This window comes from Vibrio tapetis subsp. quintayensis (assembly GCF_030409945.1).
Taxonomy (GTDB): Bacteria; Pseudomonadota; Gammaproteobacteria; order Enterobacterales; family Vibrionaceae; genus Vibrio; species Vibrio quintayensis.
In genome coordinates, this window is sequence record NZ_JAUFQV010000006.1 from 57,672 (window position 1) to 170,109 (window position 112,438).

General features: G+C 44.7%; 121 protein-coding genes and 15 tRNA genes (2 of these 136 only partly in view). 94 read left to right on the plus strand and 42 right to left on the minus strand.

From position 1 onward, the window contains the following. Together fieF and pfkA are read left to right on the plus strand one after the other, a co-directional pair. A protein-coding gene (gene fieF, locus QWZ04_RS01185; protein WP_290324235.1) for a CDF family cation-efflux transporter FieF crosses the window boundary here: on the plus strand, positions 1-370 show its end. It extends 539 nt beyond the left edge of the window; only the last 370 of its 909 coding nucleotides appear in the window; the start codon falls outside the window, past its left edge; it ends in the stop codon at positions 368-370. Between the two features lie 268 nt (positions 371-638). Beyond that, on the plus strand, positions 639-1,601 hold the full coding sequence (pfkA, locus tag QWZ04_RS01190; protein ID WP_102523258.1) for a 6-phosphofructokinase: 963 nt from the start codon (positions 639-641) through the stop codon (positions 1,599-1,601). Positions 1,602-1,778: 177 nt separating this feature from the next. On the opposite strand, the gene tpiA is transcribed toward pfkA, so the two are convergent. Then, positions 1,779-2,549 (minus strand): triose-phosphate isomerase, encoded by a 771-nt coding sequence (tpiA, locus tag QWZ04_RS01195; protein ID WP_102523257.1) that lies wholly within the window; start codon positions 2,547-2,549, stop codon positions 1,779-1,781. A gap of 310 nt (positions 2,550-2,859) precedes the next feature. Here tpiA and QWZ04_RS01200 point away from each other — a divergent pair, with 310 nt between their 5' ends. After that, positions 2,860-3,207, plus strand: a complete 348-nt coding sequence (locus tag QWZ04_RS01200; protein ID WP_290324239.1) for a 5-carboxymethyl-2-hydroxymuconate Delta-isomerase — start codon at positions 2,860-2,862, stop codon at positions 3,205-3,207. Between the two features lie 20 nt (positions 3,208-3,227). Continuing rightward, on the plus strand, positions 3,228-3,653 hold the full coding sequence (locus tag QWZ04_RS01205; RefSeq protein WP_290324242.1) for a DUF805 domain-containing protein: 426 nt from the start codon (positions 3,228-3,230) through the stop codon (positions 3,651-3,653). Positions 3,654-3,687: 34 nt separating this feature from the next. On the opposite strand, the gene QWZ04_RS01210 is transcribed toward QWZ04_RS01205, so the two are convergent. The 3 genes from QWZ04_RS01210 to glpX form a co-directional block, all read right to left on the minus strand. Then, positions 3,688-4,014 carry a DUF3135 domain-containing protein gene (locus QWZ04_RS01210; RefSeq protein ID WP_102523254.1) on the minus strand — a complete coding sequence of 109 codons (327 nt, stop codon included), beginning with the start codon at positions 4,012-4,014 and terminating at the stop codon, positions 3,688-3,690. A gap of 300 nt (positions 4,015-4,314) precedes the next feature. Next, the gene (locus tag QWZ04_RS01215; RefSeq protein ID WP_290324245.1) at positions 4,315-4,932 is read right to left on the minus strand and encodes a helix-turn-helix transcriptional regulator; all 618 of its coding nucleotides are present in this window, start codon (positions 4,930-4,932) and stop codon (positions 4,315-4,317) included. 179 nt (positions 4,933-5,111) lie between these two features. Continuing rightward, positions 5,112-6,119, minus strand: a complete 1,008-nt coding sequence (gene glpX / locus QWZ04_RS01220) for a class II fructose-bisphosphatase (protein ID WP_290324248.1) — start codon at positions 6,117-6,119, stop codon at positions 5,112-5,114. A 290-nt stretch (positions 6,120-6,409) separates the two neighbouring features. Between glpX and zapB the strand changes: the two genes are divergently transcribed. Then, positions 6,410-6,652, plus strand: coding sequence for a cell division protein ZapB (gene zapB / locus QWZ04_RS01225; protein ID WP_290324250.1), 243 nt, complete (start codon positions 6,410-6,412; stop codon positions 6,650-6,652). Between the two features lie 298 nt (positions 6,653-6,950). On the opposite strand, the gene rraA is transcribed toward zapB, so the two are convergent. The 7 genes from rraA to priA form a co-directional block, all read right to left on the minus strand. After that, positions 6,951-7,478 carry a ribonuclease E activity regulator RraA gene (gene rraA / locus QWZ04_RS01230; RefSeq protein WP_290324251.1) on the minus strand — a complete coding sequence of 176 codons (528 nt, stop codon included), beginning with the start codon at positions 7,476-7,478 and terminating at the stop codon, positions 6,951-6,953. 75 nt (positions 7,479-7,553) lie between these two features. Beyond that, positions 7,554-8,471, minus strand: coding sequence for a 1,4-dihydroxy-2-naphthoate polyprenyltransferase (locus tag QWZ04_RS01235; protein WP_290324253.1), 918 nt, complete (start codon positions 8,469-8,471; stop codon positions 7,554-7,556). A gap of 96 nt (positions 8,472-8,567) precedes the next feature. Further along, on the minus strand, positions 8,568-9,899 hold the full coding sequence (gene hslU, locus QWZ04_RS01240) for an ATP-dependent protease ATPase subunit HslU (RefSeq protein WP_290324256.1): 1,332 nt from the start codon (positions 9,897-9,899) through the stop codon (positions 8,568-8,570). 14 nt (positions 9,900-9,913) lie between these two features. Then, positions 9,914-10,447 (minus strand): ATP-dependent protease subunit HslV, encoded by a 534-nt coding sequence (gene hslV / locus QWZ04_RS01245; RefSeq protein ID WP_102523248.1) that lies wholly within the window; start codon positions 10,445-10,447, stop codon positions 9,914-9,916. Between the two features lie 169 nt (positions 10,448-10,616). Continuing rightward, positions 10,617-11,156: an SPOR domain-containing protein gene (locus QWZ04_RS01250; protein WP_290324261.1), complete on the minus strand. Its 540-nt coding sequence runs from the start codon at positions 11,154-11,156 to the stop codon at positions 10,617-10,619. Between the two features lie 107 nt (positions 11,157-11,263). Continuing rightward, positions 11,264-12,268 (minus strand): DNA-binding transcriptional regulator CytR, encoded by a 1,005-nt coding sequence (cytR, locus tag QWZ04_RS01255; protein WP_290324263.1) that lies wholly within the window; start codon positions 12,266-12,268, stop codon positions 11,264-11,266. Between the two features lie 377 nt (positions 12,269-12,645). Further along, entirely contained in the window at positions 12,646-14,847 is a 2,202-nt protein-coding gene (gene priA, locus QWZ04_RS01260) for a primosomal protein N' (protein WP_290324408.1), read from the minus strand. Positions 14,848-15,123: 276 nt separating this feature from the next. Between priA and rpmE the strand changes: the two genes are divergently transcribed. Both rpmE and QWZ04_RS01270 read left to right on the plus strand, forming a co-directional pair. After that, the gene (gene rpmE, locus QWZ04_RS01265; RefSeq protein ID WP_290324266.1) at positions 15,124-15,339 is read left to right on the plus strand and encodes a 50S ribosomal protein L31; all 216 of its coding nucleotides are present in this window, start codon (positions 15,124-15,126) and stop codon (positions 15,337-15,339) included. Positions 15,340-15,590: 251 nt separating this feature from the next. Then, on the plus strand, positions 15,591-16,850 hold the full coding sequence (locus QWZ04_RS01270) for a malic enzyme-like NAD(P)-binding protein (RefSeq protein ID WP_290324268.1): 1,260 nt from the start codon (positions 15,591-15,593) through the stop codon (positions 16,848-16,850). Positions 16,851-16,918: 68 nt separating this feature from the next. Here the strand turns inward: QWZ04_RS01270 and metJ are convergent, their stop codons facing one another. Next, positions 16,919-17,236, minus strand: coding sequence for a met regulon transcriptional regulator MetJ (gene metJ / locus QWZ04_RS01275; RefSeq protein ID WP_176286713.1), 318 nt, complete (start codon positions 17,234-17,236; stop codon positions 16,919-16,921). Positions 17,237-17,508: 272 nt separating this feature from the next. Here metJ and QWZ04_RS01280 point away from each other — a divergent pair, with 272 nt between their 5' ends. From QWZ04_RS01280 to metF, 3 genes are all read left to right on the plus strand, one after another. Then, entirely contained in the window at positions 17,509-18,675 is a 1,167-nt protein-coding gene (locus QWZ04_RS01280) for an O-succinylhomoserine (thiol)-lyase (RefSeq protein WP_290324272.1), read from the plus strand. Beyond that, the gene (locus QWZ04_RS01285) at positions 18,675-21,086 is read left to right on the plus strand and encodes a bifunctional aspartate kinase/homoserine dehydrogenase II (RefSeq protein WP_290324274.1); all 2,412 of its coding nucleotides are present in this window, start codon (positions 18,675-18,677) and stop codon (positions 21,084-21,086) included. Before QWZ04_RS01280 ends, QWZ04_RS01285 begins: the two co-directional genes overlap by 1 nt. Before the next feature lie 244 nt (positions 21,087-21,330). Beyond that, the gene (gene metF, locus QWZ04_RS01290; protein ID WP_102523240.1) at positions 21,331-22,215 is read left to right on the plus strand and encodes a methylenetetrahydrofolate reductase; all 885 of its coding nucleotides are present in this window, start codon (positions 21,331-21,333) and stop codon (positions 22,213-22,215) included. Between the two features lie 122 nt (positions 22,216-22,337). Here metF and QWZ04_RS01295 read toward each other — a convergent pair whose 3' ends face one another. The 3 genes from QWZ04_RS01295 to argE all read right to left on the minus strand — a co-directional run bounded on the left by QWZ04_RS01295 (position 22,338) and on the right by argE (position 27,276). After that, positions 22,338-22,880: a PadR family transcriptional regulator gene (locus QWZ04_RS01295; protein ID WP_290324277.1), complete on the minus strand. Its 543-nt coding sequence runs from the start codon at positions 22,878-22,880 to the stop codon at positions 22,338-22,340. Between the two features lie 392 nt (positions 22,881-23,272). Continuing rightward, entirely contained in the window at positions 23,273-25,903 is a 2,631-nt protein-coding gene (gene ppc, locus QWZ04_RS01300; RefSeq protein WP_290324409.1) for a phosphoenolpyruvate carboxylase, read from the minus strand. A 236-nt stretch (positions 25,904-26,139) separates the two neighbouring features. Continuing rightward, positions 26,140-27,276, minus strand: coding sequence for an acetylornithine deacetylase (gene argE, locus QWZ04_RS01305; protein ID WP_290324279.1), 1,137 nt, complete (start codon positions 27,274-27,276; stop codon positions 26,140-26,142). A 152-nt stretch (positions 27,277-27,428) separates the two neighbouring features. Between argE and argC the strand changes: the two genes are divergently transcribed. From argC to argH, 4 genes are all read left to right on the plus strand, one after another. Next, on the plus strand, positions 27,429-28,433 hold the full coding sequence (gene argC, locus QWZ04_RS01310; RefSeq protein WP_290324281.1) for an N-acetyl-gamma-glutamyl-phosphate reductase: 1,005 nt from the start codon (positions 27,429-27,431) through the stop codon (positions 28,431-28,433). Positions 28,434-28,443: 10 nt separating this feature from the next. Then, positions 28,444-29,229, plus strand: a complete 786-nt coding sequence (gene argB / locus QWZ04_RS01315) for an acetylglutamate kinase (protein WP_290324283.1) — start codon at positions 28,444-28,446, stop codon at positions 29,227-29,229. A 72-nt stretch (positions 29,230-29,301) separates the two neighbouring features. Then, positions 29,302-30,522 carry an argininosuccinate synthase gene (locus QWZ04_RS01320; protein WP_290324286.1) on the plus strand — a complete coding sequence of 407 codons (1,221 nt, stop codon included), beginning with the start codon at positions 29,302-29,304 and terminating at the stop codon, positions 30,520-30,522. Positions 30,523-30,908: 386 nt separating this feature from the next. Continuing rightward, entirely contained in the window at positions 30,909-32,783 is a 1,875-nt protein-coding gene (argH, locus tag QWZ04_RS01325; RefSeq protein ID WP_290324288.1) for an argininosuccinate lyase, read from the plus strand. A 202-nt stretch (positions 32,784-32,985) separates the two neighbouring features. On the opposite strand, the gene QWZ04_RS01330 is transcribed toward argH, so the two are convergent. Then, positions 32,986-33,240 (minus strand): DUF3624 domain-containing protein, encoded by a 255-nt coding sequence (locus tag QWZ04_RS01330; protein ID WP_290324290.1) that lies wholly within the window; start codon positions 33,238-33,240, stop codon positions 32,986-32,988. A 256-nt stretch (positions 33,241-33,496) separates the two neighbouring features. Here QWZ04_RS01330 and QWZ04_RS01335 point away from each other — a divergent pair, with 256 nt between their 5' ends. The 3 genes from QWZ04_RS01335 (at position 33,497) to QWZ04_RS01345 (ending at position 37,249) form a co-directional block, all read left to right on the plus strand. Beyond that, positions 33,497-33,787, plus strand: coding sequence for a co-chaperone GroES (locus QWZ04_RS01335; protein WP_290324292.1), 291 nt, complete (start codon positions 33,497-33,499; stop codon positions 33,785-33,787). Positions 33,788-33,860: 73 nt separating this feature from the next. Further along, positions 33,861-35,513 carry a chaperonin GroEL gene (gene groL, locus QWZ04_RS01340; protein ID WP_102523230.1) on the plus strand — a complete coding sequence of 551 codons (1,653 nt, stop codon included), beginning with the start codon at positions 33,861-33,863 and terminating at the stop codon, positions 35,511-35,513. 281 nt (positions 35,514-35,794) lie between these two features. Next, complete coding sequence (locus QWZ04_RS01345; protein ID WP_290324297.1) at positions 35,795-37,249, plus strand: PDC sensor domain-containing protein; 1,455 nt, start codon at positions 35,795-35,797, stop codon at positions 37,247-37,249. A 17-nt stretch (positions 37,250-37,266) separates the two neighbouring features. Here QWZ04_RS01345 and QWZ04_RS01350 read toward each other — a convergent pair whose 3' ends face one another. Continuing rightward, the gene (locus QWZ04_RS01350; RefSeq protein ID WP_290324299.1) at positions 37,267-37,752 is read right to left on the minus strand and encodes an MgtC/SapB family protein; all 486 of its coding nucleotides are present in this window, start codon (positions 37,750-37,752) and stop codon (positions 37,267-37,269) included. A gap of 218 nt (positions 37,753-37,970) precedes the next feature. Between QWZ04_RS01350 and QWZ04_RS01355 the strand changes: the two genes are divergently transcribed. After that, complete coding sequence (locus QWZ04_RS01355) at positions 37,971-38,534, plus strand: VC2662 family protein (protein ID WP_290324301.1); 564 nt, start codon at positions 37,971-37,973, stop codon at positions 38,532-38,534. A 72-nt stretch (positions 38,535-38,606) separates the two neighbouring features. Here QWZ04_RS01355 and QWZ04_RS01360 read toward each other — a convergent pair whose 3' ends face one another. Then, on the minus strand, positions 38,607-39,104 hold the full coding sequence (locus tag QWZ04_RS01360) for a type II secretion system protein (protein WP_290324303.1): 498 nt from the start codon (positions 39,102-39,104) through the stop codon (positions 38,607-38,609). Between the two features lie 182 nt (positions 39,105-39,286). Between QWZ04_RS01360 and QWZ04_RS01365 the strand changes: the two genes are divergently transcribed. After that, a complete protein-coding gene (locus QWZ04_RS01365; protein WP_290324305.1) occupies positions 39,287-40,540 on the plus strand; it encodes an ATP-binding protein in 1,254 nt (417 codons plus the stop codon). On the opposite strand, the gene epmB is transcribed toward QWZ04_RS01365, so the two are convergent. After that, positions 40,532-41,554 carry an EF-P beta-lysylation protein EpmB gene (gene epmB / locus QWZ04_RS01370; protein ID WP_290324307.1) on the minus strand — a complete coding sequence of 341 codons (1,023 nt, stop codon included), beginning with the start codon at positions 41,552-41,554 and terminating at the stop codon, positions 40,532-40,534. The two genes, QWZ04_RS01365 and epmB, sit on opposite strands and share 9 nt — an antisense overlap. Before the next feature lie 33 nt (positions 41,555-41,587). On the opposite strand from epmB, the gene efp reads away from it, so the two are divergent. After that, a complete protein-coding gene (efp, locus tag QWZ04_RS01375; protein WP_102523225.1) occupies positions 41,588-42,154 on the plus strand; it encodes an elongation factor P in 567 nt (188 codons plus the stop codon). A gap of 168 nt (positions 42,155-42,322) precedes the next feature. After that, the gene (locus QWZ04_RS01380) at positions 42,323-42,898 is read left to right on the plus strand and encodes a hypothetical protein (RefSeq protein WP_290324310.1); all 576 of its coding nucleotides are present in this window, start codon (positions 42,323-42,325) and stop codon (positions 42,896-42,898) included. A gap of 74 nt (positions 42,899-42,972) precedes the next feature. Here the strand turns inward: QWZ04_RS01380 and frdD are convergent, their stop codons facing one another. From frdD to frdA, 4 genes are read right to left on the minus strand one after another with little or no spacing between them, the layout of a single operon-like run. Continuing rightward, positions 42,973-43,347: a fumarate reductase subunit FrdD gene (gene frdD / locus QWZ04_RS01385; RefSeq protein ID WP_290324312.1), complete on the minus strand. Its 375-nt coding sequence runs from the start codon at positions 43,345-43,347 to the stop codon at positions 42,973-42,975. A 13-nt stretch (positions 43,348-43,360) separates the two neighbouring features. After that, positions 43,361-43,744 (minus strand): fumarate reductase subunit FrdC, encoded by a 384-nt coding sequence (frdC, locus tag QWZ04_RS01390; protein WP_290324314.1) that lies wholly within the window; start codon positions 43,742-43,744, stop codon positions 43,361-43,363. A gap of 4 nt (positions 43,745-43,748) precedes the next feature. After that, on the minus strand, positions 43,749-44,510 hold the full coding sequence (locus tag QWZ04_RS01395) for a succinate dehydrogenase/fumarate reductase iron-sulfur subunit (RefSeq protein ID WP_102523221.1): 762 nt from the start codon (positions 44,508-44,510) through the stop codon (positions 43,749-43,751). Beyond that, a complete protein-coding gene (frdA, locus tag QWZ04_RS01400) occupies positions 44,510-46,339 on the minus strand; it encodes a fumarate reductase (quinol) flavoprotein subunit (RefSeq protein ID WP_290324317.1) in 1,830 nt (609 codons plus the stop codon). The genes QWZ04_RS01395 and frdA overlap by 1 nt, the downstream gene beginning before the upstream one ends. Before the next feature lie 290 nt (positions 46,340-46,629). Between frdA and epmA the strand changes: the two genes are divergently transcribed. Then, a complete protein-coding gene (gene epmA / locus QWZ04_RS01405) occupies positions 46,630-47,604 on the plus strand; it encodes an elongation factor P--(R)-beta-lysine ligase (RefSeq protein WP_290324319.1) in 975 nt (324 codons plus the stop codon). A gap of 13 nt (positions 47,605-47,617) precedes the next feature. On the opposite strand, the gene QWZ04_RS01410 is transcribed toward epmA, so the two are convergent. The 4 genes from QWZ04_RS01410 to rsgA all read right to left on the minus strand — a co-directional run bounded on the left by QWZ04_RS01410 (position 47,618) and on the right by rsgA (position 52,308). Beyond that, positions 47,618-48,505 (minus strand): DMT family transporter, encoded by an 888-nt coding sequence (locus tag QWZ04_RS01410; protein WP_290324322.1) that lies wholly within the window; start codon positions 48,503-48,505, stop codon positions 47,618-47,620. Positions 48,506-48,675: 170 nt separating this feature from the next. Continuing rightward, the gene (locus QWZ04_RS01415) at positions 48,676-50,091 is read right to left on the minus strand and encodes an SLC13 family permease (RefSeq protein WP_290324324.1); all 1,416 of its coding nucleotides are present in this window, start codon (positions 50,089-50,091) and stop codon (positions 48,676-48,678) included. Between the two features lie 185 nt (positions 50,092-50,276). Continuing rightward, positions 50,277-51,146: an archaetidylserine decarboxylase gene (gene asd, locus QWZ04_RS01420; RefSeq protein ID WP_290324325.1), complete on the minus strand. Its 870-nt coding sequence runs from the start codon at positions 51,144-51,146 to the stop codon at positions 50,277-50,279. A gap of 112 nt (positions 51,147-51,258) precedes the next feature. Next, positions 51,259-52,308 carry a small ribosomal subunit biogenesis GTPase RsgA gene (gene rsgA, locus QWZ04_RS01425; RefSeq protein WP_290324327.1) on the minus strand — a complete coding sequence of 350 codons (1,050 nt, stop codon included), beginning with the start codon at positions 52,306-52,308 and terminating at the stop codon, positions 51,259-51,261. 79 nt (positions 52,309-52,387) lie between these two features. Here rsgA and orn point away from each other — a divergent pair, with 79 nt between their 5' ends. From orn to QWZ04_RS01505, 16 genes are all read left to right on the plus strand, one after another. Continuing rightward, complete coding sequence (gene orn / locus QWZ04_RS01430) at positions 52,388-52,933, plus strand: oligoribonuclease (protein ID WP_290324328.1); 546 nt, start codon at positions 52,388-52,390, stop codon at positions 52,931-52,933. Between the two features lie 171 nt (positions 52,934-53,104). Further along, positions 53,105-53,180 (plus strand) — tRNA-Gly (locus QWZ04_RS01435). A 68-nt stretch (positions 53,181-53,248) separates the two neighbouring features. Next, a tRNA-Met gene (locus QWZ04_RS01440) sits at positions 53,249-53,325 on the plus strand. Positions 53,326-53,383: 58 nt separating this feature from the next. Then, positions 53,384-53,459: transfer RNA gene (locus QWZ04_RS01445), tRNA-Gly, on the plus strand. Between the two features lie 68 nt (positions 53,460-53,527). Next, positions 53,528-53,604: transfer RNA gene (locus QWZ04_RS01450), tRNA-Met, on the plus strand. 58 nt (positions 53,605-53,662) lie between these two features. After that, positions 53,663-53,738, plus strand: a tRNA-Gly gene (locus QWZ04_RS01455). A gap of 68 nt (positions 53,739-53,806) precedes the next feature. Beyond that, positions 53,807-53,883 (plus strand) — tRNA-Met (locus QWZ04_RS01460). Positions 53,884-53,941: 58 nt separating this feature from the next. Continuing rightward, positions 53,942-54,017 (plus strand) — tRNA-Gly (locus QWZ04_RS01465). A gap of 85 nt (positions 54,018-54,102) precedes the next feature. Next, positions 54,103-54,179: transfer RNA gene (locus QWZ04_RS01470), tRNA-Met, on the plus strand. Between the two features lie 58 nt (positions 54,180-54,237). Then, a tRNA-Gly gene (locus QWZ04_RS01475) sits at positions 54,238-54,313 on the plus strand. A gap of 86 nt (positions 54,314-54,399) precedes the next feature. Continuing rightward, positions 54,400-54,476 (plus strand) — tRNA-Met (locus QWZ04_RS01480). 58 nt (positions 54,477-54,534) lie between these two features. Then, positions 54,535-54,610 (plus strand) — tRNA-Gly (locus QWZ04_RS01485). 85 nt (positions 54,611-54,695) lie between these two features. Then, positions 54,696-54,772: transfer RNA gene (locus QWZ04_RS01490), tRNA-Met, on the plus strand. A gap of 58 nt (positions 54,773-54,830) precedes the next feature. After that, a tRNA-Gly gene (locus QWZ04_RS01495) sits at positions 54,831-54,906 on the plus strand. Positions 54,907-54,992: 86 nt separating this feature from the next. Further along, a tRNA-Met gene (locus tag QWZ04_RS01500) sits at positions 54,993-55,069 on the plus strand. A 58-nt stretch (positions 55,070-55,127) separates the two neighbouring features. Continuing rightward, positions 55,128-55,203 (plus strand) — tRNA-Gly (locus QWZ04_RS01505). Between the two features lie 669 nt (positions 55,204-55,872). On the opposite strand, the gene queG is transcribed toward QWZ04_RS01505, so the two are convergent. Next, positions 55,873-56,985 carry a tRNA epoxyqueuosine(34) reductase QueG gene (gene queG / locus QWZ04_RS01510; RefSeq protein WP_290324330.1) on the minus strand — a complete coding sequence of 371 codons (1,113 nt, stop codon included), beginning with the start codon at positions 56,983-56,985 and terminating at the stop codon, positions 55,873-55,875. A gap of 247 nt (positions 56,986-57,232) precedes the next feature. On the opposite strand from queG, the gene tsaE reads away from it, so the two are divergent. From tsaE to rplQ, 37 genes are all read left to right on the plus strand, one after another. Beyond that, positions 57,233-57,697, plus strand: a complete 465-nt coding sequence (gene tsaE, locus QWZ04_RS01515) for a tRNA (adenosine(37)-N6)-threonylcarbamoyltransferase complex ATPase subunit type 1 TsaE (protein ID WP_290324332.1) — start codon at positions 57,233-57,235, stop codon at positions 57,695-57,697. After that, on the plus strand, positions 57,691-59,400 hold the full coding sequence (locus QWZ04_RS01520; protein ID WP_290324334.1) for an N-acetylmuramoyl-L-alanine amidase: 1,710 nt from the start codon (positions 57,691-57,693) through the stop codon (positions 59,398-59,400). Before tsaE ends, QWZ04_RS01520 begins: the two co-directional genes overlap by 7 nt. Continuing rightward, positions 59,400-61,481: a DNA mismatch repair endonuclease MutL gene (gene mutL / locus QWZ04_RS01525; RefSeq protein ID WP_290324336.1), complete on the plus strand. Its 2,082-nt coding sequence runs from the start codon at positions 59,400-59,402 to the stop codon at positions 61,479-61,481. The genes QWZ04_RS01520 and mutL overlap by 1 nt, the downstream gene beginning before the upstream one ends. Beyond that, the gene (miaA, locus tag QWZ04_RS01530) at positions 61,481-62,413 is read left to right on the plus strand and encodes a tRNA (adenosine(37)-N6)-dimethylallyltransferase MiaA (protein ID WP_290324338.1); all 933 of its coding nucleotides are present in this window, start codon (positions 61,481-61,483) and stop codon (positions 62,411-62,413) included. The genes mutL and miaA overlap by 1 nt, the downstream gene beginning before the upstream one ends. A gap of 115 nt (positions 62,414-62,528) precedes the next feature. Further along, the gene (gene hfq / locus QWZ04_RS01535; protein ID WP_102523210.1) at positions 62,529-62,795 is read left to right on the plus strand and encodes an RNA chaperone Hfq; all 267 of its coding nucleotides are present in this window, start codon (positions 62,529-62,531) and stop codon (positions 62,793-62,795) included. Between the two features lie 29 nt (positions 62,796-62,824). After that, entirely contained in the window at positions 62,825-64,114 is a 1,290-nt protein-coding gene (gene hflX, locus QWZ04_RS01540) for a ribosome rescue GTPase HflX (protein ID WP_102523209.1), read from the plus strand. A 44-nt stretch (positions 64,115-64,158) separates the two neighbouring features. Beyond that, positions 64,159-65,349, plus strand: coding sequence for an FtsH protease activity modulator HflK (gene hflK / locus QWZ04_RS01545; protein ID WP_290324343.1), 1,191 nt, complete (start codon positions 64,159-64,161; stop codon positions 65,347-65,349). A 2-nt stretch (positions 65,350-65,351) separates the two neighbouring features. Further along, positions 65,352-66,332 (plus strand): protease modulator HflC, encoded by a 981-nt coding sequence (hflC, locus tag QWZ04_RS01550; protein ID WP_290324345.1) that lies wholly within the window; start codon positions 65,352-65,354, stop codon positions 66,330-66,332. Between the two features lie 63 nt (positions 66,333-66,395). Next, complete coding sequence (locus tag QWZ04_RS01555) at positions 66,396-66,581, plus strand: DUF2065 domain-containing protein (RefSeq protein WP_290324346.1); 186 nt, start codon at positions 66,396-66,398, stop codon at positions 66,579-66,581. Between the two features lie 350 nt (positions 66,582-66,931). Further along, the gene (rpsJ, locus tag QWZ04_RS01560; protein WP_004736761.1) at positions 66,932-67,243 is read left to right on the plus strand and encodes a 30S ribosomal protein S10; all 312 of its coding nucleotides are present in this window, start codon (positions 66,932-66,934) and stop codon (positions 67,241-67,243) included. 14 nt (positions 67,244-67,257) lie between these two features. After that, positions 67,258-67,887, plus strand: coding sequence for a 50S ribosomal protein L3 (gene rplC, locus QWZ04_RS01565; RefSeq protein ID WP_290324349.1), 630 nt, complete (start codon positions 67,258-67,260; stop codon positions 67,885-67,887). A 16-nt stretch (positions 67,888-67,903) separates the two neighbouring features. Further along, positions 67,904-68,506, plus strand: coding sequence for a 50S ribosomal protein L4 (rplD, locus tag QWZ04_RS01570; protein ID WP_102523204.1), 603 nt, complete (start codon positions 67,904-67,906; stop codon positions 68,504-68,506). After that, positions 68,503-68,805 carry a 50S ribosomal protein L23 gene (gene rplW, locus QWZ04_RS01575; RefSeq protein WP_102523203.1) on the plus strand — a complete coding sequence of 101 codons (303 nt, stop codon included), beginning with the start codon at positions 68,503-68,505 and terminating at the stop codon, positions 68,803-68,805. The genes rplD and rplW overlap by 4 nt, the downstream gene beginning before the upstream one ends. 15 nt (positions 68,806-68,820) lie before the next feature. Then, on the plus strand, positions 68,821-69,645 hold the full coding sequence (rplB, locus tag QWZ04_RS01580) for a 50S ribosomal protein L2 (protein ID WP_102523202.1): 825 nt from the start codon (positions 68,821-68,823) through the stop codon (positions 69,643-69,645). 19 nt (positions 69,646-69,664) lie between these two features. Further along, positions 69,665-69,943: a 30S ribosomal protein S19 gene (gene rpsS, locus QWZ04_RS01585; protein WP_005435078.1), complete on the plus strand. Its 279-nt coding sequence runs from the start codon at positions 69,665-69,667 to the stop codon at positions 69,941-69,943. Between the two features lie 10 nt (positions 69,944-69,953). After that, positions 69,954-70,286: a 50S ribosomal protein L22 gene (gene rplV, locus QWZ04_RS01590; protein WP_290324412.1), complete on the plus strand. Its 333-nt coding sequence runs from the start codon at positions 69,954-69,956 to the stop codon at positions 70,284-70,286. A gap of 19 nt (positions 70,287-70,305) precedes the next feature. Further along, the gene (rpsC, locus tag QWZ04_RS01595; RefSeq protein ID WP_102523201.1) at positions 70,306-71,004 is read left to right on the plus strand and encodes a 30S ribosomal protein S3; all 699 of its coding nucleotides are present in this window, start codon (positions 70,306-70,308) and stop codon (positions 71,002-71,004) included. A gap of 11 nt (positions 71,005-71,015) precedes the next feature. Next, a complete protein-coding gene (gene rplP / locus QWZ04_RS01600; protein ID WP_290324354.1) occupies positions 71,016-71,426 on the plus strand; it encodes a 50S ribosomal protein L16 in 411 nt (136 codons plus the stop codon). Then, on the plus strand, positions 71,426-71,617 hold the full coding sequence (rpmC, locus tag QWZ04_RS01605) for a 50S ribosomal protein L29 (protein ID WP_102523200.1): 192 nt from the start codon (positions 71,426-71,428) through the stop codon (positions 71,615-71,617). The genes rplP and rpmC overlap by 1 nt, the downstream gene beginning before the upstream one ends. Beyond that, positions 71,617-71,871, plus strand: a complete 255-nt coding sequence (gene rpsQ / locus QWZ04_RS01610; protein ID WP_290324355.1) for a 30S ribosomal protein S17 — start codon at positions 71,617-71,619, stop codon at positions 71,869-71,871. Before rpmC ends, rpsQ begins: the two co-directional genes overlap by 1 nt. 160 nt (positions 71,872-72,031) lie before the next feature. Further along, positions 72,032-72,403 carry a 50S ribosomal protein L14 gene (rplN, locus tag QWZ04_RS01615; RefSeq protein WP_017036074.1) on the plus strand — a complete coding sequence of 124 codons (372 nt, stop codon included), beginning with the start codon at positions 72,032-72,034 and terminating at the stop codon, positions 72,401-72,403. Between the two features lie 14 nt (positions 72,404-72,417). Continuing rightward, positions 72,418-72,735 (plus strand): 50S ribosomal protein L24, encoded by a 318-nt coding sequence (rplX, locus tag QWZ04_RS01620; RefSeq protein WP_290324356.1) that lies wholly within the window; start codon positions 72,418-72,420, stop codon positions 72,733-72,735. Between the two features lie 23 nt (positions 72,736-72,758). Then, positions 72,759-73,298 (plus strand): 50S ribosomal protein L5, encoded by a 540-nt coding sequence (rplE, locus tag QWZ04_RS01625; protein ID WP_102523197.1) that lies wholly within the window; start codon positions 72,759-72,761, stop codon positions 73,296-73,298. Between the two features lie 17 nt (positions 73,299-73,315). Further along, entirely contained in the window at positions 73,316-73,621 is a 306-nt protein-coding gene (rpsN, locus tag QWZ04_RS01630) for a 30S ribosomal protein S14 (protein WP_102523196.1), read from the plus strand. A 29-nt stretch (positions 73,622-73,650) separates the two neighbouring features. Continuing rightward, positions 73,651-74,043, plus strand: coding sequence for a 30S ribosomal protein S8 (rpsH, locus tag QWZ04_RS01635; RefSeq protein ID WP_102523195.1), 393 nt, complete (start codon positions 73,651-73,653; stop codon positions 74,041-74,043). Positions 74,044-74,055: 12 nt separating this feature from the next. Continuing rightward, entirely contained in the window at positions 74,056-74,589 is a 534-nt protein-coding gene (gene rplF / locus QWZ04_RS01640; RefSeq protein ID WP_102523194.1) for a 50S ribosomal protein L6, read from the plus strand. Between the two features lie 9 nt (positions 74,590-74,598). Next, positions 74,599-74,952 carry a 50S ribosomal protein L18 gene (gene rplR, locus QWZ04_RS01645; protein WP_102523193.1) on the plus strand — a complete coding sequence of 118 codons (354 nt, stop codon included), beginning with the start codon at positions 74,599-74,601 and terminating at the stop codon, positions 74,950-74,952. 14 nt (positions 74,953-74,966) lie between these two features. Further along, on the plus strand, positions 74,967-75,467 hold the full coding sequence (rpsE, locus tag QWZ04_RS01650) for a 30S ribosomal protein S5 (protein WP_102523192.1): 501 nt from the start codon (positions 74,967-74,969) through the stop codon (positions 75,465-75,467). Positions 75,468-75,472: 5 nt separating this feature from the next. Continuing rightward, entirely contained in the window at positions 75,473-75,649 is a 177-nt protein-coding gene (gene rpmD / locus QWZ04_RS01655; RefSeq protein ID WP_290324357.1) for a 50S ribosomal protein L30, read from the plus strand. A 5-nt stretch (positions 75,650-75,654) separates the two neighbouring features. Beyond that, positions 75,655-76,089: a 50S ribosomal protein L15 gene (gene rplO / locus QWZ04_RS01660; protein WP_290324358.1), complete on the plus strand. Its 435-nt coding sequence runs from the start codon at positions 75,655-75,657 to the stop codon at positions 76,087-76,089. A gap of 21 nt (positions 76,090-76,110) precedes the next feature. Next, entirely contained in the window at positions 76,111-77,448 is a 1,338-nt protein-coding gene (gene secY, locus QWZ04_RS01665; protein ID WP_102523189.1) for a preprotein translocase subunit SecY, read from the plus strand. Between the two features lie 27 nt (positions 77,449-77,475). Next, positions 77,476-77,589 carry a 50S ribosomal protein L36 gene (gene rpmJ / locus QWZ04_RS01670; protein ID WP_000868186.1) on the plus strand — a complete coding sequence of 38 codons (114 nt, stop codon included), beginning with the start codon at positions 77,476-77,478 and terminating at the stop codon, positions 77,587-77,589. Positions 77,590-77,736: 147 nt separating this feature from the next. Beyond that, a complete protein-coding gene (gene rpsM, locus QWZ04_RS01675; RefSeq protein ID WP_102523188.1) occupies positions 77,737-78,093 on the plus strand; it encodes a 30S ribosomal protein S13 in 357 nt (118 codons plus the stop codon). A 19-nt stretch (positions 78,094-78,112) separates the two neighbouring features. Continuing rightward, positions 78,113-78,502, plus strand: coding sequence for a 30S ribosomal protein S11 (gene rpsK, locus QWZ04_RS01680; RefSeq protein WP_102523187.1), 390 nt, complete (start codon positions 78,113-78,115; stop codon positions 78,500-78,502). Positions 78,503-78,533: 31 nt separating this feature from the next. Continuing rightward, positions 78,534-79,154, plus strand: a complete 621-nt coding sequence (gene rpsD / locus QWZ04_RS01685) for a 30S ribosomal protein S4 (protein WP_290324359.1) — start codon at positions 78,534-78,536, stop codon at positions 79,152-79,154. Positions 79,155-79,178: 24 nt separating this feature from the next. After that, complete coding sequence (locus QWZ04_RS01690) at positions 79,179-80,171, plus strand: DNA-directed RNA polymerase subunit alpha (RefSeq protein ID WP_102523185.1); 993 nt, start codon at positions 79,179-79,181, stop codon at positions 80,169-80,171. A 26-nt stretch (positions 80,172-80,197) separates the two neighbouring features. Next, positions 80,198-80,578 (plus strand): 50S ribosomal protein L17, encoded by a 381-nt coding sequence (rplQ, locus tag QWZ04_RS01695; protein ID WP_102523184.1) that lies wholly within the window; start codon positions 80,198-80,200, stop codon positions 80,576-80,578. A gap of 148 nt (positions 80,579-80,726) precedes the next feature. On the opposite strand, the gene QWZ04_RS01700 is transcribed toward rplQ, so the two are convergent. The 3 genes from QWZ04_RS01700 to bamJ all read right to left on the minus strand — a co-directional run bounded on the left by QWZ04_RS01700 (position 80,727) and on the right by bamJ (position 83,273). Then, entirely contained in the window at positions 80,727-81,995 is a 1,269-nt protein-coding gene (locus tag QWZ04_RS01700) for an O-acetylhomoserine aminocarboxypropyltransferase/cysteine synthase family protein (protein WP_290324360.1), read from the minus strand. 45 nt (positions 81,996-82,040) lie between these two features. Next, on the minus strand, positions 82,041-82,541 hold the full coding sequence (locus QWZ04_RS01705) for a DUF2780 domain-containing protein (RefSeq protein ID WP_290324361.1): 501 nt from the start codon (positions 82,539-82,541) through the stop codon (positions 82,041-82,043). A 111-nt stretch (positions 82,542-82,652) separates the two neighbouring features. Continuing rightward, a complete protein-coding gene (gene bamJ / locus QWZ04_RS01710) occupies positions 82,653-83,273 on the minus strand; it encodes a BamJ family beta-barrel-assembly machinery protein (RefSeq protein WP_102523181.1) in 621 nt (206 codons plus the stop codon). Positions 83,274-83,414: 141 nt separating this feature from the next. On the opposite strand from bamJ, the gene QWZ04_RS01715 reads away from it, so the two are divergent. After that, complete coding sequence (locus tag QWZ04_RS01715) at positions 83,415-83,990, plus strand: LysM-like peptidoglycan-binding domain-containing protein (RefSeq protein WP_290324362.1); 576 nt, start codon at positions 83,415-83,417, stop codon at positions 83,988-83,990. A 70-nt stretch (positions 83,991-84,060) separates the two neighbouring features. Here QWZ04_RS01715 and QWZ04_RS01720 read toward each other — a convergent pair whose 3' ends face one another. The 4 genes from QWZ04_RS01720 to cpdB all read right to left on the minus strand — a co-directional run bounded on the left by QWZ04_RS01720 (position 84,061) and on the right by cpdB (position 88,027). Further along, a complete protein-coding gene (locus QWZ04_RS01720; protein WP_290324363.1) occupies positions 84,061-84,921 on the minus strand; it encodes a DMT family transporter in 861 nt (286 codons plus the stop codon). Next, positions 84,921-85,373: a GNAT family N-acetyltransferase gene (locus QWZ04_RS01725; RefSeq protein ID WP_290324364.1), complete on the minus strand. Its 453-nt coding sequence runs from the start codon at positions 85,371-85,373 to the stop codon at positions 84,921-84,923. Before QWZ04_RS01725 ends, QWZ04_RS01720 begins: the two co-directional genes overlap by 1 nt. A gap of 62 nt (positions 85,374-85,435) precedes the next feature. Then, positions 85,436-85,957, minus strand: a complete 522-nt coding sequence (locus QWZ04_RS01730; protein WP_435433577.1) for a Crp/Fnr family transcriptional regulator — start codon at positions 85,955-85,957, stop codon at positions 85,436-85,438. A gap of 108 nt (positions 85,958-86,065) precedes the next feature. After that, complete coding sequence (gene cpdB / locus QWZ04_RS01735; RefSeq protein WP_290324365.1) at positions 86,066-88,027, minus strand: 2',3'-cyclic-nucleotide 2'-phosphodiesterase; 1,962 nt, start codon at positions 88,025-88,027, stop codon at positions 86,066-86,068. A gap of 376 nt (positions 88,028-88,403) precedes the next feature. Here cpdB and cobA point away from each other — a divergent pair, with 376 nt between their 5' ends. The 7 genes from cobA (at position 88,404) to motX (ending at position 96,514) form a co-directional block, all read left to right on the plus strand. After that, positions 88,404-89,270, plus strand: a complete 867-nt coding sequence (gene cobA, locus QWZ04_RS01740; protein WP_290324366.1) for a uroporphyrinogen-III C-methyltransferase — start codon at positions 88,404-88,406, stop codon at positions 89,268-89,270. Positions 89,271-89,348: 78 nt separating this feature from the next. Then, on the plus strand, positions 89,349-90,257 hold the full coding sequence (gene cysD / locus QWZ04_RS01745; protein ID WP_290324367.1) for a sulfate adenylyltransferase subunit CysD: 909 nt from the start codon (positions 89,349-89,351) through the stop codon (positions 90,255-90,257). Positions 90,258-90,284: 27 nt separating this feature from the next. Beyond that, positions 90,285-91,715: a sulfate adenylyltransferase subunit CysN gene (gene cysN, locus QWZ04_RS01750; RefSeq protein ID WP_290324368.1), complete on the plus strand. Its 1,431-nt coding sequence runs from the start codon at positions 90,285-90,287 to the stop codon at positions 91,713-91,715. A 77-nt stretch (positions 91,716-91,792) separates the two neighbouring features. After that, positions 91,793-93,517: an SLC13 family permease gene (locus tag QWZ04_RS01755; RefSeq protein ID WP_290324416.1), complete on the plus strand. Its 1,725-nt coding sequence runs from the start codon at positions 91,793-91,795 to the stop codon at positions 93,515-93,517. Positions 93,518-93,549: 32 nt separating this feature from the next. Then, a complete protein-coding gene (gene cysC, locus QWZ04_RS01760; protein ID WP_290324369.1) occupies positions 93,550-94,167 on the plus strand; it encodes an adenylyl-sulfate kinase in 618 nt (205 codons plus the stop codon). Between the two features lie 213 nt (positions 94,168-94,380). After that, positions 94,381-95,697, plus strand: a complete 1,317-nt coding sequence (locus QWZ04_RS01765) for an adenylosuccinate synthase (RefSeq protein WP_290324370.1) — start codon at positions 94,381-94,383, stop codon at positions 95,695-95,697. Positions 95,698-95,875: 178 nt separating this feature from the next. Beyond that, positions 95,876-96,514 carry a flagellar protein MotX gene (gene motX / locus QWZ04_RS01770; protein WP_102523170.1) on the plus strand — a complete coding sequence of 213 codons (639 nt, stop codon included), beginning with the start codon at positions 95,876-95,878 and terminating at the stop codon, positions 96,512-96,514. 135 nt (positions 96,515-96,649) lie between these two features. Here motX and hmpA read toward each other — a convergent pair whose 3' ends face one another. After that, positions 96,650-97,819 carry an NO-inducible flavohemoprotein gene (gene hmpA / locus QWZ04_RS01775; protein WP_290324371.1) on the minus strand — a complete coding sequence of 390 codons (1,170 nt, stop codon included), beginning with the start codon at positions 97,817-97,819 and terminating at the stop codon, positions 96,650-96,652. A 111-nt stretch (positions 97,820-97,930) separates the two neighbouring features. Between hmpA and nsrR the strand changes: the two genes are divergently transcribed. The 3 genes from nsrR (at position 97,931) to rlmB (ending at position 101,676) form a co-directional block, all read left to right on the plus strand. Next, positions 97,931-98,359 (plus strand): nitric oxide-sensing transcriptional repressor NsrR, encoded by a 429-nt coding sequence (gene nsrR, locus QWZ04_RS01780; protein WP_290324372.1) that lies wholly within the window; start codon positions 97,931-97,933, stop codon positions 98,357-98,359. 82 nt (positions 98,360-98,441) lie between these two features. Next, on the plus strand, positions 98,442-100,937 hold the full coding sequence (gene rnr / locus QWZ04_RS01785; RefSeq protein ID WP_290324373.1) for a ribonuclease R: 2,496 nt from the start codon (positions 98,442-98,444) through the stop codon (positions 100,935-100,937). Continuing rightward, positions 100,930-101,676, plus strand: coding sequence for a 23S rRNA (guanosine(2251)-2'-O)-methyltransferase RlmB (gene rlmB / locus QWZ04_RS01790; RefSeq protein ID WP_290324374.1), 747 nt, complete (start codon positions 100,930-100,932; stop codon positions 101,674-101,676). The genes rnr and rlmB overlap by 8 nt, the downstream gene beginning before the upstream one ends. Positions 101,677-101,714: 38 nt before the next feature. Here rlmB and QWZ04_RS01795 read toward each other — a convergent pair whose 3' ends face one another. Beyond that, entirely contained in the window at positions 101,715-101,849 is a 135-nt protein-coding gene (locus tag QWZ04_RS01795) for a hypothetical protein (protein WP_290324375.1), read from the minus strand. Between the two features lie 144 nt (positions 101,850-101,993). On the opposite strand from QWZ04_RS01795, the gene rpsF reads away from it, so the two are divergent. From rpsF to rplI, 3 genes are all read left to right on the plus strand, one after another. Then, the gene (gene rpsF, locus QWZ04_RS01800) at positions 101,994-102,392 is read left to right on the plus strand and encodes a 30S ribosomal protein S6 (RefSeq protein WP_102523164.1); all 399 of its coding nucleotides are present in this window, start codon (positions 101,994-101,996) and stop codon (positions 102,390-102,392) included. Between the two features lie 114 nt (positions 102,393-102,506). Continuing rightward, entirely contained in the window at positions 102,507-102,734 is a 228-nt protein-coding gene (rpsR, locus tag QWZ04_RS01805; RefSeq protein ID WP_102523163.1) for a 30S ribosomal protein S18, read from the plus strand. A gap of 38 nt (positions 102,735-102,772) precedes the next feature. Continuing rightward, a complete protein-coding gene (gene rplI, locus QWZ04_RS01810) occupies positions 102,773-103,225 on the plus strand; it encodes a 50S ribosomal protein L9 (protein WP_290324379.1) in 453 nt (150 codons plus the stop codon). Between the two features lie 110 nt (positions 103,226-103,335). Here the strand turns inward: rplI and QWZ04_RS01815 are convergent, their stop codons facing one another. Further along, positions 103,336-104,097, minus strand: a complete 762-nt coding sequence (locus tag QWZ04_RS01815; protein ID WP_290324381.1) for a DUF481 domain-containing protein — start codon at positions 104,095-104,097, stop codon at positions 103,336-103,338. Positions 104,098-104,258: 161 nt separating this feature from the next. Here QWZ04_RS01815 and QWZ04_RS01820 point away from each other — a divergent pair, with 161 nt between their 5' ends. From QWZ04_RS01820 to QWZ04_RS01830, 3 genes are read left to right on the plus strand one after another with little or no spacing between them, the layout of a single operon-like run. Next, positions 104,259-105,653: a replicative DNA helicase gene (locus QWZ04_RS01820; RefSeq protein WP_102523160.1), complete on the plus strand. Its 1,395-nt coding sequence runs from the start codon at positions 104,259-104,261 to the stop codon at positions 105,651-105,653. Between the two features lie 10 nt (positions 105,654-105,663). Continuing rightward, complete coding sequence (gene alr, locus QWZ04_RS01825; RefSeq protein WP_290324384.1) at positions 105,664-106,764, plus strand: alanine racemase; 1,101 nt, start codon at positions 105,664-105,666, stop codon at positions 106,762-106,764. Continuing rightward, positions 106,755-107,978, plus strand: a complete 1,224-nt coding sequence (locus QWZ04_RS01830) for a BamA/TamA family outer membrane protein (protein ID WP_290324385.1) — start codon at positions 106,755-106,757, stop codon at positions 107,976-107,978. The genes alr and QWZ04_RS01830 overlap by 10 nt, the downstream gene beginning before the upstream one ends. A gap of 62 nt (positions 107,979-108,040) precedes the next feature. Here the strand turns inward: QWZ04_RS01830 and QWZ04_RS01835 are convergent, their stop codons facing one another. After that, positions 108,041-108,460 (minus strand): secondary thiamine-phosphate synthase enzyme YjbQ, encoded by a 420-nt coding sequence (locus QWZ04_RS01835; RefSeq protein ID WP_290324386.1) that lies wholly within the window; start codon positions 108,458-108,460, stop codon positions 108,041-108,043. A 297-nt stretch (positions 108,461-108,757) separates the two neighbouring features. Here QWZ04_RS01835 and pgi point away from each other — a divergent pair, with 297 nt between their 5' ends. Beyond that, entirely contained in the window at positions 108,758-110,419 is a 1,662-nt protein-coding gene (gene pgi, locus QWZ04_RS01840; protein WP_290324388.1) for a glucose-6-phosphate isomerase, read from the plus strand. Positions 110,420-110,533: 114 nt separating this feature from the next. Here pgi and QWZ04_RS01845 read toward each other — a convergent pair whose 3' ends face one another. The 3 genes from QWZ04_RS01845 to QWZ04_RS01855 all read right to left on the minus strand — a co-directional run bounded on the left by QWZ04_RS01845 (position 110,534) and on the right by QWZ04_RS01855 (position 111,953). Continuing rightward, a complete protein-coding gene (locus tag QWZ04_RS01845) occupies positions 110,534-110,995 on the minus strand; it encodes a chemotaxis protein CheX (RefSeq protein WP_102523156.1) in 462 nt (153 codons plus the stop codon). 10 nt (positions 110,996-111,005) lie between these two features. Further along, a complete protein-coding gene (gene zur, locus QWZ04_RS01850; RefSeq protein ID WP_102523155.1) occupies positions 111,006-111,464 on the minus strand; it encodes a zinc uptake transcriptional repressor Zur in 459 nt (152 codons plus the stop codon). Between the two features lie 333 nt (positions 111,465-111,797). After that, positions 111,798-111,953 (minus strand): hypothetical protein, encoded by a 156-nt coding sequence (locus tag QWZ04_RS01855; protein WP_290324393.1) that lies wholly within the window; start codon positions 111,951-111,953, stop codon positions 111,798-111,800. Positions 111,954-112,226: 273 nt separating this feature from the next. Between QWZ04_RS01855 and dusA the strand changes: the two genes are divergently transcribed. After that, positions 112,227-112,438, plus strand: the beginning of a protein-coding gene (dusA, locus tag QWZ04_RS01860) for a tRNA dihydrouridine(20/20a) synthase DusA (protein WP_290324394.1). Its footprint extends 793 nt past the window's final position; only the first 212 of its 1,005 coding nucleotides appear in the window; the start codon lies at positions 112,227-112,229; its stop codon lies beyond the right edge, outside the window.

Consider the following 112,438-nt stretch of genomic DNA (forward strand, 5'->3'; position numbering starts at 1 on the left):
GGTCTTTGCTATAGGTATTGGGATATTTATTCTTTATAGCGCGTACAAAATGGTAACTGAAGCAATTCAGTCACTGTTGGATAGACAACTGCCGGAAGAAGAACTGGGTAAAATAAAAGCGTTGTCTTTATCGGTTGATGGCGTACTGGGTGTACACCAATTAAGAACAAGGATGTCAGGGCCTGTGCGCTTTATCCAACTGCATTTAGAGCTTGAAGACACGATTCCTTTAATTGAAGCTCATCGTATTTCTGATCAGGTTGAAGCCGTCTTAATGGATCACTTTGAACAGGCCGATGTGTTGATTCATCAAGATCCGTTATCAGTGGTACTGAGTGCTGAAAAAGAACAAAAGCAAAATGATTGGTAGTTTCGTAATTAAAGCACCATTAATTGAGATAAATGGTAAAGAGTTAACCATCTTTTGTTAAAATGACATAAACTCCATTTGTTAGTGATATGAATCAACAAAGTTTGGTAGCATAGTTGTAATACTCTTTCATAAGTAAAAAAATTTCATAAATACGTCGTGCTTACTGTTGATTATGTAATTGTAACACGGCGTTAATAAGTAAAGATTTCGCCAGTGATGGCAGCTAGAATTAATAATTAAGATTCCCAGAGATCAGAGGGTGAGCATGATTAAGAAGATCGGTGTTTTAACAAGTGGCGGCGATGCCCCAGGTATGAATGCAGCAGTACGTGGTGTCGTTCGCACAGCACTTACTCAAGGCCTTGAAGTATTTGGTGTATATGATGGTTACTTAGGTCTGTATGAAGGTCGTATTGAAAAGCTGGATCGTTCTAGTGTTTCTGATGTGATTAACAAAGGCGGTACTTTCCTAGGTTCAGCACGTTTCCCTGAGTTTAAAGAAGTGGAAGTGCGCGAGAAAGCGATTGAAAACTTGCAGAAACACGGTATCGATGCCCTTGTGGTTATCGGTGGTGATGGTTCATACATGGGTGCGAAGAAGTTGACTGAGATGGGTTATCCATGTATCGGTCTTCCTGGCACAATTGATAATGACATTGCAGGTACAGATTACACGATCGGTTACTTAACAGCATTGAACACCGTTATTGATGCGATTGACCGTCTGCGTGATACATCATCTTCACATCAACGTATTTCTATTGTAGAGATCATGGGTCGTCACTGTGGTGATTTGACGCTAATGTCTGCGATTGCAGGTGGTTGTGAGTACATCATCACGCCTGAAAATGGCTTGAACAAAGATGAGTTGATAGCAAGCATCGAAGAAGGCATCACCAAAGGTAAGAAACACGCGATTATTGCGCTTACTGAGCTAATGATGGATGCAAACGAGCTAGCAAAAGATATCGAAGAAGCAACCGGTCGTGAGACTCGTGCTACGGTTCTTGGTCACATTCAACGTGGTGGCCGCCCAACAGCGTTTGACCGCGTTCTTGCTTCTCGCATGGGTAACTACGCTGTACACCTTCTACAAGAAGGTCATGGTGGTCGCTGTGTTGGTATCCAGAAAGAGCAACTGGTTCACCATGACATCATTGATGCTATTGAGAACATGAAACGTCCAGTACGTAATGATCTATACAAAGTTGCTGAAGAGCTTTTCTAAGCCAAATCAACGATTGTAAGTTAGAAATAGAAGCCGCTGATGTTCAGCGGTTTTTTTATGCCAGTAGAAATGTATTGAATGAGTTAACCCTATACGAAATCTTTTTCCGCCTTTTTCTTTTATTCAAAAAAAAGACCAGCCCTGCGGCTGGTCTTTATAAATCAGGTAAGCGTGAAATTACGCTTTAGCTTCTGCTGCTGCTTTAGCGATAGCTGCAAAGCTTTTCGCGTCTAAAGCTGCACCGCCAACTAGAGCACCATCGATGTCTGGTTGTGCGAAGTAAGCTGCTGCATTTTCTGGTTTAACAGAACCGCCGTATTGGATTACAACGTTCTTAGCAACTTCTGCATCTTGATCTGCAATGTGAGCACGGATAGCGGCGTGGATGCGTTGTGCATCATCAGCTGTTGCTGCTTTACCAGTACCGATAGCCCAGATTGGTTCGTAAGCGATGATTGCGCCGTTAAGAGCTTCAGCACCTTGAGTTTTGATTACAGCGTCAAGTTGACGTGCACATACTGCTACTGTTTCGCCAGCTTCGTTTTGTGCTTCAGACTCACCGATACATAGAACAGGAGTTAGGCCGTTTTCTTTTAGGAAAGCGAATTTCTTAGCAACGAACTCGTCAGACTCAGCGTGGTATTCACGACGCTCAGAGTGACCGATGATGATGTGTGTAGCACCGAAGTCTTTCAGCATTTCTGGAGACATGTCGCCAGTGAAAGCACCTTTGTTGTTTACATCAGTGTTTTGAGCACCAAGGATGATTGCGCTACCCGCGTCAGTCAAAGTGCGCTCAGCTAGGTCGATGTAAAGTGCTGGTGGAGCAACTGCTACGTCCACACCTTTCACGCCTTCAAGCTCAGCGTTAAGTCCATTTAACAGCTCAGTAACCATTTCTTTGCTGCCGTTCAGTTTCCAGTTACCCATAACTACAGGATGACGCATAAGGGATCTCTCCAATTTAAGTCGATTAATGTAAAAAACTTCCGTTATGGCGAAAGAATATAACAGATTAATAAGGCAAATACATGACTCGCGTCATTACTTTCATCGTTCTTCTGAAATGATCAGATGAGTTACAACAAAATCTGTCTCATTGCATTCAAATGAAGATTTGTTGTGTGAAGCATGACGGGTGATCCAGATCGCCAAAACGTGAGTGTATGGTTTCGAATGCTATAAATTGCGGTATGTTAATGAGCTCTGTAGCGCTGCTGTTCCGATGGCGCGTGATTTAGCATTCAAGGAAAGTAGCATGCCCAATTTGGTGATGGAATATTCGAACTCAGTTGAACAACGCGTTAATGTGCAAGGGTTACTGGAAGATTTACATCAGGCTGCCATTGAGAGCAGTTTGTTTGATACCGACTCGATAAAATCACGAGCATTGCGCAGTCATCATTGGATTGTGGGTGATCAGGGTGACAGCGTCGATTTTATCCATATTAGCTTTGAGTTACTTTCTGGTCGAAGTGAAGAGCAAAAAAGATCGCTGTCGCGTCAGTTGATTACGGTGTTGCAACAACAGGCCATGTCGGTGCATAGTCTAACGGTGAATATCAGAGACATGGATAAATCGTGTTTTCAAAAAGTTCTTAATTGAGTAAAGGTAGTTTCAGTAAGATGTCGATCAAGCAGTTATTATTTTCATTTCAAGGCCGAGTTGGCCGTAAAGTATTCTGGATTTGGAATGCGTGTTATTACATTGCCATTATGGGTTTTACCATGGGAATCAACGTGTTGTTTCCAGCGCAAGCAGGAATCATCAGTGTGGCATTTTTGGCATTCTTGATGTTGCCTGACTTAGCGATTACCGCAAAGCGTTGGCACGATAGAAACAAATCTAATTGGTTTCTTCTGTTAAACATCCCGCTCATATTAGGCCGTATGTTTGTACCTGTCGGTGGCGCTGATATGGTGGCTCAGCCGACCATAATTCAAACGGTGGCCTCTTTGGCGGCATTGGCGTGTGGAGCTTGGTTGTTTATTGAGTGTGGCCTATTGAAAGGGGATGATGCGGAAAACCGTTATGGAAAACCGCAATCTTAAACTAATAACCGAAATCTAAAGTTCAGTGATTAAATTATTGGCGCGCAGTAAAAGGCAGTATTTGTGCCGTGGGTTGTGCGTCATTATCGCCATCAAGAGCGTCTCTAAATTTACCCATTTGGACCGATAATTCATTCATTAACGTTACATTGGTATGTACCGGGTTTTTGCACTTGGTGATCACTCGCTCAATGTGGCTTTGTTGCGCCCACAACCGTGGTTGCATCTCTTGCGAGGCACAAGTAATCATTTCTTCGCACATCTGACGTCGGTATTCTTCAAACGCGGCTGGGTCATTTTCAGCCAGCGCCACAAGCTCATCAAATGGCGGTAATGTTTGGTCAATTTGAGCACGGTCCATACCACTCTCCTATTGTTTACATTTTGTTTACACATTCAGCATACGCCAATTTTCAGCCAAGAAATGAACAATATTTAAGCAGTCTCAATGTTGAGATATGCACCAATGAGATGAATGGATGAGCTGGAAATAATAAGGGTTGAGCTTTTAAATAGACAAACATAGCAAGAACAGACAATTAGGCACAATCAATGCGATGCCTGGTTGCTGTGCTTTGGTCGATGGAAATAAAGGTAGAAATGCCTACTTTCCAGTGAAAAATTCATGATGAAATAGGCGAGGAGGTATTATCGCTTGATATTAGCAATCTTGAATGACGTAGCTACAGCGTCGTTGGCCGTCAATAATATGCTCCGATCGTTCAACCGAGACTTTTTCGCCTAACAATTTGCGGAAAATATTTAACTCTGATTGGCATAGGCTGGGGCATCGTGTGGCGGCTTTACAAATAGGGCAGTGGTTTTCAACCAGAATATAACCTTGCTCAGATTGGGTAAGCTCTGCCATATAGCCTTCCCCCTCACGTAGTGCCGTGAGTACCCGCAATTTATCTTTGGTTGATTCACAATCGCTCATCGCGCTTTGGTAGTGAGAAAACGTCTTCTTTTCTCGCTCATTGGCGACTTGTAACAGACCTTGTTCACCGAAGAGTTCTTCAACGGCATCCAAAACATGAACCGTGAGATCACCATGACGATCACTAAAAAACGCATGTCCTTTACCTGTTAGGTTCCAGTGACGAGTAGGACGGCCGACTTTTACGCGGACATCATGAAAATCCAAATAACCATCGTCTTCTAGGCTTTGCAGGTGCTGCCTTGCTCCCATCGTTGTCATCGAAAAGTCTTCCGCGAGGTGTTTAGCGGTGACAGCTCCTTCGCGTTTGATTTTATGTAATATTCGGTCAGTTGTTTTCATCGGCACCTTATCCTTATCGCTCTACTATTATGGAGTATGGATTTAATAAAGCAAATAATTGATAAAGCGTGAAATATTGATAACAGAAACTTGTGAACAGGCTGATTAGCTATGAAAGTAGAGAGACGAAAAACAAAAAACGCAGCCGAGGCTGCGTTTTTAAAGAGGCCTAGGCAATATTACAAAATGAAGTCGCGGATCTCGTCGTCTTTACGCTCTAGGTAGTGGATCGACTTAATACGACGGATCGTACGGCAACGCCCACGAATTAGCAGTGTCTCTGATGTAGCAATATCGCCGTTGCGAGTAATGCCCTCAAGCAAGTCACCTTTAGTGATGCCTGTTGCTGAGAAGACAACGTTGTCGCTGCGAGCCATATCGCCCATTGCTAAGACAACGCCAGCTTCCACACCCATTTCTTTACAACGAGCGAGTTCAAGCTCACCGTGGGCACGGTTTTCTTCTGTGTCTTCTTTTACTTCATGACGAGGAAGCAAGCGGCCATGCATGTCGCCATCGAGTGCACGAATAACAGCAGCAGAAACCACACCTTCAGGTGCGCCACCGATGCAGTACATCATGTCTACTTCGCTGTCTGGCATACAAGTAAGAATAGACGCAGCAACGTCGCCATCTGGCACTGCAAAGACACGAACGCCCATGGCTTGCATCTCTGCAATTACCTTATCGTGACGTGGCTTAGCAAGCGTAGTAACGACTAGGGTATCGAGTGTTTTTCCTAGCGCTTTAGCGACATTTTCTAAATTCTCTTTTAGTGGTTTTTCAAGGTCGATTGCCCCTTTAGCTCCTGGGCCAACCACTAATTTTTCCATGTACATATCTGGTGCTTTCAGGAAACTGCCTTTTTCACCAGCGGCTAGAACTGCTAGCGCGTTTGACTGGCCCATAGCCGTCATGCGAGTTCCTTCAATTGGGTCAACTGCGATATCTACAGCATCACCACCAACACCAACTTGCTCGCCGATGTAGAGCATCGGAGCGTCATCAATCTCGCCTTCGCCAATTACGATTTCACCACTAATATCGGTTTTGTTAAGTAGGCAGCGCATTACTTCAACGGCAGCGCCATCGGCTGCGTTTTTATCGCCACGTCCTAACCACTTGTAACCTGCTAATGCGGCACCCTCGGTGACACGAGAAAATGCCATCGCTAAATCGCGTTTCATGCTGACTCCAGAACTAATGAATGGGTAAGAATAAATTCGGCGCGATTCTATCATAGTTCAGAGTAAACGTTTGCTTTTTTGCCTCAACCACGAATAACGCCAATGTTCAAAAGGCGGTAGAGCGGTTTTACGGCACCGATATGTCAAAACTTGCCATAAATCGCACTTTTTTTAACCAAATGAACAAATAAGGTAAATATTGAGCGTGAGTCAAACCAACATGACCAGTAGAATGAGTTATATTTTGTGAAATCCTTCACGCACACTGAATCAAATTAAGGTGGCCAAAGATGTCATTAGAAGTTTTAGAACAACTAGAAGCAAAAGTACAAACAGCCGTTGACACGATCGCGCTACTTCAAATGGAAGTGGAAGAGCTGAAAGAGCGTAACGATGCGCTAACAACAGAAGCAAGTGGCCTCAAAGGTAACAGCGAAGAATTAGAGCAGCAAAACCAGCAAATGCGTGAAGAGCACACTGCATGGCAGGAGCGTATCCGCAATCTACTCGGCAAAATGGACGACGTAGAGTAATTTTCTTTTCTACGTTGAGCGAAGCAAAATTTCGGTGTCGGTAGTGCTCATTTACGTTCGTAAACTCTGCGCTACCTCCTAGAAATCTGTCATCGCTCTTAGTAGGAAAGTAAATGACATAAGAATTTAAGCTGGTGATGATCCGCTTCCCTAGGGATACGCAATCGTACCTGCGCTTAATCTTCTTATTGCCTGTTTTAGAAAGGAGCTTTGGCTCCTTTTTTTATGCGGGTAACAAAAGTTTTGGAAACAAAAAAGACAGCCGAGGCTGTCTTTTTTAAATTGGTCAGAGCGTTAATTACTCTTCGTCAATGAACTCTTCTTCGTCTGCATCTTCTTCCATCTCTGCTTCAAGAGGTTCTTGAGACAGGATGATGCCAGTATTGTCTGCGTAGATGTAATCTTCAGGTAGGAAGGTTACGCCACCAAAATTAACCGCGACATCGATTTCACCGATATCTTGTGCAGCCGCACCAACAGGAATAGAAGCAAGTGCTTGAATACCGATGTTCATGTCTTCTAAATCGTCGACTTCGCGTACGCAACCGTAAACAACAATGCCTTCCCACTCATTTTCTTCTGCAAGTGTTGCTAACTCAGAATCGATCAATGCGCGACGAAGTGAACCGCCACCATCAATAAGCAGAATGCGCCCAGATCCCTCTTGTTCAAGAACAGAGCGAATCAAACCATTATCTTCAAAGCACTTAACGGTTGTGATTTGGCCTGCAAATGAGGCACTGCCACCAAAGTTACTAAACATTGGCTCGACGACATCAACTTGGTCTAAGTAAATATCACATAAGGCTGAGGTGTTGTATTCCATACGCATCATCTTCTAATTCAGAGGTCTGTCTTCGAGTATATAACGACTGTAAGTCATTGCAATGACAAGACTCAATTAACTGGCGAGAGTTTGACCAGTAACCACGATTGCAAACAGTAAGTTGGTGATGAGTGCACACTTTACGATGACAGGCATCATAGGGGCTAACTCGATAGGTTGGCGTGCGAGTAGAACATCCTTGCCATGCTTAAACAGCAGTAGCCCGGCTATTAACATGGCCGCTTCAAAGATAAGCGGTGTTTCAACCAGAGCTAGGTAGGCAATAAAGGGTAAGATGCCACCGACCAATAAAATGATGTGATAAAGCTTCGCTTTGTTGGATCCAAGGCGTACAGCGACGGTTTTTTTTCCGCAGGCTTTGTCATTGTCAATGTCGCGCATATTATTGATATTTAGAACTGCCACTGCTAATAACCCGCAACCAATGGCCGGCAAGAATACATCGCTACTGATGGTGCCTGTGTGAAGAAAGTAGGTACCAGCAACGCCAAGGAGGCCAAAGAAAATAAAGACAGATAAGTCGCCAAGACCGACGTAACCATAAGGTTTATTGCCGACGGTGTAAGCGATAGCGCTGAATATGGCTAACAATCCTAACCCCAGAAAAGCGGCAATGCTGGTTGGAGATTGAAGTGCATATAGAACGAGTGCGAGCCCAGAAATGAGTGTTAGCGCGATATTAATGATGATGGCTTGCTTCATTGCTGAAGTGGATACAGCACCAGATTGAATGGCTCTTGCGGGCCCTATACGCTCTTCATTGTCGGTGCCTTTTAGGGCATCGCCATAGTCGTTAGCAAGATTAGAGAGAATTTGCAGTAATACCGCCGTCAATAATGCAAGCAGCATGACAGGTAAAGAAAAGTGCCCGGTAAAAAAGGCCATACTACTGCCTGTGGCAATAGAAGCTAAAGCGAGGGGAAGGGTTTTTGGTCTCGCGGCATCAAGCCAAATGGCTAGGGATTCTCTCATGTTCAATCATTTCGTTAACAGCGTTGAGAGTCAGTATATCAATCACGATAGATATTGGTATAAAAAAGCCCACCGAAGTGGGCTTGAGGTATTGTGCTACAAGATAAAGCGACTTAGGTCTTCATCTTCAATAAACTCACCTAGCTTATCATTGACGAAAGTGGCATCAATTTCGATGCTCGATCCTGGCTTTTCACTGGCATCAAATGAGACTTCTTCCATCAAACGTTCCATTACGGTATGCAGTCGACGAGCACCAATATTTTCGGTGGTCTCATTAACACGCCATGCCGCATCAGCAATTTGAGAAATCCCATCTTCGGTGAATGATACACTCACTTCTTCCGTTGCCATTAGTGCTTGGTATTGCTCGGTAAGCGATGCTTTTGGTTCGGTAAGAATGCGCTTAAAATCACCGCTGGTTAGGGCTTCTAATTCAACGCGAATTGGTAAGCGACCTTGTAGCTCAGGTATGAGATCTGAAGGTCTCGCCACTTGGAAAGCGCCAGAAGCAATAAACAAGATATGGTCAGTCTTAACCATGCCATGCTTGGTTGATACCGTGCTGCCTTCGATGAGAGGGAGCAAATCGCGCTGCACACCTTCGCGAGAAACATCAGGGCCAGAGCTTTCACCACGCTTACAGATCTTGTCGATCTCATCTAAGAATACAATGCCGTTGTTTTCTACGTTGTAGATGGCTTGTTCTTTTAGCTCTTCTTGATTCACCAACTTAGCGGCCTCTTCTTCCGCTAGGGCTTTGAAGGCGTCTTTGATTTTCATCTTGCGACTTTTTTTGGTGTCGCCTGCAAGGTTTTGGAACATGCCTTGCAGTTGATTGGTCATCTCTTCCATGCCTGGAGGCGCCATGATCTCTACACCCATTTGAGGGGCGGCGACGTCAATCTCGATGTCTTTGTCGTCGAGCTTACCTTCACGCAGTTTTTTGCGGAAAATCTGGCGAGTATTGGATTTTTCTTCACCGGTATCGTTTTGGCTCCAGCCTTCACGAGGTGGTGGCAGTAAGGCGTCGAGGATACGCTCTTCTGCTTGCTCTTCTGCGCGAAACTTTACTTTTTCCATCGCTTGTTGGTGCGTCATTTTAATCGCAACATCCGTTAGATCACGGATAATGGTTTCGACTTCTTTGCCAACGTAACCCACTTCAGTAAATTTAGTTGCTTCCACTTTCATGAACGGGGCGTTAGCCAATTTAGCTAAGCGACGAGCAATTTCAGTTTTACCAACACCTGTTGGGCCAATCATTAGGATGTTTTTCGGTGATACTTCCACACGCAAGCTTTCTTCTAGTTGCATTCGGCGCCAGCGATTACGCAGAGCGATAGCAACAGCGCGTTTGGCTTTATCTTGACCAATGATGTGGCGGTTCAGTTCGTGAACAATTTCACGAGGAGTCATTTCAGACATGATAATTCCTTTCGTTACTTAGCTGTGATATCAAGCTCTTCCACCGTATGGTGGTGATTGGTAAATACGCAAATATCACCAGCAATTTTCAGCGATTTTTCGGCGATTTCACGAGCATCTAATTCTGTATTTTCTAGCATAGCTGTGGCTGCAGCTTGTGCAAAGTTGCCGCCTGATCCAATCGCGATGAGGTCATGCTCTGGCTGAACAACATCGCCGTTACCGGTAATAATGAGTGAAGCGGTTTCATCAGCAACAGCAAGTAGCGCTTCGAGTTTACGTAGGGCGCGATCGCTGCGCCAATCTTTTGCTAACTCAACAGCGGCTTTCGTTAAATGACCTTGGTGCATTTGCAGTTTGCTTTCGAATCGCTCAAATAGCGTAAATGCGTCGGCAGTGCTGCCAGCGAAACCTGCTAAAACTTGATTGTTGTAGAGACGACGCACTTTTTTAGCGTTGCCTTTCATTACGGTGTTGCCTAGGGAAACTTGACCGTCACCGGCGATGACAACTTTATTATTTCGGCGTACAGATACAATCGTAGTCACGTTATAAACCTTATTATTATTCGCTCGCGAGATATTACATATATAAGGGTATCTGTGTGCATTTCAAGGGGGAGGGATGAACCTCTTAATGTTGATTTCAAGCAAAAAATAGTCGAGGGCGCATAGTGCACCCTCGACTATTGACACTGGTTTGGCAGAATTCTGATGCTTATTGTGCTTCTTTCCAAATGGCACAGGGCTCGATTTTGGCGCGCTGCAGTTTGTGTTTATCACGCTCGGCGTCACGCTTGTATGGGTACGGGCCCAATACAACACGATACCAACTGCTGCCCTCTTTTTTGCGCACGTTACTGCTAATGCCTTGGAAGGCTATGTCTAACTTACGATTTTCAGCTTGCTGCTGAGTTTTGTAAGCGCCACATTGCATGATGTACGGGATGTCTGATTTCACTTGCTCTTTAGCAATGACTTCCACTTCTTTGTTCGGCAAGCTTTCCACAAACTCCCATTTTTCTTCAGGAGGCGGTGGCAGTGGCTTCGTGGCCTTTTTCTTGACCGGCTTTATTTCCGCAACCGGTTTGGGTTGTGGCGGCTCAGGGTCTTGGCTCAATAAATACAGGCCATATCCAAACCCACCCAGAAGCAGCAGCGCAATAACGCCTGCTTTCCATGGTTTTTTTCTGGTTGTTGTTTTTCGGGTCGGCTTTTTCTGCCCTCGACCTCTTCTTACATAATCTTTGTTGGCCACGTTATGACAGCTTACGTTAAAGGAAAATCGCCTGACATGGTAATCCAGAATGACTCCGGAAAACCAGCCTTGCGATTCAATTAGGGAAGCAAGTCAGCAAATTTAGGCTAACTTCTCGGAGGAGCTGCGCTTTTACGAATGATCAGTTCAGTCTCTAACAAGCGTGATCCTGCTTGGACATCATTCCCTTTTAATAGCTCGAGCAACATCAACATGGCTTGGCGGCCAATTTCATAACGTGGCTGTGAGATGGTGGTTAAGGGGGGATCGCAGTATTCAGAGAACTGAACGTTATCGAATCCGACAAAAGAGATGTCTTCAGGCACTTTAAAGCCCAATTTTTTGGCTTTTTGAATCGCACCAATCGCCATAACATCGTTATGACAGAAAATAGCCGTAGGTGGCTCAGGCAAAGAGAGCAGCTTGGCAATGGCTCGTTCACCAGATTCAAATGAAAAGTCACCTTCTTCTTTATAGGTTGGATTCATTGGAATGCCGGAACGGCGTAATGCTTGTTGATACCCTTGAGAACGGAACTGACATAACACGGCTTCTGATGGGCCAGTGATTTGAGCGATATTTCTGTGTCCCATTTGGGTAAGATAATTAACCGCTTCAAATGAAGACGTCAGGTTATCAATATGAACCGTTGGCAGTTCTAACTCAGGCGCAAATTCACACGCCATCACAAGAGGGGGTAGGTTCTTTTGTTCAGGCTTACTCACATCAAACGGAAGATGTGTGCCTAGCAGTAACATGCCGTCGGCTTGTTTGGTGAAGACGAGATTGACCAACGAGCTTTCTCGCTTTTGCTGCTGACCACTGTTGCCCAATAAAACGAGGTAGCCATTTTCTACCGCGGCGTCTTCGATACCACGGATGATCTCTGTAAAGTAGGAGTCACAGATGTCAGGTACGATCGTTATAATGGTCTTGGATTCATTTCGACGTAGATTTCGTGCAAGGGAATTGGGTGAATACCCCGACTCCATGACAGCGTCTTCAATTCGTTTTCGAGTTGTTGATGAAACTTTTTCAGGGTTCATTAACGCGCGCGAAACGGTGGCTGTTGATACTCCAGCAAGCTGGGCAACATCCTTCATTGTCGCCATAGGTAGTCCTCTTGGTTGTCCATTGCGCCATTGGTTCTTTGTCATTGCTCTGATCTGGCCGATCGAGAAGCGATATAAGAAGCAAACCGACATGAATAAAATATCTTATGCAGCGGCTAAACCTAATTAAAAAGTGGGTTAGCCAATGTAGCCGCATTCTGTATGTAGTTGATAAATGCGTTACTACCACAATCGCGTTGAATTTTTTTTGTTCGTTATTTATTCAAGCTAGCTGGTAGTTTATGTTCTTAGCCAAGAACAATTTACGGCCAGATTAACAAAAATTACATTACAAATGTGATGTTTATCACATCGATGTCATAACTTTGTCGAGTTTAGGGCGAGTTAGAGCGGTTGGCTATTTATAAAACAATTCATTAGCTTAGATCTTGGGGCTCGATATCTATCGACCAACGCACCTTTTTTGCATTTGGCAACAACTCAATGACCGGTTTGGCACTATATAGCAGTTTTTGCATTTGGCTGCGGCTTGAGACCTGAAGCAACAATTGCCAACGTGACTTTCCGGCTCGCTTAGCTAGGGGGGCGGGCATAGGGCCAAGCACCAAACAACTTTGACCAAAAAGAGGGTGTGCTTCGAGTGTTTGCCTTACTTGTTGTAGAAAAGATTCTACATGTTCTGGTTGATTGGCCTCTGCTCTAAACAGGGTTAAAAAGCTGAATGGTGGCAGTTGTGCCATTTTTCGTTCTTCTAACGCAGCATGGGCAAAGTGGTTATAATCTTTATGCAGAAGGGCTTGCAACAACTCATGCTCTGGGTGGTGAGTTTGTAGGATCACTTCGCCGGGTTTACTTGCACGACCTGCGCGGCCTGCAACCTGAATAAATAACTGGGCCAATCTTTCTGATGCTCTAAAGTCACTGCTATAGAGGGATCCATCCACATCGATGAGTGCGACCAAAGTAACATCAGGGAAGTGATGCCCTTTTGCCAGCATCTGGGTACCAATAAGAATTTGGTATTCTCCATTGCGAATCGAGGCCAGTGCGGCTTCCAAACTGCCTTTACGTCGCGTGCTGTCTCGGTCAATACGTAAGGTTTTATATTCTGGGAAAACTTCAGATAAATGGCTTTCAAGTTGCTCTGTGCCAACCCCAACAGACACCAATTGACTAGACCCACACCCTTGGCAATTATGTAAAACTGCGTGTTGAGATCCGCAGTGGTGGCAGCGCATTTCACGACTTTGTTGATGGAAAGTGTAATAAGCATCGCAACGTTTGCATTCCGCTATCCAACCACATTCATGACACATCAAGGCGGGCGAAAAACCACGGCGATTAAGAAATAGCATCACCTGATTGCCATCATTTAAGTGTCGGCGCATTTCCGCAATGAGTGGAGCTGATAGTCCGCTCTCTAAATAGAGTCCTTTAACATCAAGAACTTTGTTCGTCGCGGGTTTTGCTTTTCCAGCTCGCTCAGTTAGTGTTAAATGGTGATACTTGCCAGAGAGAGCGTTGTGTAAGGTTTCCAAAGCTGGGGTGGCTGACCCCAAAACAATCGGGATACTTTCTTTATTGGCACGCATAACCGCGACATCTCGTGCGTGGTATCTAAGGCTGTCCTGTTGTTTATAAGACGCGTCGTGCTCCTCATCTACGATGATAATGCCAAGTTTTGCGAAAGGCGTCATTAAGGCAGAACGAGTGCCGATTACGATGCCCGCTTGCTTATCTCTGGCGCTGAGCCATGCGTTAAGGCGCTCGGTATCATTTAACCCTGAGTGCACCACCGTGACCGGTACTTGGAAGCGCTTTTTAAATCGATTGATGGTTTGTGGTGTTAGGCCTATTTCGGGAACCAGCACTAACGCTTGCTCACCACGATCTAAAACGGGTTTTATCATGTTGAGATACACTTCCGTTTTTCCCGAACCCGTTACGCCCTCTAATAAAAAGCAGCCAAATTGGCGGTGGCTGTTTACCGCCGCAATCGCAATGGCCTGCTCTTCATTCAAATTGGGTTTATCACAATTGGCTTCGACGTGTTGCTGCCAGTCTTGAGTCGTGGGTTTGCGCTCTAAGCGTTCAATCCAACCTTTTTCCTGCAGTGTTTTCAGTGTAGAACTACTGACGTCTTGCTCTAGCATGGCTTGATGAGACATCGCCCCATGTTGCAGCAGGTGCATGATTTGAGCTTGCTTGACTGCGCGTCCAAAGCCAACCATTAGCTGATCACGGCCTTGCTCCGTTAACTGCCACTCAACTAAGGTGGCGAATTCCGCGGGTTTGCCTTTACGTAATAGAGCCGGCATCGCATTGGCAAGGGTGTCCCCTAGTGGGTACTGATAAAACTGGCTGCACCAATTGAGTAATTGATAGAGGGAATCTGGCCATACTGGCTCCGAATCAATTACTTGTTTAATTTTTTTTAGCTGATGAACCGCGAAGTCAGATTTGTGAACCAAAGCTGTGACGACCCCCACTAAGGTCTGGCGACCAAAAGGGACCGACACACGTCCGCCAATCACGGGAAATTGCTCATTAGGTATGAGGTAATCAAACCGTTTGTCTAAAGGGACAGGTAGAGCAACTTGGGCAATCGTCGGGCGCATAATAGAGTGATGGGTCATTTAGCTGTTAATCAACTATAGTAATTAAATCGACCATAAAATACGAGGAATATGCCAAGCCAAAGGTAAAGCGACACTGGTGATGAATAACATCGAACAAAATGGCGAAAAAACTATCAAATGAGTTGATCCGTCAAGCAACTTTCATTACTATACCGCGCCTAGAGCGATGTGTACTTGCGCGTCGACTATTTTGAAACTACGTGTGGTGTCCGGCTTAGACTCGGATAGCGACACGGCCTATATTAAGGTTATCCTATGAAAAACGGTATTCACCCAACTTACAAAGCAGTTTCTGCTACTTGTTCTTGTGGCAACACTTTTGAGTTCAACTCAACTCTTGCTAAAGAATCAATCCACCTAGACGTATGTGACAAATGTCACCCATTCTACACTGGTAAGCAACGTGTAGTTGATACTGGCGGCCGTGTTGATCGCTTCAACAAACGTTTTGGTGCTCTTAGCAGCAAGTAATTACGAAATTCGTAATACGACCAAATTCGAAAAGGACGCTCAGGCGTCCTTTTTTAGATCTTGGACTTAGCCATACTTGTTTTTCGCTTCTTTTGAACCATTTCGCATTTACCGCCCTAGAATTCCTTTGCGTATCACAATCACTTATCTATGTTATTGACATTCCGTCTAGGATCTCAGTCTGACTTACATTACTATAACCCCTCAGTTAACGTTTATGTAACCTCACACAGCATTGGGATTCTGCCACCATGTCCGAAGACAACAGCCAAAAAGATTTTCGTCAACAAGCTCTCGATTACCATGAATTTCCGACTGCAGGAAAAATCGGTGTCGCACTCACTACTCCGGCCGATACCGTTGAAGATTTGGCGCTGGCTTATAGCCCTGGTGTAGCAGAACCGGTAAGAGAAATTGCTCAAAATCCAGAGAACGTCTATAAGTACACGGCGAAAGGCAACATGGTTGCGGTTATTTCAAATGGTACGGCAATTTTAGGCCTAGGTAATTTAGGCCCGCTGGCATCTAAACCAGTAATGGAAGGTAAATCCTTATTGTTCAAGCGTTTCGCTAATTTGGATTCTATCGACATTGAAGTGAAGCATCGTACTATCCAAGAATTTGTCGATACTGTCGCGAATATCGCTGATACGTTCGGCGGCATCAATTTAGAAGACATCAAAGCGCCAGATTGCTTTGAGATAGAGCGCCAGCTTATCGAGCGTTGTGATGTGCCAGTGTTCCATGATGATCAACACGGTACAGCGATCGTTACGGCTGCGGGCATGCTCAATGCCATTGAACTGCAAGGTAAAGTGTTAGAAGAGTCGACCATCGTTTGTCTTGGTGCTGGTGCAGCAGCGGTTGCTTGTATGGAACTATTGATCAAATGTGGGGCTCAACGTGAAAAAATCTACATGTTGGATCGTAAGGGCGTTATTCATACACGTCGTGACGACTTAAACGAATATAAGCAGCTGTTTGCCAATAATACCGATAAACGTACCTTAGAAGATGTGATTGAAGGTGCAGACCTATTCCTAGGTGTATCAGGCCCGGATTTGTTGCCAGCTGAGGCACTTAAATTGATGGCTGATAAGCCTGTTGTGTTTGCATGCTCTAACCCTGACCCTGAAATCAAGCCAGAACTTGCGCATCAAGTTCGTGATGATTTGATCATGGGTACCGGACGCAGTGACTACCCTAATCAAGTAAACAATGTGATTTGTTTCCCATTCATTTTCCGTGGCGCACTCGATGTTCGTGCAAGTGAAATCAATATCGAGATGAAACTAGCGGCAGTTGAAGCGATTCGCCAGCTAGCGAAAGAAGCGGTACCTGAGGAAGTGAAAAAAGCGGCAGGTGTTGGTGAGCTAGAGTTTGGTTCGGGCTACATTATTCCTAAGCCAATGGATCCTCGTTTGTTGCCTCGCGTTGCTAAAGCAGTAGCGCAAGCTGCGGTAGATTCTGGTGTAGCTCGTATTGAGATGCCAGAAAACTATATGGGCTAAAGGCTAAAGGCTAAAGGCTAAAGGCAAAAAAAGGCAGAAGGGAATACCTTCTGCCTTTTTTACATCTATTATTCGTCGAATGCTTCGAATTCAATGCCCATCTCTGTCATCAGTTTTTTCACTTCAGCAGGAATATCATCTGGGCGGTCTTTTCTTAAGTCTTCATCCGTTGGGAGAGGTTGACCTGTGTATGCATGTAAGAATGCTTCACAGAGCAGTTCACTATTTGTGGCATGACGCAGATTGTTGATCTGGCGACGGGTTCTTTCATCAGTAAGGACTTTTAATACCTTTAGTGGAATAGAAACCGTAATTTTTTTTACTTGCTCACTTTTTTTTCCATGCTCAGCATATGGGCTAATGTACTCGCCATTCCAATCTGCCATTGCGCACCTTCATTTTCTTATTAATATCGAGTTAGATACCAAGAAATCAGCGTCAATCGCAGCTTAGTATCAATATAGGAGATGATTTTAGCGACTTTTACCGCCATAAGCAAAGACATATAGACGTCCAGATGTGTTGACGTCTTTTTTTTGAGAGGTTAAAGTAGGCATAAAGTGGCAATACTGCTAGCAAAAGCAAGACACCGTATGTTATCCGGCCGCAGTTATTGGTATAAAAGAGAACATGGATTTTGGAAAGGAAGACCAACCTTATGAGCGATCGCAAACCAGCAACCATTGCTGTACGCACTGGTATCGAGGCTGATAGTCAATATCATGCCGTCGTCCCACCTATTTATCTTTCCACCAACTACGGCTTTCCTGCGTTTGGTGAAGTACCTAAATACGATTACACCCGCTCAGGTAACCCGAACCGCGGCCAATTAGAGCAAGCTCTATCTGAACTAGAGTCAGGTGAGGGTGCAGTAATCACCAATACCGGAACCGCAGCGCTTAACTTATGGGTCAGTACTTTTCTTGGCCCAGACGATCTGATCGTTGCGCCTCATGATTGCTATGGCGGGACGTATCGCCTATTTAATACTCGCTCACTAAAAGGTGACTTCAAGGTTGAGTTTGTTGATCAATCTGATCAAGATGCGCTGGATGCGGCTCTTGCGAAGAAGCCAAAGTTGGTTCTACTTGAAACCCCATCGAACCCATTGGTGAGAGTCGTCGATATCCAAGCTACGTGCGAAAAAGCAAAAAAAGTAGGCGCACTGGTGGCGGTAGACAATACCTTTTTAACCCCCGTGTACCAGAAGCCTTTATTGCTAGGAGCGGATTTTGTTATCCACTCAACAACTAAGTTTATTAATGGTCACTCTGATGTTATTGGCGGTGTTGTCGTAACGAAAAGTGCTCAGCACGCAGAAGAACTAGCATGGTGGGGCAACTGCCTTGGCGCAACAGGCACACCTTTTGATAGCTACATGACCTTACGTGGCTTAAGAACACTGGCTGCTCGTATGCGTGTGCATGAAGAAAGCTCAGTGCAAATTTTGAAATACCTAGAGACTCAATCATTCGTTGCCAAGCTGTATCACCCAAGCTTATCAAGCCACCCGGGCCACGAGATTGCTAAAAAGCAACAGTCAGGCTTTGGTTCTATGCTGAGCTTTGAGTATGCAGGTAGCTTTGAGTCACTAAAAGCGTTTGTAGGTCACCTGAAGCTCTTCTCATTGGCGGAGTCTCTTGGTGGTGTAGAGAGTCTTATCTGTCACCCAAGCTCGATGACGCACAGAGCCATGAGTGATGAAGCACAATTAGAAGCCGGCATTACGACACAACTGCTGCGCTTATCTGTTGGGCTTGAAGACGCAGACGATCTGATTGCAGATTTAGATCAAGCCTTTAAGTTGGTTCAGGAGGAAGTGTAATGACTATTCAACGCCAGTTACACAAATTTGGCGGAAGCAGTCTTGCTGATCCTGAATGTTACCTGAGAGTCGTGAACATACTGCGTGAATACTCTCAACCAGAAGATTTAGTTGTCGTTTCAGCGGCAGGCTCAACGACTAATGTACTGTTAGCTTGGTTAAAAGCACTTGATAAAGATGGGCGCATAGCTCATGAGCTGCTGCAAGAATTGCGTCAGTTTCAAACGCATTTAATTACCAACTTATTGCATGAAGAGCGAGCACAGACGTTGCTCAATCTATTGAATAAAGAGTTTTCTGCTCTTGGTGAATTGAATGCACCATTGAGCCCTGCAGAACAAGCAGCCGCTCTTGGTCACGGTGAAGTTTGGTCTTCTCGTTTGCTTGCGGCACTGTTAAGCCAGAGTGATTTAGAAGCTGCTGCTTTAGATTCTCGTCAGTTCTTACGAGCAGAGCACGGTGCACAACCTGAAGTGGATCGTGCACGCTCTTGGCCTTTGGTTAAAGCAACGTTAGCTCAGCATTCTCATTGCCGTTTGGTGGTGACTGGCTTTATGGCAAGTAATGATGGCGGTGAAACCGTATTGCTTGGTCGAAATGGTTCTGATTACTCTGCGACTGTAATCGGTGAGTTATCGGAGGTTACGCGTGTAACCATCTGGAGCGATGTGGCCGGAGTGTATAGCTCTGATCCACGTAAAGTCTCCGATGCGTGTCTATTGCCGCTACTACGCTTAGATGAAGCCAGTGAGTTAGCTCGTTTAGCAGCTCCTGTACTACATAGCCGCACATTGCAGCCAGTGGCTCAAAGTGCCATGGACTTGCACTTGCGTTGCAGCCATTCACCTGAATCAGGTTCGACGCGTGTTGAACGAGTACTGGCATCAGGGCGCGGCGCTAAGATCATCACATCATTAGATGAAGTCTTAATGGTTAACATTGTGTTTGCTCAAGGGCATGATTTTGAGCGCCAGCATCGTGAGGTGCTGCAAGCGTTGACACGTGTGCAACTTCAACCCCTGGCATTTGAAGCACAAGCGGATCAAGGCTGTTTATTGCTTGCGTATACCGCAGAAGTGGCCGGCGAAGCCTTAAGTTACTTGCAAGATATTTCGGTTGAAGGTGAGTTAAAACTTAAAGAGGGGTACTCTCTGGTTGCCGCAGTCGGGGCTGGGGTGACGAATAACCCTAATCATTGTTATGGATTTTATCAGCAACTTAAAAATAGCCCGGTCGAGTTTATTTGTGAATCCGAATCAGGCTTAAGCTTAGTGGCGATTACTCGCACCACAGAAACCCAACCGCTTCTCACTGGCATCCATAGTCAGCTATTCCAAGCGCAGAAACGCGTGGCGATAGCCTTGTGTGGTAAAGGGAATATCGGCTCAAGTTGGCTAGCTTTGTTTGCAGAACAAAAAGATGATTTGGAAAAGCGTCATGGCAAGAGCTTTGATTTGGTTGCAGTGATCGACAGTCAAACCTATTGGTTAGATTTTGACGGCATTGATGCGGCTCAAGTGAGTAAGCGCTTCGACGACGAGTCTGTGAGCAATAATGGACTTGAATGGCTCGATAAGCTGGCGCATCAACAAAAATACGACGAAGTGATTGTATTGGATGTGACTGCCAGTGCAGAACTCTCCGATCAGTATGTCGCCATTGCGGAGCATGGACTGCACCTCATTTCTGCTAACAAAGTGGCGGGCTCTGCGCCTGGTGATGTGTATCACCGAGTTCAAGATGCGTTTTCTAAAACTGGCCGTCATTGGTTATACAACGCCACGGTAGGCGCTGGCTTGCCAATTAACCACACAGTGCGCGACTTACGTGAAAGCGGCGATGAAATTCAGGGCTTATCTGGGATTTTTTCGGGCACATTGTCTTGGTTATTCCAGCAGTTTGATGGCTCGGTGCCATTCAGCGATTTAGTTGACTTAGCATGGCAGCAAGGCCTGACTGAGCCGGACCCTCGTAGCGACCTTGATGGTTCTGACGTGATGCGTAAATTGGTGATACTGGCTCGTGAATCAGGTTTTGATGTTGAGCCTGAGCAAGTACGAGTCGAATCGTTAGTCCCTGACGAGCTACAAACGCTTTCACTGGACGACTTCTTAGATAAGTCGGCATTGTTGAGCCAACTGCTCGCAGAGCGACTAGAGAAAGCACAGCGCGAAGATAAAGTGTTGCGTTATGTTGCAAGGTTAGAGAAAGATGGCGCGGCAACGGTCGGTATTGAAGCCTTGAGCCAGCAACATGCATTGGCTAACCTCCTGCCATGTGACAACATTTTTGCGATTGAAAGTAAATGGTACAAAGATAACCCTCTGGTTATTCGAGGGCCAGGCGCAGGGCGAGAAGTTACCGCAGGTGCATTGCAATCTGACTTAAATCGTTTGTCTTCATTGTTGTAAAAGTCCCGATAATTATAAGGGCTCCTATGGAGCCCTTATTGTTTTTCGTAACACAAGAGTTGAAGTTCTAATCTGTATATCATACGGTGTTGAATTAACTTCAACATCGTCATGAGTAAAATTCATGTTTAACGTGTTGACATTAATTCGTATAAAGGACATTCTTTGGACATATAGACGGCTAAACGTCGCCAAGGATTAAAGATTTCTGTGTGTACAAGCACGCAGCTCAGGGAGAGAGAAAATGGGTTATACACACGCTAGCCACATAGACGCATTAAACCAGAACATTGCAGAGCTTTCTGATGACATCAATGTCTCGTTTGAATTTTTTCCTCCTAGTAGCGAAAAAATGGAAGAAACGTTGTGGAACTCTGTCCATCGCTTAAAAACACTCAAACCGAAATTTGTATCAGTGACTTATGGCGCGAATTCTGGAGAGCGCGATCGTACTCACTCGATCATCAAAGAAATCAAAGATCAAACCGGTCTTGTTGCCGCGCCTCACTTAACGTGTATTGACGCGAACCGAGAAGAGCTGATTAATATCGCCGATGACTACTGGGCAAATGGCATTCAAAGCATTGTTGCCTTGCGTGGTGATATTCCACCTGGTGGCGGCGTGCCAGATATGTACGCATCAGATTTAGTTGAGCTGCTTAAATCTCGCCATGATTTCGATATTTCAGTGGCGGCATTCCCTGAAGTTCACCCAGAAGCGCGCAGCGCCCAAGCTGACCTATTAAATTTAAAGCGTAAAGTGGATGCAGGTGCTAATCGCGCGATTACTCAGTTTTTCTTTGACGTAGAAAGTTACTTACGTTTTCGTGATCGTTGTGTCGCGGCTGGCATTGATGCTGAAATCATTCCGGGTATTTTACCGGTTTCAAACTTTAAACAAGCGTCACGCTTTGCTGGCATGAATAACGTGAAAATCCCAGGTTGGATGAAGCAGCAGTTTGAAGGGTTGGACGATGATCCATTAACTCGCCAAATCGTAGGTTCAAGCCAAGCTATCGATATGGTTCGTACGTTAAGCCGTGAAGGTGTGAAAGATTTCCATTTTTACACGCTAAACCGTGCCGAAATGACCTATGCGCTTTGTCATACTTTAGGGGTTCGCCCTTAGGCTAAAAGCCACAGCAGGAATAAAAAAAGGGAGAGGCATCAGTGCCTCTCCCTTTTTATTTGGTATTTTTGCTTTAGCTTCTACACGTCGAGCGGTTACCAATTTCGTATTCGTTGTTACGCTTATTGCGCCATTGCTTCTAAATCAGCCAATGATTCTTCAGCCCAAACAACCCATGCTTGGCGAAGAAGAAGATTACGACGCAAAGTAAGACGCTCAAGACGCGCTTGTTTGTCTAGTGTTTCTGGTTTTGCGTAATAAACGGATTCAATTTCTTGATAGTGATTAACCAGCTTTTGAGATTCTTCAATCAAACCACCAAGCTGTTCAATGAAAGAAGCAGAAGGTTGAACAGCACATGCCATCAGCTTTGCAGAGAATTCATCTCTTACTGTTGGGTGAGCAGTTGGTTGATCGAACCATTCGCCTAGAGCTTTACGGCCAGCGTCTGTAATGGAATAAACCTTTCTGTCAGGTTTGCCTTCTTGAGGCTCCAATACGCAAGTAACCAGCTCGTTTAGCGCCATTTTATTTAGCTCGCGGTACACCTGTTGGTGGCTCGCTTTCCAAAAATAGCCGATGCTGTATGAAAACTCTTTAGTGATGTCGTATCCAGTAGCGTCGCGCGTGCTTAATACTGTAAGGATTACGTGTGGTAATGACATGTCTTCAATCCAATAGTCAATGAAACTATAAAACTTGTTGCCAACACCTAATGTGCTTCTATGTCACGTTATAGTCAGTGTGTTTGGCAAACTACTAATCTAAAGAAACTTTAGATCTTCCTGTCACCTTTTAAGCCATGTGTCACCTAGCGGGAAGTAAATGTGTCATTTTTGTAAGCCAGACATTATTTTCATTTACTTTGCTTATGCTGCAGATAGTTATTATTAAGCGAATTACAGCGGGCAGTAAGCATATCAATAATAATAAGCATAAAGTAGAATAAAGGGACAAAATATCCTAAAAAACTGATAAAAAGCTCAGTAAGGAATTTGAGGCAAATAAAAAGCCGCTAAGTGCGGCTTTTTGTCTCACTTTTAGAACATATAACTGTCTACCCGGTGTTGCGCATGCCTGCTGCGATGCCTGCAATGGTTACCATCAGCGCTTCTTCTAGTTCAAGCGATGGTTCATCACTCTGTCTAGAGCGGTAAAGTAGCTCTGCTTGCAGCATATTTAGCGGCTCAACGTAGATGTTGCGTAAACGTATGGACTCAAGCCCCCACGGGTCACTTTGCATCAAGTTCTCGTTATTTTCTACATTCAACACTGCTTTAATGTCTTTTTGTAGCTGTTCACGCAGAAGATCGCCAAGAGGCCACAAAGACTTATCAGTCAGCTTTTGATCGTAGTATTGCGATATCTCTATGTTACATTTTGAGTACACCATTTCTAACATGCCAAGACGCGTAGAGAAGAATGGCCATTCACGACACATGTCTTCAAGTAACGGTTGGTGGCCTTGATCAACAGAATACTGAATCGCTTCACCGGCGCCTAACCATGCTGGTAGCACCAAACGGTTTTGGCTCCAAGAGAAAATCCATGGAATAGCCCGTAAGCTTTCTACGCCACCATTTGGATTACGCTTAGAAGGACGAGAGCCTAATGGCAATTTACCTAGCTCTAGTTCTGGCGTTGCTGCACGGAAGTAAGGAACGAAATCTGGTTGGCCGCGCACGACGTTACGGTAAGCTTCGCATGAAACTTCAGACAGCACTTCCATAAGGTCGCGCCATTCTTGTTTTGGTTCCGGTGGTGGCAGCAAGTTCGCTTCTAAAATCGCACTTGCGTACATGTTGAAGCTATTGACAGCAACTTCTGGTAAGCCAAGCTTAAAGCGGATCATTTCGCCTTGCTCAGTTACACGAAGACCGCCTTTTAGGCTTTTGGGTGGCTGAGACAGCAGGGCTGCGTGTGCCGGAGCACCACCACGGCCAACAGTTCCACCGCGGCCATGGAATAAGGTTAGCTCGATACCAGCGGCTTCCGATACTTTAACCAAAGCATCCATTGCGCTGTATTGAGCCCAACCTGCCGCCATCACACCTGCATCTTTAGCTGAATCAGAATAGCCAATCATCACCATTTGATGGTTTTGAATAAAGCCTCGGTATAGGTCGATATTAAGCAGTTGGTCGATCACTGCTTCAGCATTGTTCAAATCATCCAGTGTTTCGAACAACGGACAAACGTCCATGCGGTATGGGCAACCTGCTTCTTGCAGTAGTAGGTGTACTGCTAGTACATCAGAAGCGGTACGGGCCATTGAGATGACGTAAGCACCAAACGCTTCTTGCGGCTGTTTTGCCACAATTTTACATGTGTCGATGACTTCTTTAACTTCTGGTGATGGTTCCCAATCACGCGGAAGAAGAGGGCGTTTAGAGCTTAATTCATTGGTTAAGAACGCGACTTTATCTTGCTCACTCCATTGATCGTAATCACCAATGCCTAGGTAGCGAGTTAATTCTGATAGGACGTCTGAGTGACGAGTACTCTCTTGGCGAATATCCAAACGAACAAGATGTACGCCAAACGCTTTAACACGACGAAGCGTGTCTAGTAGTGAACCATCGGCAATAACGCCCATGCCACATTCACGTAGAGATTGGTAACAGGCGTACAGCGGTTCCCATAGCTGACTTGCGTCTTGTAGAGTCGCTTTGTTTGGCACGATCTGGCCGTTAATTTTTGCATCTAACACTTCACACGTATCGCTAAGCAAGGTGCGAAGGGGTTTTAGAATGGCACGGTAAGGTTCGTGTTCATCACCCGCTAATTCACGTACTTGGTCATTGCACTTCGTCATTGAAAGCTCAGAGACCAACTCTTGAATGTCGTTGAAGTAAAGATCAGCGGCTTTCCAGCGAGAAAGGTGCAGTACTTCTTCAGTAATATCGTGAGTCACAAATGGGTTGCCATCGCGATCACCACCCATCCATGATGAGAAGTGCACCGGGCGAGCATCAATAGGTAAACCTTCACCTAAGTGATTTTCAATGCGTTCATCCAATTCACGTAAGAATTCTGGCACTGCTTCCCATAGTGAATTTTCTACAACTGCGTAACCCCATTTTGCTTCATCAAGAGGCGTTGGGCGTTGTTGACGAATTACATCAGAATGCCAAGCTTGAGCGATCAGCTGTTCTAGGCGACGTTCTGTTTTATTGCGCTCTTTGAATGACAGGTCATCCAATTCTAATTTTGATAGGCACTCGTTAATCTTGACCAGTTTATTGATCATGGTGCGACGGGTGATTTCCGTAGGGTGCGCGGTTAACACCAGCTCGATGTTTAAATCACGGATTGCTTGAGCCGTATCGAGTTTGCTGATGTTATTTTGGCTTAACTTAGAAAACAAAGAGTTAATGGCATCAGGTTCGCACACATGAGATTCGCAGTGACGAGAAATCGTATGGTACTGCTCAGCCATGTTGGTTAAGTTTAAGAACTGATTAAAAGCGCGAGCAACTGGAGTCAGTTGATGGTCAGGGAGGTTTTCTATCTCCTTGATAAGATGAGCTCGGTCATCCTGATTGCCACTACGTGCTGATTTAGACAGCTGACGTATGGTCTCTACCTTTTCCAGAATGGCATCACCGTGTGCCTCTTGAATGGTATTGCCGAGTAATTGGCCTAACATACGCACATTGCTTTTTAGCGCGGCATATTTTTCATTCATTTTCTTCCCGCCTTGTAAAAAAATTACATCCATTTTTCTTTCTAAGGAAACAATCTAGCGAAAATAAACGGTCTGAGTCAAATAAACTGAACAAATATGATTTAAATATATGTTTGCATTGACGCTGGTCATTTATTGAACGATAGAATTGGTGCTGTGGTGAAATTTTCTTTCAGTTTGTTGTAAATACAAACAAAAAGGAGCCTTTGACGACTCCTTGAATACGTTCAATAGGCTCAGAAACAATATTTATGTATAGATTTTGTTACAATATCAATGGTGGGTTGGATGAATTCAAAGCCTAAATATTCATCTGGCTGATGTGCCTGTTCAATAGAACCTGGGCCTAATACCAGTGTTGGGCAGAGTTCTTGCAAAAATGGCGCTTCGGTACAGTAGTTGACCGTCTGCGATGGTGTCGCACAAATTTCTTCAACTTCAGTGATGAACGGGTGATCGTGTTGGCACTCATAACCCGGTATCGGATCGTGAAGTGCCGTGATAGCAATGCATCCTGGCCACTTGGCCTCAACTTCGTGAAGCGCGTGTCTTAGCATATTGTCTAGCCCATCTAGGCTAATCCCAGGTAGTGGGCGAACATCGTAATGTAACTCACAACAACCACAAATTCGGTTAGCACTGTCGCCTCCATGTATGTGACCTAGATTCAATGTTGGATTTGGAATGTCAAAACCTGGGTGATGGTACTCTTTGATTAATTTGTCTCGTAGCTTCATTAGAGCAAATAGCACTTCATGCATGATTTCTATCGCATTGACTCCCAGCGCAGGGTTGGAAGAGTGCCCAGACTTGCCAGTGACCCGTACTGCATTGGCGACGTGTCCTTTATGGCCTCTTACTGGAACCAGGCTTGTAGGCTCACCGATAATGCACTGATCGGGTTTAAATGGAGCATCTTGGGTGAAATGCTTGGCACCGAGCATGGTGGTCTCTTCATCACAGGTCGCCAGCACATAGAGAGGTTTGGTTTGGTTGCTCCAGTCGATACTCTTGGTTGCTTCTAATATAAAAGCAAAAAAGCCTTTCATATCCGCCGTGCCCAACCCATAAAAGCGATTGTTGGCTTCTGTTAGCGTGTGAGGGTCGAAACTCCAGCGGCCTTGATCAAAAGGCACTGTATCCGTATGGCCGGCCAATAGTAACCCACCTTCTCCTTGCCCTTTCTTTGCAATTAGGTTGTGTTTGCCGGTTGCTACTTCGACGATCTCTACTTCAAAACCCAAGTCTTTAAACCATGTGGCCATCTTCGCGATGACTTCACTGTTACCCTCATCCCAAGTGGGATCGCTAGAGCTTATCGACGAGGTAGAAATTAATCCCTGATAGACCTCTTTAAAACTAGGTATTTGCATATTTCTTTACTTCCACTGTTGACAGAGAACCAATAAGACGATAAAACACATATTAAATCATTATTAATGAATAAAAAATCAAATAATGACATTTATTGAGTATGGATAGTCATTTTCTACCACGTAGATACCAACAAATTGGATGTATTGAGATGTTGAAGACCACAATCATTGGAGCAAGCGGATACACCGGAGCTGAGCTCGCATTAATGGTGAACAAACACCCAAACCTCACGCTAGCAGGTTTGTATGTTTCAGCCAATAGTGTGGATGCGAATAAGCCTATTAGCCAATTGCACGGTAAATTAGCCGGAGTGGTTGATGCACCAGTGTTACCTTTGGTCGATCCTGCAGAAGTCGCTAAGCAGTGTGACGTGGTGTTCTTGGCGACTGCCCATGAAGTTAGCCATGACCTAGCGCCTATATTTTTGCAACAAGGCTGCCAAGTATTCGACTTGTCTGGTGCATTTCGAGTGCAACAAGATGGCTTCTATTCTCAATATTACGGATTTGAGCATCAATATGCTGACTGGTTAGATAAAGCGGCATACGGTCTCGCTGAGTGGAATGAAACTGAAATTGCAGAAGCAAACTTAGTGGCGGTTGCCGGTTGTTACCCAACAGCATCGCAACTGGCTATCAAGCCTTTGCTCGCACAAGGTCTCGTGGATACAAATCAATGGCCAGTTATTAATGCAACCAGTGGTGTGACAGGTGCTGGGCGCAAAGCCTCAATGACAAACAGCTTTTGTGAAGTCAGTTTGCAACCCTACGGTGTGTTTAATCATCGTCATCAACCTGAAATTGCTGCCCATCTTGAGTGTGATGTGATCTTCACGCCGCATCTGGGCAATTTTAAACGTGGAATTTTAGCGACCATCACAATGAAATTGGCGCAGGGCGTCACGACAGAGCAAGTTAATCAAGCCTTTGAAGTGGCTTATCACGATAAACCCGCGGTTCGTTTATTAAAAGACAACATGCCTTGTATTCAAAATGTAGAAAACACGCCATTTAATGATTTAGGGTGGAAAGTCCAAGGGCAGCACGTGATTGTCGTGTCCGCTATCGACAACTTGTTGAAAGGGGCTTCTAGCCAAGCAATGCAATGTTTGAACTTACGTTTCGGCTACCCGTCGCTAACGGCACTCATTTAAGGGGATCACGATGAGCACGAATAAACCATTAGTCATTAAATTGGGCGGCGCTGCACTAGAGTGTAGTGAAACATTAGCAAAGTTATTTGGCGCAATTAAAGGTTATCAAGACAGTGCAAACCGTTCGATTGTAATAGTGCATGGCGGTGGGTATTTGGTTGATGATCTTATGGCAAAGCTAAATATAGCGACGGTGAAAAAGCAAGGCTTACGCGTAACCCCTTACGATCAGATTCCTGTCATTACTGGCGCACTTGCAGGAACAGCGAATAAGATGCTACAAGGTGAAGCAGTACGTGCTGGGTTGCATACTGTTGGGTTGAGCCTAGCAGACGGTGGATTGTGCAACGTTGAAGAACTTGACCCTGAGCTGGGTGCTGTAGGCAAAGCAACATCAGGCGACGCGACCGTATTAGAAGCCATTATGGCAACGGGGGCGAGCGCAATCATCAGCTCTATTGGTTTAACTAACCAAGGGCAATTGATGAACGTTAATGCCGACCAAGCTGCCGTAGCCGTAGCGGGTGCTCTGGATGCTGAGTTGGTGTTGTTATCAGATGTAAGTGGTGTGTTAGATGGCAAAGGACACTTACTTACGTCGCTCAATAAAGCGGAAGCCGATCACCTGATTGAAGGTCAGGTCATCACTGATGGCATGATTGTCAAAGTGAATGCCGCGTTGCAAGCCGCAGAAGAATTAGGTCGCCCGATTGAAGTGGCGACATGGCGTTACCCTGAAAAATTAACCAAATTATTTGCTGGCGAAAGTATCGGAACTCAATTTTTACCAGCATAACCCAACAAATTTTAGCAATATACCCAAAGGCCAGACCGCCAAAGTGCAGAGCCAGGGATTAGGAGAAGTAACATGAGCAAGGTTCAAGTAAAAAAAGTAGTAGTAGCATATTCTGGCGGCCTAGACACCTCAGTGATCATTCCGTGGCTTAAAGAAAACTACGATTGTGAAGTTGTGGCGTTTGTGGCTGATGTGGGTCAGGGTTCAGAAGAGCTGGAAGGCATTGAAGCGAAAGCGATCGCTTCTGGTGCATCTGAGTGTTACATCGCCGACTTGAAAGAAGAGATGGTAGCAGATTACATCTACCCAACGCTTAAAACGGGTGCGTACTATGAAGGTAAATACCTACTAGGTACGTCGATGGCGCGTCCTATCATTGCTAAAGCACAAGTTGAAGTGGCACGTAAAGTTGGCGCAGATGCACTTTGTCACGGCTGTACGGGTAAAGGTAACGACCAAGTACGTTTTGAAGGCGCATTTGCTGCACTAGCCCCTGACCTACACGTAATTGCTCCTTGGCGTGAGTGGGATTTAGTAAGCCGTGAAGAGTGTTTAGACTACCTTGCTGAGCGTAATATCCCTTGTACTGCATCGTTAACCAAAATTTACTCTCGTGACGCTAACGCATGGCACATCTCGACGGAAGGTGGCGTACTCGAAGATACGTGGAATGCACCGAATGAAGATTGCTGGGCGTGGACGGTGGATCCAGAGCAAGCACCAAATCAATCAGAAACCGTTACTGTTCAAGTCGTGAAAGGTGAAGTTGTCGCGGTTGATGGTGAGAAAATGACGCCATATAACGCCTTGGTTTACTTGAATGAGAAAGGCGCTAAACACGGCGTTGGCCGTATCGATATCGTTGAAAACCGCCTGGTGGGTATGAAATCTCGAGGCTGTTACGAAACTCCGGGTGGCACCATTATGATGGAAGCATTGCGTGCTGTGGAGCAACTGGTACTTGATAAAGCGGCATTTGAATTCCGTGAAGAGTTAGGCGTTAAAGCTTCTCACCTTGTGTACGATGGTCGTTGGTTCACACCACTTTGTAAGTCAATTCTTGCTGCTACTGAAGAGCTAGCACAAGATGTGAATGGTGAAGTGGTGATCAAACTTTACAAAGGCCACGCGACGGTGACTCAGAAACGTTCTGAAAATAGCTTGTACTCAGAAGAGTTTGCAACATTTGGTGCCGACGAAGTTTATGACCAAAGCCACGCTGAAGGCTTTATCCGTCTTTACTCGTTATCAAGCCGTATCAAAGCACTTAATGAAGCGAAGAAAGCAAAGTAATTAAGTATATGATCTTTAAAGTGTGATGCGAGCGCCGCATTGCACAAAGGTTTGAAAAGCCCATTTGTTTTGCAAATGGGCTTTGTTGTATCTTGAGTACCGAATTAAGGCGGACGGTTTTCTTGGCTGTGCGATTCAAATAGCAAAGTACACTTAATACATAATTAGCGCTTTATAAGTGCGTTGCTCAGTGGTCTATTCTTGTTAACTAGGGAAAGAGGCAAGGCGATAAATGAACTTTTTGCATAATTATGTTTAAAAAGTGAATTATTACTTTATTTTTAGTTTGAATTGCCGTAAGTTTGAACCATCGAAAAAGAAAATAAAAATCAGACAGAGTTAACCGTTGCACTAGCAGTGATTACAGAGCATTTAGGAGACACACAATGGCATTATGGGGCGGCAGATTTACCCAAGCAGCAGACACAAGGTTCAAAGATTTTAACGATTCACTTCGCTTTGATTACCGATTGGCTGAGCAAGACATTGTTGGATCTATCGCTTGGTCTAAAGCGCTGCAATCGGTCAACGTGTTGAGTGAAGAAGAGCAGCAAAGGTTAGAGCTGGCTTTAAACGAACTGAAACTCGAAGTCATGGAAGATCCAGAACAAATCTTACGTTCTGATGCTGAAGACATCCACAGCTGGGTTGAACAGCAATTGATCAGCAAAGTCGGTGACTTAGGTAAAAAACTTCATACTGGCCGTTCTCGTAACGACCAAGTAGCAACGGATCTAAAACTTTGGTGTCGCCAACAAGGCCACCAATTGTTGATGGCGCTTGATCGCCTGCAAGGTCAGCTTGTTGATGTTGCTAAAGCGCATCAAGGCACAGTACTTCCTGGCTATACCCACCTTCAACGTGCGCAGCCAGTGACATTTGCTCACTGGTGCTTGGCTTACGTAGAAATGTTCGAGCGTGATTATTCTCGTTTGGCTGATGCGATTCGTCGTTTGGATACTTGTCCATTAGGTTCAGGGGCATTGGCTGGCACTGCGTATCCAATGGATCGTGAAGAGCTAGCCCACAATTTAGGTTTTCGTCGTGCGACCAGAAACAGCTTAGACTCGGTATCAGACAGAGACCATGTAATGGAAATGATGTCTATTGCGTCCATCTCCATGTTGCATCTATCGCGTTTGGCTGAAGATATGATCTTCTATAACTCTGGTGAGTCTAACTTCATCGAGTTGGCCGATACCGTAACCTCTGGTTCGTCTTTGATGCCGCAAAAGAAAAACCCAGATGCCCTAGAGCTTATCCGTGGTAAATGTGGCCGTGTTTACGGTTCAATGGCTGGCATGATGATGACAGTGAAAGCCTTGCCATTGGCATACAATAAAGACATGCAAGAAGACAAAGAAGGCTTGTTCGACGCCCTTGATACTTGGGATGAGTGCATGGAAATGGCCGCACTTTGTTTTGTTGGCATTAAAGTGAACGGCGAAAGAACGTTAGAAGCAGCGAAACAAGGTTATGCGAACTCGACTGAACTGGCTGATTACCTAGTAGCAAAAGATATCCCATTCCGTGAAGCTCACCATATTGTTGGGGTTACGGTAGTAGCGGCGATTGCCAAAGGTTGTGCGTTGGAAGAGTTGACGCTCGATGAATTAAAAGAGTTCTCACCTGTTATTGAAAACGACGTCTACGATATTCTTACCATTGAATCTTGTCTTGATAAACGTTCTGCGCTAGGCGGGGTATCACCGACTCAGGTGGCTTACGCTGTAGAACAAGCGGAGCAACGTATTGAACAGCGCGATACTTCTGGAGTGAAAGTACGCCCAGCTCGCTTAACGGATATCGATGCATTGGAAGGCATGGTGACATACTGGGCTGGTTTAGGTGAAAACCTACCTCGTTCTCGTAATGAACTTGTTCGTGACATTGGTTCTTTTGCGGTGGCAGAGCATCATGGCGAAGTGACCGGATGTGCCTCTCTCTACGTATATGATTCTGGCTTGGCAGAAATACGCTCTCTGGGTGTAGAAGCCGGCTGGCAACATCAAGGGCAGGGCAGCGCAATCGTGCAACACTTGGTTGATAAAGCGAAAGAGATGGCGATTAAGAAAGTGTTTGTCTTAACTCGTGTGCCTGAGTTCTTTATGAGACAAACTTTTATCCCAACGTCAAAAACATTGTTGCCAGAAAAAGTACTCAAAGACTGTGAGCAATGTCCTCGTCAACACGCTTGTGATGAAGTGGCCTTGGAGATCAACCTAGCAGAACAAGTTATCGCTCGCGCAAACGTTGCATAATTAACTGATAAATAAGAAAACCCTAAATTAATAAGATCTTTTTAATAAAAAAAGGATCTTTTAGGGAACTAAATGGGAAAAGTGGCGGTCTACTTTAATACCACTGCTTTTTCTTAGTTGAATCTAGGAAGGCCCCTAATCAGGAATTGATTTAGGGGCTTTTTTCTTTTTACGCCAACCATCCTCGATTACCTGCTATTCATTAACGTGTTTTTTTCTTGCGAGTGCGAAGGGGAAAAACAACAAACTTCATCCATAAGTGCAATGCGAGAAGGCCGTTAAATGCGAGGCACGCAAATATCAATCCAACGGATTCAATGCTGGCCGGAGTATCACTGTATAACCACCACCAGATTAGCCAACTCAATACCGAAAGTACGCATAGCTGATTCATACAGCGTTGGCAGCGGCCAATTTTTTTCCAAAACCAGTTCTCACTGCAACGGTTACAAGCCATATCCAAGATCTTTAATGAGGTGAGGGGACAATTATAGATCAACTAATCTCAACGCCTAGTGGTTTAATTTGAGCGAAATTTGCTTTTGAAGCTGCATTCGATAAGAAAGAGTGACGATGGCTAATTTTTATTAACTAAATCACAAAAAATTCGCAGCTACCCCTTGGTATATCAGTATTGACACCTCATATCTGTTTCACATGCCGATTTACGGCAATTCCTATTCACATGGACTATTAATCAGGAGAGACGACCAATGAACATTCGTCCTTTACACGACCGAGTTATCGTTGAACGCCAAGAAGTTGAATCTAAATCTGCTGGAGGCATCGTACTTACCGGTTCTGCTGCAGCAAAATCAACCCGCGGAATCATTCTAGCAGTAGGCAAAGGTCGCATTCTAGAAAATGGTACAGTGCAAGCTTTGGACGTAAAAGTTGGTGATACAGTGATCTTTGCTGAAGGTTACGGCACTAAATCTGAAAAGATCGACGGTAAAGAAGTGTTGATTATGTCTGAAAACGACATCATGGCGATCGTTGAATAAGTCAGTATTGAATAGTTTTTTGCTCTGATTCAACAATGAGTGAATACAACCGAATTAAGAAAGGAAATTAAAGATGGCTGCTAAAGACGTTAAATTTGGTAATGACGCACGTATTAAGATGCTAGAAGGTGTAAACGTTCTGGCTGACGCGGTAAAAGTAACTTTAGGCCCTAAAGGTCGTAACGTTGTTCTAGATAAATCATTTGGTGCACCAACAATCACCAAAGATGGTGTTTCTGTTGCTCGTGAAATTGAATTGGAAGACAAATTCCAAAACATGGGCGCACAAATGGTTAAAGAAGTGGCCTCTCAAGCGAATGATGCCGCGGGCGACGGAACAACAACAGCGACAGTACTGGCTCAATCTATCATTACTGAAGGTCTAAAAGCAGTTGCTGCTGGCATGAACCCTATGGATCTTAAGCGCGGTATCGACAAAGCGGTTATTGCTGCAGTTGAAGAACTAAAAGTACTTTCTGTTCCATGTGCAGACACGAAAGCGATTGCTCAAGTGGGTACTATCTCTGCTAACTCTGATCTAACGGTTGGTAACATCATTGCTGAAGCAATGGAGAAAGTAGGCCGTGATGGCGTAATTACCGTTGAAGAAGGTCAGGCTCTGCAAGACGAGCTAGACGTAGTAGAAGGTATGCAGTTCGATCGCGGTTACCTATCTCCTTACTTCATCAATAACCAAGAAGCTGGCAGTGTTGATCTAGAAAGCCCGTTTATTCTTCTTATTGATAAGAAAGTATCAAACATCCGTGAATTGCTTCCTACTCTAGAAGCGGTAGCAAAAGCGTCTCGTCCACTGCTTATCATTGCAGAAGACGTAGAAGGCGAAGCGCTGGCGACACTTGTTGTGAACAACATGCGTGGCATCGTTAAAGTAGCAGCAGTTAAAGCACCAGGCTTTGGCGACCGTCGTAAATCAATGCTTCAAGATATCGCTATCCTAACGGGTGGTACGGTTATTTCTGAAGAAATCGGTCTAGACCTTGAAAAAGTAACACTAGAAGATCTTGGTCAAGCAAAACGCGTGACGATCACCAAGGAAAACTCAACCATCATCGATGGTGCGGGTGAAGAAGCGATGATCCAAGGCCGTGTAAGCCAGATTCGTCAGCAAGTTGAAGACGCAACTTCAGACTACGATAAAGAAAAACTTCAAGAGCGTGTTGCTAAACTCGCTGGTGGCGTTGCGGTAATTAAAGTTGGCGCAGCAACCGAAGTTGAAATGAAAGAGAAAAAAGACCGTGTTGAAGATGCACTTCACGCTACTCGCGCAGCAGTAGAAGAAGGTGTAGTGGCAGGCGGTGGTGTTGCACTTATCCGTGCGGCATCAAAAGTTGCTGAGATGGGCCTTAAAGGCGACAACGAAGAGCAAAATGTTGGTATTCGTGTTGCTTTACGTGCTATGGAAGCGCCACTTCGTCAAATCACAAGCAATGCAGGTGATGAAGAGTCAGTGGTTGCAAACAACGTGAAAGCGGGTGAAGGCAGCTACGGTTACAATGCAGCGACTGGTGAATACGGCGATATGATTGCAATGGGTATCCTTGACCCAACAAAAGTAACGCGCAGTGCACTTCAGTTCGCAGCATCAGTAGCGGGTTTGATGATCACAACAGAAGCAATGGTTACAGACCTACCAGCTAAAGATGCACCTGGCATGCCTGATATGGGCGGCATGGGTGGTATGGGCGGCATGCCTGGTATGATGTAATACAACTTAGGTTAACCCCTTTTGTATTATTAATGGAGCCCTCGCTAAAGCGAGGGTTTTTGTTTTCTTGGCTTACATAATCGCGACACTCTTATAATTCGATTTTTTTCTATAAAGAGCTCTTAGCCTTTTGTTGCTATAGTATTGAAGAGAAAGGTGTTTCAATTTTGTAGCGAATCAATACACATCTAAGTTCTTATAAAATCATCTGAAATTGCTTTCAGTAGGCTTCAATTCTGGTATGGTAGCGGCATAAAAAATATACTATGTTAGGTATAATTGTGGCTTATCAAAGCTCTTTTCCCATAAAGCGAGCAATACTCGGCGTGACTGCCGTTTTTGGCTTGTTTCTATTTCTTGTTTTTATTGATGCATTAGACGAGGCAGAAGAAGGGTACCAACAAGAAAGTCAGCAAATATTATCGACCATGAGAGATCTCACCCACACATTACGTTCTGTTGAGTTCGAAATGACGACCCACAGCTACCTACGAGGTGAGCAGTCCCCATTTCCCGTGATAAAAAAAATCGAAAACCAGAGCTGCTATTTTATTAGCGACCTTGAATCGGGACCAGTCTTTGATTTCGTTTATTCTGGCCCTGAGTCTATGTGTGATGAACACAGTCGCCTAAACCTTGAAGCGATGAGTCACCTTTCGTCGGCTAATGTTATGGCATATTTGGTCACATTAGTGGATAAAGTCTCGGCTTTTTATTTCATATCGAAAGACAAGTACATTATTTCTTCTCCCTCTGATCTTGCAAATAATATGAAAGGTTATCAGTTTGATGATGTCGTTGAAGGGCGCCCTTTTTGGACTAATACCGTTAAGCATGGATTAGCGGAAAATCGCGGAGGCATTACTTTTACTGGAGAGTACGAAGATTTATTAACTCATCAGTCGGTAATCACTCTGACGGTTGGCGTATACAACAAAGAGCAATTTCTTGGTGTCCTTGGCGTTGATGCGTTTGCGAATAAAATTAAAAGTAAATACGGCAGAGAGTATGTGATTTCGGATTGGCAAGGAAGCAATGACGTGTCTTTGTTTAGCTATGCGATTTCTCGTCCGTTAAGCAACGCGTCTTTTGATTCACGCCTTTACCTCACGGTTAGCCAAAATTGGCAGCAACACATGAGCCATTTGTGGGTTAGTAAATACTACCTGTTAGTGACTCTTTGTATGGCGTACCTGTTCATTGTTATTATGCTGCTGAAAAAAAACTGGTCAGTCATCGATGCCTATGAGCATTATCTTGGTTTTACGCAATCAAACTCTGGTTTATTGAACTTGTTGGGTTTAGAAGACAGCTTGAAAAGGCTGGAGGAAGAGCCTTATCTGTCGATGGCCCTTTATCGTCATCAGCAGTTTGATCACTACACTTCTGCGTATGGAAAAGAGGTATACCAACAATTATACCAACATGTGATCGATACTTTTTCACAGCGACTACGAGATAAAGACTTATTTGTTCAACTCGATAGCGGTGATTTATTGCTGGTGGCTCCCACTGAATCGGAGCACCTCGCTACACATATATTTACCAGCCTTGAACGAGAATTATCACTACGGTCATATCGTTTGGAGCAGGGCGGTAGGATACAAATATCGATGGAAGCTGAGCACTATTGCTTCCCTGTTCATCATTACGATAACTTCCATCACTTGTGGGTAAGCGAACAGGCTCAAATTCTGCTTTCTGCTCAAAGACACGAGCAATGCAGAACTGCATGATTAGGCAAGCCGAGCTGTTATTTTGCTCGGCTTTTTCTATTTACCATCGTTCGATGGACGCCTCGCTTTAGGCTCATGAAACTGTTTTCCAGTTTGTCCACCCCAAGTAAAAGAGCCAATACCAATATTGTGATTAGGATTGCTTGCTGCCCAAACCCTAGGGCGATCATCATACCTAATGCTGCTAATACCCAGATGATTTCGGCAGAGGTCACCCCATGTATTTTCCCATCCAACGTCATCATAACGCCGGCTCCTAGAAAGCCTACACCAGTAATTATCTGGCCAAGAACTCGAGCTTGATCGAGTGTGTTTTGGGATAAGTGAACCGCTAGGGACATGAAAAAATAGGTGCCAGATACAATCAAGGTAGACGTTCTAATCCCTACAGGTTTACCGCGAACCTGCCTTTCTACTCCAATCAGTATTCCACAGATAGCACAGCAAAAAAGGTGTGCCCAAGTAAAAGGGCCAAGATCGAGGTAAGGGTACAAGGCTGTCATGGGATGAAGTTAAAGAAGAGAAACGAATATAGTGCAAGAAATAGATGAAGAAGAGAAATCAAAAATTTTTATGGTTACGAAGCGAAAAAATATCGAAGCCATCAAACTTATGTTTAGTTTGTTGCAATTGAATAAGTGCAACTTATCGGTTGATGATGTGACCATAATCGCATATATTTCATCGAATCCTGTTCTATAAAACAAAATAAGGCATCAACATGAAAAAAACCATCTCAGCATTAGCGTTAGCAATGGCCGCGGTATCTCCTTTAGCAATGGCTGATAGCTCTGGCGCGATGTTCTCTACGCTTGACGGTTACAATGCACCTAGCAACGATTCAGTTGGTGGTGTTCGCCTGTCTGTTCTTCACGGCAAAGTGAGTGAAGTGAAAGGTGTGGATGTGTCTGTGCTAGGTATGTCTGAAACAGACAAAATGACCGGTGTTAATTTTGGCATGTTCTTTGGTGCATCTAAAGTAAACCAAGAAATGAAAGGCGTTTCTCTAGGTCTTTTCAACTGGAACACTGGCCATGCGAAAGGTTTAAACCTAGGTGCTGTTAACGTAACTAACGATGTTCAAGGTGTTAACTGGAGTGCGGTAAACTACTCTGAAGGTTACACTATGGCAGATGTAGGTCTTGTTAGCCTGTCTAATAAATCAAACTTCCAATTCGGTTTCTTTAATAAAACTAAAGAAATCGATGGTGTACAGATTGGTCTGATCAATTGTGCTGACAACGGTTTCTTACCGTGTTTCCCAATCGTTAACTTCGCCAAGTAATAGCGAAGTCATCGAAGCACAAAAGCCCTTGCTTGATGAAGGCAAGGGCTTTTTTATTTGAATCAGCCCGAATCAGCAGCCAACAGTGGTGAGTTCAAAGATAGGTTCTGCAGAGGAATTCGCTTGTGTATATTGCAAGTAGCAACTTTCTAAAGAGCTTCTTTTTGATGCTGGCTTGTATTTGATCGTCCCCTTTCCAGGATTGCTTGAAAAATACCATTCAGACTCTCCCACATCAAAATCAGCATCAATTGCTTTTATGTCAGCTGCTTTTCCCCAGGCATTTCTATGATCGGCTTCTAAATATCCGTAAGCAAACTCGACATTAGTGTTGGCGATATCCACGGAACCACTGACGAGTTTTTCTTTATCGAGAACAATCAACTTACCGTGGACAATTCCATTAGTGCTTTGCATCGCCCCTTTTAACCCTTGCAAAGCTGAAATGCGCGCATCTCTTTGAACACCTAGGAATTTAGGTGCGGCCGTAATCGCCAATATACCAAGGATTACGATAACAACGACCAGCTCTATCAGAGTGAAACCTTTGGATTTTATAGTGTATTTCAATGTAAAAAGCTTAATTCATCTGTAATGCTGGTATTTTAACTGGAATCAGAGGGTTAAAAACACTAGAAGATCACTCTTGTTGGATTTTTTTATAGATGTTTACGTTTTTGATGGTCGTGATTTTGTAGAGTTACCATTTATCAACTAGGCTTATTAGGATATTTTCCCCTAAGAAATGCCTTATGACTCAACGAAGCGAAGACTTAACCAGCATACCTGTCCTTGAAGGGATATTTCATAGTATTCCTATTATGCTAGCGGTACTGGATAACAACCTAAAATATATATTTGTCAGCCAGCAGTATCTTGATTTTATTAAGGTCGATAGTGAGCAAGTGCATAATCGCACGGTAGCTCAGGCGCTTCCTGAACCGGTATATTTAAGTATCGCCCCCTTACTAGAACGGGCGCTTTCTGGTGAGTCGATAAGCTTTGAAGTAGCACTGCCAACGACACCGGAGAGCTTCCTCAATATTCAGTATCAGCCAAGATTCAACGCAGACGGTGATCAAATCGGGATATTGATGTCGGGTGTGGATATAAGCGAGCTGAAAAGTGCTGAGTTGGATCTAAAGGAGCTGAATAATCACCTTGAAGACGTTGTTCATGAAAGGACTCAGAGCTTAGAGCAAGCTAATGCTGGGTTAATTGATACCTTAGACACCTTAAAGCACGCGCAAAGTTCTTTGGTTGAGTCTGAAAAAATGGCATCACTTGGCAGCCTTGTTGCGGGCATTGCGCATGAAGTGAATACCCCGCTAGGTATCAGTATCACCGCAACAAGCTATTTAGAGGAAAACATCAAGTCACTCCAAGCGGGGTTCGAATCAGGATCTTTAACTAAAACTCAGTTTCTTAAAACCATCAATGGACTTAAAGAGTCAGCCAATATATTGAATTCGAATTTGAATAGAGCAGAAAGCTTGATATCCAGCTTTAAGCAAGTTGCTGTCGAACAAAGCGATCAGCAACTGCAGGCGTTCAACTTAAAAGAGATAGTCGATAATTTGTTGGTTTCACTTTCGCATGAAATTCGCATATCTGGGGTATCAGTCGATGTTGATTGTTCAGACTCTATTGAATTAGAAAGCTATTCAAGCGGCTATATCCAAGTTCTTACAAATCTCATTACCAATAGTCTCCGTCACGGCTTTGATGACTGGAATGGTGAAAAGAAAATATCGTTTAAAATCAAAGCAGATGAACGACAAATAAAAATAGAGTACTCCGACAGCGGGAAAGGTATAGCGTCATCGGTTATCGATAGGATATTCGAGCCATTCGTTACGACGAAAAGAGGCCAAGGAGGGTCCGGTCTTGGCACCAATATTATCTACAACACGGTTGTGCAATTGCTTAAGGGCCGTATTGAGTGTCACTCAGAGCCCAACTTTGGTGCTCGATTTACTCTCATTTTGCCAAGAACACTATTCTAAATCGAGGTTGAGAGGAGTTTTACTCGCTCTTCCGCCTATTTCTCTGGTGAGTCTCGGGACCAAATATCCAGAAACTTGCGTGATCACCTCCGCCATGATCTCCTTTGCTCTCGCATCAGACACAAAGTAATGAGCAGCCCCTTGTACCTTATCCAACACATATAGGTAATAAGGTAGAACACCGACAGAAAAAAGCGTTTCACTGAGCCGTACTTGATCTTCAACAGAATCATTGACCCCTTTTAGCAGCACACCTTGATTAAGCAGGGTGCAGCCCGAAGTCTTTAGCTTCTGTAAGGCGGCAGCGAGTTCGTTATCGATCTCATTGGCATGGTTAACATGGGTAATAAAAACGACGTTGAGCCTTGTTTTTTCAATCAGCTGGCATAGTTCACGGGTGATTCTGGCCGGAATAACAACCGGCAGCCTTGTGTGAATTCGCAACGTTTTAATGTGTTCGATATCAGAGATACTGTTAATTAACCACTCAAGTTCACTGTCTTTGGCCATGAGTGGATCACCTCCGGATAAGATGACTTCATTGAGTTCAGGGTGCTGCTTTATGTAGTCGATGCTGTCTTGCCAAACAGACTTGGAGCCTTTGTTGTCGGCATAGGGGAAATGACGCCTGAAACAATAGCGGCAATTAATGGCACAACCACCTTTCACAATCATCAATACTCGGTTGTGGTATTTATGCAGTAAACCCGGTTGTTGATTGTTTTGCTCATCAAGAGGATCGGCAGAGTAGCCCGGAGTTTGGTCGTATTCTTCAAACAGTGGCAATACTTGCTTTAATAGGGGATCGTTTGGATTGCCTTTTTCCATTCTATCGACGAAGCTCATCGGTACGCGCATAGGAAAAAGCTCACGCGCAGCGAAGCCTTTTTGCCACGGGATCGGATCGATTTCCAGTAAAGAGAGGAGCTCAGACGGATCTGAGATCGCATTCGCCAGTTGTTTGAGCCAGTTTTGCTCAACAGATGGCTCGATTCGGGTTATTATATGCGGCATAGAATTTAACTCTAACATGGTAAAGAGGAAATAATGGCTACAGTTAGCACCAATGAATTCAAAGGCGGTTTAAAATTTATGCTCGACAGTGAGCCGTGTGTCATTCTCGAAAACGAGTTTGTGAAACCGGGTAAAGGTCAAGCGTTCAACCGTGTACGAATTCGTAAACTATTGTCTGGTAAAGTGTTAGAGAAAACATTTAAGTCTGGCGAAACTGTAGAAGTCGCTGACGTAATGGATATCGATCTTGATTACTTGTACTCAGACGGCGAATTCTACCACTTTATGAACAGCGAAACATTCGAACAAATAGCAGCGGATGTGAAAGCCGTGGGCGATAATGCAAAATGGTTAGTTGAAAACAACACGTGCATGATCACGTTGTGGAACAACAACCCAATTACCGTAACCCCACCAAACTTTGTTGAATTGGAAGTAACAGAGACAGATCCTGGCCTTAAAGGTGATACTCAAGGTACGGGTGGCAAGCCAGCAACACTTTCAACAGGTGCTGTTGTTCGTGTTCCTCTGTTTATTGCTATTGGTGAAGTAATCAAAGTTGATACTCGCAGCGCTGAATACGTAGGTCGAGTGAAGTAATTTTAGTTATACCTAATAAAAAAAGTCGCATGATTGCGACTTTTTTTATGTCTGGTATTTATATTTTATAAAATAAAGCTTCACTCATAGATTTATTGGTAATAAGAAGTATTATCCTTTGCGCTTGTGGAATTAACATCACACATTCATTTTCGCAAGGATACCAAAATGAAACGAACACTTTTTGCCGTATTACTCACGACTACACTCGGTTATTCGACTACGTCACTGGCTTCTGACGCTGATAATAGCTTTGCTTTATCTAAAGGAAAACCGGATGCTGGGATGTGTCAGTTTGATGTCGATAAAGGTAAGTCATTTTTTGATGCAGTCTCTGGAAAGCTATGGGCGTGTGGTGAGGCTGGTTGGGTGTATTTTGAGTCGCGTAGTAGCTTAGTGTGCGAGGCTTCTCCAGAGGTGGACATTAATCAATACCAAGTTTGGAAGAAAGGAAGCTACAGAGGTGGATCCGAGGTGTCTCATAATGGGCGTCCATATAAAGCACGCCATTGGGTGAACCAAGAGCCGGGTAAAGCAGAGGCTTGGGAGTTGATCGACCTTTATGCTGGAGCTCCTTCTCAATGGAGTAAGCTAGAACAGTATCACTCAGGTAAAGACAGTGTTGTGTACATGGGGCATATCTACAAAGCCACAGCTTGGTCTAAAAACGCAAACCCATCGAAAGAAGTGCTGAAATCTGGCTGGAAAAGGTGGGAATGGGTAGGTGAGTTTGAGTGTCCGTAATAAATACGATTAAGTAGGATACAAAAAGGCTGATGGGAATACCATCAGCCTTTAATATAACTCGCTATACCATTTTAAATCATAAAGACAAAAACGATAGCTAATGCTGAGATGATCGAAGCAAAACCGTAGCAGAAGATCTTACCAACGACACCTGCGTGGATTTTCAGATCGTGCATACCATGATGTAAGCGGTGCATTGCATGCCACATTGGCAAAGCAAGTGTGCCGATAACAAATAATGCACCGATGAAGCTGGTTGCAAAATCAGCAACTCGTTCGTAGCTCATGGCTTCCGGAGAAATCACGCCCATTGGTACCAAAATACCAAGCACAAAAATTGTGATCGGGCTAATCATTGCAAACCAAGTACCGCCAGCGCCAAATAGCGTCCACCATACGGGTTCATCTGAACGTTTAGGGGTTTTATTGACTGTTGAGTGAGTCATGATATTGGCCTCCTTAAACCACGATAAGTACGATAAGTGAAATCGCAGCAACCGCTGCCCACTGACTTAACACGATGATTTTTTTATCAATCAATTTACCTTTCAAGCGAATTGGCATCACTTGAGGCATCATGCTAAAGAACGTCTGGGCGTGTAGTAGGCTACCAGCAAGTGCGACGATATTGATCGCCACAACAACTGGGTTCGCCATAAAGCCAAGCCATGCTTGCCACGCTTCAGGGCCTTTCACTAAGCTGCCTAAACCAACGGTTAAGAACAGAGTGAATAGGATCAACGGTAGAATGGTCGCTTCACGCATCATATAGAAACGATAAAACGGGCTGTCTTTCCACCATGTGCGCTTCATTTCACGAACATAAGGTTTACGATTGCTCATCCTTCTAGGCCTCCGCTTTCTTTGGTGAACCATCCGGTTTCAACATGGCAATGACGAAGTCCATTGAAGATTCAACCTTGCCTTGGTTTACTGCAGCTGCAGGATCGACGTTTTTAGGGCAGACCTCAGAACAGTAACCCACAAAAGTACAACCCCACGCGCCATTGTCCCCATTGATAAGCTTCATACGCTCATCTTTGCCGTTATCACGACTGTCTAGGTTGTAACGGTGAGCAAGCGTTAATGCTGCAGGGCCGATAAACTCAGGGTTTAAGCCAAATTGCGGACACGCTGCGTAACATAAGCCACAGTTGATACAACCAGCGAACTGCTTGTATTTTGCCATTTGCTCAGGCGTTTGTAGGTTAGCACCATCTTCAGGCTTGCGATCGTTACCAATGATATAAGGCTTGATGGCTTCTAGACGCTCAATAAATGGCGTCATATCAACAATTAAGTCTTTTTCAATTGGGAAGTTAGCCAGTGGCTCAATTCTCAATCCATCAGGGTAGTCACGCAGAAAGCATTTACATGCCAGTTTAGGAACGTTGTTAACCATGATGCCGCAAGAGCCACAAATTGCCATGCGACAAGACCAACGGTAAGAGAGGTCTTTATCCAGGTTGTCTTTGATGTAACCAATGGCATCAAGTACCGACATGGTGTCATCGAAAGGCACATCGAACGATTGCAGATGTGGTTCACTGTCTTTTGCCGGATCGTAGCGTAGGATTTCGACTTTTTGAATACGAGTTGTCGTCGTCATTATGCCTTCTCCTCTGCTGCGTTTTCTTCATCAAGCTGTTTTTGAGCTGCTGCTTCAGCGGCTGCTGCTTTTTCTGCCGCTTCACCGTATAGGCGAGCTTTAGGTTGAGACTTAGTGATTTTCACATTGCTGTAATCAATAGACGGCGCTGCGTCTTCTTTGAAGAAAGCCAGGGAGTGTTTTAAGAAATTCTCATCGTCACGTTCAGTACAACCACCGTCTAGACGTTGGTGAGCACCACGAGATTCTGTTCTCAAAATAGCCGAGTGAGCCATGGCTTCAGCGACTTCTAGCCCGTAGCCGACTTCAATGGCATACAGAAGGTCTGTGTTAAACACTTTGCCTTTGTCTTTAATTCCAATGTTTTTGTAGCGCGCTTTAAGCTCAGTGAGCTTATCAATGGTGGCTTGCATCAGATCTTCTTGACGGTAGATGCCACAACCCGCTTCCATTGTGTGACCCATTTCAGTGCGGATATCCGCCCAGTTTTCGTCACCTTCTTGATCCAGTAATGCTTGAATTCTCGCTTCAACCGCTGTTATTTGTTTAGCGATTGACTCGTCATTCCAGCCCTTGAATTCAGCTGCGCGCTTAACCGCGTTTTCACCAGCCACGCGCCCAAATACGACGAACTCAGCCAGAGAATTTGAGCCTAAGCGGTTTGCACCATGTAGGCCAACAGAAGCACACTCACCTACAGCGAATAGGCCTTTGATTCGAGTTTCACATTGACCGTCTGTTTCAATGCCACCCATGGTGTAGTGAACCGTTGGGCGAATTGGGATTGGCTCTTTGGCTGGGTCTACATTTACGTAAGCTTTTGAAAGTTCACAGATGAATGGTAAACGCTCTTGCAGGTACTCTTCACCAAGGTGACGAAGATCAAGGTGCACCACATCACCCAGAGGATGTTTAATGGTGTTGCCTTTTTGCTGCTCATGCCAGAATGCCTGAGAAACTTTGTCACGAGGACCCAGTTCCATGTATTTGTTTTTTGGTTCGCCAACAGGAGTTTCTGGCCCCATGCCGTAATCTTGCAGATAACGGTAGCCATTTTTGTTAACGATGATACCGCCCTCACCACGACAACCTTCAGTCATCAAAATGCCCGTGCCTGGAAGACCCGTAGGGTGGTATTGAACGAATTCCATGTCACGAAGAGGAACGCCGTGGCGATAAGCCATTGCCATTCCGTCGCCGGTTACGATACCGCCATTGGTATTGCAGTGATAAACGCGACCAGCACCACCCGTTGCAAGTACAACTGATTTAGCTTTGATGGTAACGAGTTCACCTTCAGACATATGAATGGCAATCAAACCTTGAACTTCACCGTCTTCAACGAGAAGATCGACCACAAAATACTCATCGAATCGATTGATTTGATCGTATTTCATCGAAGTTTGGAACAGGGTGTGAAGCATGTGGAAGCCGGTTTTGTCAGCAGCGAACCAAGTGCGCTCTACTTTCATGCCACCAAAACGGCGTACGTTGACTTCACCATTTTCTTTACGACTCCATGGGCAGCCCCATTGTTCCATTTGAACCATTTCGCGAGTCGCGCTTTTTACAAAATATTCTACAACGTCCTGTTCACATAGCCAGTCCCCACCGCCAACAGTATCGTTGAAGTGGTTATCTAGGCTGTCTTCTTCCTTGATTACAGCTGCTGAGCCTCCTTCCGCTGCGACAGTGTGGGATCGCATTGGATACACTTTAGAAATAAGTGCAATTTCGAGTTCAGGGTTGGCCTCAGCCGCGGCAATGGCAGTACGAAGACCGGCGCCGCCTGCGCCGATGACTGCGATATCTGTGGTTATTGTTTTCACAGTTATCCTCCAGTGTGTATTGGCAATAAAAAAGCGGCGACACGTAAGATCTTACGATAATGCGGACGCTGCTAGTGTCATGCCAGGGATTGTAATAATTGATTTTGAGTTCCTCGTGTATATTAGAAGACGGGCGATGGGAATAAATTGATGTACTTAGGTTTTTGCTTCGGTAATGCAAGTTTGAGCATAGTATTTTGGCTTTGTGTGAGGAAAGTCACTAACCGCTTTGGAATAGTGCGATTAACAAGGTAAAATTGACTGGTTTTTGAATTAATTGGAGTCATTTTATGACCTTAGCGACTTGGCAGCCGTCGGCTACTATTCCTATGTTGAAAAAAAGAGCCGATGTTTTGACACAAATTAGGCATTTCTTTGCGTTACGTAGCGTATTAGAAGTGGATACTCCTGCCATGAGTCACGCAACGGTTACGGATGTGCACCTGCATACCTTTCAAACAAGCTTTGTTGGGCCTGGTTACTCTGATGGCCAAACCTTATATTTGATGACCAGCCCTGAATTTCACATGAAACGATTACTTGCCGCTGGCAGTGGCTGTATTTATCAAATTAATAAAGCATTTCGAAACGAAGAAAATGGCCGCTACCACAATCCAGAATTCACCATGCTGGAGTGGTATCGAGTTGGTTTTGACCACCACAAGCTAATGGATGAAATGGATGATTTACTGCAGTTGATCTTGGCTTGTAAATCTGCAGAAAGAATGACGTATCGGCAAGCTTTTTTGTCAGTGCTAGGTGTGTGTCCGTTAGAAGCTAACATGAACGAGCTTAGAGCTTCGGCATCTCAGTTAGACTTGAGCGACATTGCGGAGAATGAGCAAGACAAAGATACGTTATTGCAGTTGCTTTTCAGTGTGGGTGTTGAAGGGCATATAGGGCAAAGCGCACCGGTGTTTGTATATGATTTCCCTGCATCACAAGCTGCATTAGCCAAAGTGAATAACTCTGACCCTAGAGTGGCGGATAGATTCGAGGTTTATTATAAAGGCATTGAGCTGGCAAACGGTTTCCACGAATTAGATAACCCTGCGGAGCAGTTGGCACGGTTTGAACAAGATAATAGCAAACGAGAAAGCATGGGGTTATTACCTCAGCCGATTGATCACCATTTAATTGCCGCATTAGAGTACGGTTTACCTGCGTGTGCAGGTGTTGCCCTTGGGGTCGATCGCTTAATTATGCTTGCGCTTGAATGCGAGCATATCGATGACGTAACAGCTTTTCCATTTCCTATTGCTTAATCATCACTGGTCGTTAGCTAACTAGGATCCCGGTACCAACAACAGCGACAGCCGCTCCCAACCAAGCATAGCGATTTGGTCTTTGTTTTGTGTATAGCCATAAAAGAGGCAGTAACATGATTGGTGTGGTGGACGATAATAATGCCACCATGCCGACATTACCCTCGCGTAAGGCGTAAAGGATTAAGGTCATGCCAACGGCCATCGCCAAAAATCCGTTAATCGCGCATATTCCAAATATTTTTAGGTTAATCGGCTGTATCGGTCGTGCTAGCTTAGCTCCTGTCATACGGAACAAACTATGTGCTAGGAAAGCGGTGATCATCCTTAATGCCGATGCGGCGATAGGGTCAACATCCGTTAGCATGACTGGTTTTGCAATGATTCCGCCCATCGCTTGGCAAAAGGCGGCCAATAATCCAAGAGAAATGCCAATCCATGCTCGCCCTTTTACTGCTTCCCAGTCATGTTGTTTTTGGTTCTTCCGTCCAAAGAAGATAGCTGAAATGACGCCAGAAAAAACCAAGACCGAGCCAACGTATTCACTGCTGGTGAGTGTTTCGCTGAAAAGGAAGTAGCCCAGTAGAGCCGAAAATACGGCATGGCAAGAAAACAAAAGACCGGCTTGTCTAGGGCCCATACGATTCATGCAGGCAAATAGGGCAGTATCACCAATAAATATTCCAATCAGCCCCGATAATGCCATCGGAAAGACATGAGAGGATTCTACGCTGCTCCAGCCTCCGGTAATCATAGCCATAACAAACAGCATGCTTGCCGTGCACCCCATTCTCCAGCGGCTATATGCGAACGAACCTAGGTGTCTTGCTGGGATTACTGAAATTAAGCTGGAAATTGCCCACAAAAATGCAGCAGCAAGGGCGAGCCATTCGTAAGTCATAATGCATAAATAAAACGGTGGTTGATAGTCAGACTATGCACTAATAACCTAGCCGCAACCACCTTTGATGTCGTGTCCGACATAATTTTTTCAAGGTGACGAGGGCAAAAATAATCAAGCCCTCATGGTATGGAGGGCTTGATTGGTGTCTCTAAATATTTGTCGGGAAATTAAGTAAGGATAAGCATTGCGGCGTACACCATTAGCAAACCAATAACACCCATAATGAGCCCGATTTTAGCCATGTCTCGGCTTTCAATTAAGCCTGTTGAATAAGCCAATGAGTTTGGCGGAGTCGAAACAGGTAAAATCATACCGAGAGAAGCAGAAAACGCGACGACAACAAGTAACCCTTGCAGCCCGCCAATGGTGACTAAGCTTGGCATGGATGTGCCAATAGCTGCAGCGATTGGCATTAACAAGTTAGCGGTCGCCGTATTCGACATAAAGTTAGCCATTAACCAACATACGATCGATAGCGTAATAACTACGGCGTAAGGTGTGAGTGATTCATAATCAATGGAGTGGGCTAATGCCTCTGCTAGCCCCGTTTTATCAAGACCAATCCCTATCGCGATACCACCGGCTACTAACCACAGTACATCCCAATTAATTTGCTTTAGTTCTTCTTTACCCATGATACCTGTCAGGGTGAAGACGGCGAGTGGAATAATAGAAACCACATAAGTGTTCATGCCATGGATACTCGTAGTCATCCACAGCAATATGGTGGCTGCGAAAGTGACGTAAACGGTAATGGCTCGCCAGCTTTTTCTAAATTGACCATTTAGCTTCAGAACCATCTCTTTTTCAGAAGAAGGGAACAGCTTTTGAAGCAGAAACCAAGCGATGGTCAGTTGAATCATCACAAAGGGTAAACCCATCATCATCCAACTGAGAAAATCAATGCTGTTTTCTCCGGTTAAATACTGCAAAGCAATGGCATTAGGAGGTGTACCAATCGGAGTTGCGATACCACCGGTATTGGCTGCAATCGGAATACACAAGACTAACGCTTTTATACCTACATCCCCTTTCGGTGCGGAAGCGACAATGGGCCCAAGCAATGCGAGCATCATAACCGTGGTTGCGGTATTAGACATAAACATAGAGAAAACAGCGGTGATCAGCATTAAACCCAGCATGATGAATTTTGGCTGAGTACCAAATGGCTTGAGTAAAACACGGGCCAAGTTGTTGTCCAGTTCGTATTTCGATGCCGCGATGGCTAGGGCAAAACCACCCATAAATAGAATGATTATTGGGGAAGAGAATGCACTGAATATGTCGGTGTAGTTAATCAACTCGCCGAGATCATGTCCCTCTGGTGGCGCGCGAAATAAATGCAGCCCTTTATTGGATATCATGACCAGTTCTAAGGCAATGATTAATATCGAAGTGGCGAAAACGGGTACGGGTTCAAGTACCCAAAGTAGAGCCGCGAGTAAGAATATAGCGAGAAGGCGATGTTGAATGAGTGTTAGATCATCAATAGGGATCATATCTATAGGCATAAACAACACCGCAATTGGAATTGCAAAGCAGATGAACAGTTTGATCAAAATTGCGGGATTTTTTACTACCATAGACGTAAAAACCTTCCTAGTTTAAGTCGATAGCAACGAGAATAAATGACCCTTAAGATGGTTACCTAGATCTGGACTAGACTTTGATAAAAAAGAGAAAACTATTGGAAGGATGTTTGCTTTTTGTCAAAAAATAGAAGAGGGAGTAAAGGTTGTAGAACACTACAACCTTTAATTAATAATGTTTAGCCTTTAGCCTTCACATGTGCGTAAGCAGTGCCTAGCAATGTTGGTACGTTGTTTTGCATGGTTTGGTCAAACTCAACGGCACCCTCAGAGAAGAGATTGATTACCGTTGAACCTAGCTTAAAGCGGCCCATCTCTTCACCTTTTTTAAAGTGAACAGACTTATTGCCTTCTGCTGGGTAATCCCAAGTGTAAACCGTATTACCACGAGGCGGTGTTACCGTTCCAGCCCATGTTAGTTCGATGCTACCAACGATAGTTGCGCCAACCAATACTTGTGCCATTGGGCCAAAGTCGGTATCAAAGATGCAAACCACGCGCTCATTACGAGCAAACAAATTAGGTACGTTTTCTGCCGTCAGAGGGTTTACTGAGAACAGGTCGCCAGGAACATAAATCATCTGACGAAGCACGCCGTCACAAGGCATGTGAACACGATGGTAATCGCTTGGCGATAAGTATAGTGTCGCGAATTCACCATCAGCAAACTCTTGTGCTAACGCTGCGTCGCCGCCTAGCAACTCTTGTGCTGAATAAGTGTGTCCTTTTGCTTGAATCAATTGACCGTCAGTGATCGGTCCGAATTGGCTTACACAAGCATCCGCTGGGTGTGCGATGACAGATTCGCCGTCAACCACTGGGCGCATACCTGGCTTTAATTCGCGTACGAAGAATTCATTAAACGTTTTAAAGTGCGCAGGATCAGAGTGCAAAGCTTCATCCATGTTCACTTTGTATTGTTTTACAAACAAACGAATAACGGCGGTTGTGAGGCTGCCCGATTTTGAGCTGGCAAATTTACCAACCAGTCGAGTTAATCCATGCTGTGGTAGCCAGTATTGTAGGCCCACTTTAATTTTATCTAACACGTTTGATTCCAACTTGTTCAATAATTTGGCGCGAGATATTACTCAATCTAAAACGCCTTGTCAGCATCTTTGCGTCAAAGGCGTAGATTGAGCCGCGTTTTAGGTGAATGTCTTACAGATCGCCTTTTTTAGAAAAATGACGATTCGCTTTGTTTTCGGACATACTTTCAATAATGCGGTGATAGTTATCGAATCGCACTTTTGCAATGTCACCTTTTTCGACTGCGGCACGTAATAGGCAGCCAGGATCATCATTATGAGTGCAGTCTCGGAATTTGCAGCCACCAAGGAAAGGACGGAACTCAATGAATGCTTCCGTTACTTCATCGGGTTCTAGGTGCCATAAGCCAAACTCACGAACTCCTGGAGAGTCGATGAGATCGCCACCATTCGGGAAGTGATAAAGCCTCGCTGCCGTCGTGGTGTGTTGACCTAAACCGGAGTTTTCAGAAACAGCGCCTTCTTCGATGTCAACATCAGGCAGTAGAGCATTGACTAGGCTGGATTTACCAACGCCAGACTGACCAACAAATATGTTGATTCGGCCTCTAAGTTCAAGCTCAAGTTCTTCGATACCTTCGCCAGTTTCTTTACTAACAAACAAAACTTTGTAGCCTATTTTTTCGTAGGCCGCTAACCATGTTTTGTACTGAGCAATCTCTTCTGGTTTAAGAAGGTCCATTTTGTTCAGAACAATAAATGGTGAGACATTTAAAGTTTCTGCAGCTACTAAATAGCGGTCGATAATGTTGAGAGACAGCTCAGGTAAGACTGAGGAAACTATCGCCATCTGATCAATATTCGCAGCAACAAGTTTTACACCGTCGTAGTAATCTGGTCGAGTAATCATTGAGGTTCGTGGTTCAACCGCTTCAACAACACCAGAAATACCGGCCATTGATTCGAGACCACAACGCCAAAGCACTTTGTCGCCAGAAACTAAGTTTTCTATGCTTCGGCGCAGGTTGCAGCGGTGGACTTCACCACTCTCAAGATCTTCGATATCCGCATGCTGGCCGAATCGAGTAATGACCAAGCCTTTTTTTGCGCCACCCAGCATGGATTCATCCCACTGAACGGTATCTTCTTTCTTGAGACGCTTATTTTGATTACTGCGTACGCGTCGTACTTGACCTTTGGTCAGCTTTTTCTTCTTTGCCACGTATATTCAACTTCTAAGGTTGGAATTCGTAATTTGCGGAGTATGATACCTCTTTTAGCAACAAAATAGGCACTCATCTATGTCATTCAGCGATCAAAACTTAATTTGGATCGATTTGGAGATGACAGGGCTTAACCCTGAAACCCACAAGATCATTGAAATCGCTACGATTGTTACTGATAGCGAATTAAACATTCTCGCTGAAGGTCCTGTGCTAGCTGTTCACCAACCTGAACAAGAATTGGATAAAATGGATGAGTGGTGCACCACTACCCATACAGGCAGCGGTTTGGTTGCACGTGTAAGAGAAAGCAAAATTACAGAGCAACAGGCCATTGAGGAAACCATCGCTTTCCTTGAAAAGTGGGTGCCGAAAGAGAAATCTCCAATTTGTGGCAATAGCGTCGGCCAAGATCGTCGTTTTTTAGTAAAGCACATGCCTGAGCTTGATCAGTATTTTCATTACCGTTGTATTGATGTCAGCACGATTAAAGAGCTGGTACGCCGCTGGAAACCAGAAGAGTTAACTAAGTTCTCAAAAGCTGGAACTCACCTAGCGTTAGATGACATCCGAGAGTCAATTGCAGAGCTTCAGTTCTACCGCAAGAATGTTTTTAGTATCTAGTCCTGACGTCGTACTGCTAAGCCTTTGACCAAACTGGCGAAAAATACAGCAAAAACTAAATAAAACGCATTTTTTTGAGATAAGGACTTGCATCACAAAAAAATGCTCTTATAATTCGCAGCCCTGAACGGCAGAAAGCCTTTCGGTTCTTAACGAAAATTAAGATGAAATGCGATACTAGCTCAGTTGGTAGAGCGCAACCTTGCCAAGGTTGAGGTCATCGGTTCGAACCCGATGTATCGCTCCAATTTCTCTCACGCTTTGCGCTGAAGAAGATGTTGGTCAAGTCTCATTGTCTTAAACAATGCATCCGGACGCGGGATGGAGCAGTTTGGTAGCTCGTCGGGCTCATAACCCGAAGGTCGTCGGTTCAAATCCGGCTCCCGCAACCACATTACAGTTAAACGCCAGTTCATTGCCAAGGCAATAGAATAGCCGCGGTTAGCTCATGCGATACTAGCTCAGTTGGTAGAGCGCAACCTTGCCAAGGTTGAGGTCATCGGTTCGAACCCGATGTATCGCTCCAATTTCTCTCACGCTTTGCGTTGAAGAAGATATTGGCAAAGTCTCATTGTCTTAAACAATGCATCCGGACGCGGGATGGAGCAGTTTGGTAGCTCGTCGGGCTCATAACCCGAAGGTCGTCGGTTCAAATCCGGCTCCCGCAACCACATTACAGTTAAACGCCAGTTCATTGCCAAGGCAATAGAATAGTCGCGGTTAGCTTATGCGATACTAGCTCAGTTGGTAGAGCGCAACCTTGCCAAGGTTGAGGTCATCGGTTCGAACCCGATGTATCGCTCCAATTTCTCTCACGCTTTGCGCTGAAGAAGAGATTGGTCAAGTCTCATTGTCTTAAACAATGCATCCGGACGCGGGATGGAGCAGTTTGGTAGCTCGTCGGGCTCATAACCCGAAGGTCGTCGGTTCAAATCCGGCTCCCGCAACCACATTACAGTTAAACGCCCAGTTCCTTACCATAAGGTATTAGAGCCGCGGTTAGCTCATGCGATACTAGCTCAGTTGGTAGAGCGCAACCTTGCCAAGGTTGAGGTCATCGGTTCGAACCCGATGTATCGCTCCAATTTCTCTCATGCTTTGCACTGAAGAAGAGATTGGTCAGTCTCATTGTCTTAAACGGTAATGATGCGAAAAGAGAAACATCCGGACGCGGGATGGAGCAGTTTGGTAGCTCGTCGGGCTCATAACCCGAAGGTCGTCGGTTCAAATCCGGCTCCCGCAACCACATTACAGCTAAACGCCAATTCATTGCCAAGGCAATAGAATAGCAGCGGTTAGCTTATGCGATACTAGCTCAGTTGGTAGAGCGCAACCTTGCCAAGGTTGAGGTCATCGGTTCGAACCCGATGTATCGCTCCAATTTCTCTCACGCTTTGCGTTGAAGAAGATATTGGCAAAGTCTCATTGCCTTAAACGGTAATGATGCGAAAAGAGAAACATCCGGACGCGGGATGGAGCAGTTTGGTAGCTCGTCGGGCTCATAACCCGAAGGTCGTCGGTTCAAATCCGGCTCCCGCAACCACATTACAGTTAAACGCCAGTTCATTGCCAAGTCAATGGAATAGCCGCGGTTAGCTCATGCGATACTAGCTCAGTTGGTAGAGCGCAACCTTGCCAAGGTTGAGGTCATCGGTTCGAACCCGATGTATCGCTCCAATTTCTCTCACGTTTTGTGCTGAAGAAGAAATTGGTCAGTCTCATTGTCTTAAACGGTAATGGTACGAAAAGAGAAACATCCGGACGCGGGATGGAGCAGTTTGGTAGCTCGTCGGGCTCATAACCCGAAGGTCGTCGGTTCAAATCCGGCTCCCGCAACCACATTACAGTTAAACGCCCAGTTCCTTACCATAAGGTATTAGAGCCGCGGTTAGCTTATGCGATACTAGCTCAGTTGGTAGAGCGCAACCTTGCCAAGGTTGAGGTCATCGGTTCGAACCCGATGTATCGCTCCAATTTCTCTCACGTTTTGCGCTGAAGAAGAAATTGGCAAAGTCTCATTATCTTAAACGGTAATGATGCGAAAAGAGAAACATCCGGACGCGGGATGGAGCAGTTTGGTAGCTCGTCGGGCTCATAACCCGAAGGTCGTCGGTTCAAATCCGGCTCCCGCAACCACATTACAGTTAAACGCCCAGTTCCTTGCCATTAGGTATTAGAGCCGCGGTTAGCTCATGCGATACTAGCTCAGTTGGTAGAGCGCAACCTTGCCAAGGTTGAGGTCATCGGTTCGAACCCGATGTATCGCTCCAATTTCTCTTACGCTTTGCGCTGAAGAAATTGGCATAGCCTCATTGTCTTAAACAATGCATCCGGATACGGAATAGAGCTAATGTGCTCACCAAGGCCGCACCCGATTAAACGCACACGCGAGTGATCAAGTTACCGCTCTTTTAATGCTGTGAAGCATTACCCCAAAATAAATCAATGACACACCCTATGGGTGATTTTTTGTTTTTGCAAAACAAATTCCATTGCCACTGAGTCATCACTTAGTTTTCCACGCCTTCATCCCTGATGATATAAGGCTCGTTAGCGCGTACTTACAAATAAACTCACAGACTTATCCACAAAATTGTTGCTGTGGGTAACTTGGTTGATAAGTTGTTTTTATTCAGGGGAATAACGCTGTTAGCGAAGATCTTTTGGGTTAGAGTAGCTCTATCTTGGCCACTTAATGTTATTTAAGTTATTGTTATTTTAGTGATTTTCGTTGTTTCTATAATTAACTTAGAATGAAAATAAAGATCTTTAAGTGGGTTTTTATTGATCCTCATCATTTATTCAAACTGTGTTTAACTTTTCAAATCCTAGTAATGTATGCTGCGAAAACAGATTTTTTCCACATACAGCACTTTTTGCGAAACAGCTCATAATTTTGATGGTAAATGGCCTGTGGGTAACCTTATTCACTGGTTATGCTAGGCGTCTCTCGGTAAGCCTTTCTCTACGATGCGTATTAAGCGTTCCTTTTTCCTATCTCGAACAGGAACTTGAGCTAATTGCTGTTCAATAGCCCAATGAATGTGAATATCCAGATTGTCAGAAATAGATAACCTGGTGTGGAGAGCGTCGATGTTACTTTGAGAGTAAGGAGCGTTTCCAAGAGCGATGGCGATGTTTCGTAGCCATTGAACATGGCCGATACGACGGATAGCCGAACCTTCCATTCTCTTCATGAACTCTTCTTCTGTCCAAGAGAAAAGTACGGTCAGTTCTGTAGAATTCAGTGTCGGCCTACGGTGAAAGTCACTCTTTTCGGTAATTTGACCGTGTTTGTTCCACGGACAAACTAATTGGCAATCGTCGCAGCCGTAGATTCTATTGCCAATTAAAGACCGCAGCTCTTCGGGGATGACGCCATCTAACTCTATCGTGAGGTAGGAAATACATTTTCTAGCATCGACAACACCGTCAGAGATAATAGCTCCTGTTGGACAAGAAGTGATGCAGGCAGTACATTTACCGCATTGATCTTGTAATGGGGTATCAACAGGTAGGGGGATATCAACCAGCAGTTCGCCGAGAAAAAACCAAGACCCGGCATGAGGGTTGATAATGAGAGAATGCTTGCCACTCCAACCTAGCCCGGCTTTTTGCGCCAATGGGCGTTCTAGGATCGGTGCTGAGTCGACAAATGGGCGATAGCCTAATTCCCTCACTTCTTGTTCTATTTTTTGTCCCAATTTCTTCAGTTGATTGCGCACGAGCTTGTGGTAATCACGCCCTAGCGCATAGCGGCTAATATATCCTTGGTTTAGATTTTTCAAGTTAGACGCAAATTGTGCTTCAGGTGGAAGGTAATCCATTCGCACACTAATGACCCGTAAAGTCCCTGGTAAGAGTTCATCAGGCCGTGCGCGCATCATGCCATGGCGAGCCATCCAATCCATTTGACCGTGGTAACCAGCATCTAACCAGCTCTGTAAGCTCGCTTCATGCTGTGATAGGTCAATATCGCAGATACCAACACCTTGGAAGCCGAGTTCGATTCCCCATTGTTTTATTTTGTCTGCGAGTTCGGAATAATTCATAATATGACTGAGCGAAAATTGGGCGAGGATCTTAACTGATCCTTAAGTTTGGATCTATCAAATTAGATGTAATTCATCAGATGTTCAGGCCAGAATGGGCTTTAGTTTTCTATTTTTTGATTTTTCTTAACAGATAAGCGCTTGTCTCTCAAAAGCAACACGGTTTACTATTCGCTATCAATTGATTTTTATATAGTCGATAGCTTATTAAGTCGGCTTAAATTAGTAACTTTGGAACATGCATTAAATGAACATAAAACAATTCACGTTAAAAGATGAACAAGCCACCGTTCTGCTAGGGACAAATTTAGCGCAAGCATGTTGCCAACAAACCACGATTTACTTACATGGTGATTTAGGGGCAGGCAAGACAACATTTAGTCGTGGATTCGTCAGGGCGCTTGGTCACAATGGCAATGTAAAAAGTCCGACGTACACACTTGTTGAGCCCTACGAACTTGAGCAATGGCAAGTTTATCATTTCGATCTTTACCGTCTTGCTGATCCCGAAGAACTCGAATTTATGGGTATCCGCGATTATTTTACCGACGATGCAATCTGTTTGGTTGAATGGCCTGAAAAGGGCGAAGGCTTATTACCTAATCCAGATATTGATTTAGAAATGAAATATATGGGTGAACAACGCACAGTGACGCTAACGGCTAATACTGAATATGGACAGAGTTTGCTTAGTAACTTGGAGTTATGTTGATTTATAGGCAATTTAGAGCCCTTATTGGGCTGTGTTTTTTGGTGGCATTTTTGGGTTCGTTTTCAGCGTATGCGAATGAACTAGAGGGTGTTCGTGTTTGGCCATCGCCAGATGAAACTCGTGTGGTGATCGATTTAAAAGCGGAAGCCGATTATAGCTATTTTACGCTTTCTAGCCCGGGAAGGTTGGTTGTCGATTTAAAGCAGACGACATTAAATACCAAGTTACCGATTAATGTGTCTGACTCGGCTGTACTCAAAAAAGTTCGCAAGAGTAGCCCGCCGAATAAAGAGACGTATCGACTGGTTTTTGAATTAAAGAGTAATGTCACAGCCAAACTCTTTAAGTTAAGCCCGACACCTGGTGGTCAATATGGTCACCGATTGGTGATCGATTTACCTCACAGTAATGTGAGTAGAGTAAAACCTAAACCCGTTTCTCAACCTGCGGCCAGCACCACCGCGAGTAAGCATGCCTCATCGTTGCGAGGCAGTGCCGACATTATTGTTGCCATTGATCCAGGGCATGGAGGCGAAGACCCAGGTTCGATTGGCCCTAGCAGAAAGTATGAAAAACATACGACCATGACGGTATCGAATAAATTGGCGGCGGAGCTAAACAAGGTTCCAGGGATTAAAGCCGTATTGACTCGAAAAGGCGACTATTTCGTTAATTTGAATAAGCGCTCTGAAATTGCGCGAAAAAATAAAGCGCACTTGTTGGTCTCGGTTCATGCCGACAGCTTTCGCTCCCCACAGCCTAGAGGGGGGTCTGTCTTTGTGTTAAACATGCGCCGAGCCAACAGTGAAATTGCACGGTGGGTAGAAAAACACGAAGAGCAATCTGAGCTTCTAGGCGGTGCCGGTGAGGTATTGTCGCGAGTAGGTGATGATAAAAATGTAAGTCAAACCTTACTGGATCTTAAATTTAGCCATTCACAAAAAGAGGGCTATAAGGTGGCAACGAACATCTTGAAAGAGATGGGGAAGGTGACGCGTTTACATAAAAAAGAACCGGTGCACGCTAGTTTGGCGGTATTGAAATCTCCAGACATTCCATCAGTACTGGTTGAGACTGGCTTTATATCGAATCCAACAGAAGAGAAGTTACTGTTCCAACGTTCTCATCAGCAGAAATTGGCCAACGCACTGGCAAAAGCCATTGTCGATTACTTTGAAGAAAACCCACCGGAGGGCACGCTACTCGCTAACCGTGGTGCGGAGATAAAACACAAAGTGAAGCGTGGTGAGTATTTGGGTAAAATTGCCGCTCAATACGGAGTGACGACGAGCTCAATTAAAACAGCGAATAAATTGAAGTCAGACAGTCTAGCCGTCGGTCAGGTGCTGACGATTCCTAACGGTAGTGTCACGGGGAGTGAGACAGTTTCGACTCAAGTCATTACCCATACGGTTAAGTCCGGTGAGTATTTAGGAAAGATTGCGGACAAGTACAAGGTGTCTGTGTCGAGTATTCAAAAACAGAATAACCTAAAAACATCGACGTTGAAGGTCGGGCAGAAACTTAAAATTTCTGTGAAAGTAAAAGACAAACCGATCGTTAAACACAAAGTGGCTCGTGGTGAATACTTAGGTAAAATCTCGAGTCGTTATGGTGTGACCAATGCCGCTATTAGAAAGGTCAATAATCTTAAGTCAGATCAGTTAGCGATAGGCCAAATTTTAATAATACCGAGTAAATAATGACGATTAAAATTTTACCAGCACGATTAGCCAACCAAATTGCCGCAGGAGAAGTGGTAGAGCGTCCTGCGTCGGTCGTTAAGGAGCTGGTAGAAAATAGTTTGGATTCTGGCGCGACTCGAATCGATATTGACATTGAGAAGGGCGGAAGCAAACTCATTCGCGTTAGAGATAACGGCAAAGGTATTGTTAAGGATGAACTAGGATTAGCACTGAGTCGACATGCGACGTCTAAGATCCATTCTTTAGATGACTTAGAAGCGATTGTTAGTCTCGGATTTCGTGGTGAAGCGCTAGCCAGTATCAGTTCGGTTTCTCGGTTAACCATGACGTCTCGCCCAGCGACTCAAGATCAAGCTTGGTCGGCTTACAGCGAAGGCCGAGACATGGCGGTAAAGTTACAACCAACGGCACATCCAATTGGTACGTCCGTTGAAGTATTAGATTTATTCTTCAACACGCCAGCGAGACGTAAATTTTTGCGGACTGAGAAAACTGAGTTCGCTCATATTGATGAGTTGTTGAAGCGTATCGCGTTGAGTCGATTTGATGTGACGATTAATATTCGACATAACGGAAAAATGGTCCGCCAATATCGAGCGGCCAAAACAGATAAACAAGCGGAAGCTAGGATCTCAGCCGTATGTGGCAGTGCTTTTGTGCGTCATATGCTCAAGATAGAGCTAGAGCATCAAGAGTTGAAATTACATGGGTGGGTGACGACGCCTGAAGGTGCACGTCAACAGAGTGACTTGCAGTACTGCTATGTGAATGGCCGTATGATGCGTGACAAGTTGATCAATCATGCGATCAGACAAAGCTATGAAAACAGCTTAAGGCCAGAACAATTTGCAACGTTTGTGTTGTTTATTGAGCTAGACCCACATCAAGTTGATGTTAACGTTCATCCAGCCAAACACGAGGTACGTTTCCATCAAGCTAGGTTAGTGCATGACTTTATTTATCAGGCATTAAGTGACGCATTAGCACAAAGCGAGCATATTGAGCCAGCACAAGTTCGTCACAGTGCTTACGCTCAACCTACTGACACTCAATGTGCTGACACCTTAGAAAATAGCGCTCAGCACATTGAAACTACCGAACATCCGATGGACGATCGCTCTTTTCAGTCTCAATCGCAGCCGTCGTCGGAGCGTGCGCTCAACACCATAGCGAATAACCCTAGCTATCCGAACAAAGCAGACCATATATCTGAGCCTCGTAGCCCATTTAGTTATCAATCGGGCGAACAGTCGGAACATTCCAGCCCAAGTGATTCCTCAATCAAATCGCCAGAATGGCAAAAGCAAGCACAGGCTAATAAGCGAGCAATAGGCAAGGGCTCAGTTTATAAGATGCCAGATGCCCCAACGAAGCAACAGGTGCGGGCGTATACCGAGCTTTTGAATGTTGTACCGACACAAAGTTCACCCCATCGTGATGCGCCTATCTCTGACGTGGTTAATACTGATGAAGTAGTTAATACTAAGGCTGTAGGCTCAGGTGAAACAGCATCAGTGAGTGTAAAAACACTGGGAAAAGCTATTTGTGTTGTGAGTGAACATTTCCTTTTGCTGCAATCTGAGCAAGGACCTGTGCTTTTGGATTTGTATCGAGCTGAATGGTATCGAACGCTTGGGCAGCTGTCGGTGAGAGAGCAGCCTTTGAAAGCACAGCCTCTATTAGTCCCTCTGGCAATGAAACTAGAAAAAGAGCTTTTGGTAAGAGCTAAGCTCAGTATGGAATTTTTAGCTGACTTTGGTATCCAACTGAGAGAGAAAGGTAATGATAGCATCATGGTAATGAGTGTTCCTCAACCATTAAGACAGCAAAACCTGCAACAGTTGCTTCCAGATCTGTTATCTTATTTAAATAGCAACAGTGAAATTTTTAACGAGCAGATAATTTCCAGTTGGCTGACGACCAGAATCACAACGATTAAAGATGCTTACACGCAATCTGAGGCATTACAGATACTTTCAGATGTAGAGCACCTTTGGCATGGCAAATTGCCATTACATGATACGGCGTTGGTGCAATTGGTTGATTTTACTGCCACGATGATAGCATTTGATCAGTGATGAATGACAAACTACCTTTAGCCCTGTTTTTGATGGGGCCGACAGCGTCAGGTAAAACGGACCTAGCCATACGCATAAGACAAAAATATCCAGTTGAGATCATTAGCGTAGATTCTGCTTTGATCTATAAAGATATGGATATAGGCACCGCTAAACCGGATGAACATGAGTTGGCATTAGCGCCTCATCGCTTGATTAATATCTTAGATCCTAAAGACGCGTATTCCGCGGCAGATTTCCGCAAAGATGCCATTGCTGAAATGGGCCGAATTGTCGCTGATGGCAAAATACCAATGCTGGTCGGTGGCACAATGCTTTATTACAAAGCATTACTTGAAGGTTTGTCGCCATTACCTGCGGCAGATCCCGAAATTCGCGAGCAAATTGAACAACAAGCATTGACGCATGGTTGGTCGGTGATGCACGATGAATTGAAATCTATAGATCCAGTTTCAGCAGAAAGAATTCACCCTAATGATCCACAAAGGTTATCTAGGGCATTGGAAGTTTATAGAATTTCAGGTAAAACTTTAACTGAGTTAACTCAACAGAAAGGTGAACCATTGCCTTATAGAGTTAAACAGTTTGCAATAGCTCCCAAGGAAAGGGCTGAACTCCACCGCCGAATTGAATTGCGCTTTGACAAAATGATCGAAGCGGGATTTGAAGAAGAAGTGAAGGCGTTATACGCTAGAAACGATCTTCACCCAGAATTACCATCTATTCGATGTGTAGGGTATAGGCAGATGTGGGAATATTTGGATGGAAATTGCAGTTTGGATGAAGCGGTATTTCGCGGAGTCTGTGCAACCCGTCAATTAGCCAAGCGACAAATTACCTGGTTGCGCAGCTGGGATAATTTAACTTGGTTGGATAGCGAGAACATTGAACACGCCGTTGAAACTCTATCTGATGCGATAGCAACCGATTAGTTTGCACGTGTATAATGCGATCGTTTTTGCGCATGTTTCATTTAGCTTGGATGCAAGAAACAGCTCACTAAATAGCTAAATAATACTAAAACAACAATCAAATAAGGAAAATAAAATGGCTAAGGGGCAGTCTTTACAAGACCCGTTTTTGAACGCGCTTCGTCGTGAACGTGTACCAGTTTCAATCTACCTAGTGAATGGTATCAAACTTCAAGGTCAGATTGAGTCTTTCGATCAATTCGTGATCCTGCTGAAAAACACTGTGAATCAAATGGTGTACAAGCATGCGATTTCTACTGTAGTTCCTGCTCGCGCAGTGACGCACCACAGTGCAACAGAACGCGCTCCATCTGAGCGTCCACAAGAGAAATCTGAAGATTAATAATAGTACTTTGGTAAGGAGTTGAATGCTTGTTTGACCGTTATGAAGCCGGTGAACAGGCTGTACTTGTTCATATCAACTTCACGCAAGAAGGCGAGTGGGAAGATCTAGCTGAATGTGAGATGTTAGTTTCTTCTGCTGGGGTGCAGACACTGCAAGTGGTTACTGGCAGCCGTCAAGCCCCACACTCGAAATACTATGTTGGAGAGGGTAAAGCTCAAGAGATCGCACAAGTGGTGAAAACGACGGGTGCAGAAATCGTGATCTTCAATCATGCCCTCTCTCCTGCCCAAGAGCGTAACTTAGAGCAACTTTTTGAATGTCGAGTATTAGACCGTACAGGTCTGATTTTGGACATATTCGCTCAACGTGCTCGAACCCATGAAGGTAAAATGCAGGTAGAGTTGGCGCAATTACGCCATATCTCGACGCGATTAATTCGTGGTTGGACGCACCTTGAAAGACAAAAAGGGGGCATTGGTTTACGTGGGCCAGGTGAGACTCAATTAGAGACTGACCGACGTCTATTGCGTGATCGTATTAAAGCTATTCTTCGTCGCTTGGCAAAAGTGTCGAAACAGCGAGAACAAGGCCGCCGAGCTCGTAACCGAGCGGAAATTCCAACTATCTCACTCGTTGGTTACACCAACGCAGGAAAATCGACCTTATTTAACCGTATCACTGACGCTGGTGTTTATGCAGCGGACCAACTGTTTGCAACCTTAGACCCAACCCTGCGTAAACTAGAGTTGGCTGATGTAGGGCTAGCAATATTGGCAGATACCGTTGGATTTATACGTCATCTTCCTCATGATTTGGTTGCGGCATTTAAAGCCACCTTACAAGAAACGCAAGAAGCTGACATTTTGTTACATGTTGTTGATGCCAGTGATGAGCGTTTTCGTGAGAACATTCAAGCCGTCGATATCGTTTTAGAAGAAATTGAAGCGAATGACGTTCCATATTTAGTTGTGATGAACAAAATCGACAATATGGAAGGCCAAGAACCGAGAATCGAATATGACGAGGAAGGTGTTCCTCAACGTGTTTGGGTTTCGGCAATGGAAGGCATTGGGCTTGATTTACTTTTTGAAGCATTGACGAAACGTCTTGCTAGTCAGATGGTTCAGTATCGTTTGCGAATTCCGCCACAGTTTCAAGGCCGTTTTCGTAGTACTTTCTTTGAAATGAAGAGTATTCAACGAGAAGAATATGATATAGATGGTAACTTGTTGGTCGATATTCGAATGCAGCAAGTCGATTGGTCTAGACTAGAGAAAAGAGAAGGGGCAGTTTTGAGTGACTTTATAGTTACTTAAATGACTGCTACAGTATAACGTCATATAAATGATGGAGCTTTCTAATGGCGTGGAATGAGCCTGGAAATAACAACGGCAACGATGGCCGCGATAAAGACCCTTGGGGTAATAAGAACAATCGTGGTGGTCGAGATCAAGGTCCGCCAGATTTGGACGAAGTATTTAGTAAATTGAGCCAAAAGCTGGGCGGAAAGTTTGGTAAGCGCGGTGGCAGTGGCAATGGCCCGTCTATCGGCGGCGGTGGCGCTGTTGGTGTAGGTCTTATTGCAGTAGTTGCGATCGTGGTTTGGGTTTTCGCTGGTTTCTATACCGTTGGCGAAGCTGAACGAGGTGTTGTACTGCGTTTAGGTAAATTCGATCGTATCGAGTCACCGGGCCTTAACTGGCACCCATACTTCATCGATGACTACAAAACAGTCAACGTTCAAGCGATTCGTTCATTACGTGCATCAGGTACAATGCTGACCAAAGATGAAAACGTAGTGACCGTTGAAATGGGCGTTCAATACCGTGTGTCTGACCCATACAAATATCTGTATCGTGTGACTAATGCCGATGACAGTTTGCGCCAAGCAACAGATTCAGCACTTAGAGCGGTAATCGGTGATTCTTTGATGGATAGCATCTTGACCAGTGGTCGTCAGCAAATTCGTCAAAGCACACAAGAAACATTGAACCGAATCATCGATAACTACGACATGGGCATCATGATTGTAGACGTCAACTTCCAGTCGGCTCGTCCGCCTGAGCAAGTAAAAGATGCATTTGATGATGCGATTGCGGCACGAGAAGATGAAGAGCGTTTTGAGCGTGAAGCAGAAGCTTACCGTAACGACATCTTGCCAAAAGCAACCGGTCGTGCAGAACGTCTGAAGAAAGAAGCTTTAGGTTACTCTGAGCGTACAGTTAATGGTGCATTAGGTGAAGTGGCTCAATTTGAGAAACTACTACCTGAATACCAAGCTGCACCTGAAGTAACGCGTAATCGTCTATACATCGATACGATGCAAGAAGTTTACTCGAATACTTCGAAAGTACTGATTGACTCTGAATCTAGCGGTAACTTGCTATACCTACCAATTGATAAAATTGCAGGGCAAGCGACGAACTCAACATCAACCAATCGTAAAGCAACCTCTGCTTACGACCAAATTGAACTAGAATCGAGCGCAGATACTAACTCGTCGTCAAACTCTGACTCACGTTCTTCTACCTCACGTCAAGGGAGATACTAATCATGCGTAAGTTAATGATCCCTGTATTGGTGGTTGCGTTAGCTCTAATGCTGATGTCATTGTTCGTTATACCTGAAGGTGAGCGCGGCATCGTAATTCGTTTTGGCCGAGTGCTTAAAGATAGCAACGAAATCGCACGTATACACGAACCAGGTGTGCACTTTAAACTGCCAATGTTTGATCGCGTTCATCGCCTAGATGCTCGTATTCAAACGATGGACGGACGTTCAGACCGCTTCGTAACTTCTGAGAAAAAAGACGTTATTATCGATACCTACGTGAAATGGCGTATTGAAGATTTCGGTCAGTTCTACTTGGCAACTGGTGGCGGTGACATACTGACTGCTGAAGCCTTGTTGGAGCGTAAAGTAACAGATGTATTGCGTGCTGAAATCGGTTCGCGTGAAATTAAGCAGATTGTTTCTGGACCTAGAAACAAAGATGTATTGCCGACTTCACCTGACGATGCAGAAGTAACAACTGAAGCTGCGAAAGAAGCGTTAGAGATCGATGGCGAACGCGACATCATTATGTCAAACGTACTGAGTGATACTCAAACGAGTGCGATGGGCGATTTGGGTGTTCGAGTGGTTGACTTCAGAATGAAGAAAATCAACCTGCCGGACAACATCAGTGATTCAATCTACAAGCGTATGCGTGCGGAGCGTGAATCAGTGGCTCGTAAGCACCGTTCTCAAGGTCGTGAAAAAGCCGAAGTCATTCGAGCTCAAGCGGAACTTGAAGTTGCTACAGTGATTGCAGAAGCGGATAAAACAGCACGTGTTACGCGTGGTGATGCAGATGCAAAAGCGGCAGCTATTTACGCTGAATCATTCAGTAAAGACCCAGAGTTCTTTGGTTTCATGCGTTCGTTAAACGCGTATGAGAAATCATTCAGCAGCAAGAATGATATGCTCGTTCTTGATCCTAAGAGTGACTTCTTTAAGTACATGAATAGCGTTAATGGCGTTGCTGAAAAGTAATCGTAATTAATTGAATGAAAGGCTCCTATAAATGGAGCCTTTTTTTTACCTGAAGGAAACGACATGTCTCAATCGATTTGGCTAGCCATAGGGATCGTACTCATTGTGGAAGGATTAGGGCCATTAGTTGCGCCAAATGGCTGGCGACAAATGGTCGCTCAATTAAGCCAGCAACCGGATAACCAACTTAGAAGAGCCGGGGGCAGCCTAGTTGTCACTGGCGTTGTGATAGCGTTTATGGTTTCTTGATGCCTCAAAGTAATTGATTTGTTTTGAGTTGTGTTTTTTTTCGTTTAATTTTTACTCGCCACTTGCATCAAAAACTGTGATCTGTATAATGCACCGCACTGGCTTAAGTCGGTTGTGAACCAATGAGCACTGAGGAGTAGGTGAAAACCTAGTAATGTATACTCAGCTTATGTTCGCGGTTAATATTTATGAGTTATCTCTTTCACAAGAGTGGCGAATACAAGTTAACTGACAATGCATCCTGATTTTGGATGCTACGGTTTCACATAAATCAATCGGCATTCTCTCGTTTTTACGAGCTAGAGTGGCGATATTGTTTGTGTATTTATTTATTATTGGAGCTCTGTCTCATGCAGAACCAACGTATTCGTATCCGCCTAAAAGCTTTTGATTACAAGTTAATCGATGCTTCTACTGCGGAAATCGTTGAAACAGCTAAACGTACCGGCGCACAGGTTCGTGGTCCTATTCCACTTCCTACTCGTAAAGAGCGTTTCACTGTTCTTACTTCTCCACACGTTAACAAAGATGCACGTGACCAGTACGAAATCCGTACTCACAAGCGCCTAATCGACATCGTTGAGCCTACAGATAAAACTGTTGATGCTCTGATGCGTTTAGACCTTGCAGCGGGCGTTGACGTACAAATTAGCCTAGGTTAAGGGAGATTAGAATAATGATTGGTCTAGTCGGACGTAAAGTGGGTATGACCCGCGTATTTACCGAAGAAGGCGTTTCTATCCCAGTAACTGTTGTTGAGGTTGAAGCGAACCGTATTTCTCAAGTGAAAACTCTTGAGACTGATGGCTACGCAGCAATCCAGGTAACTACTGGTACTAAGAAAGCTAACCGTGTAACTAAACCAGAAGCTGGTCACTTTGCGAAAGCAGGTGTAGAAGCTGGTCGCGGTCTTTGGGAATTCCGTTTGGAAAACGGTGAAGAGTTTGAAATTGGCGCTGAGCTAAATGTAGAACTTTTCAACGAAATTAAAAAAGTAGACGTTACTGGTACATCTAAAGGTAAAGGCTTCCAAGGCGCTATCAAGCGTTGGAACTTCTCTACTCAAGATATGACTCACGGTAACTCATTGTCTCACCGTGCACCGGGTTCAATTGGCCAATGTCAAACTCCAGGTCGCGTGTTTAAAGGCAAGAAAATGGCAGGTCACATGGGTGCTGAGCGTGTAACGACTCAAAACCTAGAGATCGTACGTGTTGACGCTGAGCGCAATCTGCTTCTTATTAAAGGTGCAGTACCAGGCTCAACAGGCGGCAACGTGATCGTAAAACCTGCTGTTAAAGCATAACGTCTAGGAGTAAGTAATGGAATTGATGGTTAAAGGTGCTGATGCACTAACTGTTTCCGAGACTACTTTCGGACGTGACTTTAACGAAGCTCTTGTACACCAAGTAGTTGTTGCATATGCAGCAGGTGCTCGTCAAGGTACTCGTGCTCAAAAGACTCGTTCTGAAGTATCTGGCGGTGGCGCTAAGCCATGGCGTCAAAAAGGTACTGGCCGTGCACGTGCTGGTACAATCCGTAGCCCAATCTGGCGTACAGGTGGTGTTACTTTTGCTGCGAAACCTCAGGATCACAGCCAAAAAGTAAACAAAAAAATGTACCGCGGTGCTATGAAAAGCATTCTTTCTGAGCTTGTTCGTCAAGAGCGTTTAATCGTTGTTGATAACTTCTCAGTTGAAGCGCCTAAAACGAAAGAACTTGCAGCTAAGCTTAAAGAGCTTGAGCTAAGCGATGTTCTTATCGTAACTGGCGAAGTTGATGAGAATCTATTCTTAGCTGCTCGTAACCTTTATAAAGTTGACGCACGTGACGTTGCTGGTATTGACCCAGTAAGTCTGATTGCATTCGACAAGGTTCTAATGACTGCTGAAGCAGTTAAGCAAGTTGAGGAGATGTTTGCATGATCACTGAAGAGCGTATTTTAAAAGTTCTACGTGCTCCACACATCTCTGAAAAAGCAACTATGGCAGCTGAAAAAGCGAACACTATCGTTTTTAAAGTAGCTAAAGATGCAACTAAGAAAGAGATCAAAGCAGCTGTAGAAAAGCTATTTGAAGTTGAAGTTAAGTCTGTAAATACTCTTGTACAAAAGGGTAAGACCAAACGTCAAGGTCTACGCGAAGGTCGCCGCAGCGACGTTAAGAAAGCGTACGTTACCTTGAAAGAAGGTCAAGATCTTGACTTTGTTGGCGGCGCGGAATAACAGGAGTAGTTAAAGATGGCTATTGTTAAATGTAAGCCGACTTCCCCTGGTCGTCGTCACGTTGTTAAAGTTGTTAACGCTGACCTACACAAGGGTAAGCCATACGCACCTCTTTTAGAGAAAAACTCTAAAAATGGTGGTCGTAACAACAACGGTCGTATCACAGTACGTCACATCGGTGGTGGTCATAAACACCATTACCGTTTGATTGATTTCAAACGTACTAAAGATGGCATCCCAGCGAAAGTTGAGCGCCTAGAATACGATCCAAACCGTAGCGCTAACATCGCTCTAGTTCTGTACGCAGACGGTGAGCGTCGTTACATTATTGCACCAAAAGGTGTTAACGCAGGTGACCAGATTCAATCTGGTGTTGATGCGCCAATCAAAGCAGGTAACACTCTGCCGATGCGCAACATTCCAGTAGGTTCTACTGTACACTGTGTTGAACTTAAGCCTGGTAAAGGTGCACAGCTAGCTCGTTCGGCTGGTGCTTATGCTCAAATCGTCGCTCGCGACGGTGCATACGTAACTATCCGTCTACGTTCTGGCGAAATGCGCAAAGTACTTTCTGAAGGTCGTGCAACGATCGGTGAAGTTGGTAACTCTGAGCATATGCTACGTGAACTTGGTAAAGCTGGTGCTTCACGCTGGCGCGGCGTACGTCCAACCGTACGTGGTGTAGTAATGAACCCAGTAGATCACCCACATGGTGGTGGTGAAGGTCGCACATCTGGCGGTCGTCACCCAGTATCACCTTGGGGTCAGCCTACTAAAGGCTTCAAGACTCGTACTAATAAACGCACTGACAAGTACATTGTACGTCGTCGTAATAAATAATCTATAAAGAGGAATCGCCATGCCACGTTCTCTCAAGAAAGGTCCTTTTATTGACCTACACTTGCTGAAGAAGGTAGAGAAAGCGGTGGAAAGCGGAGACAAAAAGCCTATTAAGACTTGGTCCCGTCGCTCAATGATCATACCTACTATGATCGGTTTGACCATCGCTGTCCATAATGGTCGTCAGCACGTACCAGTTTTCGTTACCGAAGAAATGATCGGTCACAAACTAGGTGAATTTGCACCAACTCGTACTTATCGCGGCCATGCTGCAGATAAGAAAGCTAAGAAGCGTTAAGGAGTAGATGATGGAAGCACTAGCTAAACATAACTTTGCTCGCATTTCGCCTCAGAAAGCTCGCTTAGTTGCAGACCAAATCCGCGGCAAATCTGTGGATCAAGCACTTGAAATTTTAACTTTCAGCAACAAAAAAGCTGCTGAGTTAATTAAGAAAGTTCTTGAGTCTGCTATCGCTAACGCGGAACACAACGAAGGTGCAGATATTGACGATCTTAATGTCGCTAAAATCTTCGTAGATGAAGGCCCTATCATGAAGCGTATTATGCCTCGTGCTAAAGGTCGTGCGGATCGTATCTTGAAGCGTTCAAGCCACATCAGCATTGTTGTAGCTGATCGCTAGAGACTAGGAGAGTAAGCAAATGGGTCAGAAAGTACATCCAAATGGTATTCGTCTTGGCATCGTTAAGCCTTGGAATGCTACATGGTTTGCTAATACCAAAGAGTTCGCTGACAACCTAGACGGCGACTTCAAGGTACGTCAGTTCCTAACTAAAGAACTGAAAAAAGCATCTCTATCACGCATCGTTATCGAGCGTCCTGCTAAGAGCATCCGTGTGACTATTCACACTGCTCGTCCAGGCGTTGTAATCGGTAAGAAAGGTGAAGACGTAGAGAAACTACGCGCAGCTGTAGCAAAAATCGCAGGTGTACCAGCGCAAATTAACATCGCTGAAGTACGTAAGCCTGAGTTAGACGCTCAACTTGTGGGTGACAGCATCGCATCTCAACTAGAACGTCGTGTTATGTTCCGTCGCGCTATGAAGCGTGCAGTTCAGAATGCAATGCGTCTAGGAGCGAAGGGTATTAAAGTAGAAGTAAGCGGCCGTCTTGGCGGTGCTGAAATCGCGCGTACTGAATGGTACCGTGAAGGCCGTGTGCCACTTCATACCCTACGTGCTGACATTGATTACGCAACTTCTTCGGCTCACACCCAATACGGTGTAATCGGCATTAAAACTTGGATCTTCAAAGGTGAGATTCTAGGTGGTATGCCAGCTGCTAACGCAGTAGAGCCAAAGGCTGATAAGCCTAAGAAGCAGCGTAAAAGCCGTAAGTAAGGAGTCGACTGATGCTACAACCTAAACGTACTAAGTTCCGTAAGGTTCAGACTGGTCGCAACCGTGGTCTGGCTAAAGGCACTGAAGTAAGCTTCGGCGAATTCGGCCTTAAAGCTGTTGGCCGTGGTCGAATCACTGCTCGTCAGATCGAAGCGGCTCGTCGTGCTATGACACGTCATGTTAAACGTCAAGGCCAAATCTGGATTCGTATTTTTCCAGACAAACCTATCACAGAAAAACCGCTAGAAGTTCGTCAGGGTAAGGGTAAAGGTAACGTTGAGTACTGGGTAGCCCAAATCCAACCTGGAAAGGTTATGTACGAAATGAACGGCGTACCTGAAGAGTTGGCACGTGAAGCGTTCCGCCTAGCGGCACGTAAACTGCCTATCAAAACTACTTTTGTATCTAAGCAGGTGATGTGATGAACGCACATGAACTACGTGAGAAAAGCGTTGAAGAGCTTAACTCTGAGTTGTTGAATTTGCTACGTGAACAGTTCAACTTGCGCATGCAAGCTGCTACTGGTCAACTACAGCAGACTCACACTCTAAAAACTGTACGCCGTGATATCGCGCGCGTTAAAACTGTTTTGACTGAGAAGGCAGGCGCATAATGAGCGAATCAATTCGTACAATGCAAGGTCGTGTAGTTAGCGACAAGATGGACAAGTCTATCGTTGTTGCTATCGAACGCATGGTGAAACACCCAATTTACGGCAAGTTCGTAAAGCGTACGACTAAAGTACACGCACATGACGAAAACAACGAGTGTGGCCTAGGCGATACAGTTGAAATTTCTGAGTGTCGTCCGCTGTCTAAGACTAAGTCTTGGACATTGGTTAAAATTGTTGATAAATCGAAATTCTAATTTCTTTTTGATACGATGATTAGACGGTTCCAAAGGTTTTTTTGGAGCCGTTTATTTTTTGTCTACCCATTTGAAAAAAAGGGTGGTACAATTCGCAGCCCTTATAAAGAGGCAGCCCGACCCGTGAAGGGTCTAGTTTAATATTTAGCGGAGCACTAAAATGATCCAAATGCAAAGTACACTCGACGCTGCGGATAACTCCGGCGCTCGTAGAGTAATGTGTATTAAGGTTCTGGGTGGCTCTCACCGCCGTTATGCACATATCGGAGACGTCATCAAAGTTACTGTTAAGGAAGCAATTCCTCGCGGTAAAGTAAAAAAAGGTGATGTTCTGAAGGCGGTGGTAGTGCGCACTCGTAAAGGCGTACGTCGCCCAGACGGTTCTGTCATTCGCTTCGACCGTAATGCTTGTGTATTGTTGAATGACACTACTGAGCAACCAGTCGGCACACGTATCTTTGGTCCTGTGACTCGTGAACTTCGTAATGCGAAATTCATGAAAATTGTGTCACTTGCACCTGAAGTTCTGTAAGGAGCGGCAATAAAATGGCAGCTAAAATCCGTCGTAATGACGAAGTAATCGTACTAACTGGTAAAGATACTGGTAAGCGCGGTAAAGTAACTAAGGTTCTCGAGACTGGTAAAGTTCTCGTTGAAGGTATTAACCTTGTTAAAAAACACCAAAAGCCTGTACCGGCTCTAGGTCAACAAGGTGGCATCGTTGAACAAGAAGCAGCTATTGATGCTTCTAACGTTGCAGTCTTTAACGCGGCAACTGGTAAAGCGGACCGTATCGGTTTCCGTTTCGAAGATGGTAAGAAAGTTCGTTTCTTTAAGTCTAACGGCGAAACCGTTTCTAACTAATAGAAGTAATTTGGAGTTCTACTATGGCGAAACTGCATGATTACTACAAGTCGTCTGTAGTCGCTGAGCTTACCAAAGAGTTCGGCTACACAAGCGTCATGCAAGTCCCTAGGATTGAGAAAATCACCCTAAACATGGGCGTTGGTGAAGCAATCAACGATAAGAAACTGCTAGAAAACGCAGCATCTGATATGGCAACGATCTCTGGTCAAAAGCCGCTTATCACAAAAGCTCGTAAATCTGTTGCAGGTTTCAAAATTCGTGAAGGCTACCCAATTGGTTGTAAAGTAACCTTACGTGGCGAACGTATGTGGGATTTCTTCGAGCGTGTTATCTCGATTGCACTTCCACGTGTACGTGATTTCCGTGGCGTTAGCGCTAAGTCTTTTGACGGACGCGGTAACTACAGCATGGGCGTTCGCGAGCAAATCATCTTCCCGGAAATCGACTACGATAAAGTCGATCGTGTACGCGGTCTTGATATTACTATCACGACGTCTGCGAGTTCCGATGAGGAAGGCCGCGCTCTGCTGGCTGCCTTTAACTTCCCATTCCGTAAGTAAGGTGAAGGGTTACTGTTATGGCTAAACAATCAATGAAAGCGCGCGAAACAAAACGCGCGAAGCTAGTAGCAAAGTACGCTGAAAAGCGTTCTGCGTTAAAAGCAATCATTAGCGATTTAAACGCTTCTGAAGAAGATCGTTGGAATGCGGTTCTTAAACTGCAATCTCTTCCACGTGATTCAAGTGCATCACGTCAGCGCAACCGTTGCAACCAAACTGGTCGTCCACACGGTTTCCTACGTAAGTTCGGTCTAAGCCGTATTAAGGTTCGTGAAGCTTGCATGAAAGGCGAGATTCCGGGTCTTCGTAAGGCTAGCTGGTAATTGCCACTTAATCATTTGGAGTAAATCTTATGAGCATGCAAGATCCGATTTCGGATATGCTGACCCGCGTTCGTAACGGTCAGTCAGCAAATAAAATTGCTGTAGAAATGCCTTCTTCAAAGCTTAAAGTTGCAATTGCTGCATTACTTAAAGCCGAAGGTTATATCGTTGACTTCGCTGTTTCAGGCGAAGCAAAACCAGTGCTAGAAGTTACTCTTAAGTACTTCCAAGCAAAACCTGTAATAGAGCAAATTCAACGTGTTTCACGTCCAGGTCTGCGCGTCTATAAAAATAAAGACTCGCTTCCTACTGTGATGGGCGGTTTGGGTATTGCTGTAGTGTCCACTTCCAAGGGTCTGATGTCTGACCGTGCTGCTCGCAAAGCAGGTCTTGGTGGTGAAATCATCTGCTACGTAGCTTAATAGGAGTAGGATATGTCTCGTGTTGCTAAAGCACCCGTTGTCATCCCTACTGGCGTAGAGGTGAAACTAAACGGCCAAGAAGTTACTGTAAAAGGTAGCAAAGGCGAACTAACTCGCGTTTTCAACAACGCTGTAGTTATCGCCCAGGAAGATAACACTATTGTTTTCGCTCCTCGTGAAGGTATCGCTAAAGCTAACGCTCAAGCTGGTACTGCACGTGCGCTAGTGAACAACATGGTTGTTGGTGTTACCACTGGCTTTACTAAGAAGTTGACACTTAAAGGTGTTGGTTACCGTGCTGCTATCAAAGGCAACGCAGTGAGCCTAACTTTAGGTTTCTCTCACCCAGTTGAGCACGAAGTGCCAGCGGGTATTAAAGCAGAATGTCCAAGCCAAACTGAAATTGTACTAACAGGTGCTGATAAGCAGCTAGTTGGTCAAGTTGCGGCTGATATTCGTTCTTACCGTGAGCCTGAACCTTATAAAGGTAAAGGTGTTCGTTACGCAGATGAAAATGTGCGTACTAAAGAAGCTAAGAAGAAGTAAGGTAACACTATGGATAAGAAAGCATCTCGCATCCGTCGTGCTACACGTGCACGTCGTAAGATTGCTGAACTTCGTGTGAACCGCCTAGTTGTACATCGTACTCCACGTCACGTGTATGCACAGGTAATCGCACCGAATGGCTCTGAGGTTATCGCTGCAGCTTCTACCGTTGAGAAGGCGATCCGTGAGCAAGTTAAGAACACTGGTAACGTTGACGCTGCTAAAGTAATAGGTCAAATTATTGCTGAGCGCGCTATCGAAAAAGGCATTTTAAATGTTGCTTTCGATCGTTCTGGTTTCCAATACCACGGTCGAGTAGCGGCACTAGCAGATTCTGCTCGTGAAGCTGGTCTGAAATTCTAAGGTAGGGTTGATCGATGGCTAAAGAACAACAACAAGCTACAGATTTAAGCGAAAAGCTAATCGCTGTTAACCGTGTTTCAAAAACGGTTAAAGGCGGTCGAATCTTTAGCTTTACTGCACTAACAGTAGTTGGTGACGGTAATGGTCGCGTTGGTTTCGGTTACGGCAAAGCTCGTGAAGTACCAGCTGCGATTCAAAAAGCAATGGAAAAAGCGCGCCGTAACATGGTTACTATCGCGCTAAACGAGGGTACTCTTCACCACGCGGTGAAAGGTCGTCACACTGGTTCAAAAGTATACATGCAGCCAGCTGCTGAAGGTACTGGTATCATCGCCGGCGGTGCGATGCGTGCAGTACTTGAAGTTGTAGGTGTTCATAACGTACTTGCGAAAGCGTATGGCTCAACGAACCCTATTAACGTAGTTCGTGCGACTATTGATGGTTTAAGCGGTATGAAGTCTCCAGAGATGGTTGCTGCTAAACGTGGTCTAACTGTTGAATCTATTTCGGAGTAAGCACCATGGCGACTATTAAAGTAACTCAAACTAAAAGCTCAATTGGCCGTCTACCAAAGCACAAAGCTACTTTGCGTGGTCTAGGCCTTCGTCGTATCAACCATACAGTAGAACTTGAAGATACTCCGTGTACTCGCGGAATGATCAACAAGGTTTACTACATGGTTAAAGTTGAGGAGTAATCAGAATGCGTTTGAATACTCTATCACCGGCTGCGGGTTCTAAGCCTTCTAAGAAGCGCGTAGGTCGCGGTATCGGTTCAGGCCTTGGTAAAACAGGTGGCCGTGGTCATAAAGGTCAAAAATCACGTTCTGGCGGCAGTGTTCGTCCAGGTTTCGAAGGCGGTCAAATGCCTCTGAAACAACGTCTACCAAAATTCGGTTTCACTTCTCGTAAGAGCCTAGTGTCTGCTGAAGTTCGTCTAGCTGAGCTAGCGAAGGTAGAAGGCGACGTGGTTGATCTTAACAGCCTAAAAGCTGCTAACGTTATCACTAAGAACATCGAATTTGTAAAAGTTGTTCTTTCTGGTGACCTTGGCAAGGCTGTGACTGTTAAAGGTCTACGCGTAACCAAAGGCGCAAAAGCTGCAATCGAAGCTGCAGGCGGTAAAATCGAGGAATAATACTCGAGGGACGAGGTACAGATGGCAAACAAACCAGGACAAGATTTTCGTAGTGCTCAGAGCGGCTTAGCTGAATTAAAGTCGCGCTTATTATTCGTAATTGGTGCACTTTTAGTATTCCGAGCCGGCTCCTTTGTGCCGATTCCTGGTATTGACGCAGCTGTACTTGCCGATTTGTTCGATCAGCAAAAGGGTACCATCATTGAGATGTTTAACATGTTCTCTGGTGGTGCACTTTCGCGTGCATCTATATTAGCGTTGGGCATCATGCCGTATATTTCGGCATCTATTGTTGTCCAACTGCTAACTGTAGTTCATCCAGCGTTAGCGGAGCTCAAAAAAGAGGGCGAAGCAGGCAGACGAAAAATCAGCCAATATACGCGTTATGGCACGCTTGTACTAGCTACATTCCAAGCGATTGGTATTGCAACAGGCTTACCAAACATGGTCGACAATCTGGTTGTTATCAACCAAACCATGTTTACCCTAATTGCTACCATTAGTTTAGTAACCGGTACCATGTTTTTGATGTGGTTAGGTGAACAAATTACTGAGCGCGGAATTGGCAACGGTATTTCCTTGATTATTTTCTCGGGTATCGTAGCTGGATTGCCTTCGGCAGTCGGACAAACTATCGAGCAAGCGCGTCAAGGTGAATTGCACGTACTTCTATTGTTGCTAATCGGTGTGTTAGCTTTAGCTGTGATTTACTTCGTAGTTTTCATGGAGCGTGGTCAACGTCGTATCGTCGTTAACTATGCGAAGCGTCAACAAGGTCGTAAAGTTTTTGCAGCGCAAAGCACTCACTTGCCTCTTAAAATTAACATGGCAGGTGTTATACCAGCGATTTTCGCATCGAGCATTATTTTGTTCCCAGGAACATTAGCTCAATGGTTTGGCAATACAGGTGGTGAGGACAGCGCGTTCAGTTGGTTAACTGACGTGTCTATGGCCCTTAGCCCTGGTCAACCGTTGTATGTAGTGCTTTATGCAGCAGCAATCATTTTCTTCTGCTTCTTCTACACGGCGTTGGTATTCAACCCGCGTGAAACAGCAGATAATTTGAAGAAGTCTGGTGCATTCGTACCCGGTATCCGCCCAGGTGAGCAGACAGCAAAATATATTGATAAAGTGATGACGAGACTAACCCTTGCGGGCGCGTTGTACATTACCTTTATTTGTCTGATCCCAGAGTTCATGATGGTCGCGTGGAACGTTCGTTTCTACTTCGGCGGCACATCACTACTAATCGTAGTGGTAGTTATCATGGATTTCATGGCACAGGTACAGACTCATCTGATGTCACAACAGTATGATTCTGTGTTGAAAAAAGCAAATCTGAAAGGCTACGGCCGTTAATTTCAGATTTCATTACGGAGTTTAGCAATGAAAGTTCGTGCTTCCGTTAAAAAAATCTGCCGTAACTGTAAAGTTATCAAGCGTAACGGTGTCGTTCGCGTGATTTGCAGTGAGCCAAAGCATAAGCAACGCCAAGGCTAAAAAGCAGAAATTTTTACTTGAAATATAAGGTAGTGTCGAGTATATTCCTCGGCCTACCTTTTGCGTGCAAGAGAAGTAGTATGCCGCAGCGTATCCTGTACGGGCTTTGCTGCGGATAATTTCTTATTTAAGTACTAGGAGTGAATAGTGGCCCGTATAGCTGGCATTAACATTCCTGATCAAAAACATGCTGTGATTGCTTTAACTGCAATCTACGGTATCGGTAAGACTCGTTCTGAAGCTATTTTAGCTGAAGTGGGTATTGCTGAAGATGTTAAGATCAGTGAACTAACTGAAGAGCAGATCGATCAACTGCGTGATGGTGTAGCTAAGTACACTGTAGAAGGTGATCTACGTCGTGAAGTTTCCATGAACATCAAGCGTCTTATGGACCTTGGTTGTTACCGTGGTCTTCGTCATCGTCGCAGTCTACCACTACGTGGACAGCGTACTAAAACCAACGCTCGTACCCGTAAGGGTCCGCGCAAGCCGATCAAAAAATAATCGGATAAGGTAGAGTACAATGGCAAAACAACCAACTCGCGCTCGTAAGCGCGTACGCAAGCAAGTAGCTGATGGCGTAGCGCACATCCATGCTTCTTTTAACAACACAATCGTAACCATCACTGACCGTCAAGGTAATGCACTAGCTTGGGCTACTGCAGGTGGTTCTGGTTTCCGTGGTTCTCGTAAATCTACTCCGTTCGCAGCACAAGTTGCAGCAGAGCGTTGTGGTGAGATGGCTAAAGAATATGGCCTTAAGAACTTGGAAGTTATGGTTAAGGGCCCTGGTCCTGGTCGTGAGTCAACTATCCGTGCGCTAAACGCAGCAGGATACCGCATCACCAACATCGTTGATGCAACTCCGATCCCTCATAACGGTTGTCGTCCACCTAAGAAACGTCGCGTTTAAGTTTCGTTTCTAGGATTATTGGAGAAAGATCATGGCAAGATATTTGGGTCCTAAGCTGAAGCTTAGCCGTCGCGAAGGTACTGACTTATTCCTTAAGTCTGGTGTCCGTGCGATCGATACCAAGTGTAAAATTGATAACGCACCAGGTGTACACGGCGCTCGTCGCGGTCGTCTATCTGAATATGGCGTTCAGCTTCGTGAGAAGCAAAAAGTTCGTCGTATGTATGGCGTTCTAGAAAAACAATTCCGTAACTACTACAAAGAAGCTGCACGCCTTAAAGGCAACACAGGTGAAAACCTGCTTCAGCTTCTTGAAGGTCGTCTAGACAACGTAGTTTACCGTATGGGCTTTGGCGCTACTCGTGCTGAATCTCGTCAACTAGTTAGCCACAAAGCTATCCTAGTAAACGGTAAAGTTGTAAACGTTCCTTCATTCAAAGTTGCGGCTAACGACGTTGTTACTATTCGTGAGAAAGCTAAACAGCAATCTCGCATTAAAGCGGCTCTAGAAGTTGCTGAACAACGCGAAAAACCAACTTGGATTGAAGTCGATGGCGGCAAGATGGAAGGTACATTCAAGCGTATGCCTGAGCGTTCTGATCTATCAGCTGACATCAACGAACACCTGATCGTCGAGCTTTACTCTAAGTAAGGTTTAAACTAAAGAGAGGACACAATGCAGGGTTCTGTAACAGAATTTCTTAAGCCACGTCTAGTTGACATCGAACAAGTCAGCGCGACACACGCAAAAGTAACTCTTGAGCCATTAGAGCGTGGCTTTGGTCATACTCTAGGTAATGCGCTTCGTCGCATCCTTCTATCTTCTATGCCTGGTTGCGCAGTAACCGAAGTAGAGATTGAAGGCGTTCTTCACGAGTACAGCACCAAAGAGGGTGTACAAGAAGATATCCTAGAGATCCTTCTTAACCTGAAAGGTCTTGCTGTTAAAGTGGCAGAAGGCAAAGATGAAGTATTCATTACGCTGAATAAGTCAGGCTCGGGCCCTGTTGTTGCAGGTGACATCACCCATGATGGTGATGTAGAGATCGCTAACCCTGAGCACGTTATTTGTCACCTAACGGATGACAACGCTGAAATCGCTATGCGTATTAAAGTGGAACGTGGTCGTGGTTATGTACCAGCATCATCTCGTATTCATACTGAAGAAGATGAGCGTCCAATCGGTCGTTTGCTTGTAGATGCAACTTACAGCCCAGTAGACAAAATTGCCTACGCCGTTGAAGCTGCACGTGTCGAGCAACGTACTGACTTAGACAAGCTTGTTATCGATATGGAAACGAATGGTACTCTTGACCCTGAGGAAGCTATCCGTCGTTCAGCAACTATTCTTGCTGAGCAACTAGATGCCTTCGTCGATCTTCGTGACATCCGTGTCCCTGAAGAGAAGGAAGAGAAGCCGGAATTCGATCCGATCCTACTGCGTCCTGTAGACGATCTTGAACTAACAGTTCGCTCTGCTAACTGTTTGAAAGCAGAAGCGATTCACTACATCGGTGATCTTGTACAGCGCACTGAGGTTGAGCTTCTTAAAACGCCAAACCTTGGTAAAAAATCTCTTACAGAGATTAAAGACGTACTTGCTTCACGTGGTCTTTCTCTTGGCATGCGCCTTGAAAATTGGCCACCAGCGTCAATTGCTGAAGATTAATCGATACTAGTTAGAAGGATTAGGTCATGCGCCATCGTAAGAGTGGTCGTCAACTCAACCGCAACAGCAGTCATCGCAAAGCGATGTTCAGCAACATGGCTAGCTCTCTTGTTCGTCACGAAGTTATCAAAACTACCGTGCCTAAAGCAAAAGAACTACGTCGCGTAATTGAGCCTTTGATTACACTAGCTAAGACTGACAGTGTTGCTAACCGTCGTCTTGCATTTGCACGCACTCGTGATAACGAAGTTGTTGCAAAACTATTTAACGAACTAGGTCCACGTTTTGCTGCCCGTCAAGGCGGTTACACTCGTATCCTAAAAGCTGGTTTCCGTACCGGCGACAAAGCTCCAATGGCTTACATTGAGCTTGTAGATCGCCCAGCTGCTGAAGAAGCTGCTGAGTAATCTGTTCGATAAAGTAAAAAGCCGAGCGTAAGCTCGGCTTTTTTTATGTCTAGAGAAAACGGAAAGAGTGTTTGAATATAAAATACGCGATGAACACCTTGAGATTAAAAAAACGACAACCGGTATGTGGTGCCGCATTCTTCTTACGCTACGCCCTTAACGCCTGCTCTAAGTCCGCCAAAATATCATCGATGTGTTCGATACCTACAGATAAGCGAATCATCTCTGGAGTTACACCAGCTTGAGTTTGCTCTTGCTGATTCAACTGACGGTGAGTGGTCGAGGCCGGGTGACAGGCCAAAGACTTAGCATCGCCTATGTTGACCAAACGCTTAAATAGATTCAAGGCGTCATAGAATCCAACACCGGCATCGTATCCGTCTTTAAGGCCAAACGACAAAATAGCGGATGGCTTACCTTGCATGTATTTTTCTGCTAATTCGTAATAGGATGAATCTTCTAAGCCTGCGTAGCTAACCCAGCTGACTTTCTCATGGTCCTTTAAGAATTCAGCAACCTTGAGTGCGTTCTCACAATGGCGCTCCATACGTAAAGGCAGGGTTTCTAAACCTTGCAGCAGCATAAAGGCGTTCATTGGAGACAGTGTTGACCCTGTATTACGCATTGGTACGGTTCTAGCTCTACCAATAAAGGCCGCTTCACCAAATGCTTCGGTATAAACAACACCGTGATACGCCGCTTCTGGTTGATTAAACACAGGAAAGCGTTCTTTGTGTTCTGCCCATGGAAATTTTCCCGAATCGACGATGACACCACCAAGAGTCGTTCCGTGCCCACCGACATATTTAGTGAGCGAGTGAACGACTATATCGGCACCATACTGAATCGGCTTACATAGAGCAGGGGTTGCCACTGTGTTGTCGACAATCACGGGTACACCTTTAGCATGAGCAAGTGTCGCAATCGTTTCTAGATCAACAATATTACCAGCAGGGTTACCAATTGATTCGCAATAGACAGCCTTAGTTTTGTCGTCGATTAACTCAGCTAAGCTCTCGGGCTTATCATCTTTTGCGAATCGAACTTCAATTCCTTGTTGAGGCAGCATATGGGCGAACAAGGTATAAGTGCCACCGTATAACTGAGGTGTAGAGACAATGTTGTCGCCCATTTGTGCCAAAGTAAGGATGGCGTAGTTAATTGCGGCACTGCCTGAACTTACCACAAGGCCCGCAATACCACCTTCAAGTGCAGCCATTCGCTGTTCCAGTACATCATTTGTTGGGTTCATGATGCGAGTGTAGATGTTGCCTGGCACTTCTAAGTTAAAGAGATCTGCGCCGTGCTGGGCGTTATCAAACTCATAGGCAACTGTTTGATAGATTGGGGTTGCAACCGACTTTGTCGTTGGGTCGGTTTGATAGCCGTGATGGATCGAGAGTGTTTCGTCTTTCATGAGTGAATTCTTCCTTGATAGCATTGTACAACTGAACAGTAGTGGTTATTTCCAAATACTGCTTAGTGACCCCAGCAAGCCGCTTGATGCGCCTTGTCCGGTTAAGTATTCCATAATAATTGGCGCAAATTGCGCAACCATGCTTGGGTCTAGGCCTAGCTTGGCGAATACATCGTTTACTGCGCTCAAGTTATTAGCCATCCCCATAAGACCAGGAACAGATTCGGTTAAGCTACTCATTCCAGGAATGAGATTGGTTAGTTCACTAGATTGACTACCAGACAGAGAGTTTGATGCCAGAGCCAACAGAGCACCTGCGCCACCGCTCGCTTGAGTTGGGCTTACTCCCAAACTATCCGTGAGTTGCTTAACAATGGGTGAAGATTCGACACTTGCCGTTGAATCACTAAGTGCTGAAGTCGCCAGTGAAGTGAGTGCTGCTGTGTCAACAGATTGCTCTTTATCTGAACCGAGGCCAAATAGAGCGTAGGAAGGTGTGCTTACGAAAAGTGCTGAAATGAGAAAAGCAATGGTCTTTGTTTTCATGCTTACATCCTTGGTCATTGATAACAAGAATACTTAGTGTAAGCGAATTTGATAAAAGTGATACAAAAAAGCGGTGCAAAACACCGCTTTAGAATTGAGACTCTATGGCAATTAAAGGATAGCCAGTAGCTCAACTTCAAATACAAGAGCAGCATAAGGAGGGATTGCAGCGCCAGCGCCACGCTCACCGTATGCAAGGTCTTGAGGAATGTATAGTTTCCACTTAGAACCAACAGGCATTAGTTGAAGTGCTTCAACCCAACCTTTGATTACGCCAGTTACTGGGAACTCAGCAGGTTGACCGCGAGATACAGAGCTGTCGAAAACAGTTCCGTCAGTTAGCTCGCCGTGGTAGTGAACACGTACTTGCTTGTCAGAAGTTGGGATTTCACCCGTACCTTCAGTTAGTACTTCGTATTGAAGACCAGACTCAAGAACCGTTACTTCAGAACGCAGAGCGTTGTCTGTTAGGTAAGCTTCACCGTCAGCCGCTGCTACTTTAGCAAGTTCTGCACGTGCAGATTCAGCGCGAGTGTGAAGGTCTTGAAGCGCTTTGTTGATTTCATCAACTTCGATCTCTGGCATGTCGCCAGTTAGCGCTGTCGCGATGCCTTTTGCAATTGCGTCAACGTTTAGACCTTCAAGGCCGCTACCAGCTAGTTGTTGGCCCATTTGAAGACCAATGCCGTAGCTTGCTTTTTGTTCTACGGTCTCTAGTTTAATCTCAGACATCTTGTCTCTCTTTATAATGTGAGTTTATGCCGCAAAAGAATACCAGTTCTACTGGAATGAAGAAACGGTAAATGCCAATATGTAGGCGTAAGAAAGAAATTTTGAGATAATGAAGAGATAATTAATAAAGGTCGAACGCCGATGAATCGAAGAGTTACCAAGCGTAAGTCAGTGAGTTTCGTTGATCAGGTAAAAAGTAAGCTAAGTGATGTTCAATGGCGAGCGTCGCTTGCCCAAGTAAAAACACAACTCGATCGATTGCCAAAATTGCATCAGCGTGTGATTGGCGCTCTTAGTATTGTGATCCTTGTTTTACTCGTGTGGCCAGCGCCAACGGCGACGACAGAAGAAAGCCCTACTCAGAGCATAACAACAAGCGATGCTCGGAAAACAGTGGCGTTGAATACCCAAGGTTTAAGCGAACAACACAGCAGTACTGCTACCGCTCCTAAATCGGATACTTGGTTAGAGTACACCGTGAAAGCTGGAGATACACTGGCGCAAGTTTTTAGGGCAAACGATTTGCCGATGGCCGATTTAAATGCGCTTGCGAAAATCGAAGGGGCAGATAAGCCGCTTAGCCGAATAAAGCAAGGGCAGTTGGTGAGATTCAAACGGGATGAACAAGGTCAGTTAGATATCCTACAGCTAGAGAAGAAGCAAGGCGCTGTCATGTTCTTCCGCCTATCGGATGGTGGCTTTGGTCGAAGCAAGTAACGGTAGCGAATACAACTCGTGGCTAATGTAACAAAAGATAAAGGCGCTGATTATTATGATCAGCGCCTTTTTATTTGGAAGACTTTACACTTGTGCGTCTGCGAATGAGCATCGGTAATACGATCAGTAAAATACCCAGGAAGGTTATCCAGTCTGGTACCTCTTCAAACCAAAGCACACCAAATAGAGTGACAAACACTAAGCCCGAATATTCCACCATGGCTATTTGGTCGGCAGGGACTTTACGGTAGGCCAAAACCGCACAACCGTTGTAAGTTAAGATCAAAATAGCACTGGCGCTTACCCAGCCTAGTTGAGTGAGGCTCATAGGTTGCCAGTGAGCGAATGCTAATGCCCCAGAAACAGGCAATGACAAAAGACTGGTCCAAAATAACGTCGTGACAACGGGTTGGTCGACTGGCAGCTTTCGTACCAATATATTGAATAATGCCAGAGTGATGGCCGTTCCCATGGCAAACATAGCAGCCCAATGAAACTGAGATGGGCGAAGAACAACCAGCACACCAATAAAGCCGATGCAGGTTGCGATGACTTTGCCTTTCGCTGGAATTTCTTTAAGTAGCCATACTGAGAGTGGCAGCATTAATACGGGAGCGGCGTAAAACACCGCGTTTGCAGTAGCCAGTGGTAAGTGAGTAACCGCTATCATCATACAGCCACTACCAATGATAACTAAATGTGCTCTGAATAGGTTCAATGGCAATGACCCTACAGCCTGCTCTGTTTTGCCCAATCTCAGCCAAAACGGAAGAATGACCAAAAAACCGATGAGTTGACGGATGAAAATGTATTGGTAAGTGGACAGTTCGCCGTTTAGCAGCTTCACAGAGACATCAGAAAGCGAAGCAAATAGATTTCCTGCAACGAGCAGGAGTAATGCCTGACTGAATAAGCTTAATGAATTGGTCACTAACCGACTCGTTTCATGTCGATGTGCAAAATGTCATCTTCTAAATAAGGTTCTGAGGTTTGTACGAAACCGTGTGATTGATAGTAATTGGCTAAATGCGCTTGTGCGCCTATTTCTATGGCGACGCCGGGCCACAGCTCATTCATGTGAGTAAGTGCTTGCTTTAAAAGTTCATGCCCCATGCCGTCGCCTCTGGCACTGGCTTTAGTTGCAATACGGCCAATACTGGCACTCGGGTAACTCAACCCTGGGGGCAGCAATCGTGCGCAGGCAATCAGTTCTTCACCACGGAAGCCTAATAAGTGCTCAGCGCCTTTTGCTCGATCTTTATCATCCAATTCAGGGTATGGACAGGTCTGTTCGACAACAAATACGTTAATACGTAGTTGCAGTAAGTTGTAAAGTTCGTCAGGAGTAAATTGAGAAAAAGACAGGCGTTTCCAAGTGATCATAGTACTTCCTTAATATTTAACTCTAGGGTAATACTAAGGAAGGATAAGTTCGTTAACTTTTGTTAATTTCTTTGTTTTAGGCGCTTTTTAATACGGCTTAAGCTGATATGGGTGATCCCCAGATACGCAGCAATTTGGTAATCGGTAATACGTTTTTCGAGGTCGGGATAGTGTTGACAGAACAGTTCGTATCGCTCTTCAGGTGAATGGAGCAACATAAAACGCTCTTTGTTCTCCTTATGCATTAACTGAGTTTCAAGTAGTCTAAGGTAAAGTGGGTGCGCTTGTTCACGCCAAGTTTGAAAGGCTTCGATTGGCAAGCATAATAAAGTCGTGGGCGTTAATGTTTCTAACAGGTACGGAGAAGGTTGCTCTTTGATGACACTTTCAAAACCGATGATCCAATCGTGTTCCCAATAAAACTCTTTACTAAACTGTTTACCATCTCCTGTGAGATAGCAAGCGTGGCAAAGGCCATCAATAACAAAGTAGATGTGAGTTGCCATTTCACCTTGATGAGTAAGAATATGACGAGTAGGGAGATCCATTGGAGAAGCGACCAGTGAAAGGGTTTCCAGTTCAATAGCGGAGAAGCCAAACTCGGCCAGTTGTTCGATAAAGGGTTGCACTCTGTTCGCCTCATAAAAAAAACCGCAGCGATTGCTGCGGTTTTTATCATAGAGAGTTTCAGGCTATTTTTGTAGTGTTAGTCGGTAAACACCGAAACCTACATCATCAGTTGCCACACGCTCCATTGGGTATTGCGCTTTTTGTTCGATAAACTTAGCCGCTTTGTCGCTTGGTGAAGTTTCAAAACGAATGTTTAACTTCTCTTTACTCATGATTGGAGCAAAAGACCAGTTATTGTCAGCACTTGGTTTAACTAAACCTTCCTCAGCACTTACGCGCGAGATGTAGTTCGCAAGTACCGTACGGTTTTCATCTGGTGCATCAAATGCGATAAAATCTGAACCAGTACCCGGGAATTTGTTGCTGTAAGCACGGTAGTTGTTGGTTGCAATGATAAAGTCTTGCTTCATATCGATTGGCTTACCTTGGTAGGTTAGGCCAATAATACGCTCAGACTCAGGGTTAATAACCTTACAGTTACCATCGTATTTTGCAGGTTGTGTTACGTCGATTTGGTAGTTCACACCATCCATAACATCAAAGTTATAAGTGCGGAAACCATCCCAATCAATTAAGCCTTGTGGAGCAGACGAGTTTACATCGATTTGTTTGAATTGGCCGGCGCTACACTCTAGCCACTCTTTTACTTCTTTACCCTGTACTTTTAGGGCAACTAAGGTGTTTGGGTATAGGTACAGATCAGCAGCATTACGGAAAGTAAGCTCGCCTGATTCAACTTCAGTAAAGTTGGCAGGGTCATTTTTACGACCGCCGGCTTTAAATGGCGCCGCAGCAGAAAGTACTGGGATACCATCTAGGTCCGGATCGCCTTGAATAAAGCGTTCTACGTAATCTTTTTGGGCAAGGTTTACAATTTGAACCGTTGGATCATCTTGTACCAGCGCTAAGAAGCTGTACATCACGTCGTCAGCTTTACCAATAGGCTGGTTAACGAATTCACGTGTGCCTTTATGATCTTCAGCCAGAGCTTGAACAATGCCTTCGTCTGCTTTAGCTAACGATTTTTTTGCTTTCTTGTCGTAAATAGGACGAGCTTCAGTTTGCTCTGTAGTTACATTCCAGCTCTCGCCTTCTTTGTTCAACACAAGATCCATTACGCCTACGTGGCTACCCCAGCGACCTGGCATAACAGCAGCAACACCATTAATGGTACCTTTTTTGTTGTCGACACCCTGAATATTGTCAAAGCCTTTACCTGGGAATACAGAATGCGAGTGACCAAAGGCAATCGCATCAATGCCTTCTACATCTGCAAGATAGTATGTTGAGTTTTCTGCACCCAATTTGTATGGGTCTGTTGCTAGGCCTGAGTGAGGAATAGCAACAATCACATCAGCGCCTTCTTTCTTCATTTGCGGAACAAGCTTTTCAGCCATCACTTTAATGTCTTTGGCAAAAACTTGGCCTTCTAGGTTTTTCTTATCCCACACCATGATTTGTGGTGGAACAAAACCTATGTAACCAACTTTGACTTCGTGCGCTTCGCCATCAGTATCTTTAAACGTGTGAGACTTGATGATGTACGGCTTAAAGTAGTGCTCACCTGTTTCTTGGTCAAAAACGTTGGCATTGACGTATGGGAAATCAGCGTCATTGATGCTTTCTTGTAGGAAATCTAAGCCGTAGTTGAATTCGTGGTTGCCGATGTTACCAGCGTCGTAACCAAGTTGATTCATGGCTTTGTAAGCTGGGTGAACTTCACCCGCTTTAAGGCCTTTAGCCGCCATGTAGTCGCCCATCGGGCTGCCTTGAAGCAAATCGCCGTTATCAACCAAAACACTGTTGATCACTTCGTTTTGTGCTTCTTTTACTAGTGTCGCTGTACGCGCTAAACCAATTTTTTGAGAAGGCTTATCTTTGTAGTAATCATAATCCATCAAATTAGTATGGATGTCCGTTGTTTCTACAATACGAAGTTTAATGGTGTCTGCCATTACAGGTCCTGCAATAGCTAACATGCCACCAAGTACTGCAATAGATAGGGGTTTAACAGCCAATTTCATGATTTGCTCCATTTGGGGGATAAAAATGACTCGTCTAATGTAACAAAAAGTAATGTAACGATTATTTGCAGCTACAGTATTGTGTGATCAGGGTCAGTTTTATTGTGCAAAAGTGTTACCTAAAGTACATAAATGCATTTTATATGTGCTTTGTTACAAAAGGGCTCACCAAGGAGCCTAGTACATATATTCTTAATTGAGCGTGACAAATAGCACGCAAAATGGCTTGTTTTATAGGCAAAACTGCCCATTTTCACTGACCATCAAAAATCCCCTTATCAGCTTTTGATATAAAAAATGAAATTTTAGAATTTCAGGTAATAACAGAAGCTGGTCATAATGCAGTCATCACAGGATGAATGATGGCGATATCACCATGGCTAACACGGACACACTTACCCCATTTCCAGCAACAAAACCTCGGTTAGTTGCGAGTAACCCAAACCTGAACTTTGCGAAAAGTGATTTGAAGGCCGGTGAAGTGGCACTTGTTGGTGCTGGGCCTGGCGATCCTGATCTACTCACGGTTAAAGCGTTGCGTTATTTGCAGCAGGCTGATGTGGTTTTGTATGACTATCTTGTCTCGGATGAAATTATGTCGCTTGTACCAAGTGAAACAATATTGGTGTGTGTGGGTAAAAAAGCTGGCCATCACAGCGTGCCGCAAGAAAAAACCAATCAACTCTTAGTCGATTTTGCCTCTCAAGGGTACAAAGTTGTGCGCATTAAAGGTGGCGATCCTTTTGTGTTTGGCCGAGGTGGCGAAGAGCTTGAAGTCTTATTTGATGCAGGCATTGGCTTTGAAGTGATTCCTGGCATTACCGCCGCAGCAGGTGCGACTGCCTATGCTGGTATTCCTCTTACTCATAGAGATTGTGCTCAGTCCGCTATGTTTGTTACCGGTCACCTAAAGCAAGAAGACGAATCTGTCGATTGGTCAACATTGGCTCGTGGTCAGCAAACACTGGTTATTTATATGGGCCTACTGAAATCCAATCACATCCAGGCTCAGCTTATTGAGCACGGTAGAAGTGCGAATACACCGATCGCCATTATCGAACGTGGCACTCAGTTAACTCAGAAAGTATTTAAAGGGCAGTTGTCTGAACTCTCTCAGCTCGCCGCTCATGCCCAGTCACCATCTTTGATTGTGGTGGGTGAAGTGGTGAATCTCGCGAAGAAGCTCGATTGGTTTCGTTCGTCATCGTCAGAATCTACGGTGAATATAGCTAATGGGGCGTAATCGCCGCTGTTAACAGTATTCATAGTAATAGAACACTCTACAGCTCGTAGTAACGAGCTTTTAAGGAAGCGTAAAAAAATGGATCAACAACGACTCACACATTTAAAGCAACTCGAAGCAGAGAGCATACATATTCTGCGTGAAGTTGCGGCCGAATTTGATAACCCAGTGATGATGTATTCCATTGGTAAAGATTCATCGGTCATGCTGCATCTAGCGCGTAAAGCTTTTTACCCGGGTAAAATTCCTTTCCCACTATTACACGTGGATACCGATTGGAAATTTCGCGAAATGATCGACTTTCGCGATCGCACCGCAGAAAAGTATGGTTTTGAGCTTCTCGTTCATAAGAACCCTGAAGGAATGGAAATGGGCATCAGCCCATTCGAACATGGTTCATCAAAGCACACCGATATCATGAAAACTCAAGGCCTAAAGCAGGCGCTGAACAAGTATGGTTTTGATGCGGCATTTGGTGGTGCACGTCGTGATGAAGAAAAATCGCGCGCAAAAGAGCGCGTGTATTCATTCCGCGACAAAAACCATACATGGGACCCTAAAAACCAACGTCCTGAGTTGTGGAGAACCTATAACGGCCAGGTGAATAAAGGCGAAAGCATCCGTGTCTTCCCATTATCAAACTGGACGGAACTGGACATCTGGCAATACATCTACCTAGAAAACATTGAAATCGTACCATTGTATTTGGCAGAACCTCGCCCTGTAGTCGAGCGTGATGGCATGTTGATCATGGTCGATGATGATCGCATGGAAATTGCTGAAGATGAAAAAGTAGAGCAGCGAAGCGTTCGCTTTAGAACTCTAGGTTGTTACCCACTGACGGGCGCCATTGATTCTGAGGCGACCACGCTGCCAGAAATCATTGAAGAAATGCTGGTGGCGACATCCAGTGAAAGACAAGGCCGAGCGATCGATAAAGATCAGTCAGGATCGATGGAATTGAAGAAGCGCCAAGGTTACTTCTAAACAGAATTCAAGCTAAGGAAAGAGAATATGAACAGTGCGGTTGAAGCGCAACTCGCGGAACTGGGGATCGAAGGATACCTAAGTCAACACCAACACAAGTCTTTATTGCGGTTCCTAACTTGTGGTTCTGTCGATGATGGTAAAAGCACCTTGATCGGTCGTTTGCTCCATGACTCTAAGCAGATCTATGAAGATCAGTTAGCGGCAGTGCATTCCGACAGTCAGCGTGTCGGTACGACGGGCGAACGCCCGGACCTCGCTTTATTGGTTGATGGCTTACAAGCCGAGCGAGAGCAGGGCATCACAATCGATGTAGCCTACCGTTATTTTTCGACTCAAACCCGTAAATTCATTATTGCTGATACCCCAGGGCATGAGCAATACACTCGTAACATGGCAACAGGTGCTTCGACTTGTGACGTCGCTGTGATCTTAGTGGATGCTCGAAAAGGCATTTTGGATCAAACCAGACGTCACTCGTTTATTTCAAGCCTGGTTGGGATCCGTCACTTCATTGTGGCCGTGAACAAAATGGATCTGGTGGACTATTCACAAGATCGTTACGAGCAGATTGAACGTGAATATAAAGAGTTTTCACAGAAACTAGAAGGCGATATTAATATTCAATTGCTGCCTATTTCGGCACTGGAAGGCGATAACGTTGTCGATCTTAGCCCGCGTACTAGCTGGTACCAAGGCCCTACGATGCTAGAGCTGCTAGAGAAGATTGATATTGACCAGTCAAAAGATGACGGAGAGTTCCGTTTCCCTGTGCAATATGTGAATCGCCCGAATCTAGATTTCAGAGGTTTTGCTGGCACCGTTTCGTCGGGTTCTATTTCGGTGGGAGACACGGTGCGTGCATTGCCATCAGGAAAGACATCGAATGTAGCGCGCATTGTGACCTTTGATGGTGACCTGGACACCGCTCAAGCTGGTTTAGCCGTCACTATTACCTTAACGGATGAAATCGACATCAGCCGCGGTGATTTATTGGTGTTAGACAAAGCGCAGATAGCGTCGACCAATCATCTGTTAGCCGATGTGGTTTGGATGACTGAAAAACCGTTAGAAGCAGGTCGAGCATACGACATTAAGGTCGCGGGTAAGAAAACCGTAGGTCAGGTGGAAAAAATCCACCATCAATACGACATCAACCAACTGTCGGAGCATGCCGCGGATCAACTTCCATTGAATGGGATCGGTTTGTGTGAATGGTCTCTCAACGAAAATGTGGCTCTGGATCGCTACGTTGACTGTGCTGACACGGGGGGCTTTATTGTGATCGACCGTTTGACCAATGTGACTGTTGGCGCGGGCATGATCCGCAAGCGTTTGGATCTTGTAGAGCAAGAACAAGGAGACTTTTCTGCTTTTGAGGTAGAGCTGAATGCATTAGTTCGCAAACATTTCCCTCATTGGGATGCTAAAGATCTCAGTCAGATATTAAAAGGCTAATGTGAAAATGGGGAGTGCACGCTCCCCATACTTCTTAAGCATTATGCTTCTACTCGATTAACTAGGATACGCCAATGATATGGGAACAAGGATTTGTACTAGCGGTTCTGCTTGCCATTATTGCCTGCCTAGTTGCGACCAAAATAAAACCGAGCTTTATTTTTGCTGGTGCCGCTTTTTGTGCCTTTATGGCAGGATTAAGTGATCTCTCGACGATTACAACGAATTTTACCAACTCTTCGCTTCTGACGTTGGTTCTCTTGATTCTTGCCTCCTGTGCGTTGGAGAAAACTCAACTGATTAGCTGGGTTGGGCAACACGTATCTGGTGGACGTTTAGGAACGGCTGTAGCTAAGCTGGGATTTTCTACTGCATTTCTTTCTTCATTTACCAACAATACCGCGGTTGTGGTGTCTTTAATTGGGGCGATAAAGCGTAACCAACAACACTCACCATCGCGCTTGTTATTGCCATTGAGCTATGCGGCGATTCTTGGTGGAACCTTAACCTTGATCGGCACTTCGACGAACTTGATCATCAACAGCTTTGTTGAAGACGCAGGCTTACCAAGTTTGGGTTTTTTTGCTCCAACCATGATCGGTTTAGCGGTGTTATTTGGTGGCATGTTGGTGCTGATCCCATTAAGTTACCTATTACCAAGCAACGATGATCATTCCCAAAATGATCTGCCTTATTTTTTAGAAGCCAGAGTCGAGAGCGGATCGCCTTTGGTTGGAAAAACCATCGCACAAAATAATCTTCGCGCCCTAAGAAAACTCTTTTTGGCGGAAGTGATCCGTAATGGTCAAACCATGCCATCAGTGGATCCCGACTTTGTATTAGGGGCGGGCGATCGCTTGCTTTTTTGTGGTGACGTCGAAAGTGTCACCACGTTGCAAGAAATCAAAGGACTTACGCTGTTTGGCCAGCATCACCTTAATGGTCAAAGTTTTGTAGAAGTGGTCGTTAGCTCGTCGGCTTCTATTCGTAATAAAACCTTAAAGTCTAGCCAGTTCCGAGACCGTTTTGACGCTGTGGTTGTGGCGATTCGTCGAGGCCATGAGCGACTAGAGGGTGGCTTGGGAAACATTCAGCTCACCGCTGGGGATACATTAGTATTAGTACCAGGCAAGCGCTTTGAAAGCGAAAGACAAGCTCATGCTCGTGAATTTGTGTTGGTCAACGACTTGGACTCCAGTGCGAAGCTAGACCGCAATAAATCGTTATTGGTTATGCTGGGCTTTGTTTCTGTGATTGGTTTAGCGCTAACTGAAGTGACTCCGCTTATTAAAGGCTTATCTGGATATCTCTTGTTACTACTGGCATTTGGTATCGTAAAAATTTCCGAACTCAGACGCCGTTTTCCTATCGACATCGTGGTGATCGTAGGAAGTGCATTAACCATTGCCCAGTTGATGATTTCCTCTGGTCTGTCAGTGAAGATGGGCGATATGTTCATTGAAGCGTTTAATGGCTGGGGCGTCTTTGGTGCATTAGTGGCGACCTATTTATTAACCTTGGTCCTCACTGAGTTGGTAACGAACAATGCTGCGGCGGCTCTAGCGTTTCCTATCGGCTACAGCATGGCTATAGGCTATGGCGTCGATCCTATGCCTTTCATCATGGCGGTGTTGTTTGGAGCCAGTGCGAGTTTTATTTCCCCTTATGGCTATCAAACCAATTTATTGGTGTACAGCGTAGGTAATTATCACATTACTGACTATTTACGGGTGGGGCTACCCATATCCGTGGTTTATTCCGTTTTGGTTCTGACGCTGATCCCTTACTTTTTCCCTTATTGATCGGATGATCAATTGAACAAGGACGTTTATAGATGACAACGGCAAGCAGAGTTAAAGATGAAAACGTAGTATGGCACCAGCATGCCGTTACCAAAGCATCACGTGCGCAACAAAAGCAACAAAAACCGGCTGTATTGTGGTTTACCGGGCTTTCTGGTGCGGGAAAATCAACAGTAGCAGGCGCTTTAGAAGTAAAGCTGGCTGAGTTGGGATACCACACTTATTTACTTGATGGGGATAACGTTCGTCATGGGCTTTGCCGTGATCTTGGTTTTTCTTCGCAAGATCGTCGTGAAAACATCCGCCGTATTGGAGAGCTTTCCAAATTGATGGCGGACGCAGGCTTGATTGTATTATCGGCATTTATTTCCCCCCATCGAGCTGAAAGAGAGATGGTCAGAGAAATGCTGCCTGAGGGGGAGTTCTTAGAAGTGTTTGTCAACGCGCCACTGGATGTGTGTGAGCAGCGAGATCCTAAAGGGTTATATAAGAAAGCACGGGCAGGGGAAATCAGCAACTTCACGGGGATAGACTCAGAATACGAAGCGCCGCTGAATGCCGAGTTGGATTTGCCAGCAGGGGAAAAGAGTATCGATGAGCTGGTGGCGCTATGCTTAAACGGCTTACGTGCTCGTGGCATTATTGCGTAATACTCTTTGATTATTGGGCCATTTTCTCTAGTTAATTGGCCCCATATAGCCCAAGTTATTGTGAGGAGATTACTTTCTAGTCACTTACGCTGTTTTTTATTCTTTACCTCTCAATTGTTTACCAAAGTGTTTTACTTTCACGGTTAAAAAATAACTGCAAGAGAACTGATTCGGTGCTAGAATCCTTTTTTAACTAGCAATCAGATTGGAAAGATGAGTAATAACGTAGTCGTTCTAGGCACCCAATGGGGTGACGAAGGTAAAGGTAAAATAGTAGACCTTTTAACTGAAGATGCAAAATACGTGGTTCGCTATCAAGGCGGTCACAATGCTGGCCACACTCTTGTCATTGATGGCGAAAAAACCGTTCTTCATTTGATTCCATCAGGTATTCTTCGCAATAACGTGAAATGCGTTATCGGTAATGGTGTTGTTCTGTCTCCAGATGCACTATTGAAAGAAATGAAACCTCTAGAAGAACGTGGCATCCCAGTTAGCGAGCGTCTTTTCATTTCTGAAGCATGTCCTCTAATTCTTCCTTACCATGTTGCTATTGACCAAGCGCGTGAAGTCGCTCTTGGTAAAAAAGCAATTGGTACTACCGGTCGTGGTATCGGTCCTGCGTATGAAGATAAAGTTGCTCGTCGCGGTCTTCGCGTTGGCGACCTTTTCGACAGAGAAGCATTCGCAGAGAAGCTTAAAAAAGTGATGGAATTCCATAACTTCCAACTTGAGCATTTCTACAAAGTAGACACAGTAAGCTACGAAGAAGTTCTAGAGCAAGCGATGAGCTATGCTGACCTACTGACTTCTATGGTTATCGATGTTACTGATGAACTTGACGCAGCACGTAAGCGTGGCGACAAGATCATGTTTGAAGGTGCTCAAGGTACGCTTCTAGACATCGACCACGGTACTTACCCGTACGTTACGTCTTCAAACACAACCGCTGGTGGCGTTGCTGCTGGTTCTGGTTTTGGTCCTCGTCACATTGGTTACATCCTTGGTATTACTAAGGCTTACTGTACTCGTGTTGGTTCAGGTCCATTCCCGACTGAGTTGTACGATGGTCTAGATAAGCAAGACCCAATCGGTAAGCACTTGGGCGATGTTGGCCAAGAGTTTGGCGCAACAACAGGTCGTTTACGTCGTACCGGTTGGTTTGATGCTGTTGCTATGCGTCGTGCGGTACAAATTAACTCTATCTCAGGTTTCTGCCTGACTAAGTTAGATGTACTTGATGGCCTAGAAGAGCTAAAAATCTGTACTGGTTACAAGATGAAAGATGGCTCTATTTTAGAAGTTTCGCCAATGGCTGCTGAATCTTTTGAAGAAGCAACGCCAATCTACGAAACAATGCCTGGTTGGACTGACAATACGTTCGGTGCGACTTCTATTGATGCATTGCCTCAAGCTGCTCTTGATTACATCAAGCGTATCGAAGAGTTAACAGGCGTGCCAATTGATATCGTTTCTACAGGTCCTGACCGTAACGAAACCATCATCAAGGTTCACCCATTTAATTCATAATGGGCTGATCTTTAAAGGTTATATAGAAGCCGACTCAATGAGTCGGCTTTTTTTATGTCTTTTCCGGTTACTTTTTATTCGTCATCTGGCAAAATATTGCCAGATATCGGCAATAATTGTCTAAAGAGGTAGCAACATTTGCCGATAAAAAAGCACGGTATGAATAAAGAGTGCGACTATGAAACTACGAGCTGTTGCAGCTTCGTTGGTATTGGCACTGTGTTCCCGCGTTAGTTTGGTTCAAGCTGACGAGAGCATAGGTGGTCCAATTCCTGTCTATACGGAAGCTGAACTGATAAATTTAATCGAAGACAACAAGCATCTTGAACGTGTGCAGGCTGACGGCTGTCAGCTAGTAGAAGATATTGTGGCTAGGGCAACGCGGATTAGCTTGCCAGCTTACGAGTTTCTCTATGGTGACATGCTAGCGTGGGGAGTGTGTGTCGATCGTGATGTTGAGCTTGGGCTCTACTACATGGAAAACGCTGCTCATCAGGGCTTACCGGTTGCATTAGAGCAAGTCGGGCGTTATTACTCACGTGGTACGTTAGTTCAACAAGACAAAGAGCGAGCGATCCCTTACTTACGAGAAGCGGCGTCAATGGGGAATTTGGATGCAAGAATCCACCTGGCAGAATTGCTCTTACGTGATTACGGCAGCCCATTGGACTATGAAGATGCGTATCGCTGGTTGTATAACTCAGTGACACCAGACAAAAGACGACATCGACGAATTACCATGCTCCGGCAAGGCCTAGAAATGCGCATGCCTCAGAATATTATTGCCAGAGCCAAACGCCGTTCCGATTTCTGGTAATTAGGCTTAGATAGCCGTAAGTACATAATTGTAGTTAACTGTTGTAGTCGCAGTAAAAACATAGCCGTAGTACAAAGAAAGTCGAAAAAATGCCTCACTAATTAGTGAGGCATTTTTTGTTAGCCATTATGGTAACTAAAGCACTTTGTGAGGACCAAAACACTCGTAGTGAATTTGATCTTCTTTGGCGCCTAAATTGAGCAGTTGCTTCGCGATAGACTGCATGAAAACAACTGGCCCACACAGGTAGAATTGCGTTGCTTGCCAATCGATAGAGCTCTCTATTTGCGAAAGAACCATTAAACCAGAATGCACATTGGCGTCATCACCCTCTCGATACCAAGTATGAGAAGTTACTAAAGAGTGTGTCTCTTCGAGAGCTTGCAGGTGCTGCTTAAAACCATGGTGCTGTGCGTTGTCGGTTGCGTGCAACCAGTGGATAGGCGCTTGGTGGCTTGCTTTTATGCTTTCTAACATCGCCATCATTGGCGTAATGCCCACACCACCAGAAATAAGCGCAATCGGGGACGTTTCTTCACTGTTAAAGAAGAAATCACCACTTGGTGGTGCCAGTTTGACAACATCACCTACCGAAAGTACATCGTGTAAGTATTTAGAAACGACACCTAACGATTCCTTTTTCACTGAAATGCGGTAGCTTTGGCCGTTCGGTGCATCAGAAAGACTGTATTGACGAATCTCTTGATTATCAAATTGCTCAGGAGACAAGTAAATACCTAGGTATTGTCCTGGCTTGTAACCAACGACGGCTTCGCCATCAACAGGTTCAAACGTAAAGCTGGTGATCACGTCGCTTTCTACTATTTTCGATACCAATTTGAACTCACGCGTGCCACGCCAGCCGCCTTGTTGGCTTTCCGTTTCTTGATAGATGGCTTCTTCGCGATCTATAAAGACTTGTGCAAGAAGACCATAAGCTTCTCCCCATGCATCCAATACGGGCTGGCCTGGTGAGAATAATTCATCAATGGTGGCTAATAAATGGCTTCCAACGATTTGATATTGCTCTGCGGTAATATTAAAACTAGTGTGCTTCTGGGCTATTTTCTCTACCACAGGGAGGAGGACTTCAATATTGTCTATATTAGCGGCATAACCGTGAATCGCATTAAATAGCGCCTCTCGTTGGCTGCCTGAATCTTGGTGGGTGAGGTTAAAAATATCTTTAAGTTCTGGGTGGTGGGCAAACATCCTGTCATAAAAATGAGCCGTTAATTTGGGGCCAGTTTCTGCAATGAGTGGAGCAGTAGACTTGACGATATTTATGGTTGAATTGCTGAGCATTTGACTTCCTTTTTGAAAGTTGTATTTATAATGTATGTTATAAGTTGTATCTAAAATATATCTTTTGGTCAATGGAAGATTTACACTAAACAGGACAACTGAGGGAAAAATATGCAACTAACCAATTTCACCGATTATGGTATTCGCGCTTTGATTTACTTAGCTTCACTTCCCGAAGGTGAATTGACGAGTATTCAGGTCGTCAGCGATACCTTTGGCGTATCCAAAAATCACATGATTAAGATCATCAATAAGCTTGGGCAACTTGGTTATGTGAAAACAGTACGCGGCAAAAATGGCGGAATACGTTTAGGTATGCCTGCTGACTCTATCGTGATTGGTGAGGTTGTACGTGACATTGAGCCATTACAGGTGGTGAACTGCTCCCCCGATTTTTGCCACATTACTCCCGCTTGTCGTCTTAAACTGCATTTGGACAATGCTAAACGTGCATTTCTTGCTGAGCTGAATAAGTGCACCTTGGCGGATATGATTAAGGATAATAGCGAACTCGTTCCATTACTTTTTGATAATAACTGATCTACTTGTCTGCTTGTCCTGTCGATAACTGCCAGATTTAGTTATACTAAGCGACATATCCTTTCCTTAGCAGGCCTTGCTTATGTCCGACAACACCCATAACGATCCACATGCTGATCGTGAATCCAAAAAATATGAGAATCCAGTACCAAGTCGAGAGTACATTACCGAGTTTTTGACTCAACAAAATGTACCAATGAATCGTAATGACTTGTTTGAGGTGCTGGGTTTATCTGGTGAAGAACAATACGAAGGACTAAGACGTCGCCTTCGCGCGATGGAGCGCGACGGTCAACTCGTATTTACTCGTCGTCAATGTTATGCACTGCCAGAAAAGCTCGAACTCATTAAAGGGTATGTTATTGGCCATAAAGATGGTCATGGCTGGGTTCGCCCTGAGGGGAGTGTTGGTAAAGACAACGACATATTGCTACCTCATCACCAAATGCGTTCAATTATTCATGGCGATTTCGTTCTTGTTCAAGCGACAGGAAAGGATAAACGAGGTCGTAAAGAAGGGCGTTTAGTTCGAGTATTAGAAGCCCGAAATAGCCAAATTGTTGGTCGATTCTTCTTAGAATACGATCACTCCTTTGTAGTGGCGGATGATTCCCGAATTTGTCATGACATCATGATCCCAAATGAGCATAAGGGTGGTGCTCGTATGGGGAATGTCGTTGTGATTGAAATTACCGACAGAGGCACTCGATCCCGAGGCATGATGGGTAAGGTTGTTGAAGTATTGGGCGAAAACATGGCGCCAGGTATGGAAACACAAATTGCCATTCGTACCCATCAGATCCCTAATGTTTGGCCAATTGAAGTCGACAAACAAATTGAAGATCTCAAAGAAGAAGTCCCAGAAGAAGCGAAGAAAGGACGTGTAGATTTACGCGACCTTCCTCTGGTCACTATCGATGGCGAAGACGCCCGTGACTTTGATGATGCGGTATTCTGTGAAGCGAAAAAAAGCGGTGGATGGCGTTTATGGGTTGCGATTGCTGATGTGAGCTATTACGTTCGCCCAGACAGCGCACTAGATAAAGAAGCCATTAACCGTGGTAACTCTGTCTACTTCCCGTCTCAAGTTGTGCCTATGCTGCCGGAAGTTTTATCTAACGGATTGTGTTCATTGAACCCTCAAGTTGATCGCTTGTGTATGGTTTGTGAGATGACCATTTCAGCTACAGGTAAGTTGTCAGGCTACAAGCATTATGAAGCCGTAATGAACTCTCATGCTCGTCTGACTTATAACAAAGTTGGCGACATCCTAGATGGTAATGAAGAACTTCGTGAGCGTTATAAGCCCGTTGTTGGCCACCTAGAAGAGCTGCATAAAATGTATAAAGTACTCAAGAGTGCTCGTGATGATCGCGGCGCTATTGAGTTTGAAACTGTTGAAGCGAAATTCATCTTTAATGCCGATCGAAAAATTGACCGTATTGAAGCTGTGATTCGTAACGATGCACACAAAATCATTGAAGAATGTATGATTTTGGCCAACATCGCGTCAGCGTCTTTGGTGGAAAAAGCGAAAGAAGCGGCGTTGTTTCGTGTACACGAATCCCCTGGTGAAGAAAGGCTAGTGGGCTTCCGTGACTTCTTGAGTGAGTTAGGTTTAGACCTCTCTGGTGGGCTTTCTCCGACGCCAACTGATTATGCTGAGCTGATCAAGAAAATTGGTGCACGCCAGGACAAAGAGCTGATTCAAACCATGCTATTGCGCTCGATGAAGCAAGCGGTATATAACGCAGATAATGCTGGCCACTTTGGCTTGGCATTGAAGCGCTACGCGCACTTTACGTCGCCAATTCGTCGTTATCCAGATTTACTGCTTCATCGTGCAATCAAATATTTGATTGCTAAAGAGGCGGGCACAAATACCGATCGTTGGACCCCAACAGGGGGGTATCATTATTCATTTGATGATATGGATGTATTCGGTGAGCAGTGTTCAATGACCGAACGTCGAGCTGATGATGCGACACGTGAAGTATCTGATTGGCTCAAATGTGAATACATGCAAGATCATGTCGGTGAAGTTCTCGATGGCGTGATTGCCAACGTGACGGGTTTTGGTTTCTTTGTAAGATTAACCGAACTGCACATTGATGGTTTAGTTCACATTTCATCTTTGGCGAACGATTACTATCAATTTGATCCTATTGGTCAAAGACTTATCGGTGAAAGCTTCGGTAACATCTACCGTTTAGGTGATGCGGTTAAAGTTAAAGTACTGGCTGTTAACCTAGAGACTCGTCAAATTGATTTTGAATTAGAAGAAACGAGCCGTAAGCTACGCGGTAAAGGTAAGACGGCTAAGAAACGTGCAGCAGAAGCTGATAAAAAAGCCGCGACTACTAAGAAAGCGGCAGTAAAGTCACGCAAGCCGGGAGCAAAAGCGAAAGCCATGGTCGAGCCGACAAAACGACCTGACGGTTCAACTGATGCCGGCAGTAAGCCGAAAAAGAAAAAGAGAAAGTCCCCAGCGGCAAAAGCACGCAGAAAAGAAGCTCGTGCTAAAAAAGCCCAATCAAGTGCAAGTAATAATGGTCCGAAAGGAATAGAAAATGAGTAACGAATTTCTTTATGGCATTCATGCCGTAAAAGCCGTGCTGGAGAACGATCCGGCACGTTTTATTGAAGCTTACGTATTAAAAGGGCGTCAAGATGATCGCCTATTACCTTTGCTAAACGAGCTGCAACAATGTGGCGTGTCTATTCAACAAATGGGCCGTAAGGTTCTTGATGACAAAGCCAGTGGTGCTAACCACCAAGGCATTATTGCGCGAGTTAAAGCGGCTAAGCAGCTCACAGAGCAAGATCTGGACGACATTCTAGCAAAGCATGAGTCTCCACTTCTATTAGTGTTAGACGGTGTTACAGACCCGCATAATTTAGGTGCTTGTCTACGTAATGCGGATGCGGCTGGTGTCGCTGCGGTTATCGTGCCTAAAGACAAATCAGCTCCGATGACGCCTACAGTAAGCAAAGTCGCTTGTGGCGCAGCCGAAACTGTACCACTCGTTCGTGTAACCAACTTGGCCCGTACGATGCGTGCCTTGCAAGAAAAGCACGTGTGGTTTGTCGGCACTGCTGGTGAAGCGACGCATGATATTTACCAAGCAAACTTGTCTGGTGGAGCGTTGGCGATTGTGATGGGTGCAGAGGGGGATGGCATGCGTCGATTGACTCGTGAAACCTGTGATGACCTGATCAAAATCCCTATGGCAGGCAGCGTATCAAGTTTGAACGTTTCTGTAGCATCAGGCATTTGTTTGTTTGAAGCGGTTAGGCAGAGAAGCTTGAAAGGCTAAGGGCTAAAGGCGAAGAACTAAAAGCTAAAAGCGAAGTACTAAAGGCGCTCATCGGTTGATGGGCGTTTTTTTGTAGAGAAGAATACAGAAATGTCAGAGACGAGAAACGTTGCGCCAACGTCTCTGTACTCTTGAGTAAGCACTGCAAACCTTGTGATTAAAAATTGATTCATTCTTCACCAAATATTGCTTGCCAATCTCATGTTGTTTCTATAATATTTGCCGTCCTTAAAACCTGGTCATTTTTCTTTAGTTCCTTGCTTCCTCTGGACGACCGGGCCACTCGTGGAAGCTAATAATCCGTAAGGAGCAACCAAATGCGTCATTACGAAATCGTATTCATGGTTCACCCTGATCAAAGCGAGCAAGTTGCTGGCATGATCGAGCGTTACACTGGTTCTATCACTGAAGCTGGCGGTACTATCCACCGTCTAGAAGACTGGGGTCGCCGTCAAATGGCTTACCCAATCAACAAACTTCACAAAGCTCACTACGTTCTTATGAACGTTGAAGCTGGCCAAGAAGTTATTGATGAGCTAGAAACTGCTTTCCGTTTCAACGATGCAGTTCTACGTAACATGATCATGCGCACTAAAGGCGCTGTGACTGAACAATCTATTATGCTTAAGCAAAAAGAAGAGCGTGCAGAGCGTGCTCCTCGTCGTGAAGAGCGTACAGAGCGTACAGAATCTAAGCCAGAAGCGGCTGCTGAGTAATTCTTTTTTGGCTTTAGCCAATTAGAAAAACTCACTCGTTTAGGTGCTTCACACAAACCTACCTAGTAAGTTTATGTGAATATCATTATTAAATTTAAGATCAGGAGATAGCCCATGGCTCGTTTCTTCCGTCGTCGTAAATTCTGCCGTTTCACTGCAGAAGGCGTAACAGAGATTGACTACAAAGACGTAGCAACTCTTAAAAACTACATCACCGAAGCTGGTAAAATTGTACCTAGCCGTATCACTGGTACAAGCGCTAAGTATCAGCGTCAACTAGCTCGCGCTATCAAGCGTTCTCGCTACCTAGCACTTCTTCCATACACTGACAAGCATCAGTAATTGGTCGCAGTTTAATAAAGTTTAAGAGGACTTAGATAATGCAAGTTATTTTACTTGATAAAATCGGTAACCTTGGTGGCCTTGGCGACCAAGTGAACGTTAAATCTGGTTACGCTCGTAACTACCTTATCCCACAGGGTAAAGTAGTAATGGCAACTAAAGCTAACGTTGAAATGTTTGAAGCACGTCGTGCTGAGCTAGAAGCTAAAGTTGCTGAGCAACTGACTGCTGCACAAGCTCGTGCTGACCAAGTTAGCGCTCTTGAAGCAGTTGTTATTGCTTCTAAAGCTGGTGACGAAGGTAAACTATTTGGTTCTATCGGTACTCGTGACATCTCTGACGCTATCACAGCGGCAGGTGTTGCAGTAGCTAAGAGCGAAGTACGCCTACCTGAAGGTGCTCTACGTAACACTGGTGAATTCGAAGTAAGCATCCAACTTCACTCTGAAGTTTTTGCTACTGCGAAACTACAAGTTGTTGCTGCTGAGTAATTCAGTATCAAGCAATTCGAAAAGCTGGCCTAGTGCCAGCTTTTTTTATGTCTAAAATTGGGCGAAAGGCGAAAGGCGAAAGGCGAAAGGCGAAAGGCGAAAGGCGAAAACTAGAACGCGTAAAGTAAATTGACCGAAATAACGCTATCAGATTGACTGAGTTCTGGGTTGGGGACTAAATCATGATATTGCAGCGAATAGTTGATCTTCAGTGAAAGCTGATCGGTAATATTATTGGTTGCGCTGACCTCAGTATCCCAGCGAGTATTTGATTTACCGCCCACCATAGAGACATCTCCAGCTAACACCAAATTAGGCAGTAGCTGCCATGACGCACTTAGATTACTACGAATGATCACCTCATCTACTATGGTTGGAAAAATCAAATCGTCATCATCGAGTTCATCTAGATTGGGTTTTTGGTGTCGATAACCAGGTCCCATTTCTAATTCTAGCGTGAACGCGTCGGTATGGGTAAATTGATAACCAACACCACCTGAGAAGGTGTAGTCACGAAAATAAGCGCTGTATTTAGAATCGATGCCATTGAAGTTGGCATACAAATAGGTTTTTGGGCCTAACTTGTAGTCACTTTGTACCTGATAGCTCGATTGGTGCTTGTCTTCTTCTCCGTCTTTATCTAGCTTGTAGTACTTCCATTGACCAGAATGACGATGACGGCCGGATGTGTAGGTTCCTTCCAATCGTCCGTTGATCGATTGTGTGTCCGAGTTGCCGGTATGTGATTGATAACCGAACTCAATTTCAGTTTTAAGAGGTGAAGGGGTTTGGGTTTCCGTATCCAATGTATCTTCAGCTTGTAACCCTGTACTCGCTAATATGCTTAGCGTGAGCAGTGAATACTTGGACACTCAAACCTCTCAAAATCTAATAATGGTATATCGAAGTGTAGTTATAACTAATGTTACCTGCGTCAGGGAAGTGTTAATTTGGATTTTTCGATTCCAATGGATTACAAAATCAATATCTTCGCTATAATGAGCGGTCATTATTTAGTTTTTTGAGTGCCCTAATGTCCGAGCAGCGCAGTACAAAACCAGTAGATAACCAAGTTGATGCGATTAAGGTTCCACCCCATTCTTTGGAGGCTGAACAATCGGTAATTGGTGGGCTATTATTGGACAATGAGCGCTGGGACTCTGTATCTGAGAAAGTGCTAGCGAAAGACTTCTACAGTCGCCCTCATCGTATTATCTTCGAGGCTGCTCGGACTTTGCTTGAAGATAACCATCCTCTCGATTTAATCACCTTATCTGAGTTCCTTGAATTGCGAGAGCAGCTTGATGATGTCGGTGGTTTTGCTTATCTCGCGGATCTCGCTAAAAATACCCCAAGTGCCGCTAACATTAACGCCTATGCTGATATTGTTGCAGAGCGGGCGCTGGTTCGTAGTTTAATTGGCGTCGCAAATGAAATCGCAGATGCAGGTTACGATCCTCAAGGCCGTACATCTGAAGATTTATTGGATCTCGCTGAGAGTAAAGTATTTGCTATTGCAGAAGACCGCACTAGCGAAAATGAAGGGCCTCAGAACGTTGATAGCATTCTAGAGAAAACATTAGAGCGAATCGAAATACTGTATAAAACGCCTCAAGATGGTGTAACCGGTGTAACGACCGGCTTTAATGATTTGAACAAAAAGACGGCAGGCCTTCAAGGCTCGGATTTGATCATTGTTGCGGCGCGTCCATCTATGGGTAAAACCACTTTTGCGATGAACTTGTGTGAAAATGCCGCCATGTCTCAAGACAAACCCGTGCTTATCTTTTCCTTAGAGATGCCCGCAGAACAGCTCATGATGCGTATGTTGGCGTCGTTATCGAGAGTGGACCAAACTAAGATCCGTACCGGTCAACTTGATGATGAAGATTGGGCCCGAATTTCTGCCACCATGGGTGTTCTCATGGAAAAGAAAAATATGTACATCGATGACAGCTCTGGTTTAACACCAACAGAATTGCGTTCTCGAGCGCGACGTGTCGCTCGTGATGCTGGTGGCATAAGCATGATCATGGTCGATTACCTTCAACTAATGCGCGTGCCTGGTTTGCAAGATAACCGTACGTTAGAGATTTCAGAAATATCGCGCTCTTTAAAAGCGCTGGCAAAAGAGTTGAATGTACCGGTTGTGGCACTGTCTCAGCTTAACCGTTCCCTAGAACAACGTGCAGATAAACGCCCGATTAACTCCGACTTGCGTGAGTCAGGAGCTATCGAGCAAGACGCCGATTTGATCATGTTTATTTATCGTGACGAAGTCTACAACCCTGATAGCGCATTAAAAGGCATCGCGGAAATTATCTTAGGTAAGCAGCGTAATGGTCCTATCGGTTCGGTGCGCTTAACTTTCCAAGGCCAGTTCTCTCGCTTTGATAATTATGCAGGACCTGCATTTGACGATGAATAAAGGCACCAATATGAGTTATATGAAAGCGGCCTGCGCAACCATCAACTTGGATGCATTAAAACACAATCTGAGCCAAGTTCGTTTGCAAGCACCAAGCAGTAAAATCATGGCGGTAGTGAAAGCCAACGGTTATGGTCATGGCTTAAAGCACGTTGCAAAAGCGGCATTCGGAGCGGATGCTTTTGGTGTTGCTCGCATAGAAGAAGCGTTGCAGTTACGCGCAGCGGGAATTGTGAAACCGATTTTGTTACTGGAGGGCTTTTATTCTTCAGGTGACTTACCCATTCTTGTCACGAATAACATTCAAACCGCGGTGCATTGTGAAGAACAGCTAGCGGCACTTGAGCAAACGGAGCTAGAAACTCCCGTCACTGTTTGGGTGAAAATCGACAGTGGCATGCATAGGCTTGGTGTTAGGCCAGAAGAATATACAAATTTCGTTGAACGCCTTAAGCAATGTAAGAGTGTCGCGAAACCGCTAAAGTACATCAGCCACTTTGGCAGTGCTGATGAAATTGAAAACCCCATTACTCCGCACCAAATTAAATTATTTTCTGAATTAACTCATGGCTGTAAAGGCGAGCGTTCACTTGCAGCTTCTTCAGGTTTACTGGCTTGGCCTGACAGCCAGTTTGAATGGGTAAGACCGGGCATTATTATGTATGGTGTTTCTCCATTTTCAGAAAAGAGCGGCCGGGATCTTGGCTACCAACCGGTGATGACCTTAACTTCTCACCTCATCGCAGTTCGAAGCGTTAAGAAAGGTGAAAGTGTTGGTTATGGTGGTGTATGGACAAGTGAACGAGACACCAACGTTGGAGTGATAGCGATTGGTTACGGCGATGGCTACCCTCGAACCGCACCCAATGGCACTCCAGTGCTTGTTAATGGGCGTAGAGTGCCAATATCAGGCCGAGTCTCTATGGACATGTTAACGGTCGATTTAGGCCCGAACGCCCAAGACAGTGTCGGCGATGAAGTCACGCTTTGGGGCGATGCATTGCCCGCAGAAGAAGTGGCCAAACATATCGGTACCATCGCTTATGAATTGGTGACTAAATTAACGTCACGCGTAGAGATGACTTATAGCGAAGAGAGTCGATGCAAGTAAAGCGACTAGTCAAATTAGGGGTACTCTTTGTGAGTGCCTTTTTTACATCAGTTGGCGTAAGCGCTCGAAATGATTGGACGCTCTGGATCCCTGAAACAGCGGCTGTGCCATTTGCCTTTTCTACCCAAACCTTAGGCCTTACCGTTGGAGCTGCAGGCATCATCAAAGGCATCGGTCAGCCCAATACTGGCTTGATTCTTTCTGGTTTGGTTTCAGATAAGGGCAGTAGTATTACTTTCCTGAGCTACAACAATCTGCAAGTAGGTGAGGCATGGTTGCTAGGGCTTGATGCCTATAACGGTAAATATGCTGGGTACGATTACTATATAGGCGATCAAGGGGGTAACGATTCTTCCTATAATGACAAGATTAAAACCGATGGAGAAGAAGCCCGCTATAACTTTACCATGCGATATATCTTACCTTGGGGTTCGGCCTCAGATGATAGAGCTCGTTCAGCCATGAACCCGAACCGTACTATCGAGGGCTCGACTCCTGTAAGCAGCGGTATTACTACGTTAAAAATCCAACCGTTTTACCATCGCCGTACACTGGATGTTCCTGAAGCGGCTCACATACCGGAGTCGACAGCCGGAGTTCGTGTCGGTTTGGATTGGGATAACCGGAATGACGTTCGTAACCCAACATTAGGTTCTCGATTTCAAGTTGATTTAACCCATTCGCCCTCAACCAGTGATGGCACTACGTGGAGCACAATCGAGTTAGAGCACAGTAATTACTTGGATTTGGGTAAATGGAAGGGTGTTTTTCAAGAACAAGTACTGGCACTTGATATGTATCTAGCGGATACACCAACCTGGAATGATTGTGATAATGGGCTTTGCCAGCGCCCGCCAGAATACGCTGGAGTTACCCTTGGCGGCTTATATCGACTGCGTGGCTATTCGGGCGAACGTTTCCATGGTCGATCGGCGGTGCACTATAGTGCTGAATATCGTGTATTACCAGAGTGGCAACCATTGGGCTCACTCCCTGTTTTTAATTGGTATGATGTGCCTTGGTGGCAATGGGTAGCCTTTGTTGACGTAGGTCGAGTGGCTGATGAGTTTAATTTAAAAACCTTGCATACGGACCTAAAATGGAATGTTGGAGCGGGCATACGTTTCCAAGTCGAGGGCATTGTTGTCCGCACTGAAATGGCCGTTGGCGGAGAAGAGGGTTTGTTCAGCGTTATGGTTAATCAGCCGTTTTAAGTGTTATAAGGCTAAGTGATGGGGGAGCACAGCGATAGGGCTATGCTCTTTTGTTCGCAAGGTTACTCGCCTTGAATGGTCGCAACAATACACCGTGGTCCAGCATGATCTCGGTGTTCTCCTAAGTAAATACCCTGCCATGTACCTAAAGCTAACCGACCTTGCCTTATGGGAATTGTCACACTGTTGCCGAGTATGGAAGCCTTTATGTGGGCAGGCATATCATCATCCCCTTCATAAGTATGTTTATAGTAGGGGGCACGCTCTGGAACAAACTGGTTGAAGTGCTTCTCCAAATCATGACGCACCGTAGGATCCGCATTTTCGTTTATCGTCAGGCTGGCTGAAGTATGCTGGATAAAAAGGTGTAATATACCTACTGAATATTGCTCTATTTGTGGTAATTGTTGTTCAATTTCATCAGAGATGAGATGAAAGCCGCGCTTTCGACTTGTAAACGTGAGTTTGTTTTGATGCCACATTCGCTATACTCATTGTTATTAGATTTGTGAAGTATAATAGAACAATTGCGCATTGCTGATCACTAACAGATGGAATTGCATTATCGTGATGTATCTCAATGTCAGTGAAAAAGCATTACGCCATAATTCAAAAACTGAAATATTATTACAATATTCACGCTCGGGGGCTTGCTTAGCAAGGAGCGGAGAATTCTTACTAATTTGTTATTTAACTAAATTATTGCTTAACCGGAAATTTCGTTAGCTTCTATAGATACGGAACAGAATCAAACCAAAGGATCATTGGGATAAATCATCATGTTAAAAAATATTAATCCAACACAAACTCAAGCTTGGAAAGCGCTAACGGCGCATTTTGAATCTGCACAAGATATGGAACTAAAAACACTGTTTGCAGAGGATGCACAGCGTTTCACTGAGTTTTCAACTCAATTCGGCTCTGATATCTTAGTCGACTATTCGAAGAACTTGATCAACAAAGAAACGATGGAACACTTGTTTGCACTGGCGAACGAGACAGAATTAAAGTCAGCGATTGACGCCATGTTCTCTGGTGAAGCTATTAATAAGACTGAGGGTCGCTCAGTGCTTCATACTGCGTTGCGTAATCGCAGTAATACACCCGTTGTTGTTGATGGCAAAGATGTCATGCCTGCGGTTAATGCAGTACTAGAAAAAATGAAAACGTTCACTGACCGTGTTGTCGGCGGTGAGTGGAAAGGCTACACGGGCAAAGCGATCACTGATGTTGTTAATATCGGTATCGGCGGCTCAGATCTTGGTCCTTACATGGTGACGGAAGCACTGACACCGTACAAGAACCACTTAAACCTTCACTTTGTGTCTAACGTTGATGGTACTCATATTGTCGAAACGTTGAAGAAAGTGAACCCAGAAACCACGTTATTCTTAGTGGCATCTAAAACGTTTACTACTCAAGAAACCATGACAAATGCTCATTCAGCTCGTGATTGGTTCCTTGAAGCGGCAGGCGATGAAACTCACGTAGCGAAACACTTTGCAGCATTGTCTACCAATGCTAAATCTGTCTCTGAGTTTGGTATTGATACCGACAACATGTTCGAGTTCTGGGATTGGGTTGGCGGCCGTTACTCTTTATGTTCAGCGATTGGCTTGTCTATCGCGCTTGCAGTGGGCTTTGAAAACTTCGTTGAGCTATTAGAGGGCACACACGAAATGGACAGCCATTTCGCTACGACGTCTTTTGAAAATAACGTACCGGTTATTCTTGCGCTTATTGGTATCTGGTATAACAACTTCCACGGCGCTGAATCTGAAGCTATTTTGCCATACGATCAGTATATGCACCGTTTTGCGGCGTACTTCCAGCAAGGCAACATGGAATCAAATGGTAAGTGTGTTGACCGTAACGGTGAGCAAGTAGACTACCAAACTGGCCCAATCATTTGGGGTGAACCAGGTACAAATGGCCAACATGCTTTCTATCAACTTATTCACCAAGGTACAAAGTTGATCCCTTGTGACTTTATTGCACCAGCATTAAGCCATAACCCAGCTGGCGATCATCACCAAAAACTGATGTCTAACTTCTTTGCTCAAACAGAAGCACTGGCGTTTGGTAAGAGTAAAGAACAGGTTGAAGCAGAGTTTGCAGCAGCAGGAAAAAGCGCAGAAGAAGTTGCAGATCTTGTTGCATTCAAAGTATTCGAGGGTAACCGTCCAACCAACTCAATTTTGGTTAAGCAGATCACTCCGCGTACCTTGGGTAACTTGCTAGCGATGTACGAGCATAAGATTTTTGTTCAAGGCATCATCTGGAATATCTTTAGCTTTGATCAGTGGGGCGTAGAACTAGGTAAGCAACTAGCAAACCAAATTTTACCTGAGCTTGCTGACGAAGAAGCAATATCTTCACACGATAGCTCAACCAACGGCCTGATTAACGCATTTAAAGCATTTAAAGCATTTAAAGCATAATCACCGTTAACCAGTAATAACAAAGGCCAGCAGATGTTGGCCTTTTTGTCTTTGTCCCATAAAAAAAGGCCACTGCCGAAGCACCAACCTTTCTTCATTTATCAGAAAAAGCTTTTACTCAAAGCAAATCTCGATAAATGCATTACCCCATTCAGATGTGAATGGCATGATGATGATAGCGCCTTCACATTTGTGACGAATGGTGTGGCCTTTACCTGATACAACAATCGGTGTTGCCATGTCAAAGTCGAAACCACTTTCGGACAGGATGCGTTTCGCACCACCAGTAACCATGTTAGTGATCTCACCAACCATATCGGTTACTTCTTCATTAAGGCCGTTAGGACGTTCACCTAACATATTCTGCATGATCTCAAGCGCCAAAGATTCGTCAAAAGTAATCGACATTGAACCTCGGGATTGATCACCAACCATACCGATTAAGCCTGAAACATCACCGCGAGCGATTTCGTCTTTCTTCACTCGAGGTTTCTGTGGTTTAAGCTCCAGAGAAGCCATGGTTTTTAGGACATTCATTAAAGAAGCTAAAAACGGGTTTACAAATTCAGCGCGCATAACGTTCTATCTATTTATCCGTTGTAGTAGAGAAGCAAGTTTTACACGTTCCATGTGTTTCAATGACGTGGTTGCTTAAATGAAAGCCTTGCTTTTCAATATTTTTCGCAAGCAGAGCAATCAAGTTTTCATCTTGAAGCTCGATAACGTCACCACATTGGTCACATATCATTAGATGCGAAAAGTGCTTATTAACACCACAGGAACAGCACGAAATAAAACTATTCGTAGATTCTACTCGATGAATAAAACCTTGTTCCAATAAGAAATCCAACGCCCGGTAAACCGTAGGTGGTTTAGCTTGCGGCTCACTTACCTTTAATTGGTCTAGCAGTTCATAAGCAGTAGAGGCGCATTTACTTTCACAAATGAGTTCAAAAACTCGCTTTCTTTGTGTTGTAAGCCTAACTCCACGGCTCTGACAAATGCCTTCCACTTGTTCAACTAACGACTGCTTCAAATTGCTCACCTTTTGGTGCACATTACTAATAATATACCATTAATTGCGTCAGTTAGGCACAATTGGTAATTTTTTTCATACCGTAAGCAAAATTTGCTAGTTAATCAACACTTCTGTCTTGCTTGATGGTTATCTCTGCGATCTTGGTTACGGCGATAAACATCATAAGTTCATTATGTGTTCAAATTGAGAAGCAAAAGCTCGTTGAGATACCGCTTGTATGGTCTTAACTTTACGAGAGCAACTATTGGTAATGTAGGTGTTCTCGCATTCGGTCGCTGTTAGTAAAGCAGCCCCAAGAAATAACGCTGATTAGTTCTTTTGTCTTAGCTAGCGTTTCCGCTATAAATTGCCATGCAGCTCGATTGTTGGTGTTTCAGTACCCAATGTAATCTTGGCTTGGGTTTGACTCCCCAGCTCAAGCAAACTTTTGGCAAGTAAGCCACCCCAACCCATATCGGTATCGATGATGACTTGTTTCTTTCTGCTATGAGCCATAGGTGCGCCGCATGATGAAATTAGGTTTTATGTGATGTCTTCTGTTGAGGTGTGTGGAAAATAGATAAATAGGGTTCGGTACGTTGCTCGACTGTTAGGCGTTGATGCGAGGCTTGAAAAGGTCATCATAGTATTTAGCCTACAGTAACCCTAGAGCTATGCTTTCTGTTTTTTCTGACGCTTTCGGATTCTCAGTGTATAATCTGCGTCCTTTTTAATGGCTAGCAGTAAGCTATTCCATATTGAATACGTGTAGAACAGAGTGAGGTAGTCGTGTCTAACCCAAAAAACACCAATGAATTCGCCATGCAGCGCCTTTCCGTTGCGCCCATGCTTGATTGGACAGACCGACACTGTCGTTACTTTCACCGCCTACTGTCTCAAAATACGTTGTTATACACTGAAATGGTAACAACTGGCGCGATCATTCACGGTAAAGGAGACTTCCTTACTTATAGTGAACAAGAGCATCCTATCGCGCTTCA

What these genes read in the sequence shown, in the direction of transcription:
- QWZ04_RS01690 (WP_102523185.1), top strand. Translation starts at nt 79,179, where the DNA reads ATGCAGGGTTCTGTAACAGAATTTCTTAAGCCACGTCTAGTTGACATC.
- QWZ04_RS01855 (WP_290324393.1), bottom strand. Translation starts at nt 111,953, where the DNA reads ATGGCTCATAGCAGAAAGAAACAAGTCATCATCGATACCGATATGGGT.
- rplC (WP_290324349.1), top strand. Translation starts at nt 67,258, where the DNA reads ATGATTGGTCTAGTCGGACGTAAAGTGGGTATGACCCGCGTATTTACC.
- QWZ04_RS01395 (WP_102523221.1), bottom strand. Translation starts at nt 44,510, where the DNA reads ATGACGACGACAACTCGTATTCAAAAAGTCGAAATCCTACGCTACGAT.
- QWZ04_RS01285 (WP_290324274.1), top strand. Translation starts at nt 18,675, where the DNA reads ATGACTATTCAACGCCAGTTACACAAATTTGGCGGAAGCAGTCTTGCT.
- QWZ04_RS01725 (WP_290324364.1), bottom strand. Translation starts at nt 85,373, where the DNA reads ATGATCACTTGGAAACGCCTGTCTTTTTCTCAATTTACTCCTGACGAA.
- rplQ (WP_102523184.1), top strand. Translation starts at nt 80,198, where the DNA reads ATGCGCCATCGTAAGAGTGGTCGTCAACTCAACCGCAACAGCAGTCAT.
- rpmD (WP_290324357.1), top strand. Translation starts at nt 75,473, where the DNA reads ATGGCGACTATTAAAGTAACTCAAACTAAAAGCTCAATTGGCCGTCTA.
- QWZ04_RS01210 (WP_102523254.1), bottom strand. Translation starts at nt 4,014, where the DNA reads ATGGACCGTGCTCAAATTGACCAAACATTACCGCCATTTGATGAGCTT.
- rpsN (WP_102523196.1), top strand. Translation starts at nt 73,316, where the DNA reads ATGGCTAAACAATCAATGAAAGCGCGCGAAACAAAACGCGCGAAGCTA.
- metJ (WP_176286713.1), bottom strand. Translation starts at nt 17,236, where the DNA reads ATGGCAGATTGGAATGGCGAGTACATTAGCCCATATGCTGAGCATGGA.
- QWZ04_RS01715 (WP_290324362.1), top strand. Translation starts at nt 83,415, where the DNA reads ATGAATCGAAGAGTTACCAAGCGTAAGTCAGTGAGTTTCGTTGATCAG.
- QWZ04_RS01705 (WP_290324361.1), bottom strand. Translation starts at nt 82,541, where the DNA reads ATGAAAACAAAGACCATTGCTTTTCTCATTTCAGCACTTTTCGTAAGC.
- QWZ04_RS01350 (WP_290324299.1), bottom strand. Translation starts at nt 37,752, where the DNA reads ATGACAGCCTTGTACCCTTACCTCGATCTTGGCCCTTTTACTTGGGCA.
- rplN (WP_017036074.1), top strand. Translation starts at nt 72,032, where the DNA reads ATGATCCAAATGCAAAGTACACTCGACGCTGCGGATAACTCCGGCGCT.
- QWZ04_RS01520 (WP_290324334.1), top strand. Translation starts at nt 57,691, where the DNA reads ATGTTGATTTATAGGCAATTTAGAGCCCTTATTGGGCTGTGTTTTTTG.
- rplB (WP_102523202.1), top strand. Translation starts at nt 68,821, where the DNA reads ATGGCTATTGTTAAATGTAAGCCGACTTCCCCTGGTCGTCGTCACGTT.
- metF (WP_102523240.1), top strand. Translation starts at nt 21,331, where the DNA reads ATGGGTTATACACACGCTAGCCACATAGACGCATTAAACCAGAACATT.
- QWZ04_RS01380 (WP_290324310.1), top strand. Translation starts at nt 42,323, where the DNA reads ATGAAACGAACACTTTTTGCCGTATTACTCACGACTACACTCGGTTAT.
- nsrR (WP_290324372.1), top strand. Translation starts at nt 97,931, where the DNA reads ATGCAACTAACCAATTTCACCGATTATGGTATTCGCGCTTTGATTTAC.
- cysC (WP_290324369.1), top strand. Translation starts at nt 93,550, where the DNA reads ATGACAACGGCAAGCAGAGTTAAAGATGAAAACGTAGTATGGCACCAG.
- hflK (WP_290324343.1), top strand. Translation starts at nt 64,159, where the DNA reads ATGGCGTGGAATGAGCCTGGAAATAACAACGGCAACGATGGCCGCGAT.
- QWZ04_RS01270 (WP_290324268.1), top strand. Translation starts at nt 15,591, where the DNA reads ATGTCCGAAGACAACAGCCAAAAAGATTTTCGTCAACAAGCTCTCGAT.
- alr (WP_290324384.1), top strand. Translation starts at nt 105,664, where the DNA reads ATGAGTTATATGAAAGCGGCCTGCGCAACCATCAACTTGGATGCATTA.
- QWZ04_RS01835 (WP_290324386.1), bottom strand. Translation starts at nt 108,460, where the DNA reads ATGTGGCATCAAAACAAACTCACGTTTACAAGTCGAAAGCGCGGCTTT.
- rpsH (WP_102523195.1), top strand. Translation starts at nt 73,651, where the DNA reads ATGAGCATGCAAGATCCGATTTCGGATATGCTGACCCGCGTTCGTAAC.
- glpX (WP_290324248.1), bottom strand. Translation starts at nt 6,119, where the DNA reads ATGAAACGCGATTTAGCGATGGCATTTTCTCGTGTCACCGAGGGTGCC.
- QWZ04_RS01200 (WP_290324239.1), top strand. Translation starts at nt 2,860, where the DNA reads ATGCCCAATTTGGTGATGGAATATTCGAACTCAGTTGAACAACGCGTT.
- rplD (WP_102523204.1), top strand. Translation starts at nt 67,904, where the DNA reads ATGGAATTGATGGTTAAAGGTGCTGATGCACTAACTGTTTCCGAGACT.
- rpsD (WP_290324359.1), top strand. Translation starts at nt 78,534, where the DNA reads ATGGCAAGATATTTGGGTCCTAAGCTGAAGCTTAGCCGTCGCGAAGGT.
- rplX (WP_290324356.1), top strand. Translation starts at nt 72,418, where the DNA reads ATGGCAGCTAAAATCCGTCGTAATGACGAAGTAATCGTACTAACTGGT.
- cpdB (WP_290324365.1), bottom strand. Translation starts at nt 88,027, where the DNA reads ATGAAATTGGCTGTTAAACCCCTATCTATTGCAGTACTTGGTGGCATG.
- rlmB (WP_290324374.1), top strand. Translation starts at nt 100,930, where the DNA reads ATGAGTAACGAATTTCTTTATGGCATTCATGCCGTAAAAGCCGTGCTG.
- pgi (WP_290324388.1), top strand. Translation starts at nt 108,758, where the DNA reads ATGTTAAAAAATATTAATCCAACACAAACTCAAGCTTGGAAAGCGCTA.
- QWZ04_RS01320 (WP_290324286.1), top strand. Translation starts at nt 29,302, where the DNA reads ATGAGCAAGGTTCAAGTAAAAAAAGTAGTAGTAGCATATTCTGGCGGC.
- priA (WP_290324408.1), bottom strand. Translation starts at nt 14,847, where the DNA reads ATGCGCCCGACGATTGCCCAAGTTGCTCTACCTGTCCCTTTAGACAAA.
- epmB (WP_290324307.1), bottom strand. Translation starts at nt 41,554, where the DNA reads ATGCCGCATATAATAACCCGAATCGAGCCATCTGTTGAGCAAAACTGG.
- QWZ04_RS01365 (WP_290324305.1), top strand. Translation starts at nt 39,287, where the DNA reads ATGACTCAACGAAGCGAAGACTTAACCAGCATACCTGTCCTTGAAGGG.
- miaA (WP_290324338.1), top strand. Translation starts at nt 61,481, where the DNA reads ATGAATGACAAACTACCTTTAGCCCTGTTTTTGATGGGGCCGACAGCG.
- rnr (WP_290324373.1), top strand. Translation starts at nt 98,442, where the DNA reads ATGTCCGACAACACCCATAACGATCCACATGCTGATCGTGAATCCAAA.
- QWZ04_RS01830 (WP_290324385.1), top strand. Translation starts at nt 106,755, where the DNA reads ATGCAAGTAAAGCGACTAGTCAAATTAGGGGTACTCTTTGTGAGTGCC.
- cobA (WP_290324366.1), top strand. Translation starts at nt 88,404, where the DNA reads ATGGCTAACACGGACACACTTACCCCATTTCCAGCAACAAAACCTCGG.
- rpsE (WP_102523192.1), top strand. Translation starts at nt 74,967, where the DNA reads ATGGCTAAAGAACAACAACAAGCTACAGATTTAAGCGAAAAGCTAATC.
- QWZ04_RS01295 (WP_290324277.1), bottom strand. Translation starts at nt 22,880, where the DNA reads ATGTCATTACCACACGTAATCCTTACAGTATTAAGCACGCGCGACGCT.
- rpsJ (WP_004736761.1), top strand. Translation starts at nt 66,932, where the DNA reads ATGCAGAACCAACGTATTCGTATCCGCCTAAAAGCTTTTGATTACAAG.
- argB (WP_290324283.1), top strand. Translation starts at nt 28,444, where the DNA reads ATGAGCACGAATAAACCATTAGTCATTAAATTGGGCGGCGCTGCACTA.
- rplV (WP_290324412.1), top strand. Translation starts at nt 69,954, where the DNA reads ATGGAAGCACTAGCTAAACATAACTTTGCTCGCATTTCGCCTCAGAAA.
- rpsF (WP_102523164.1), top strand. Translation starts at nt 101,994, where the DNA reads ATGCGTCATTACGAAATCGTATTCATGGTTCACCCTGATCAAAGCGAG.
- rpsK (WP_102523187.1), top strand. Translation starts at nt 78,113, where the DNA reads ATGGCAAAACAACCAACTCGCGCTCGTAAGCGCGTACGCAAGCAAGTA.
- rplO (WP_290324358.1), top strand. Translation starts at nt 75,655, where the DNA reads ATGCGTTTGAATACTCTATCACCGGCTGCGGGTTCTAAGCCTTCTAAG.
- cysN (WP_290324368.1), top strand. Translation starts at nt 90,285, where the DNA reads ATGAACAGTGCGGTTGAAGCGCAACTCGCGGAACTGGGGATCGAAGGA.
- tsaE (WP_290324332.1), top strand. Translation starts at nt 57,233, where the DNA reads ATGAACATAAAACAATTCACGTTAAAAGATGAACAAGCCACCGTTCTG.
- orn (WP_290324328.1), top strand. Translation starts at nt 52,388, where the DNA reads ATGTCATTCAGCGATCAAAACTTAATTTGGATCGATTTGGAGATGACA.
- rplR (WP_102523193.1), top strand. Translation starts at nt 74,599, where the DNA reads ATGGATAAGAAAGCATCTCGCATCCGTCGTGCTACACGTGCACGTCGT.
- rpsS (WP_005435078.1), top strand. Translation starts at nt 69,665, where the DNA reads ATGCCACGTTCTCTCAAGAAAGGTCCTTTTATTGACCTACACTTGCTG.
- rpmC (WP_102523200.1), top strand. Translation starts at nt 71,426, where the DNA reads ATGAACGCACATGAACTACGTGAGAAAAGCGTTGAAGAGCTTAACTCT.
- hmpA (WP_290324371.1), bottom strand. Translation starts at nt 97,819, where the DNA reads ATGCTCAGCAATTCAACCATAAATATCGTCAAGTCTACTGCTCCACTC.
- epmA (WP_290324319.1), top strand. Translation starts at nt 46,630, where the DNA reads ATGACCTTAGCGACTTGGCAGCCGTCGGCTACTATTCCTATGTTGAAA.
- cysD (WP_290324367.1), top strand. Translation starts at nt 89,349, where the DNA reads ATGGATCAACAACGACTCACACATTTAAAGCAACTCGAAGCAGAGAGC.
- groL (WP_102523230.1), top strand. Translation starts at nt 33,861, where the DNA reads ATGGCTGCTAAAGACGTTAAATTTGGTAATGACGCACGTATTAAGATG.
- rplE (WP_102523197.1), top strand. Translation starts at nt 72,759, where the DNA reads ATGGCGAAACTGCATGATTACTACAAGTCGTCTGTAGTCGCTGAGCTT.
- QWZ04_RS01820 (WP_102523160.1), top strand. Translation starts at nt 104,259, where the DNA reads ATGTCCGAGCAGCGCAGTACAAAACCAGTAGATAACCAAGTTGATGCG.
- cytR (WP_290324263.1), bottom strand. Translation starts at nt 12,268, where the DNA reads ATGGCGACAATGAAGGATGTTGCCCAGCTTGCTGGAGTATCAACAGCC.
- argC (WP_290324281.1), top strand. Translation starts at nt 27,429, where the DNA reads ATGTTGAAGACCACAATCATTGGAGCAAGCGGATACACCGGAGCTGAG.
- QWZ04_RS01330 (WP_290324290.1), bottom strand. Translation starts at nt 33,240, where the DNA reads ATGGCTTGTAACCGTTGCAGTGAGAACTGGTTTTGGAAAAAAATTGGC.
- queG (WP_290324330.1), bottom strand. Translation starts at nt 56,985, where the DNA reads ATGAATTATTCCGAACTCGCAGACAAAATAAAACAATGGGGAATCGAA.
- rplI (WP_290324379.1), top strand. Translation starts at nt 102,773, where the DNA reads ATGCAAGTTATTTTACTTGATAAAATCGGTAACCTTGGTGGCCTTGGC.
- rplF (WP_102523194.1), top strand. Translation starts at nt 74,056, where the DNA reads ATGTCTCGTGTTGCTAAAGCACCCGTTGTCATCCCTACTGGCGTAGAG.
- mutL (WP_290324336.1), top strand. Translation starts at nt 59,400, where the DNA reads ATGACGATTAAAATTTTACCAGCACGATTAGCCAACCAAATTGCCGCA.
- rpmE (WP_290324266.1), top strand. Translation starts at nt 15,124, where the DNA reads ATGAAAAACGGTATTCACCCAACTTACAAAGCAGTTTCTGCTACTTGT.
- frdD (WP_290324312.1), bottom strand. Translation starts at nt 43,347, where the DNA reads ATGACTCACTCAACAGTCAATAAAACCCCTAAACGTTCAGATGAACCC.
- rpmJ (WP_000868186.1), top strand. Translation starts at nt 77,476, where the DNA reads ATGAAAGTTCGTGCTTCCGTTAAAAAAATCTGCCGTAACTGTAAAGTT.
- argE (WP_290324279.1), bottom strand. Translation starts at nt 27,276, where the DNA reads ATGCAAATACCTAGTTTTAAAGAGGTCTATCAGGGATTAATTTCTACC.
- rpsQ (WP_290324355.1), top strand. Translation starts at nt 71,617, where the DNA reads ATGAGCGAATCAATTCGTACAATGCAAGGTCGTGTAGTTAGCGACAAG.
- QWZ04_RS01555 (WP_290324346.1), top strand. Translation starts at nt 66,396, where the DNA reads ATGTCTCAATCGATTTGGCTAGCCATAGGGATCGTACTCATTGTGGAA.
- zapB (WP_290324250.1), top strand. Translation starts at nt 6,410, where the DNA reads ATGTCATTAGAAGTTTTAGAACAACTAGAAGCAAAAGTACAAACAGCC.
- QWZ04_RS01700 (WP_290324360.1), bottom strand. Translation starts at nt 81,995, where the DNA reads ATGAAAGACGAAACACTCTCGATCCATCACGGCTATCAAACCGACCCA.
- QWZ04_RS01795 (WP_290324375.1), bottom strand. Translation starts at nt 101,849, where the DNA reads ATGAATCAATTTTTAATCACAAGGTTTGCAGTGCTTACTCAAGAGTAC.
- hfq (WP_102523210.1), top strand. Translation starts at nt 62,529, where the DNA reads ATGGCTAAGGGGCAGTCTTTACAAGACCCGTTTTTGAACGCGCTTCGT.
- efp (WP_102523225.1), top strand. Translation starts at nt 41,588, where the DNA reads ATGGCTACAGTTAGCACCAATGAATTCAAAGGCGGTTTAAAATTTATG.
- bamJ (WP_102523181.1), bottom strand. Translation starts at nt 83,273, where the DNA reads ATGTCTGAGATTAAACTAGAGACCGTAGAACAAAAAGCAAGCTACGGC.
- frdC (WP_290324314.1), bottom strand. Translation starts at nt 43,744, where the DNA reads ATGAGCAATCGTAAACCTTATGTTCGTGAAATGAAGCGCACATGGTGG.
- pfkA (WP_102523258.1), top strand. Translation starts at nt 639, where the DNA reads ATGATTAAGAAGATCGGTGTTTTAACAAGTGGCGGCGATGCCCCAGGT.
- hslU (WP_290324256.1), bottom strand. Translation starts at nt 9,899, where the DNA reads ATGTCTGAAATGACTCCTCGTGAAATTGTTCACGAACTGAACCGCCAC.
- QWZ04_RS01335 (WP_290324292.1), top strand. Translation starts at nt 33,497, where the DNA reads ATGAACATTCGTCCTTTACACGACCGAGTTATCGTTGAACGCCAAGAA.
- ppc (WP_290324409.1), bottom strand. Translation starts at nt 25,903, where the DNA reads ATGAATGAAAAATATGCCGCGCTAAAAAGCAATGTGCGTATGTTAGGC.
- secY (WP_102523189.1), top strand. Translation starts at nt 76,111, where the DNA reads ATGGCAAACAAACCAGGACAAGATTTTCGTAGTGCTCAGAGCGGCTTA.
- rplP (WP_290324354.1), top strand. Translation starts at nt 71,016, where the DNA reads ATGCTACAACCTAAACGTACTAAGTTCCGTAAGGTTCAGACTGGTCGC.
- tpiA (WP_102523257.1), bottom strand. Translation starts at nt 2,549, where the DNA reads ATGCGTCATCCTGTAGTTATGGGTAACTGGAAACTGAACGGCAGCAAA.
- QWZ04_RS01235 (WP_290324253.1), bottom strand. Translation starts at nt 8,471, where the DNA reads ATGAGAGAATCCCTAGCCATTTGGCTTGATGCCGCGAGACCAAAAACC.
- rraA (WP_290324251.1), bottom strand. Translation starts at nt 7,478, where the DNA reads ATGGAATACAACACCTCAGCCTTATGTGATATTTACTTAGACCAAGTT.
- argH (WP_290324288.1), top strand. Translation starts at nt 30,909, where the DNA reads ATGGCATTATGGGGCGGCAGATTTACCCAAGCAGCAGACACAAGGTTC.
- QWZ04_RS01410 (WP_290324322.1), bottom strand. Translation starts at nt 48,505, where the DNA reads ATGACTTACGAATGGCTCGCCCTTGCTGCTGCATTTTTGTGGGCAATT.
- QWZ04_RS01215 (WP_290324245.1), bottom strand. Translation starts at nt 4,932, where the DNA reads ATGAAAACAACTGACCGAATATTACATAAAATCAAACGCGAAGGAGCT.
- rplW (WP_102523203.1), top strand. Translation starts at nt 68,503, where the DNA reads ATGATCACTGAAGAGCGTATTTTAAAAGTTCTACGTGCTCCACACATC.
- rpsR (WP_102523163.1), top strand. Translation starts at nt 102,507, where the DNA reads ATGGCTCGTTTCTTCCGTCGTCGTAAATTCTGCCGTTTCACTGCAGAA.
- QWZ04_RS01280 (WP_290324272.1), top strand. Translation starts at nt 17,509, where the DNA reads ATGAGCGATCGCAAACCAGCAACCATTGCTGTACGCACTGGTATCGAG.
- QWZ04_RS01205 (WP_290324242.1), top strand. Translation starts at nt 3,228, where the DNA reads ATGTCGATCAAGCAGTTATTATTTTCATTTCAAGGCCGAGTTGGCCGT.
- motX (WP_102523170.1), top strand. Translation starts at nt 95,876, where the DNA reads ATGAAACTACGAGCTGTTGCAGCTTCGTTGGTATTGGCACTGTGTTCC.
- QWZ04_RS01845 (WP_102523156.1), bottom strand. Translation starts at nt 110,995, where the DNA reads ATGCGCGCTGAATTTGTAAACCCGTTTTTAGCTTCTTTAATGAATGTC.
- QWZ04_RS01415 (WP_290324324.1), bottom strand. Translation starts at nt 50,091, where the DNA reads ATGGTAGTAAAAAATCCCGCAATTTTGATCAAACTGTTCATCTGCTTT.
- rpsC (WP_102523201.1), top strand. Translation starts at nt 70,306, where the DNA reads ATGGGTCAGAAAGTACATCCAAATGGTATTCGTCTTGGCATCGTTAAG.
- QWZ04_RS01765 (WP_290324370.1), top strand. Translation starts at nt 94,381, where the DNA reads ATGAGTAATAACGTAGTCGTTCTAGGCACCCAATGGGGTGACGAAGGT.
- QWZ04_RS01355 (WP_290324301.1), top strand. Translation starts at nt 37,971, where the DNA reads ATGAAAAAAACCATCTCAGCATTAGCGTTAGCAATGGCCGCGGTATCT.
- hflC (WP_290324345.1), top strand. Translation starts at nt 65,352, where the DNA reads ATGCGTAAGTTAATGATCCCTGTATTGGTGGTTGCGTTAGCTCTAATG.